Consider the following 114,083-nt stretch of genomic DNA (forward strand, 5'->3'; position numbering starts at 1 on the left):
ATGGCCCAGTCCGGGTCGATCAGGAGGTCCCAATGTGATTTGTTATTCGGCTCGTTCCAGATCTTGGCAGCTTCGATCATCAGCCCACCTTCCGCGACGGATAGACAGGGCCATCGGCCTGCGGCCGCTCAGTGCGCTTGCAGAGATAGACCTCGTCTTCGGGATGCGCGGTGATGGCAAAGCCGGAGCTGCGAAGCATGGCTTCCACGCACGCACGATTGGGGACCCACCAGTTGGTGGGATCGTCGGCATATCTGTGCTCGACGAAGTGAAGCTTGGGATAGCCCGGAGCGTCGAATTGATCGGTGGTCCAGAAGTCGTAATTGTCTTCGATCGACTCGATTTGGCTGTCGCCCCGAAGCATCGACTGGAACAGCAGGAGATCGCCGGCGACATGTTCGTGGATGAGGTCGAGGGCGAGCAGGGGATGTCGCAGATGATAGAGCACGCCCATGAAGATCACCAGGTCGAACTTTTCGCGGAGCTGCCCCACGTCATAGGCGGACATCTTGCGGAATTCGATCCTGAGCCCGTTTACTTCGGCAGCGAAGCGAGCCTGCGCCAGGTATTCTTCGTCGGTATCGAGACCGAGCACGCGCTCGGCTCCACGCCGCTTCATTTCCATTGCGTAGAAGCCGGCGTTGCAGCCGATGTCCAACACAGTCTTGCCTTCGAGCCGGTCCGGGATGATTCCCGAGAAACGCCGCCACTTCACGTTCGGGTAGTCGCCGAGGAAATGGGCTGGCGCGGTCGGAACACCGTCGAGGTCGAGATTGTGAAACCACGGCCCAAGCGCATCGACACGGCGGCGGATTTCGTCACGGGAAAGGGCCGATCGGGTCATGCGATCACTCCGTCGTTCGTCTTGGGGGCTACTGTTGTCACCTCCGGCGAGGCGCCGGCCCAAAGGCGCGAACGACCATTCCCAGTGCGGGTCTCGGCCAGCAGCGCCATGGCCGTGCGATAGCCGTCGATCGTGCCGACATCGACATAGGACTCGCCGGCCTTGACGCCGGTGCCGCGTCCGCCCGCGACGAGGTAAGCATTGACCAGCGTCCCGAAATATTCGTCGCAGCGGCCGCGTTCGTTCCACAACGCTTGCAACTCGCGAAAGCCCCCCGCGGACATCCGGAAGGCGCCCCAGATCCATTTTGAGGACGCGTTGCGCTGCTTAACCTGGATTTCGGTCACTCGATCGCCATCGAGCACCACGGCATCGAAGAACTCCGGATGTTCTACGGGAAATAGCAGGAACGAGAGATCGGCGCCGGGCAGTGCGCGCAAGGCGGTGGCGGGAAACCAGACCGTGTCGGGAAGCCCCACGATCACGTCCTCGTCTCTTCCGACGACCGTACTCGCCCTGAATACGGCATCGCACAGGCCTAGGGGCTCGGGTTGCACCACATAGGCGAGCTCGGCGCTGCCATAATGGTCGCCGAAATATTCGAGAATGTCGGACTTGCCGGGCGAGATGACGAAGCAGATCTTGTCGGCCCCGCCGAGGATCAGGCGCTCGAGGAGATACTCGGAGACTGCGCAAGGACGTGACGTGCCGTCATCGCCGCGGCTGCCGACGGGAAGCAGCTCTTTCGAAAAGGCGAGCGGCTGAATGCGGCTGCCGCGACCGGCAGCCGGAACAACTCCCCACATGATCTAGGCCTCCTCGGTTTGCCGCTGGCGCGTGCGACCGGATGCTGTGCGCTCGAGCAGCGCAACAAGTTCATTGGCTCGCTTGTCCGATGTGTGCTGGTCCATGGTCCGCTCGCGTCCTCGTCGCGCGATGCGTTGCAGCTCGGCATCGGACATCGCCAAGGCGGCGAGCGTATCGTCTTCGTCCTTTGCAAGCAGGATCTCGTCGCCGGGGGCGAAGAACGTATCGATGCCTACCCAACTGTCGCTCAGCAGAGGAACCCCGCAGGCTGCGGCTTCGAACAGGCGGCCGGAGGGGCACCACCCCATCTCCGCCATTGCCCGGCGCGTCACATTGAGCGTCATACGGGACGAAGCGAAGAACGCAGCATGTTCGGACGGCGGCAGGTGCCGGACGAAATAGATGTTTGGGGACCATGGAAAGTCGTCTGGATATTGGGCGCCGCCGATCAGAAAGCGCAGATCGTGCCTGTTACGCGCGGGCGCAACGAACAGCGTTTCCAGCGTCCGCTGGCGATCATCGGAGTAGGTGCCCAGATAGGACAGATCTGCACGGTAATGCGGCTGCGGGGAGACCGGCCGATGAATGTCGGTATCGACGTGACCATAGAGCGGCTCGATGTGACGCGCGCCGAGCCTGGAGCGGAATTCATGCTGGATGCGCGGCCCGCCTGTGAAGCTCAGAACCAGATCGAAATCCGCGAGACCGCGCGGACCGATGTACGGCACTGCCTCTCCCGCCACGATCCTCGACACCGTCACGGGGGTGTCGAGGTCGTAGAACACCGGAATGGCGCGTCCTTCCCCGAGGATCAAGTCGGTTGCCTCGATTGCATCAGGACAATAGGACGTGACGATCGCGACGTCGGCGTCGCGCAGATCCTGCTTCGCAATCGGGCGGACGGACTCCCAATCCGAAAACAAGTTCAAACGACCGCCCGGCAGTTCGTGGAAATCCCGAGCGCCGGCATAGTACGGGACATCGCGCTCGAAGAACACGATGGTGTGCCCCAACCGCACCAGGTGCTTGCAGAGACCCCGCCACAGGGTGGCGTGACCATTGCCCCAGGAGGAGGAGACGGTCAGGCCGAATATGACGATCTTCACGCTCTTACCCGCTGATTGATTCCGGTGATGTTGAGTTTGTCTCGATCGACAGTGAGCGTGCTGATGCTGGCCGGCTCGATCTCGACGGAGAGAAAGTCGTCGAGCTCAGTCCCCCGATAATGCAGGAGCGCGGCACGGATCGGCTCTGCATGACTGACGACCACGACGGTGTCGCTGCCGGGGTCACCCCGCAGCTGCTCGAGGTGATCGACCATTCGTCGCTGGAGAGCTCGCATGCTCTCGCCGCCGGGCGGCTGGCTCGTGCCGCGCCGGGTGTTCCAGACCGACCAGCGCGGATCCCGGTCAAGGTCGTCAAACGATTTCCCGGTCCAATCGCCGTAATCCAGTTCATCGAGAGCAGGCGCAATCTCGACCGCGAGGCCGTAATGCGCGGCCAGGATGCAGGCCGACTGCAGGCAGCGCCGCTGCGGGCTGGATTGCACCAGGTTCGGGCGCGGATTGATCGCTTCGGCGCAACGTATGATCTCCCCACAGCCAGGCTCGTCAAGCGCGACGCCTTTCATCCGGCCGCACAACGTGCGGCCGAGCAGGGCGTGGTGACCATGACGCACGAGATGAATGATCCTCGCCATCACGCGTAGGCCTTGTCCTCGATGAAGGCCCGGGTGCGGCGGCCGGCTTCCTCGTCGGTGAATTGTTGTGGAGGCGACTTCATGAAATAGCTCGAAGGCCCGGTGAGTGCGCCGGCGATGCCACGGTCCATCGCGAGCTTGGCGCAACGCACCGCGTCGATGACGACACCCGCCGAGTTCGGAGAATCCCAGACCTCGAGCTTCACCTCGGCGCTCAGGGGCACTCCGCCAAAGGTCGTGCCCTCCAGCCGGATGTAGGCGAGCTTGCGGTCGGTGAGCCATGGGACGTGATCGCTCGGTCCGACATGGACATTGTCGGCATCCATGGGGACGTCGAACTGGCTGGTGACGGCCTGGGTCTTTGATATCTTCTTGGACGTCAGGCGTTCGCGCTCGAGCATGTTCTTGAAATCGGTGTTGCCACCGACGTTGAGCTGATAGGTCCGATCGAGGCGGACCCCGCGCTCGCGGAACAGGTTGGCGAGCACGCGGTGAAGGATGGTGGCGCCGACCTGACTCTTGATATCGTCGCCGATGATCGGCAAACCGGCTTGTTCAAATCGTGCTCGCCAATCCGGATTGGAGGCGATGAACACCGGGATGCAGTTGACATAGCCGCAACCGGCCTCGATCGCGCGGGCGGCATACCATTCGCTTGCCTGTTGCGAGCCGACCGGAAGATAGGACACCAGTACGTCGGTGCGCGAGGTCGCCAGCACCTCGGCCACGTCCGCCTCCGGCGCGTCGGAAATTGGAATGTCGTCCTGCAGATAGCGGCCCACGCCGTCCATGACCGGACCGCGCTGCACAATCACACCTGTTGCTGAAACGTCGGAGAAGTGCTGGGTGTTGTTCGGCCTCGCCCAGATCGCCTCGGCGACGTCGCGTCCGACCTTATTGGCGTTCACATCGAATGCGGACGCGATCTGAATGTCGCTGATGTGGTAGCCGCCGACATCGGCGTTCATCAATCCGGGCACCGGCTCGTTCGACGTTGCATTCCGGTAGTAGGTGAGCCCCTGGACCAGGGAGCTCGCACAATTGCCGACGCCGACGATGCCGACGCGAACGCGTCGCCTGTCTTGAAGACGTGAATGCATGAACTGATGCCCTCCGGAAAAGCAACGCGGCCAACGTAAGTAGATCGGCGAACGTGCGGAAGGTATGTTCGTTCCTGTGTCGATCAGGCCGTGCAGCGTGATGATCGTGTCAAGGCCTGACAAAAAGCGATAGGCTTAACCTGGATTAGAATCTGCGACACTTTCACGGAACGATCTTGTTCATGGTTGAAGAACAAGAAGAAGATGCAAGAAGAAGATGCAAGAAGAAGATGAAGGTGATGATGCCGTCCGGCGCCGGGCGATTGTGACAAGAACAAATTCTGACGGCCGACGTTCAGCGAAAGCGGACGAACTCGTCTTCGTGTCGAGTTCCAGCGCCAACGAGGAAGGTGTCAGATGAGCGCAAGCCATTCAAAGACGCACAGCAGCGAAGCCCAGCAGACCTCGAACCATGACGTCATTCGAAAATGGGTGGAGGAACGCGGTGGTGAGCCGGCTACCGTGAAGGCGACGGAGGAGAACGGACATGCCGGCATCCTGCGGATCGACTTCGATCCTCCGGAGCAAGGCCTTGACCGGATCAGTTGGGACGAGTTCTTCGAGAAGTTCGACGAAGCCGGCCTCGCGTTCCTTCACCAGGATCGGACCAAGGATGGCGAGCTCAGCCGTTTCCATAAATTCGTCAGAGCTTAGGAGAGATGGTCCCGACGTGAGCAGCATGAGCGGCTGGACGGAGGCGATGCGTGCGGGGGATTTTGCTCGCGCCTGGACCATGACCGATCACGACCTGGCAGCGCTTGCCCTTGTCCCCAAGCACACCGGTCCGCGTCATCTGCAAAGGATATGGCGCGGCGAGGAGCTTGCGAACAAACGCGTGCTGGTCCGCTGTTATCACGGCCTCGGCGACACCATCCAGTTCCTCCGCTTCATGCCTGCACTTGGGATGATCGCGCGCAGCGTGACGGTCTGGTGCCAGCCCGAGCTGTTGCCCTTGGTCGAGCGGATCGAAGGCGTCAGTCTGGCCATTCCGCTTCATGACGGCACCCCTGGCACCGAGTTCGATGCCGATATCGAGATCATGGAGGTTCCGCACGCGATCAGGGCGCGACGTGAAACGGTCGAGATGCGCGCGCCATATCTGGTGCTGCCTCCGCGCGAGGCAGCCGCAGGACAGCTTCAGCATTGCCAGGATCTGGCCGTAGGTCTGGTCTGGGAGGTCGGTGCCTGGGACAAGCGGCGTGCCGTTCCGCCGGCGCTGTTACGGCGCCTTGCCGGTGACGGCAGAACTCTGTATTCGCTCCAGCGAGGCGGAGAGACTGGGCGGCTCCCCGAGACGGTCGCGGGAGATATCAGCACGCCGGACATTGTGGCCCTCGGTCATCTGATCCGACAGGTCGACCTCGTGATCAGCGTTGACACCATGGTGGCGCACCTTGCGGGAGCGTTGGGCTGCGAAGCATGGGTGCTGCTGCATGCCGACTGCGATTGGCGTTGGCCGACCTCCGGCTCTCGCACGTTTTGGTATCCGACCTTGCGCCTTTTCCGCCAGAGGACACAAGGCAATTGGGACGAAGTCATCGAAGAGGTACGGCAGGGCCTGCTCGTCCGCGCCGAGTTGAAGCGGCGAGCTGGGTGATCTCTCACGCGACCGCCACGCCTGTCGAGACCGTGTGGCCCTGCGGCGGTCGCACTCTGTGGTCGTTAGCGCGGATCTGAAGATAGGCTGGATCGAAGTCAGCGAGACGAACGAGACCTGACCAGTCCACGATCGTTATGGTTTTGCCGTGCCATCGCAGCAAGTTGCGGCGCCGCAGTTCCTGAATGGTGCGATTTGCATGCACTGGAGATATGCCGCACGCTGCGGCGAGGTCGGATTGCGTGAAGGGAGATGCAAGACTGAGGTCTCGCGCAAGTCCAACGGCCTGGAGACGCTCGGTGATCTCGCAGATGAGATGGGCAACCCGGCTGAGAGCGTCGCGGCTGCCGAGGTTCAAGGTCCAGTCGCGCTGGATTGCGAGATCAGCGAGCAACATGAGGAGCAGCGCGCGGGACATTGCGTGAGATCTCGCGGACAGCTCCCGAAAGAAGCTATGTGGCACCAGGGCAACGACGGCAGACCCGAGCGCGATAAGGTTGCCTTTGGCGTGCGGTTGATAGAGGGTATGCAGATCGGGAATATCGCCAGGAACATAGATCGCGGTAATTTGTTCGTCCTGGCCGTTAGCTATGTGCCAGGAGAGATAGCCTTGAAGCACGAGACAGCATCGGTCTGTCTCGCCGTGGTGACGCAGCAGTACCTGATGCGCTCCAACATGAGCGATGGCACTCGGCATCTCCGCCAGCAGGTCAAGATCGCCGGTTGTCAGATGGGTCAGGCTCGTCAATCGATCTGCGAGCTTGGAGAAAGCGAACCCTGCTTGCATCACGCGTCCATTACACGTTTCACTCAAGTTATTTGGCGGACACAAACGAAACTCGCATTAACACGTGATAAGGTTCGGCGGCGTTCCCGCTCTCTCATTGCAGGTGAACCGGTCTCGAGAGATTTCCGATCCGTTTGGCTGCCGCCTGTCTATTTTTTCAGTGAAGTTTAACATGTGCGAATTCGCCTCCCGTCGTTTGGGTGCATGATCTCTCTGCGGACGGGGGAGTGTGATGCTTGCAGCCGAAACGACCGCGCTGCTCCGGAATATCCTTGGCGAGGTCTGCGCTGCCGTTTCTCGTCACGAAACCGGTGCGCAGGTCCATGTGGCATTTCCATGTGGCATCGAGGCTTCTCCAAAGCGCCAAGGGCGAGATCTCCGCTGAAGGCCTGAGGCTGGTCGTCAAACGGGCGTTGGTGGACGTCCCGACCATGTGGAGGTGTCGCGGACGCCTGGAGCAGGCCGCCTGTCCGCTTCACCGCCGGTTCGTTTCTTCGATCTTGTCCAGCACGCGCTCGGGAGCGATACTGCGGGACGCTTCGTTGAGATCTGCCTGAGAGCTGGAGTCTATTTGCAGGCGACGCGAGACCTGATTGAGCACGTCGGCCACCTTGGTAAGCTCGTGCTCGGTCAGGAGACTGATCTGCAGATCGAGATCCGCCCTCTTGTCGGCCTCGGTGGCCATTCGGTTCTGTGAGATCAGCACGAACGTCGAAAGAAAAATGGCTTCGACGGACGCAATCATGCCAAGCACGACGAAAGTCGGATCCCACGCGGTCAGCCCCGGAATCCATTGCAGATTTGCGACGATCCAGAAGCCGAAGGCCACGAGATGGAGGTAGACGAAGGTCATGCTGCCCGCAAAGGCCGTGATGACGTCCGCCAACTTCTGTTGAGTGGTTGCCTCGGCCTGCTCGCGACGGCGGCGCTCGACGAGCGCCTGAATATTACGCTCGAGAACAGGGCTCATTCCTTCAGGAGGTGGCGTCTTGTAGGTCAGGTCGTTCCTCATGCGGCGCCAACGTGGGCGCTGCAGTGAGGTTCCCGCGAAGTTATGGACCCTTAACGGAGTGTCGCGCTTACCTCGCGATCTAGGGAGCGCCCGTGCTCGATTGTATCGTCGTCGCAGGGGGCCGCCGGTCTTACGGCCGCCGTTCATCTTGCAGTCCGTCAAGCCCTATTGCCCATCGTCCGAGCTTTGGCCCTGCCGGAGCGCCGTGTCCGCTCGTTCGGAGGTTTAGTTGTGAGGACGCACGTGTCGAAAGAGCGTGTCAAGTTACCGAGCCAGTCCGGCCGCGTTGCCGCCGGTCGACCCGGGATTGGCGGCGGATGAATCCGTCGTTGCTTGTCCGGGCGGTCGCATTGCCTCTGACGTGGGCGTCGAACTGCCCCAGGTTGCCGCTTCGCCTTGGGAGAGTTTGACGTGAATCAACCCGTCCTGGCGCCGGGTCGTGCAGATGAAGCCTGTGGACCGTCACCGGCGTGGCTGTCGCGGCATGCGGCTTCACGCGTGCAAACTGGTTTGGCTGCTTGTGAGCTTGGAAATGCCCGCCGGTTTCATTCTGCGAAGCATTCTGGTCCTGCTGACGGCTATCGGTCTTGCCCTCGGCTTCGCTATGCCGCTGCTCGGACACGCGGCGTGGCAGGACCGCACCTGGGCGGCCTTCGCGATTCCCGTTCTAATCGCGCTCGGTTACGACATTGCCGCGAGCCTGCGGCGCGGTGAAGTCGGCCTCGATATCGTCGCGGGGCTGTCGATGGTCGCCGCGATCGTCGTCGGAGAAGAGTTGGCCGCAGCCGTGGTCGCCCTGATGTACGCCGGCGGACAGTTCCTCGAAGCGTTCGCGGAACGGCACGCACGTCGCGAGATGACGGCGCTGCTGGCGCGCGTACCCCGGACCGCCGTTCGACATCGCGCGGACGGCCTGGAAGAAGTCGCGCTGGACCTCATCGTACCTGGCGACCGTCTCTTGGTGCGGCAGGGCGACGTGATCCCGACCGACGGAGTGGTGGCAAGCGCACTTGCGGTGTTGGACCAATCGGCGCTCACGGGAGAGCCGATTCCGGTCCAGCGTCACGGGGGCGACGAGGTCATGAGCGGATCCACGAATGCCGGCGAGGCATTCGATCTCGTCGTTTCGCAGCGCGCTGCCGAAAGCACTTATGCCGGCATCGTTCGCCTGATCGACGGGGCGCAGCGTTCCAAGGCGCCGATGTCGCGACTGGCCGATCGATTCGCGATCGTCTTTCTCGCGATCACCGTGCTGATCGCCGCCGTTGCGTGGTTCTTCACGGGCGATCCGGTCCGTGCCGTCGCCGTTCTCGTCATTGCGACGCCGTGCCCGCTTATTCTCGGAGTGCCGGTCGCCATCGTTTCCGGCCTCTCCCGAGCCGCGCGCAATGGAATTCTGATCAAGGGAGGCAAGGCGATCGAAGCGCTCGCGCGCATCGATTCTCTGGTCCTCGACAAGACCGGCACCCTCACGGATGGCAGGGCAAAGGTCGTCGCAATCGACGTGTCGTCCGGCGCCGATCCCGCCGACGTGTTGCGCTTCGCGGCTTCGCTCGATCAGGCGTCCAAGCATATCATCGCTCAGACCATCGTCGGCGAGGCGCAGAGCCGACGGCTCAGACTGGCAATCCCATCCGACGTCGTCGAAACGCCAGGAGAGGGCGTCACGGGCGTCGTCGAAGGGCGATCCGTGGCGGTCGGAGGCATCCGGTTCGTGATGTCGAAATTGCCGAAGCGAGCTGAACACCTACACCAGCCGACGAGATCGCCCGGCGCTGTCGTTGTCGCGGTTGCCGTCGGCGGCCGTCTGGCAGGCGAGATAAGGCTGGCCGACGAATTGCGTTCGGGAACGCAGGCTCTGCTTGATCGGCTGAGGACGCTGGGCGTTCAACGCATCGTTCTCGCTACGGGGGACCGCCGGGAAGTGGCAGACGCCGTTGCCGCAGGACTGGGAATCGATGCCGTGCGCTCAGGGCTGACGCCGGACCAGAAAGTCCTGGTCGTCCTATCCGAGCGGAAAAACGGCTCCGTCATGATGGTCGGCGACGGGGTCAACGATGCGCCGGCACTGGCGGCCGCCGATGTCGGAGTGGCAATGGGCGCGAGAGGTACGGCCGCATCCGCCGAGGCCGCCGACGTTGTCATCCTCGTCGATCATCTGGATCGTATCGTGCCCGCCATGGAGATCGCCCGGCGTTCCCGCTTCATCGCCCTCGAAGGGGTCTTTGCCGGAATGGGGCTCTCTGTGATCGGAATGGTCGCGGCGGCGTTGGGTCATCTCACTCCCGTACAGGGAGCGCTCATCCAGGAATTGATCGACGTGGCCGTGATATTGAACGCCCTGAGAGCGCTGCGGGGTGGGAAACCGTCTTAGTCGGCGCCGCGGGACAAAATTTTCAAGACCCCTCTTGAACAGAAATCGACCCATTCCTAGGTCGTTTGCCGCCCGGGGGCCGGTTCCGGACCCGGATTTTGGACACCGCTGAACCTACTCAAGGAGGATGTGCATGCATTTCCGCCCGTTGCACGACCGTGTGCTCGTGCGCCGCATCGATGCCGAGGAGAAGACCGCCGGCGGCATCATCATTCCCGATACCGCCAAGGAGAAGCCGCTGCAGGGCGAGATCATCGCCGCCGGGCCGGGCGGGCGCAACGAGCAGGGCCAGCTCGTGCCGCTCGACGTCAAGGTTGGCGACCGTGTGCTGTTCGGGAAGTGGTCGGGCACTGAGGTCAAGATCGACGGCGAGGAGCTCTTGATCATGAAGGAAAGCGATCTTCTCGGCGTGGCCGAACAGGCCGGCACGCTCAAGAAGGCGGCGTAACGCTGACGGTCATCGAAGAGAAAGGAGTTTGCAACATGGTTGCCAAGGACGTGAAGCGACCGAAGCCCGCGAGCGTATGCTGCGGGGCGTCGACACGCTAGCGAACGCGGTGAAGGTCACGCTCGGTCCCAAGGGACGCAACGTCGTCATCGAGAAATCGTTCGGCGCGCCGCGCATCACCAAGGACGGCGTCACCGTCGCGAAGGAGATCGAGCTGGAGGACAAGTTCGAGAACATGGGCGCACTGATGGTGCGCGAGGTGGCGTCGAAGACCAATGATCTCGCCGGAGACGGCACCACCACGGCAACCGTGCTGGCGCAGGCCATCGTCAAGGAAGGTGCCAAGGCGGTCGCCGCCGGCATGAACCCGATGGACCTCAAGCGCGGCATCGACCTTGCCGTCGACGCGATCGTGGCCGACCTCAAGTCCCGGGCCAGGAAGGTCACCTCCAACGACGAGATCGCCCAGGTCGGCACCATCTCCGCCAACGGCGATACCGAGATCGGCCGCTTCCTGGCCGACGCCATGCAGAAGGTCGGCAACGAGGGCGTGATCACGGTCGAGGAAGCCAAGAGCCTGCACACCGAGCTCGAAGTGGTCGAGGGCATGCAATTCGACCGCGGTTATATCTCGCCCTACTTCGTCACCTCTGCGGAGAAGATGAGGGTCGAGCTCGAAGATCCCTATGTGCTGATCCATGAGAAGAAGCTGTCGGGCCTGCAGGCGATGCTGCCGTTGCTCGAACAGGTCGTGCAATCGAGCAAGCCGCTGCTGATCATCGCGGAGGAGGTCGAGGGCGAGGCGCTCGCGACGCTGGTCGTGAACCGTCTGCGAGGCGGTCTGAAGGTCGCCGCCGTGAAGGCGCCGGGCTTCGGCGACCGCCGCAAGGTGATGCTGGAGGACATCGCGATCCTCACCGGCGGCACGGTGATCTCCGAAGACCTCGGCATCAAGCTCGAGAATGTCTCCGTGAAGCTGCTGGGCCGCGCCAAGAAGGTCGTGATCGACAAGGAGAACACCACGATCGTGGACGGGGCCGGCGCCAGGAAGGACATCGAGGCGCGAAGCCAGCAGATCAGGACGCAGATCGAGGAAGCCACCTCGGACTACGACCGCGAGAAGCTCCAGGAGCGCCTCGCCAAGCTCTCCGGCGGCGTTGCGGTGATCCGGGTCGGTGGCGCGACCGAGGTCGAGGTCAAGGAGCGCAAGGACCGCGTCGACGATGCGCTGCATGCGACACGGGCCGCGGTGGAGGAGGGGATCCTGCCCGGCGGCGGCGTCGCCCTGCTGCGCTCCCTCAAGGCGCTCGACGGCGTCAAGACCGCCAATGCCGACCAGAAGGCCGGCGTCGACATCGTGCGTCGCGCGATCCAGGTGCCGGCGCGGCAGATCGTGCAGAATGCAGGCGAGGATGGCTCGGTCGTCATCGGCAAGCTGCTCGAGAACCAGACCTACACCTGGGGCTTCAATGCGGCGACCGGCGAGTATCAGGACTTGGTACAGGCCGGCGTGATCGATCCTGCCAAGGTGGTGCGCACCGCCTTGCAGGACGCAGCCTCCGTTGCTTCGCTGCTCATCACGACCGAGGCGCTGGTGGCTGACAAGCCGAAGAAGACGGAAGCGGCAAGCGCTCCCACCATGGACTTCTGAGACCAGCGAGCCCGGCCCTGCGGCCGGGCTCGTTCTCCATGAACTCTGTCATCGTCAATCGGATCTGTTTTCGAACGATAGGAGGATGAGATGATCAAGCATCGTACTTTCTCCGCTCGCGCGGAGAACACCCCAAAAATACTGCGGCATCTCGCTGCCATGGCCATCGGTGCTGGCCTTTCTCTCGTGCCCTTTGCGGCCTACGGCGCGGAGAGCCCAGGCATCGACCGGAACGCAGCGGATGGCTTCGAGCGGCTCGCCCTGCCGCCGATCCCGTACCTGGACACGATGCCGTGGTCGAGCTGGGAACGGGATAGCCCGACCATGAAGGTGGACACGCTGCTGTCGCCAGTTCTCGGACCGTCGGGCATCCGGCTCGACGTCACGCCGCCGGATCGGGACCGGCCACAACCTGCCATGAGCTGAAAGGCAATGAGCTGAGAAGGCTGAGGCGGCCGGTGAGCCGCTCCGGCCCTTGTTGATGAACGATTGAGCTCGTAGGGTTGGAGCTTGGCTCCGCAGCCGCTCGTACGTCCAGGTGAAAGGAGGATGACCAGAACGGAAGCGGCCTGCGCAAGGCCGTTGCGCTGACTTGCGAAGCTCAGATCGCCCGCAGCCCCTCCTTAGGCATCTCCCGGATCAGCGCATCGATATCGCTCTGCTCCAATGTCTCCTTCTCCAGGAGCTTCTTCGCTGCGCGGTCCAGGATCGGCCGCCGCATTGTCAGGATGGCTTGGGTGCGCTGGAACACCTGGTCAATGATGGATTTCACCTCGCGGTCGACCGCCGCGGCGGTCTCTTCCGCATAGTCGCGCTCGCGGGTCGGATAGGCGCGGACGCTACCCAGTCTCTCGGACATGCCGTAACGCGTCACCATGCTGCGGGCGATGTCGGTCACGCGGCGCAGGTCGTCGGCCGCACCGGTCGACAAGTGCCCGAACACGATCAGCTCGGCGGCGCGGCCGCCGAGCAGCACCGCCATCTTGTCCTCCAGCTCCTGCTTGGTCATCAGGAAGCGATCTTCGATCGGCCGCTGAATGGTGTAGCCGAGCGCGCCGACGCCCCGCGGAATGATCGAGACCTTGTGCACGGGATCGGTCCCGGGCAGGGACAGCGCGACGAGCGCGTGCCCCATCTCGTGATAGGCGACGATCTCGCGTTCCTTGGGATTGAGCAGGCGGTTGCGCTTTTCGAGGCCGGCGACCATGCGTTCGACCGCATTGTTGAAGTCGCTCATGCTCACCGCGTCGGCGCCGCGACGTGTCGCCAGCAGCGCCGCTTCGTTGACGAGATTGGCGAGATCCGCGCCCGTGAAGCCCGGCGTGAGCGCGGCAACGGCGTCTGCGTCGACGCCGTCTCCCAGGCGCACTTTCTTCATGTGAACCCTGAGGATATCGATGCGGCCCTTCTTGTCGGGGCGGTCCACCAGCACCTGACGGTCGAAGCGGCCGGCGCGGAGCAGGGCAGGGTCGAGGATTTCCGGCCGGTTGGTGGCGGCGAGGATGACGAGACCCGAGCGCGAGTCGAAGCCGTCGAGCTCGACGAGCAGCTGGTTGAGCGTTTGCTCCTTCTCGTCGTGGCCGCCGGCGAAGGGGCCGATGCCGCGGGCGCGGCCGAGCGCATCGAGCTCGTCGATGAAAATGATGGCCGGCGCCTTTTCGTGGGCCTGCTTGAACAGGTCCCGCACCCGCGCCGCGCCGACGCCGACGAACATCTCGACGAATTCCGAGCCCGAGATCGAGAAGAACGGCACTCCGGCTTCCCCTGCCACCGCCTTGGCCAGCAAGGTCTTGCCTGTGCCGGGCGGGCCGACCAGCAACACGCCTTTCGGCATGCGGCCGCCGAGCCGGCCATAATCGGCGGGGTTCTTGAGGAAATCGACCACCTCGCGCAGTTCGTCCTTGGCTTCGTCGACCCCGGCGACGTCGGCAAAGGTGACCCCGGTATTGGATTCGACGTACACCTTGGCCTTGCTCTTGCCGATGGCCATCAGCCCGCCGCCAATCCCGCCGCCTTCCGCCATGCGGCGGCCGATGTACCACCAGATACCGAAAAACAGGAGCACGGGCATGACCCACGACAAGAGGTCGCGGAGGAACGTGCTCTCGATCTGCCCGGTGAAGCGGACGTTGTACTTCTCCAGCTCCTGCGCGACGTCCTGGTCGACGCGCGTGGTGACGAATTGCTTCTGGCCGCCGGGCAGCGGCTCCTTCAGCGTGCCCTGCAGCGTGCGGTCCGAGATGCCGACGGTGTCGACTTTCCCCTGACGCAGCAACTGCTGGTATTCACTATAGGGAATCACGGCAATCTGGTGGGCCGTGGAGATCAGATGCTGGATCAGGAAGACCGCGAAGATTGCGGCGACAGCATAACCGAGATTGAAGCGGACATTCTTGTTCATGTTCATGCGGGAGCCAGATCCGATAGTGTTGCGCGGCGGGTCGCCTCGGCGCTCATGTGTGCACGCTCGTCCGAGCCCGGTACGCGTCCGGACCTGCATCAGGTTCCGAAACTATTCCCCCTGCCGTCCGTTCCTGGCGCGCCGCGCTCGCAGTGTCGGTGCGCCTGATCGGAAGGCAGCAATCGCGGACATGGGCGGCGATAAAGGCCCGGTCGCAGACCGGGCCTTTGCTCAGTTCACCAAGGGTACCAGTAAGGGTATGGTGCCGGGTAATAGCGGACGGTCCGATAGTATCGCGGGCCGTAATAATATGCCGGCGGACCATAGACCGGCGCATAGTAGACTGGAGGTGCAGTGGCGGCGGCAAGTGCTCCCGTGAACAGGCCGAGCGCGACGGCCGGACCGATGCCCGGGCCACCCCAGTGATGATGATGGCCCCGCCAATGGGCCGAGGCCGGCGCAACCGTTCCGATGAGGAGCGTTGCTGCCGCGGCGACTGCAAGAGCAAGCTTTCTCATTTGCCTTTCCTCGAATACGCACCCGCGACGCGCGGGATTCTCATTCCTCTGCATGGGTTTCATTTTGCCGAACGCTTAGCCCGGCAGCATTGGACTTAGGATGGGCCGGAAGGACTTCAAGTCTCCGGCTCCCTCGCGGCGAGCTAGGCATCCTAAGACGTCGGACCGCATTTGGGACAGCGGCCGTCCGCGGCTGCTCCCAGCTGACGTCCCAGCTCCGCCCTCAGAGCTTCCTTCTCCCACTTCGTGCCGTCGCTTTTGACCATCATCTTGGCGCGTTCGAAGGCGTGGCTCTCTGCAGCGTCGTCTCCGATCCGGACGACCACGTCGTTATGGAAGGGGCAAACAGTCGTCGCGCGGGTGGTCTCCAATGCGTAGCGCACGACTGCAGTGAGATCGTCGCTGCGAATGTCGGCAAGCATATCGGCTCTCCTGATTGGCGCATTCCGATGCTCCATATCGCTACAATCTGGGGCGCCGACGTGACTTGATCCAGCTCAAGGGAGGCGATCAGGCGTCCGTGTTCCTGAGGTGCCAGAATATTCTTGGCACGCCCGCGCGGATACGTTCAGGACATTTGCGTAAGTATTCGCCCGCATTTCACTGCCGCAGCGCCGGGCGCATATGCGCAGCATGGAGCGCAACATCATCTTCAAATGCCCCCGCACTGGCATGAACGTGCAGCACTGGCTTTCCGGTACGGCGTCCGATGCCGTGGAAACGCACGTCCCGGTCCGATGTCCCGCTTGCGCCTCGTTGCACTTCGTCGACGTCGCCAGCGGCAAGATGCTGAGCGAAGGCGGTCTCGGGCCTGATCCGTCACGTCCGCGGCGGGGAGGCGAGTTCGGCAGAGCGTCGGCTGGCTGAATACCTCGTCGCCTCGTCATGCCCGAGCGCATGATTGCGACTGGTCATCGCGTTGCGCTCGTGCGACCGCGGCCGGACCCGGCTGGGGACGACAGGTCATACAATTTCCGCCGGACGAAACCGTTCACACGATCACGTCTTTGGGCATGGCATGATGCGCCGCGTCGCCTTGCCGTGGCGGCCAGTCCCTGTAATCTGAAGAAAACAGGAGGGGATCGATGGGAGGAGTTTTGGAGGGCGTGCGCGTGCTCGATTTCGGGCGCTACATCGCCGGGCCCTATTGCGCCACCCTGCTGGCGGAGTTCGGGGCCGAGGTCATCCGTGTCGAGAAGCGCGACGGCAGCGAGGATCGTTTCGTGGCGCCGGTGGGCGAAGGCGGCGAGGGCGCGCTGTTTCTCCAGGTCAATCGCAACAAGAAGTGCATCACGCTCGATCCGATGAAGGCGGAAGGGCAGGAGGTGATGCGCCGCCTGGTTGCGACCGCGGACGTCGTGGTCGCCAATTTGCCGCCGCAGACCTTGCGTGCGATGAAGCTCGACTATGACTCGCTCAAGGCGATCAAGCCGGACATCATCCTGACCACGGCCACTGCGTTCGGCGGGCCGGGTCCCTGGTCCGACCGCGTCGGCTTCGACGGCGTCGGGCAGGTGATGTCGGGCTCGGTGTACATGACCGGCGCGGGCGATCCGCCGTACCGGGCCGCAGTGAACTGGGTCGATTTCGGTACCGCGCTGCACTGCGCGTTCGGAACGCTCGCTGCGCTGATCGAGCGCGGCAAATCCGGACGCGGGCAGATCGTCGAGGGCGCGCTGCTCGCAACCGCGCTGTCCTTCACCAATGCGACGCTGATCGAGCAGGCGGTGATATCGGTCAACCGCGTTCCCACGGGCAATCTCGGCCAGACCGCGGCACCTGCCGACATCTACCGCACCAGGGACGGCTGGGTGTTGTGCCAGGTGACGGGTCATCCGCTGTTCAAGCGTTGGGCCAGGCTGATGGGCGAGGAGGAGCTGTGGCTGAACGATCCGCGCTTTGCCGACGACATCAGCCGCGGCAACAACGGCCGCATCATCAGCGAGCGGATGGCGCGCTGGTGTGCCGAGCGCACCACGCAGGAGGCCGTCGATGCGCTGGGCCAGGCGATGATCCCGACCGGGCCCGTGCTCAGTCCGCAACAGGCGCTGGACCATCCGCACATTCGTGCCGCCGGATTCATGCAGCAGGTCGATTATCCGGGCCTGCCGAAGCAGGCGCCGGTCGCGCGTGCCGCGGTGCGGTTATCGGAAACACCGGGTGAAATCGTGAGCCGCCCGCCGACGCTCGGCGAGCACACCGATCTGGTTCTCGCCGAGCTGGGCTACGACGAGGCGGCGATCGCGGCGCTTCGGCAAGGCGGCGTCATCTAGCGTCACAGCAGCTGCTTCAGCGCCTGCGCGTCGGCCGGCGCTGCACTCTTCTGGTCGTTGTCGAAATAGACGTAGACGTCGCAGCCCTGCCGCTTCCAGGACTTGATGCGCTTCGCCCATTGCGCCAGCGTGGCCTTGGTGTAGTGGCCGTGATAGCGCCCGCCCGGACCGTGTCCGCGCACATAGACGAAATCCGCCGTGCGCTTCCATGGTGCCGGCGCATCGTGATGGTCGGACAGGCACAGCGAGATGTTCTCGTTGGCCAGCATCCGCAGGATGCGCGGCTGATACCAGCTCGGATGACGAAACTCGAAACTGTAACGCCGCTTCCGCGACAACAGCTTGAAGAAGGACGCAAGCCGGTCCGCGTCCGCCTCGAATTGCGGCGGCAGCTGGAACAGGATCGGGCCGGCCTTGCCCCCGAGCCGCGAGATGCGATCCTCCAGCAGCGCGAGGCTGTTGACGGAGCGGTCCGACAGCCGCTTCCAGTGCGTGATGAATTTGGACGCCTTCCAGGCGAACACGAAGTCGCGGCCGGTCTGCTCGCGCCAGCCTTTCACCGCTTCCGGCGTCGGCGTGCGGTAGAAAACCCCGTTCAGCTCCGTGGTGTCGAACTGTCCCGCGTAGTAGCGAAGCTGCTCCTTCAGCGTCACGCCCTCGGGAAAGAACGGGCCTCGCCAGGAGGCGTAGTGCCAGCCGGAGGTTCCGATCAGAACGCGCGCCATGTTTCACGTGCCATCCATTGCCATTTGCCGGAGGGAACGTCCGTGCGGCCGATACGTTGCTCGTGAGCTTGATCAACGCAGGACCGGAACCGATGTACGCGCTGTTCGAAGGCAACAAGCAGATCGGCGATCCCTTTCCGACCGAGAAGGAGGTGTGGGAAGCTGCCTTGATCGAGGGTCTCGTGACCGACGTTCCGGTCGCAGACGAGGAGGGCGGCCGGCTTCTGCCGGCCGGCTATCACGTCGAGCGGATCGAGCAGACGGAGGAGACGTTCGAGCCGCGCCCGGGCTGGAAGCTGCCGCGCGAGATTTCCTGACGGCATCTGCGCCCAAAGACCCAAAGAAGAGAAAGATCGAGTGCTCGGGCCACCTCTCCCCAACATGGAGAGATGGGGCTCCCGCCGATTCAATCGAGCATATGCCGCTTCAGTTCGACGCCAGCGCCGTTTTGGCGACCTCGGCCATCCAGCCGGAGGCCACCGGGAGGATCTCGTCGTTGAAATCGTAGCGCGGCCCGTGCAGTTCCGCGCCGTCGCGCAACGCGCCATTGCCGATCCAGACGAAGGCGCCCGGCCGCTGCTGCAGGTAGTGGGCAAAATCCTCGCCAGCCATGCTTGGCGCGAGGTCGCGCCGCACGGGCGCCTGCACCTTCTCCGCGGCGATGCGCGCGAGGTCCGCTTCCGCCGGCGTGTTGACCACGACGCCCACACCCCAGACGATCTCGGGCGTGACCTTCACGCCGAAGCCCGTCGCAATGCCTGCGCAGGTGCGCTCGATGCCGTCGAGGATGGTGTCCTTGACCGCCTCGCGGTGGTAGCGCAGCGTGCCGCGGATCGTCACGCGCCCGGCGATCTGGTTCGGCGCGGTGCCGCCTTCGATCGTGCACAGCGAGAGCACGGCGGTGTCGAGCGGATCGACGCTGCGCGAGGCGATCGATTGCAGCGCCACGATCAGGTGCCCCGCCGCCACGACCGGATCGCGCGTCAGGTGCGGCATGCCGGCATGTCCGGCATGGCCCTCGATGGTGATGGTGATGCGCCCGCCTGAGGCCATGACGACGCCGTCATGCACCGCGATGGTGCCTGCGGCTAGGCCCGGCCAGTTGTGGAAGCCGAATATCCGCTCCATCGGAAAGCGGTCGAACAGCCCGGCCGCGACCATCGCGCGCGAGCCGCCAAAGCCTTCCTCGGCCGGCTGGAAGATGAAATCGACCGTGCCGCTCCAGTCGGTGTCGGCGACGAGCAGCGCGGCGGCGCCCAGTAGCGCGGCGGTATGCCCGTCATGGCCGCAGGCGTGCATCACGCCCGGTGTTTTGGAAGCGTAGGGCAGGCCGGTGTCCTCGGCGATCGGCAGCGCATCCATGTCGGCGCGCAGGCCGACTCGCCTTCGTGCATGCCCTCGCGTCAAGGTCGCGACAATGCCGTGCCCGCCGATGCCGGACTCGAAGGGAATGCCGAACTCGGTGAGCTTGTCTCGCACGAAGGCGGCCGTGGCCTTCTCCTGCAGCGACAATTCGGGATGCGCATGCAGATGCTGGCGCCACGCGGTCAGTTTCTGGTGCAGCTCGGGTGTCAAGATAGGGGGCTTTCGTCAGGAGGGGCCGGCTGCCGCGAGAATAGCCGAATATCGGGCGGCCGCATCAAGCGCCTTGGAATGCCTCGCGTGCGGTATTGCGCGCCGCTTCTCCCGGTCATTCCGGGGCGCGCCTTTTGGCGCGAACCCGGAATCCATCGTACAGCAATTTCCACGGCCCAATGGATTCCGGGCTCGCGACCTTCGTCGCGCCCCGGAATGACGGGCCATGTGTGTCACGCCAGCTTCGTCAGCCCCGCCCAGTCGAAACCGATGCCGTGGCCGGGTCGCTCCGGCGCCAGCGCCATGCCGTCCTTCAGCACCAGCGGATGCTCGATATATCTGTCGAGTCCGAAGCCATGCGCCTCCAGATAAGAGCGGTTCGGGCAGGCCGCCAGCAGATGCACGGTGATGTCGTGCGCGCCGTGGCTGGTGACGGGCAGGTTGAATGCTTCCGCCAGCCGCGCGATCTTCATGAAGGCGCTGACGCCGCCGCAATTGGTGACGTCGGGCTCGGGATAGGACACCGCGCCCGCGGCGATGTAGTTCTTGAACTCCCACAGCGAGCGCAGATTCTCGCCCGCTGCGATCGGCACACCGCCAGCCTGCATGATGCGCGCGTGTCCCGCGACGTCGTCCGGGATGATCGGTTCCTCGAGCCATGTGAGGTCATAGGGAACGAAGGCTCGGGCGGCACGGATGGCCTCCTCGACCGTCCATTTCATGTTGGCGTCCACCATCAGCGGAAAACCGTCGCCGAGATGCCGTCGCATCGCGGAGACCTTGGCGACGTCGGATTTCAGGTCGGGCCGGCCGACCTTCATTTTGATGGCACGAAATCCCTTGGCGAGATTGCCGTCGGTCTGTGCGAGCAGCGCATCGACGGAGAGGTCGAGGTCGATGCCGCCGGCATAGCACGGCACGCGTGCATCGTAGCCGCCGAGCAGCTGGTACAGTGGCAATTTCGCGCGCCGCGCCTTCAAATCCCACAGCGCGATGTCGAGCGCGGACAGCGCCAGCACCGCGGGGCCGCCACGTCCGCCATAATGCAGCGCCCACCAGACATGATGCCAGATCGCTTCAGTATCGTCGGCCTCGCGTCCTTCGACCAGCGGCGGAATCTCGCGCCTGAGAATGTCTGCAGTTGCCCCGCCGTTGCGTCCGACGGTGTAGGTGTAGCCGACGCCCTCGGCACCGTCGGCATCGCGAATGCGGCAGGTGATCAGCTCGAACGCCGCGATCTCGCCATGCGTGGAATCGGACAGCGTGACGGGGAGGGGGATCCGGTAGAGGGCGGATTCGATATTGGCGATGCGCGGCATGTTTCCTTCCGTTTTCTTTCAGGTTAGGCCGAACGCACCGCGCGGACAATCGTTCGCTGCTCGAGCAGATCCGATATGCGCCCGTCGAAAGAAAACGAATCCGAATGCCCAATCGCCCTTTGCGCATCGGGCTGTGGCGGTGCCGCGCGCCGCCGACGTTAGAGGCCGTCTAAATTATTGTATTTGCGCAGCTATTTTTCAGCCATTAGGCCTATTTGCGGCCCGCCGCTGTGGCGGCCGCGTCCGAGTAGGCCCGATGAGTGCCCGTGCGATCGACATTGCCGTCTTGTATGCCGCTGAACGAGGGCGTCTGAAGAGACTCGTCAAGCGTCTGGTCCAGAGCAGGACGACGGCTGAAGACCTGGTTCAGCAGGCGTTCGTCAAGCTGATGGACAATGCGGACCGCGGCGATGTTGCCGATGTTCCCGCCTATCTTGCGGTGACGGCTCGCAATCTCGCGCTCAATCATATGCGGAACACCTCCCTGCGTGCCGAGGTCGTGTTACCTGATGCCGACTTGAATGCCGTCGCCGACACCCGGCCCTCGCCGGAGATCACCGTGATCTATCGCTGCGAGCTGCGCCGAGTGCTGGAGGCGGTCGCGACCTTGCCGCCCAGGCGGCGGCAAGCTTTCATTCTGCATAAGTTCGAGGGCCTTGGCTACGACGAAATCGCCGTCCGCCAGGGCGTTTCGCGCAATACCGTCATCACCCAGATCGTCAGTGCCCTGACCGACCTCGACCGGCGCCTTGGGCAGGAATAATCAGTCCCGGCCGATCCTCACCTGGTCGTTCTCAAGTGTCATTATTAGGGGGGCTCGGGTTTTCGTAGCGATCCGAGCGTCGATACGAGCATCTCTTGCTGGTAGGGACAGTCATGCGAGCCGAATCGACGGATCCAGTGGTCATGGCGGCGCTGGAATGGTTCGTCCGGATGCGGGACGAGAACGTGACGGCCGAAGACCGCCGCGCCTTTCAGGCCTGGCTGGACCGGGATCCGTCGCACGCCGCCGCCCTGGCCCGTGCGGAAGCGCTGTGGAAGCGGATCGATATCGTCAAGCCCGAGATCGAGCAGCTGCGCCGCTCGCAACGCACGTTCAGCCGCCGCAACGTGATCGCGGGAGGCGCGGTCGGATTGATCGGCGCGACCGCACTCTATGTCCGCAGCCGCGACGACCTGTTCGCGGACCATACGACCGAGGCCGGCGAGCGGCGCACTGTCGCGCTCCAGGACGGCAGTTCCGTCGAGCTCGGCAGCTACTCGGCCCTGTCGGTGAATTTCACCTCTGCATCGCGTCGGGTCCGGCTCCATCGCGGTCAGGGCTTCTTCGACGTCAGAAATGATTCGACTCCCTTCCTGGTCGATGTGGCAGGCGCCACCACGACGGCGCTGGGGGCCAAATTCGACGTGAAGCATGTCGATGGCGAGGTGACCGCCGTCGTCAGCGAGAATGCCGTTACGGTGCGCGGCAGCTTTCCCGCGATGAAGGTCGAGCAGGGATGGCAGGTCAGCTTCGCCTCGAACGAACCGGCTGCGCTGGCCCCGGCCGACCTCGCGGTGACGGAGGCTTGGCGGCGCGACCAGATCATCTTCCAGGACGTCCCACTGCGCCGCGTGCTGGCGGAGATCGAGCGCTATCGGCATGGACGCATCGTGCTCACAGACCGGCGTCTCGGAGAGATCCCAGTCAGCGCCATCTTCAGCAGCAGGCAGCTCGACAACGCGTTGCTGACTCTTGCGAACACATTGCCGATCCGGCTGTTTCAGGCCGGGCCGCTGTTCACGGTCGTCTATTCAGTTTGATGCGATTCTAACACGACGCGCGTCCGTCCGATCATCAGTTCTGCCCTCTCGCGTGTCGATCTCAGTGAGGGCTCGGAAGCAAGCCCTCCGTACTCCCGCCGTTCGCGGGACATTTGGGTAGGGCGATGCAGGCAAACGGGACCGGCGAACACGGATCGAGGGCAAACACCGCGCGGGCGGGAGCGCTGCGTCATCCGGTGAAATTCGTCTTGATGGCGACAACGGCGCTGATCGCCATCCCTGCGCTTCAAACGCCGGCACGCGCGCAGACGAATGCAGCGCCGGTGCGGGCCACGGCCTCCGTCGCATTCGACATTCCCCCGCAATCCCTATCGCAGGCCCTCGTCCGATTCTCGACTGCAACTGGAATGCAGGTGTTCGTCAATGCAGGCATCGTGCGCGGCATCAATTCGCCCGGTGTGAACGGCACGCTGCCGCCTTCGGACGCGCTTGGCCGATTGCTCGCGGGATCCGGCCTCAGCTATCGTTTCACCAATGCGAGCACGGTGGCGATCGAGCGCGCTGGCGCGGCGGCGGCTGCCGAGATCCCGGCCGGCGCGATCCAGCTCGACACCGTCCACGTATCGGGCGGGCGCGTATCCGCAGTTGACGCGCCGTATTCGACGCCAGCGCCGGTGAGCCATATCTCGCAGGAGACGATCGAGCGCTTCCGCGGCTCCAGCCCGGCCGACATCTTCCGCGGCACGCCCGGCGTGATGTCGGGCGAGGCGCGCAATGGCGGCGGCAGCATCGACGTCAACATCCGCGGCATGCAGGGTATGGGACGTGTTGCGGTGACTGTCGATGGTGCAGAGAACGGCTTGACCGTCTACCAGGGGTATCAAGGCATCTCCAACCGCACCTTCGTCGATCCCGATCTGCTGGCAGGCGTGGATATCCGCAAAGGCTCCGATGCCAGCTCGCGCGGCATTGCCGGCTCGGTGGCGATGCGGACGCTCAGTGCAGGCGACGTGGTGAAGCCAGGAGAGACATGGGGAGTCTGGGTCAAGAGCGGCTTCGGCACCAACACCACCGCGCCGCGGCCCGGCGATCGTGGCGGCTATACCTGGCCCCAGCCTTATCTCAGCGATCCCCAGCCTTATCCTGTGCCCACAGCCTCGGCTTCGGGCCTGGATCGGCCGGGCTGGTTTGATCCGACCAGCGGATCGCTCAGCACCGTCGCCGCCGTCAAGGAAGCGAATTACGATCTGCTCTGGGGCTACGCCTACCGCAAGCAGGGCAACTATTTCGCCGGCAAGAACGGTCCCGGCGCGCAGGTGATCGATACCGGCCCGCAACCGCTCTGCTACGCAAGTGGCACCTGCTACTACCCGCCGAGCCCGATCTCGTACGCCCATGTGTACCAGAACGGCGGCCTGTCGAGCTATCGCGCGGGTGAACAGGTACTCAACACGCAGCTCGCGACGGAATCATATCTCGCAAAGGCGACCATCCGCTCGGACGACGGGCACAGCCTGCAGTTCGGCTACACCGGCTATCGCAGCCAGGCGGGTGATGTCGTCGCATCGCTGTTCGCGAGCCCACGGAGTCAGGCCGTTCAACAGGCGCAGGAGGATACAACCAAGCTCGACACCGGCACCGTGCGCTATCGCTGGAAGCCGGACGACAATGGTCTGGTCGACCTCAAGGCCAATCTGTGGATGACCAGTCTCACTCTGCGCACGCCGCCGCGGGTCAGCCTCGGCGCCGTGCCGCCCGAGACCTACGGTCTTCCCTATGACTACCTTCCCGGCAACGACAGCAAGATGTGGGGAGGCGACCTCAGCAACAGGTCCTACGTGCCGCTCGATCGCTTCGGCGCGCTGGAGCTCGACTACGGCATGTCCTACCTCAACGAGACGACGTCGCCGCTTCCGTTCAGCGACCAATTGAACCTGAATATTCCGTCCCGCAACGGCAGCCGGGAGGAGGTCGGTGGTTACGGCAAGGTGGCCTACAAGCCGGTCGACTGGCTCACGCTCAACACGGGTCTGCGCTATTCGCACTACTGGTCCTATGACCGGAGCAAGATCGCAAATGCCACCCAGGTCAATCCGCAGCCGGAACGCGAGGACGGCGGCTACAGCCCGTCCGCCGGCGTCGTCCTGGAGCCCGTCAAGGGCGCGCAGTTCTATACCAACTACTCCAGCGCCTTGCGCATGCCGACGCTCTTTGAATCGGTCTCAGCCTACAGCCTGATCCCCAACACGGCGCTGAGTCCCGAACGCTCGAGCAACTGGGAGGTCGGCACCAATCTGATCAAGGATGGCCTGTTCGCCCCGAGGGACAAGGTCATGCTGAAGTTCGGATATTTCGATTGGGACGTCAGCAATTACGTCGCGCGCGTCAGCAGGTCGTTCGTGGATCCGACCTATGGCTATACCTATACCGGCCTTCAGGTGGTCAACATCGATCGCGCACGCTTCTCGGGTCTCGAATTTTCCGGGCGTTACGAGAACCGCGGCTTCATGGCGGAATTGGCCGCGAACTATTACCTCAACGTCGAGTTCTGCCCGACCTCCGCGACATGCTCGAACTCGACGCTGTCGGGTGATTACGCGGCCAATCAGGTTCCGCCGAAATATTCGGCAAACCTCACCGTCTCGCAGAAGCTGTTGAATGACGATCTCACGGTGGGAGGGCGCGTCACCTATAACGGTCCTCGCTCCATCGGACATGGCGCAATTCAGTATGGCGCCGCGGCGATCATCGCGCCGATCGACTGGAATCCCTATTGGCTGCTCGACGTCTTCACCGAATACAAGATTTCGAAGGACATCACGCTGTGGGGCACCGTCGAGAATCTGACGGATCATTATTACGTCGATCCGCTCAGCCTCGTGCAGCAGCCTGGCCCGGGGCGCACGCTGCGCCTCGGCATGACCGGCAAGTTCGGCGGCAACGAGCCTCTCTCCCCGATGTCGCTGGCCGGCCTCTTCAATCCGTCTGCGGCCGTTGCCGGCTGGGGCGGGTTCTATGCGGGCGTGAACTCGACCTACGATTTCGCAAAATTCCGGGGGCAGATGACCGCCTGGGACGGTTCGACCGCGGGCTATCCCGGCCGCGAGACGCCGAACCTGAACGTCGATGCGCTCTCCTTCGGACTTCACGCCGGATACAATTACGAGTTCGGCAACCGCATGATCTTGGGCATTGAGGCCGATATCGCGAAGTCCGAGATCTCCGGATCGCAAGTGACCTACGCGGCCGAAGGCTCCAGCGGGGCGTCGAACGACAATCTGTTCCGGCTGCGTCAGTACGAGGCGGTGGAGAAGAGCAGCATTCCCTGGATCTCCACCGTGCGTGGCCGCCTCGGTTACGGCTTCAGTGACCGGCTGATGATCTATGCGACGGGCGGCCTCGCCTTCATGCGGCAGAACGAGGAGCGCACGCAATATGTCGGCGCGAAGACCTCTCCCGGGCTCTTCACGCCCGTCAACACGACGGTTGCCGCGTTCACGGAAAGCGCATCGCTCACGCGCACCGGTTTTGCCATCGGCGGCGGCGCCGAGTTTGCGTTCGGCGGGGCATGGTCGCTGAAGGGCGAGTATCTGCTGGCGAGATTCGATGAGGTCGAGTTTTCGTTCGCCAGTGCCAGGGCCGGCGTGATGATCGCGAACGGTTACGGTTATCCCGTCACCAGCAACACCGTCACGGGTCGCAGACTGCTCAGCAAGGTTGACATCCCCATGGTCAGGCTCGGACTGAGCTACCGCTTCTGAAAGGAATGATGATGCAGCCTGAGGGTAAGCCTTCGAGCGGAAGGGCGCCGGCAGCGCGGCTGACGGTTTTCGTGTTGGCGGTGACATTGGCCGCGTCGACGGCGCCTGTCTCGGCCCAGACGCCGGAGCCATCTCCTGCGACGGTGAGCACGCAGCCGCTCGCACCGAGCGCAATCACGAGCGAGCCTTCGGCCGCAGCGATACCGGTGAAGCCGGCATCGTCACCTGGGGCGGCCCTGGGATTGCCGCGTGACCTGTCGCCCTGGGGCATGTTCACGGCGGCCGACGTCGTGGTGAAAGGTGTGATGATCGGCCTGATGCTCGCCTCGCTGATGACATGGACCGTGTGGCTGGCCAAGGCCATCGAGCTCGCACTGGCGCGCCGCCGGTTGCGCGGGGGGATCGCGAAGATCCTTGCCGCCGGAACGCTGCGCGAGGCGTCGATCTCCCTTGCGGGTGACGACGGTGCGGCCGCCGTCCTGTTGCGCGAGGCGGCAGACGAAGTGCGGGTGTCCGCTCCAGTGCTCGATCATCGCGGCAGCAGCGGCGTCAACGGGCGCGTCACCTCCCGCCTGTCGCGCGTCGAGGCGGAGGCCGGCCAGCGCATGACCGCGGGCACGGGGCTGCTGGCCACGATCGGCGCGACGGCGCCGTTCGTCGGCCTGTTCGGCACCGTATGGGGCATCATGAACGCCTTCATCGGCATCAGCCAGTCGCAGACCACCAACCTCGCAGTCGTTGCGCCCGGTATCGCCGAAGCCCTGCTGGCGACGGCGCTGGGTCTTGTCGCCGCGATTCCGGCCGTGATCGTCTACAACGTGTTCGCGCGTGCGATCACGGGCTACCGCCGGCTGCTGGCGGACGCCTCAGCCGGCATCGAGCGTCTCGTCAGCCGCGATCTCGACATGCGCGGCACGCCGTCCATCGCGGTCTCTGTGCCGCTCGCCGCGGAGTAGGACGATGGCGGGAAGCCTCAGAGCCCATGGCAGGGACGACGAACTCGCCGACAACCACGAGATCAACGTCACCCCGTTCATCGACGTCATGCTGGTGATGCTGATCATCTTCATGGTGGCGGCACCGTTGTCGACCGTGGATATCGCCGTGGATCTTCCGGCATCCAACGCCCAGCCGCAGCCGCGTCCCGGCGAGCCCGTGTTTCTGACCGTCAAGGGCGATTCCAGCCTGACGCTCGGCAACGATCCCGTCAGCCGCGATGCGCTGAAGGCGGCGCTTGACGACCGAACCCGGGGCAACGCCGACGAGCGGGTGTTCGTGCGCGCCGACAAGGCGATCAACTATGGCGAGCTGATGGAGGTGATGAACCTGCTGCGGGATGCCGGCTATCTCAAGCTTGCGCTAGTCGGCCTCGAAACCTCGACCGGCCCCGTGCCGGCGCGGACCGGTCCGCAGGACGGCGCACCGCGATGAAGGACGACGATGACCAGCAACGGGCGGCGCTGCGTCCGAGCCATCATCACGACGACGAGGCTTTCGCGACCGTCGCGCTGCGCTGGTCGCTGGCCGGTCTTTGCGTCTTCGCGCTCTATGGCGGCGGCGTCTATGCTGCGATGAGCTGGCTGGCTCCGGCGACCGCCGCGGTGGAGCTTCCCGCCGCGATCATGATCGAGATGTCGCCGGTGGCCGAAGCGCCCGAGACCTCGCAGCAAGACGTCGCACTGGGCCCGACCATGGAGATGTCGCAAGCCGCAACGCCGGCCGAGCAGCAGGACAAGCCCGAAGAACCGCAGCCGGACGTCCAGCCGGAAACGAAGACCGAGGTGGAATTGCCGCCGCTGCCGGAGAAGAAAACTGAAGCCGTGCTGGCCCAGCCGCCGCCGTCCGATCCGGCGCAGCAGACGTCGAAGCAACAGCGCAAGCCCGAGCGTCCCAAGACCGCAAAGAGCAGGCCCGACACCCGCGCCGCTCGGAATGCGCCGGCAACGGCGGCGCCACAGGCGGCGGATGCCCGGCGGGCATCGGTCAACGCCGCTCCGATGGCCGGCACGTCGTCGTCGGTCTCGCCGGCGAACTGGCGCAGCATGGTGATGGCGCTGCTCAACCGCCACAAGCGCCTGCCGCCCGGTGGCAGCCGCGGGACCGCAACCGTTGCCTTCACCATCGACCGTTCCGGGCACGTCGGCTCGGCGCGGCTCGTCGGCTCGTCGGGTGATCCGATCCTCGATCAGGAGGCGGTGGCCTTGGCCCGCCGTGCAAGCCCGCTGCCGCCGCCGCCCGCCGACTTTGCCGGAGGAAGCATTTTGCTCTCCGTGCCCGTCAGGTTCGGCGATTGACGGCGCGTCTCGCGCGAGCAGCTCACCGCATCGTCGCGCAGGCTAGACCAGCGGTCGGGCCGCGGCAGTGCGGTCGTTCCAAAATCGCGGAGCGCATCGTCAAGCTCGCATCGAGCTATCGCTCCGCCGCCGGTCGCCGCGAAGTGTCCTCGGCCAGCTGCTGACCCTGGGCGAGCCTGCGCTGGATCAAGCCCATGACGGTGGTCACGTCTTCGAATGCACGCGAATGTGCCCGTCCCTGCAGGCGGGTGATGTCGAACACCAGAACATTGGCCCGCGCCAGCTCGCCCTTGTAAGGCTCTTCCTCCGCGTTGACGTCGCCGAGGCGGGCGAGGCCGCCCGCGATCGACTTCGATAGTTTCAGCGCGCCGTCATCCTGCGACAGGAACAGCGCGAAGCGCGGTCGCGACGTCCCCATGCCCTGCATCTGTTCGCGAAACGCCGCGAACGCGACATCGGGGGCCACCATCGCCACGTTCTTGATCTTGCCGCCGATCTTCCCGGTCCGGTGTGCCCTGGCCTGGAGCGCATTCAGCGTGATCAGGCACCCCATGGAATGGCAGAGCACGGTGACCTCGCGGATTGCGGGATTGAGCGCGACCTGGTCGATCAGCTCGTCGAGCGATCCGGCGGATTCACGGGCGACCTCGCCGTCGCGCTCATAGGCGCGCAGTCCGACCAGGCCTTGCGAGGGCCATGAGAACAGGATCGGAATGACCGGGGCCTTCGAGTCCTGGACAATCTGCGCGAAGCGATAGATCGCATCGTCAAAGCGGTTGTTGAAGCCGTGGATGAAGATCATCGCCTTGCTGCGGCGAGTCGTCCTCGCGATGCTGTTGACGGTGGTGTTGAAGGCGGCCCTATCGAGGTAGTCGGCCGACACCGTGACGAACTCGCGGCGCGGATCGCCGGGCGGCACCACCGGCCACTGGATCGCACCGACCACACGGGCCTCGTCAGGCGGAATCGAGACCGAGACCATCGCGTAGGACATCGCGGCCGCGCGCTCGCGGCTGAACATGTCGCCGGTGTCGGCGGCGGCACGTTCGCGCGTCGTCGCGACAAGGACCGGGACACGCGACGTGCTCTCCGCGGCCTCGACCGGAACGAGCACGCCCTGCAAGGGTCGTCCCGCACAGGAGGCGCAAGCCAGCGACAGGATCAAGGCGCTTGTCACGCGCCGGCAACTGCGGAAGGTGGCCTGGGAACTCATGCTGTGGCGAAGCATGACAACGGGTCCGTGCCCCTACGCTTGATTTAGATCAAGCGTAGCAGGCCGGTGGGGTTTTGGCTGGGCAACTCACCGCATCGTCGCGAGCTGCACGGCCAGCGCGCAGGCGCGGTCGTATTCGTCGAGATTGATCCACTCGTCGATCGTGTGCGCCTCGTTCTGCCCGGCGCCGAAAGTCACGGTCGGAATGCCGTGGCGGACCATCCAGTTGGCGTCGAGGCCGCCATTGGCCGTGCGCACGTTCGGCGTGCCGCCGACGGCGGACACGGCCTCGACCGCGCGCTTGATGACGGGCTGGCTGTCCTTCATCCGGAACGGATAATAGTCGGTCTCGGCCTTGAACTTGACCTTGCCGGACTTGCCTTGCGCGTTGGTGACCTTCTTGGCCGCCTTCTCGAACGCGGCCTTGTAGGCCTTGGTGATCTCCTTGAAGAACTTTCCGTCATGGCTGCGGCTTTCGCCGCGCACATGCACGTAATCGGTGACGACGTTGGTGGCATCGCCCGCCGGGCGGCCCTCGCCGCCGGTGACGGGGCCGACATTGCTGGTGCCTTGCTGCTTGCCCTTCACCACCTTGCCGAACCAGCCGCCGGCCTTCACGTCCGCCAGCGCGAGCGCCATGATCATGGTCGAGGAGATGCCGCGCTCCGGCGCGACGCCGGCATGCGAGGCGCGGCCGAAGATCTCGACGCTCCAGCGGTCGGCGCCGACCGCGCCGATCACGACGTTGGAGGCGGAGCCGCCGTCATAGTTGAAGGCCATCACCGGCGAGCCGAGCTCGTCGAGCTTGACGTAGCGCGCGCCGTAGAGCCCGCTCTCCTCGCGCACGCAGAACAACAGCGTGATCGGCGGATGATCGAGCTTCTGCCTGGCGAGTTCGGCGGCCAGCGTCACCAGCACGCCGCAGCCGCAGCGGTTGTCGCCGCCGAGCGCGGTCTTCGCCTCGTTGACGATCTTGCGGCCGGATTTCTTCGGCTTGGCGCCGGCGCAGAGCGGCACGGTGTCCATGTGGGTCATGAACATGATGCGAGGCTGGTTGTGCAGCGCGCCGCGGCCGGGCAGGTCGACGATGAGGTTGCCGGTCTGCGTCGGCACGGGAATGCGGCTGTTGGCATCGTCGAGCCGGATCGCCTTCGCCGGCACACCGGCCTCCTTCAGCGCGGCCGCGAGCTCACGCCCGATCGCCGCCTCCTGTCCCGTCACGCCCTCGACGGCGAGGAAGCGCATGAGGCGGTCGGTGGCGGCTTTGGTGTCGACGGGCATGAATGATTCCTTTGGCGAGCGGAGCGCGTCATCCTATGGGCTTGGCGAGGTGTAAGCCAAGAAGATCAGCACGCCGAGAGCCAGCATGGCAGCCATGAACAGCAGCACCGCCGGCAATCCCGCGAGCGCCGCCACCGCGCCGGTGACCGACTGCATCAGCGCGGCGCCGAGGAAGAAGGCGAGGTTGACGGCCGCGAGCGCCTTGCCCGCGACCTGCGCATCGACCAGCTGCCTGGACATGCCGAACAGCAGCGGCTGGGCCGAGGTGGCCAGGCCGATGAGCACGAATAGCACGAGATCGTATTGCGGCGGCATCACCGGCAGGCCGAACAGCGCGGAGACGGCGTAATGCGGCGCGCCCAACGCCATCAGCGCCAGCAGCACCGCCCCGATCATATGCGTTCCCGCCACCAGCGCGCGGCGTCGGCCGAGCCGGCGGTCGATCATGCCGATGCACAGGGGGCCTATGATCATCGCCAGCGTGAACGCGCCGAGCTGGTTGCCGGCCTCGACCCGCGAGAGTCCCTTGACGTCCATCAGCCATGGTCCGCCCCACAGGCCGCGCAGCACCAGCGAGGTCGCCAGCGACACCAGCGCCAGCGCGATCAGGCCGCGCAAGGGCCGCGAGAGACCGAGCCGGAGCACCTCGATCATCTGCGCCAGCGGCGAGGACTCGTCCTTGTGCTCGGCCGGCTGATGCGGCACCAGCACGAACACCGCGAGCGCCACCGCGATCCCGCCGATCGCGGACATCCAGAATCCGGCGCGCCAGCCGTAAGTGTCGACCACGAAGGCCAGCGGGCTCGACGACAGCAACATGCCGATATTGCCGATCGAAAGGATCGCGCCCGACCACAGCCCGAACCGCGCCGCCGACAATTGCTTCGCCGCCAGCGTCATCGGGCACATCAGCATGCCCGAGGTGGCAACGCCCAGCAGCAGCTGCCCGACCGCGAAGCTCTCCGGCCCGGTCGCGAATCCCGACGCGACCGCGCCGAACACGGTTCCCGCCAGCAGAGCGAGCGACACCGGCCGCACGCCAAACCGGTCCATCGCCGCCCCGACCGGGATCTGCGCCGCCGCAAAGGCGAAAGGATAGATCGACGTGAGGCTCGCCAGCGCCTGCGGCTCGATATGGAAATCCGCCGCCATCAGGTCGAGGCTGACCGCCGGAATCGTGCGCAGCAAGGTCGAGAGCATGTGCCCGCAGGCGAGCGCCACGAGCGCGAAGATCAGCGCGCGGGTGCCATCCCCCGCCTCTTTCGTGGCAGCCGTCGTCATCAGCGTTTCGTCCCGGCAAGCTTTTAGCCGGGTTACACGATTGAGAGGAGGCTGCCAATGGCGAGAGGTGTACCGCTCGCGCAGGGACGATCGGACCTGATCTCAGGGCTTCTGACGCGGCATCAGTCCTCGAACGAGATAATAGACGCTGCAGACGCAGGGAACAGTCAGCGTCGCCCACGAGAGCGGCCACCAGATGCCGCCTTCCCCGATCAGGGCAGCCAGCAGACCGAACAGCGTCACCAGCGCCAGCAACGCCGGAATCATCCAAGGCGTCGGCTTCGACGTCATCGGGCGAACCCCGTCGAGGCTGCTCGCATGTCGGCTGCGGCCGTCGGCCGTGTCCGCCATCTTGCGAGCCAGAGATAGAGGCCGCTGACCAGGACGACGATCGTGACGATATCGAGCACCGCCCAGATGATTTTCAGCGGCAGCCCGCCATAATCGCCGAAATGCAGCGGCTGCGAGACAAACAGCGCTGTTGCGTACCACGGCATGTCGCGCACCGCGACGACCTCGCCGCTCGCGGCATCGATGATGGCCGGCTTGAGGATGCGGCTCGTCAGCGGCGTATCGCCAGTCAGGAACGCCGCGTAGTGTCCGGGCGTGGCGAAAGGGCTGCCTGGAAAGGCAAGCGTCGTCACAGTCATTCCCGGAACCGCCGCGTGCACCCTGGCGAGGACGAGGTCGACCGGAGCCCTGTCATTGCCTCGCGGCTTGCCCTGACTTTGCGCCGCCATCTCCATCAGCTGGTTCGACTGCCACATCAGCTCGATCGGCGCCGCCAGCGTATTGATCACGCCGGTCAGCGAAACGATGCCGAACCAGGCCAGCGTGATGATGCCGAGCAGATTGTGCAGGTCGAGCCAGCGCAGCCGGTTGCTGTGCTGCCTGCGCACCTCGCCGAACCTGAGGTCGCGGGCGAACGGACCGTACAGCACCATGCCGGAGACGATCGCGACGAGCAGAAGCAGTCCCATGCCGCCGAGGAAAAGCGTGCCTTTGATGCCGGCGAACAAATCGGCATGAAGTCGCAGCATGACGTAGATGAAGCCCTCATTGGGTTGATCGACCGCGAGGGCCTTGCCGGTCCTGATATCGAAGACCTTGTAGAAGAAGCTGTCGGGCGCGGACGTCATCTCGGCGGCCGTCGGGATCTTCACGATCGGCTTTTCGCGATCGTAGAACAGGTAGGGGACGATCTCGCCCGGGCGCTCGGCCAGCGCCTGAGCGATCATGACGTCGACGGAGGCGCGAGTGTTGGGCTCGTCGACCTGTTCGAGCGCAGGGGTGGGCCCCAGCTCCTCACGGAAGATGAGCGGGAGGCCGGTGAGACACAGGAGCAGCGCGACGACCGTGCAGATCAGGCTGCTCCATTTGTGAATCCGCGACCACCACCGCAGCCGTCGTGCTCTCATGCCCCCGCCAACATCTTGGACAATGACATCAGATCACCACCTGTAGCGCAGGCCCGCCAGCACGAGCCGGCCGTTTCCGAACTGGCAGTAAAAATTGGAGCTGCAGCTTGTATAGTAGCTCTTGTCGAACAGGTTGGTGACGTTGAGCGTGAGCTCCGCGCCCTTCCAGGCGCGCACGAGGTTGACGAGGTCGTAGCGCACCGCGGCGTCGACGACGACGTATCCCGGCGACACCAGGCTGTTGATGTCGTCGCCATAGGAGGGACCGACTGAGCGGACACCTCCGCCGACGGTGAGGCCTGCGAGGCCGCCGGTCAGGAAGCTGTAGTTGGCCCACAGCGATTCGAAATGTGTCGGCACGGCTTGCGGGCGCTTGCCGATCGCCGTGAGATCGGTCGATTTCGTCACCTTGGTGTCGAGGAAGGTCGAGGCCGCGACGATCTCGATGTTCTCGGTCAGCTTGCCCCGCGCCTCCAGTTCGATACCGCGTGAGCGGATCTCGCCCTGCTGCACGCTGAAGCCCGGCACCGCGGACGGCGTCAACGTATTCTGCTGGCGCAGATCGAATACGGCGGCCGTGAACAGCATGTCGGCAAAGGCCGGCTTGTACTTCAGCCCGCCTTCGTACTGCTCGCCGGTCGTGGGCACGAAGGGCAGGCCGTTGCTGCCGACGCCGATGGTCGGCTCGAACGATGTCGAATAGCTGACATAGGGCGCGAGCCCGCTGTCGAACAGATAGAGCAGGCCGGCGCGATAGGTCTGCTTGTCGCTCTCCTGCGACGTCTTAGCCAGCGAGATCCGGTTGTCGTTGTTCTGCTCGGTCCAGTCGTGCCGGGTTCCCAGCGTCAGGCGGAAGCCGCCGAACTTCATCTGGTCCTGGACATAGATGCCGGTCTGCGTCAGCGACTGGTCGTTGTTGATGAACGGGAACAGCGTTCCCACCGGTTGATAATAGGCGGGATTGACGACATCCAGCGAGGTCGCGCCGCCGAATTGGTAGAGCCACGAGCTGTGCGTATTCTGCTGGTCCCAGCCGGCGAGCACGGTGTGTTCGACAGCCGATGTCCGGAAGTCGAAGCGCAGGCGGTTGTCGGCGGCGATGCCGTCGGCGCTTTCGGTGGACCGGATCGCCGCGCGGGGGATCGTGCCGGCTGCGGTGAGCGGGCCGAACATTTGCAGCGACTGGAAGTCGGTATCGACCTTGGAGTAGCGCAGGGCCGAGTGGAAGCTGACGACGTCATTCAGGCGGCGGTCGAACACGTATCCGACGCCCGATTGCTCGCGCTCGAAACGGTCGAAGCCGGGATCGCCGATGTTCAGATTGCGATTGAGATACGGCCGATACGCTGCCGGCGCCAGCGATTGCGGATAGAGCGAGTTGAAATAGCCGCCCTTCGGGTCGCGCTGGTAGAAGCCCGAGACAGTGAGCCGGGTGTCGGCGTCAGGCCGCCACGTGATCGCCGGCGCGACGCCGAAACGCTGCTCGTCCACGCCGTCGTAACGCGTGCCGGACATCCGGCCGATCGCGCTGATGCTGTAGAGCCATTTATGCGCGGCATCCAATGCGCCCTGGCTGGTGATGCCGCCCTGGACGCGGCCGTGGCTGCCGCCTTCGATACGTGCTTCGTTGTAGGGAATGTCGCTCGGCTGGCGGCTGACCAGATTGACGAGACCGCCAGGGCTGATCTGTCCGTACAGGACGGCCGAGGGTCCCTTGATGACCTCGATGCGGTCGAGCAGGAACGCGTCGATCGACGTCACCGCGAAAGCCTGGCCGCGCGGCAGCTTCAATCCGTCGAGGAAGCCGACGAAATTGGTGGAGGTGCCGAAGCCGCCGATGCCGCGCAGGAACACGCTGTCATAGCGGGTGGTCGCGTCGCGTTCGGAGAGGACACCTGCCGTGTATTGCAGGGCGTTGCCGACGGTCTGCGGGTTCTGCGCGTCGATCTGCCGGCGCGTCACCGTGGTGACGGATTGCGGCGTTTCCAGCACGGGCGTGGACGTCTTCGTCGCCGTCGACTGGTTGGTCGCAGCCATCTGGTCGCGCGTGTCCTGCCGTGCCGTCGCCGATGCCGCCGCGGCGGGAGTGGCCGTCGCTGGTGCGTCGGAGTTCGTCCTCGACCGGTTGCCGCGCCGCGTCGCGCCCTGCTGGCGCTGCGATGCCACGTTGGCGGCCGACCGCTGCGCCTGCGGTGCGTCCACCGTCACCGGCGGCAGCGCGGAGTTCTGCGCAAACGTCGGCCCATCCAGTGCAAGAAAAGCAGTCGAGCCAAGCAGAAGCGCCGCACCTCGCAGAACCCGCTGCGATCCCCCGGTCATTCCCATCGTCAAACCCCCACCCAAATCCGGCGGACGGGGTTAAAACAAAACGGGACGATAGTGTCCAGTTATGAAGTTGGCTTTTTCGAGTATTTAGAACTATTAAAAGTCCAGAAGAGCGATTCCGGATCGCGCAGGGGAAGGCATGAAGCAGGCAGTCAAGACCGCCAAGCGCACGAAGAGGCGCATCGGCGAAAGCCGTGGCGGGCGACCGACCAAGGCGGAGGCTCAGGCGATCGAGGACCGGATCCTGGCGGTGGCCGCGGATCTGTTCGCGCGGGATGGCTATGCCGCGACATCCATGGAGCGAGTCGTCTCGGAATGCGGCGCCGGCAAGGACACCATCTACCGGCGCTATCCGTCGAAGCGCGCAATCTTCGATGCAGTCCTCGAGCGAAGCCGCCGGCGCATCATGGCGCGTCTCGGCGACCTTCAGGTCAGGCAATCGAGCCAGGACAGCCTCGCGCAGCTCAAGGAACTGACGAGCCTCCTCCTCGACATCAATCTCGATCCGGAACTGGTTGCCTTCAAGAGGATCGCCGCCAGCGAAAGCCTGGTTGCCGCCGGCAGTCGTGCCGAGCCGGAGCCGGATGCCATCATGTCTCTGCTGCGAACCTCGGTGATGAAGGCCCAGGCCGATCGGCACATCGTTCCGGGCGATGTCAATTTCCTGACCGACTTTCTCATCAACAGCATCATCGTCGGCCCGACCACGCTGGCGATGTTCGGCTACAAGCCGCTCGCAACGCCGAGGGAGCGGAAGCTCTACTTCGAGAAGGCGTGGAAGCTGTATCTTGGCGGCGCCGCTGGCCCGCGAGGCTAGGCCCGCAAGCTCTTTCTCCCCGTGGTCGGTCGTGCAGGATCTGCTCGCCGCCCTCGTCGCATCTGACTGTCCTGCGCGACAGGATCATCTGCATGTCTCAGCGTGGGCGCAAACGGCAACTTACTTCATTTCACGGAGAAGCTTCCAGGCCTCGTCCAGCAGGTCCTGGACCTGCCGTCGCTCGGCGATGCTGTCCTGCGCGAACCTTCCATGCTTGCGCGCATTGAAGTTTCCCTTCGGCGCACCGCAGCCTCGTCCGCCGCCGTGCATGCGACAGCGCGTCTTGCCGCGCATTGCCGGGGCCTGGCAGGCGTGACCGCCGCGGGTGCGGGCGCCGCAACGCGGGCTAGCCCACATCGGGCCAGTGCTTCGAGCATGGTGACTCACGACTGGCCACACTGCGTTGCCGCCCGTTCGCCCTCATCAGGCCTCATGGCCGTCCGCACCTCCAGCGGCGCGTCCGCCGCGCCCGGCTCGGGCATGATCACATTGGCATGCTGTGTCACGTTGCCGACGATCGCGCTGCCGCCGTCCTGCACCGACACGTTCTGGACGGTAATCGGCCGCTCGCCGCTGCTGCGGTGGTGGCTGAGGGCCTCCATCTGGGCTGCGAAGGTTCGGGCCAGCCGGGTCAATGCACGGGTGATGCCCTCCTGCTGCTGAAGATTCTCGGTCAGGGCGAGACGAAAGGCGGAGCGCATTGTGGCCGCGTGAACGGACACCATCTGCGCCACCAGCATGGCTTCGATGGAATCCCTCGGCGCGATGCTCTTCATCATCGAGATCATGAAGGCGAGATTGGCTTCGTCGGGCTTCTGGCAGATCATGCTGGCCTTCATCAATTGCTTGAGGAGGCCGTGCAGCGCGTCGAGGTCGACGGCTCCGAGCGCGTCGGCCAGCAGGCGCTCGCCGGCCCGCGCGTCGGGATGCTGGATCACGATGCGTCGCCGGGTGAGCTTGATCCGCGGGCTCTGCCCGTTGCGGTCGTGGGCTGCGGCGGGCGCTAGGCTGTTGCTGAGTGGGGCTGTCGTCATATGGGTGTGTCCCTGGTTGGCGTAGGCGCGAGGGCTCGCCGGGCGCGAGACCGGTCGCGCGCTCGTTGCGCGGAATTGCAATTCTCGGATGTCGATGAGGTGCTTACGGGGATCCGCCTCGCGGCGCCCACGAGCGGGGCGACGTGGATACCGGCGGATGGCGCGATGATGCCATTCTGCCAGTGTTTTGCCCGACGAGTCAAAGGTCGCTTCGCAGGATCCGAAAAATCGTATGTCCTGCCGCAAGTGCTTGTTCCGACTGGGGCCGTCTACTGTGCATGGGGTTGTTTCGCATTTTTTGTCAGGAAGCGGCGCGCACGTGCCGTGCGGCGGAATGCCGGCGTCCAAACGCGATTGCGAAATCCGGCGTGGCCGCTATTCATGATCTTCGAATGTGTCGCACCAACAAACATGCACAAGCGGCGCTGAGAGGTCTGGGAGAGAACGAATGCAAAGAATGGCCCGCCTGCTGGCAGTCATCGCGGGATTGTGCGCCTCTGCGCTGTCGACGCAGGCGCTGGCGCAGAAATATCCGGTGCGCCCGGTCAAGGTCATGGTCGGCTTCAGCGCCGGAGGGCCGGTCGACGTCGTCGCCCGCATCATCGGCGATCGCTTGAGCAACAAGCTCGGGCAGCCCTTCGTGGTGGAGAACCGCGCCGGCGCCAACGGCATGATCGCCGCCGAAGGTGTCGCACGTGCGGACGCGGACGGCTACACGATGCTCGCCTGCAATTCGTCCACGATCACGCTGAACAAGACGCTGTTCAGGGAGATCCGCTACGATCCGGAGAAGGACTTCGCGCCGCTCACCACCGTCGTCTCGGCGCCGCTCGTGCTCGTGGTCAATCCCGAGAATCCCAAGACGGCCAACATCAAGACGGTGGCCGATCTCGTCGCTGCGGCGAAGGCCGCTCCCGGCGCGCTCGCTTACGGCTCCGGCGGCAACGGCAACCTCGCCCATCTCGCCATGGAGCTGCTCAGCCAGAAGGCCGGCATCAAGATGATCCACGTGCCGTACCGCGGCGGTTCGGCCGCCGAGGTCGGCATCCTCGCGCAGGAGGTGCTCGCGGTGTTCGATCCGCTCTCCGCAGTGCCGCTGGTGAAGGCCGGCAAGCTGCGCGCGCTCGCGGTGTCGTCGGCCGAACGATTGCCGGCGCTGCCCGATGTGCCGACCGTCGCGGAGGCCGGCTATCCCGGCTTCGACATCTCGTTCTGGGTCGGCTTCTTCATGCCCAAGGCGACACCCGCGCCGATCCTGGAGACCCTGCACCGCGAGATCGTCGCTGCCGCCAAGGAGCCGGCGGCCGAAGAGAGGCTCGGCTCGCAGGGTGTCGTGAGCGTGCTCAGCCCGGCCGACTATGCCGCCAAGATCGCCAAGGAGACCAGGGAGCTCGCCGAGGTCGTCGCGGCCGCGAACATCAAGGCGGAATAGCACGCGAGGCACAGCCGTCGTCGCGGCTAGCCGCTGCGGCCCTCGATCAGCCGCGCCAGCCGCTCCAGCAGCGGGCGCTGGCCGTCGTTGATCTTCCGGGCCGCCTCGTCCAGCGCGAAGAATTCAGCACGATCGATCTCGGGAAAGCTTTGCCGCTGGCCGCTGCGCGGCGGCCATTCGAGCTCGAACGTATTGCTCCGGATGTTGCGCGTGTCGATGTCGAGCTCGATGGCAAAGGCGGTGACGGTCTTGCCGCCGCGCTGCTTGACATCACCCAGCGCGGTCAGCGGTCCCGTCAACTCCAGGCCAAGCTCCTCGGCGAATTCGCGTCGCGCTTCGGCTTCGGCATCTTGCCCGTCCGGATATTCGCCCTTCGGGATCGACCAGGCGCCAAGGTCCTTGTTGCGCCAGAACGGTCCGCCGGGATGAACGAGCAGGACCTCGATATCGGGCCGCATCCTATAGAGCAGAATTCCGGCACTGTTACGTGGCATCGCGGGTTCCGTGCCGGCGCGTCGTCGCGCTGGTATCGGGAAAACTGGTACTTGGCGTCTTAGCACAGGTCGGTAGCCAACGCTTGAGCCGATACGAGGGAGTGAACCACAACGGCGTGTCATCGAAGAGATCGACCAGCGTAGCGCGTATCGGAGCCGCTCGACGCGGCGGCTCCGAACGCTCTAACCCGAAGGCCGCTCGCGCGATGCGAAGCGAACGGCGCGGGCCTTCGCGCTCTTTCCAGCCGCACGAGCTGCAATCGCGTTGCGTGCCTTGCCGTGAGCCGAAGCGTTCCTCTGCAACGAGTTTGCAGATCGCTTGCGTGCGCGGTTTGCCGTCAGGCGTGCGGCAAGCTGTTCGGCCTTGCGAATGATGGTCGTGACCGAAGGCGTCAGGTTCACCGGCACCCAGGCGACGTCCTTCGTCTTCGACAGGCTGCCGATGCCTTCACACGGCGCTTCGCGCGGCAGGTCGATCCTGATCGCGAGAGCCTCCGATCGTTCGACCCAGTCTTCCGCCTTGGTGCCGGTGATGATGCGGACATAGTCGCGCGTCTCGCGCGGCAGCTCGCTCTCTTTCGCCAGCCATTTCTGGATGCGGCCGGGACCTGCGTTGTAGGCGGCGGCAGCAAGGCCGAGATTGCCGAAATCGTCACGAAGCTTGCGCAGGAATTTTGCCGATGCCGGTAGCGCCTTCATGGGATCGAAGGGATCGTCGAGCCCGACCTCGGCCGCCGTTCCCGGCATGAATTGCGCAACGCCTTGCGCGCCGGCGTGGCTGACCTCATCGGACTTGAAGCGGCTTTCCTGCCAGATCAGGCGCGCGAAGAACGGCACTGGAATGCCGCTGGCCTCGGCGGCCGCGCGAAGCGCATGACAGAATTGGTCGGTCGGTGAAACCGGCGCAGGTGCAACAGGTTCGGTCGCGCGCGGCGGTTCGATTGTTTCCTCATGTGCCGCGCGGGCGTTGGCGACATCGATGGCCTGCACGCTGGCAAGGAAGAGTTCGACCACTGGAACAAGTGGCGAGGCATGATTGTTCTGAAGAACGGCGGTGTCGAAGGGTGATGTTCGCCGGGACGCCGATGGATCGAGGTCGCACATCAGAAGCAGAAACGCGGCGCAAGCCGCGACGACAAATCGCATTTGCTGGGGCAACCTCAAACTGTGGGATGAACGGCCAGCGATGCGCCGGCGACAAGGAGTTCTTAACCTTCCGATTGCGGCAAAGCTGCGATCTCGCCGGTTCCTTCGGTGTTAATACGGTGTTCCCGAAGGGAAACTCTCCGCGGTGTTGTGGGCCGCTTGCGAGTGGGATGCGCGATGACGATGCGATCGATATTTGGCGCGGTATTTTCGCTGTGGCTCATCGGTCCGGCGCTCGCCGGCAATCTCGATCCGGCTGCGGTGAATGACGCTGCGCGTCCTGCGAAACCGCCGGCCGCTGACAAGCTCAATCCAGCGGTGGTGAAGCTTCAGGTCCTGCTCGATCGTGCGCAATTCTCGCCCGGCGAGATTGACGGCAAGCTCGGCGAGAACGCGCAGAAGGCGCTCAAGGCATTCTCGGAGCAGAATGGCATCGCATCCGACAAGGCGATAGCGCCGGAGCTCTGGGACAAGCTGACAGCGGCGAGCGAGGGCCCCATCGTCGCCGACTACAAGATCGCCGACGCTGACGTGAGCGGCCCGTTTCTGAAGGATTTGCCGAGTAAACTCGATGACATGAAATCGCTGAAGGCGCTGAGCTACACCAGCCCTCTCGAAGGGCTTGCCGAGAAATTCCACATGAGCGCGGATCTGCTCAGGGCGCTCAACCCGGGCAAGGCCTTCGACAAGGTGGGAGAGACGATCGTCGTTGCAAACGTTCCGGCACGACGAGAGCTGCCGCGCATGGCCCGGCTCGAGGTCGACAAGAAGAACGGGACACTGAAAGCGTTCGACGCGAGTGGCGCTCTGCTGGCGTTCTATCCGGCGTCAGTCGGCAGTCCGGATCGTCCGACGCCGAACGGCACGCTCAAGGTGACGAGCACACACGAGAATCCGACCTATCGCTACAATCCCGACTACAAGTTCAAGAGCGTCAGATCCAAACGTCCCTTCAACATCAAGCCGGGTCCGAACAATCCCGTGGGCGCATATTGGATCGGCCTGTCGGCGCAGGGTTATGGCATCCACGGAACGGCAGAGCCCGACAAAGTCAGCAAGTCGGCATCTCACGGCTGCGTCAGGCTGACCAATTGGGACGCGCGTGCGATCGGCGAGAACGTCAAGCGCGGTACGCCCGTCGTCTTCCTCGAACCGCCGACCGACACCTCCTCCGAGCAGAAAGGCAAGACGGCTGCTAAGCGTGCCTCGAACTAGTCCGTGGACTCATTCTAACGCGAGGCCATAGCCTGGATCGAATCTAGCTGGATCAAGGCCAAGTAGTTGGCGGCGTGCTTGTCGCAGCGGATTGCGACCCGAGGACATTGTTTGGTCTTATTGAAGAACCGTTCAACGAAATTGCGCTCACGGTACAGGTACTGACTGAAGCCGATCAGGCTCCTTGCGACTACTTCTTGGCGGGATGTTGACCCATGCACACGTCTTGGCGGCGACGGCTCTGATCCAATTGGCATCATGGCCGCGATCGGCGTACAATTGCGTTGTTCAGCTCGCGCGGGGCGGGTATCTTTCCGCCCGGTGGATCAGCCGGTCCGTCGTCATCCTGGCAGCCACCCCGCTCGTTGTCCACGCTGCCGACGCCTTGCGGGGCTCAGCTCCTATGTCCGATCTTAGCGGAGGCCCTGGAACGAGACCATCATGGGGAGACGAAACATGCACGACACCGTTCGACTGATCTGCATGTCGATAGCGACAGCGTCTGTGCTCGCACTCACAACCGAAACCCACTCCCAGACATTGACCAAGGACGTTCCGACCAAGGAGCAGCTCGCGAACGACAACAACCTGTTCCTGGCGCTCGCGCGCAAATATCTCAAGTGGGACGAGCCCGAGGAGCCGGTCAGGATTGTCGGTCCCATCTATTTCGTCGGCACCAAGGGACTTGGCGCCTTCCTGCTCACGACCCCGGAAGGGCACATCCTGATGAACACCGGCATGCCCCCATCCGGGCCGATGATCGCGGAATCCATTCGCAAACTCGGGTTCAAATCCGAAGACATCAAGATCATGATCAACGGCCACGCGCATGTCGACCACGCGGGCGCCTTCGCTTTCTTCAAGAAACTGTCCGGCGCGCAGGTGGCGATCATGAAGGATGACGTCCCGTTGATCGAGAACGGCGGCCGGGGCGACTTCAAGTACGCTGACGATTTCACCTACCAAGGGGTCGAGGTCGACCGCGTCCTGCGCGACGGCGACACGGTCAGACTTGGCGATCTCTTGCTCACTGCCTATCACACGCCGGGCCACACAAAGGGTGCGACCACCTGGGTCCTGAACATTGTCGTTGACGGGAAACCTTATGTCGTTGCGTTCCCCGACGGAGCCGGGTTCAACCCTGGCTACCGGCTGGCGAAGAATGCGATATACCCGGGCATCAACGCGGACTATCGCCGCACTCATCATTTTCTCGAGATGCTGAAGCCCGACATCTGGCTGGCGCAGCACAACGAATACTACGACTTCGAAGGCAAGCGAAAGCGGGCGCTGATAGAAGGCGTGAACGCATGGATTGACCCTGAGGGGTACCGGCGCTTCATCGCCCACAAGAAACACGCTTTCGAGGAGCAGGTTGATCTGGAGCTTGGCGCTCCCAAGGCGCCCGTCAAGTGAGACTGCTTGACCGAGTCATTGGAGGCTCACATGACGCAAACTCGAACAGCGGAGTGGAATCGGGCATCCGTAGCCGCCCTCTTCACTGTAGCGCTCTATGCGGTGCTGGCGTTGACCTCAACGCCGACTGCGGCCCAGGGAACGCCGAACGGTAGTAGTCCTGTGACAGTCACTGTCGGGAATTTTGTCCGTGCCGAAACCGACTACTATTTCAAAACGCGGGCATTTGGAAAATTGAATCACAGCCGGACGATGGCGACGATCGACAAGCAGGACGTCGTGCGGATGAATCGCGACACGCTTTATTCGTCCGGTATCTTTGACCTTGAAGCGGCTCCGGTCACCATCACCCTGCCCGACGCGGGCAAGCGCTTCATGTCGATGCAGGTCATTTCCCAGGATCACTACACGACCGAAGTCGTCGATGGGCCGGGTCGCTTCACCTACACCAAGGACAAGATTGGTACTCGCTATGTGTTCCTGCTCGTTCGAACGCTCGCCAATCCCGAAGACGCCGCCGACATGAAGGTCGCCAACGCGGTTCAGGATTCAATCAAGGTCGAGCAGGCGAGCGTCGGAAAATTCGAGGTGCCGAACTGGGATCCGCAGTCTCGGGCCAAGGTACGCAACGCCTTGAGTGCACTGGCGCCGTTGCGCGGCAGCGACACCAGCGTCATGTTCGGCACCAGGAGCGAGGTCGACCCGGTCGCGCATCTCATCGGGACGGCGATGGGGTGGGGCGGAAATCCGCCCTACGCCGCGGTGTATCCAAGCTTCTATCCGAGTGACAACGGCGGCAAGACCGTTCACAAGCTGACGCTCAAGGACGTGCCGGTCGACGGCTTCTGGTCGATCAGCATCTACAACGCCAAAGGCTTCTTCGAAAAGAACAGTCTCAACGCCTATTCCCTGAACAATCTGACCGCCAAGCCGAATGCCGACGGCTCGTTCACGGTTCAGTTTGGCGGCTGCCGGAAAGACACGCCGAACTGCCTCCCGATCATGAAAGGATGGAACTACACTGTGCGGCTGTATCGGCCGCGCAAGGAGATTCTCGACGGGCGGTGGAAGCTCCCGGAGGCGCAACCGGTCAGATGAATCAGGTCTGGGGATTCCGCGGTGATCGGGGTCCCTCTTTGACATGGCGAATGGCAGCTCCCGGTCCATCGCGTCATTTCGCGCAGCAACTCAGTCGCTATCGGAGCGCAGCGGACATTCGGCCAGCCGCTTGCAGAACCGAATTTATGAGTACATGCCCTAGTCCTTGGGGAAATCCTTGCGCATCGCGATCTCGGCGGCATCGCCGGGCGACAACACGGTCTGATCGAAGGCCGGTTGCGGACTCGTCATGATGTCGTAGAGCGAGATGCCCTTGATCGGCTTGGCCATGAGCTTGCGAACGCATTCGGCGAGCGTGCCATTGTAGACGAGATAGGGCGGACCTCGGTCCTTCTGCCTCTCGCCCTTCAGCGACGGCCACTTCTTCAATTCGGCCGGCGCGTCATAGGCGATCGGCGATCTCTCTTTAAACATGGGTGTGTTCCCGGCGACTTGATTGCCGGGAATCCTAGGGCCGCCGGGGTAAACACCCGTTGAAGAATTGGTTCAAATCAGCCGGCAACGAAGGCGAGCAGGGTGCCGTTGGCCTTGGCCGGCGGCACGCAGATCGCGGCGCCACTGCGGACAGCGGCTGAACCCAGCGCCTTCTCCGTCGCCGCCAGATCGCCGCTGACGAGCACCAGCCCCGCACCTCCGCGCTCGGAGAGGCCGGTCAGCGGTACGCCGGGATAGCGTTTGCCGAGCTGGTCCAGCGTCAGATAGACGAAGTCGGCGCGATCGCCGCCGGAGAACATCGTGACCGCGCCGTCCGCCTCAATCTTTGGCTCGCGGTCGATCAGGCGGCCGAGATGCGCGGCCTCCTGCGCGGGCTCGGGCGTTGCGATCAGCGTTTGCTTGATCCGCCTGGCCGCATTGGCGTGCTGCATCAGTTCAGGAATCCACACGGTTTCGCGCGTCTTGTGCTGGCACGCGAAGATGCGCACGCCGCCGGGCGCTTCCGCGGTCGGCCACATGAAGGTGCGGAATTTTGCCGCCGAGACCGTGCCGTCTGGCAGCATCACCGGCCGCTCGAAATCGGTCGGGCCGATCGGTGTCAGGCCCCGCGCGCGAATCTCCTCGGCGCCGGCGGCGGAATCGACCGCGGTGAAGGCGATGCGTTCGATGCCCTCTCCCTGCTTGTCGAGGAACGCGCGCGCCGGAGCGTTCTGCTCGGTCGCGGCGAGCACGCCGAGCAGCTCCATGTAGTCGGGGTCGAACATGATGGTGTAGTTGCCGGTGCCCATATGCGCGCTGTGGGTGCCGCGCGGCGAGACCGTGAAGCCGAGCTGCCGGTAATTCTCGGCGGCCTTGTCGAGGTCCTTCACCATGACGACGGCGTGGTCGATACCGATGACGTTCTTGAGGGCCACTGTGCTTTCCCCGATTGCAGACTGACTTTGGCCGCGACGGCGGCCGTTCGATCCTCTCTACGCCCGATGGACAGCCAAGTCATTTTCAATTCCATGGGAGTTGCGGAATTTCATTCCGCGAAACGATCCGTCGAGGCAGGCCGGCGTCAATGCGCCTGCTCGATATAGGCAGCGATGAGCGCGCGCTCCTCGCTGGTCATCTCGGTGATATTGCCCGGCGGCATCGCATTGGACCAGGCCGCGACGCGGCCGATCAGGCGGATGTTGCGATGGATGTGCTCGGGCGCGTCGAGCAATATGCCCTTCGGCGCGGTCGCGATGCCGGCCCAGACCGGTTCGGCCGCGTGGCACATGCTGCAGCGGGACGTTACGATCTCCTCGACATTGGCGAGCGTCGGCGGCATCGACAGCGTAACCGCCTTCACCTCGCGAGGACCGGCGGCGGAGAGGATGAGGATTGCGATCACGCCGATGCCCGCCACGCCCCACACCCACCATGGCGATCTGCGCCCCGCGTGTCGCTCATTGAAGAAGTGGCGGATCACGGGGCCAAGCGCCAGGATGATGCCGACGATGATCCAGTTGAAACGTGTGGCGTAGAGCAGGGGATAGTGATTGCTGATCATCAGCACGACCACGGGAAGCGTCAGATAGTTGTTGTGGACCGAGCGCTCCTTGCTGGCCTTGCCGAGCTTCGGATCGGGCGCCTCGCCCGCGATCAGGCTGGCTACGATCTTCTTCTGGTTCGGGATGATCAGCGCGAAAACGTTGGCAACCATGATGGTGCCGATGATCGCACCGATCTGGTTGAAGGCGCCGCGGCCGCTCAGCACATGGGTGAAGGCGTAGGTCAGCGCGACAAGAAATAGATAGCCGCCGATGGCAAAGGGCAGCTCGCGCTGCGCCAGCCCGGTCCGGCAAGCGGCTTCATAGAGAAGCCATGCGAGCGCCAGACTACAGAAGCTGAACAGCCCGGCCTGGAACGGCGTGAGGTCGAGGATGGATTTGTCGACCAGGAACAGATCGGCCTCGAGATAGTACACCACCATCATCAGCGCGAAGCCGGACAGCCAGGTGGTGTAGGCCTCCCATTTGAACCAGGTCAGTTCGTCCGGCATCTGGCTTGGCGCGACCAGATATTTCATGATCCGGTAGAAGCCGCCGCCATGGACCTGCCAGGCTTCGCCCTGCACGCCATCGGGCAGGTCGCCCGTTGGATTGCTCTTGGGCCTGAGGCTGAGATCGAGGGCGATGAAATAGAAGGAACTGCCGATCCAGGCAATCGCCGCGACCACGTGCAGCCAGCGCAGCAGCAGGCTCGCCCATTCCGAAATGACGGATCCCCACATGATCTTCCCATCAGCTGCGACGCCAATGTGGCAGACTTGATGTCTGCAACTGGCGGCCGCCACCCCTGCAATGTGTCGCACCGATCAGCAGCGTTTTCCAGTATGCTGGCCCGCGGCTGACGCCCATCGTGCGGGCACGAGCTGACGTGTGATTCGGCAGGCGCATGACCGCCGTTGAACGTTTGCGGGTCGACGCGCATTGACGTCTGGAAGATGCAGTCCGGGAGGACGAGGTGAAGAGCAGTATAGGGTGTCTGGCGGTTTCCGCGGGGTTGCTGGTCGCGGCTGCGACCAGCGTGCAGGCCGAGCCGGTGCTGCAAGGCAAGGATGCCTATGGCGATTGGCGGGCCGACAAGCCCGGCACGGTCAGGCTGATCCGGCCGCAGGATCTGGTCAGGCCCGGCGCGACGCGGTCGGTGGCGAGCTCGTCGCGCGTGGTGCCGCGTCCGGCGGAGGCGGCGCTTCAGGTTCCGGCCGGCTTTAAGATCGAGCTGTTCGCAGAAGGCCTGCGCGCGCCGCGCATCGTACGCGTGGCGCCGAATGGCGATGTCTTCGTCGCGGAAACGCGGGCCGGCAACATCCGCGTGTTGCGCGCGGGAGACGGCGGCAAGGCCGCGACCAACGAGGTGTTTGCCGGCGGACTGCGGCAGCCGTTCGGCATCGCCTTCTTCCCGAACGGCGACAATCCGCAATGGGTCTATGTCGCCAACACCGACGGCGTCGTTCGCTTTCCCTACCAGGCCGGCGATCTCAAGGCGCGCGGCAAGGCGGAGACGATCGTGGCAAACTTGCCGCATGACGGCGGCCATTCCACCCGCGACATCGTCTTCACGCCCGACAACAAGCGCATGCTGGTCTCCGTCGGTTCGCTCAGCAACGTTGCCGAAGGCATGGGCACGCCGCCGGGCGGGATGGATGCGTGGTCGAAGACGCAGCCCCTTGGCGCGGCCTGGGCCAGCGAGACCGAGCGCGCCACCGTGCTCGCCTTCAATCCTGACGGCAAGGAGCGGAAGATCTACGCCACCGGCCTCCGCAATTGCGTCGGCCTCGCGATCCAGCCGCAGACCGGTGTGCCGTGGTGCTCGACCAACGAGCGCGACGGCCTCGGCGACGATCTCGTGCCCGATTACGTGACCAGCGTGAAGGAAGGCGCGTTCTACGGCTGGCCGTGGTTCTACATCGGCAGCAACGAGGACCCGCGCCACGCCGGCGCACGGCCGGATCTCAAGGACAAGGTGACGGTGCCCGACGTGCTCATCCAGCCGCATTCGGCCTCGCTCGGCATGACCTTCTACCAGGGCACGGAGTTTCCGAGCGAGTATCAAGGTGACGCCTTCGCGGCCGAGCACGGCTCCTGGAATAGATCGAAGCGTACCGGCTACAAGGTGATCCGCATCAAGATGAAGGATGGCAGGGCGACGGGCGAGTACGAGGATTTCGTCACCGGCTTCGTGGTGAGCGACACCGAGGTGTGGGGCCGGCCGGTCGGCGTCGCGGTGGCGAAGGATGGAGCGCTATTGGTTTCGGAGGACGGCAATGGCACGATCTGGCGGGTGACAAGCGCGCCGCGGTGAGCGCTGGACAACCTCCTATCCCCGTCGCACACTCGCCCCGCCATCCACCGGCAGTGTCACGCCGGTGATGAAGTTCGCCTCGTCCGAGGCCAGAAACAGCGCGGCGTTGGCGACGTCCCATCCGGTGCCCATCTTCCTGCGCAGCGGCACCTTGCTGTCGCGTTCTGCTTCCACCTCGGCGCGGGTCTTGTGCCATTCGCGGGCGCGGGTGTCGACGGCCATCGGCGTATTCATCAGGCCGGGCAGGATGACGTTGGCGCGGATGCCGTATTCGGCGTTCTGGTAGGCGAGCTGTTCGGTGAAGGCGATCATCGCCGATTTCGTTGCCTTGTAGGCGACGTAAGGGTAGGTCGTGATCGCGGCCATCGAGGAGATGTTGATGATGACGCCGCTTTGCTGCGTGCGCATGATCGGGATCACCTCTTTCGCCGCCAGGATGCAGCTCTTCAGGTTGATGGCGACGACGCGGTCGAACGCCTCTTCGGTCAGCTGAAGCAGCTCGGCATCGCCACCGGACAGGCTGACGCCGACATTGTTGTGCAGCACGTCGATCCGGCCCCAGCGCGACTGCGCGTCCGCCACCATCGCCCTGATGTCGGCAGTTTTGGTCACGTCGGCCTTGAAGGCGGCGGCGGTGCCTTGTTTGTCCGCGATCATCGCGACCGTCTCCTGCGCCGATTCAAGATGATGGTCGACGCACAGCACCTTCGCGCCCTCGCGTGCGAAGGTGAGGGCGGTGGCGCGGCCGTTGCCAATGCCTTCGCCGGGGCTCTGGCCGGCCCCGACCACGATCGCAACCTTGTCCTTCAAGCGCATCTCGTTCACTCCCGGCTTCGATCCCGTCATTCAATATTTTCGTGCAGATTAGCAATCGATCCGACCGGAGAGAAGGACGCGACTCCTGCGTTCATGTCATTGACATCACATGGAATTGCATGTTGCCCGGGCTATCGCGCAGGGGCGGCGCTCGGCAGTTCAGGAACCGTTCCCTCCGCACAGCGTTTGTCGCGGAGCTTTTCCCGCGCTAGGCTTCGTCCCGGGGCTTCCCAACCGCCAGTGGCTGCCGATGAATCTGCTCGATCCGCAAGGGCCCGTTGCTGTGGGCAACAGCACCATCCTGGTCGATTCCGTCTTCATCATGCTCGTGATCGTGGTGCCCACGATCCTCGCGATCCTTGGCTTCGCGTTCTGGTTTCGCGCCTCGAATCCGAAAGCGCGCTATCAGCCCGACTTCGTCTATTCCGGCCGGGTCGAGATGGTGGTGTGGTCGATCCCGGCGCTCACGGTGATTCTGCTCGGCGGCGTGGCCTGGATCGGCGCGCACCAGCTCGATCCCGCAGCGCCAGTGCCGGGCACCGGCAGCCCGGTGCGCATCCAGGCCGTCTCGCTCGACTGGAAATGGCTGTTCATCTATCCGGACCAGCGCATCGCCACCATCAACACCTTGACCGTGCCGGCCGGTGCCGAGCTGAAATTCCAGCTGACGTCGTCGAGCGTGATGAACACGTTCTTCATCCCGCAGCTCGGCAGCATGATCTACACCATGAACGGCATGGTGACGAAGCTGAACCTGCGCGCCGACAATGAGGGCAAGCTGCAGGGCCTGTCGGCCCATTTCTCCGGCGACGGCTTCCCCGACATGATGTTCGACGTCAACGTGGTGTCGCCGCTCGCCTTTCCGGACTGGGTGGCGACCACCGCGAAGACGGATGCCGTGCTGAATCAGGACAGCTACAAGAAATTGATGCAGCAGGGCGTCGAGAAGGGCCGGCCGGTCTACCGTCTCGAAGACCCGCGGCTGTTCGACCTGATCGCGACCCAGCACATTCCGCCGGGGCCCGGGCCGGAGCTGCTCTCCGATGCCGGGCGTCCGCACAGTGGAGGCCACGATGCTCGGTAAGCTCGATTGGTCGGCCATCCCGCTCGACCAGCCGATTCCGCTCGTCGCAGGCGCGATCGTGCTGGTCGCGATCCTGGCCGTGCTCGGCTGGGTCGTGGTGAAAGGACATCTGCCCTATCTTTGGAACGAATGGATCACCAGCGTCGATCACAAGCGCATCGGCGTCATGTATGTGCTGCTGGCCTCGGTGATGCTGCTGCGCGGCGGCAGCGACGCCATCATGATGCGGATCCAGCAGGCCGTCGCCTACCAGTCGCAGGGCTATCTGCCGCCCGAGCACTACAACCAGATCTTCTCGGCGCACGGCACTATCATGATCTTCTTCGTGGCGATGCCTTTCGTGATCGGGCTGATGAACCTGATCGTGCCGCTACAGCTGGGGGTGCGCGACGTCGCGTTCCCGACGCTGAACTCGGTCGGCTTCTGGCTGACGGCGACCGGCGCGCTGCTGGTCAATATCTCGCTCGTGGTCGGTGAGTTCGCCCGCACCGGGTGGCTCGCCTTTCCGCCGCTGTCGGAATTGTCCTACTCGCCCGGCGTCGGCGTCGACTACTACGCCTGGTCGCTCCAGATATCAGGCGTCGGGACGCTGGTGGCCGGCATCAATCTGGTCACGACGGTGCTGAAGCTGCGCACCAAGGGCATGAACTATCTGCGCATGCCGATGTTCTGCTGGACCACGCTGGCTTCGAACCTGCTCATCGTCGCGGCGTTCCCGATCCTGACCGCCACGCTCGCGATGCTCTTGCTCGATCGTTACCTCGGCTTCCACTTCTTCACCAATGAGGCCGGCGGCAACGTCATGATGTTCATGAACCTGATCTGGGCCTGGGGCCATCCCGAGGTCTACATCCTGGTGCTGCCCGCCTTCGGCATCTTCTCCGAGGTGGTCTCGACCTTCTCCGGCAAGGCGCTGTTCGGTTACCGCTCGATGGTGCTCGCGACCATGGCGATCTGCATCATTTCCTTCATGGTCTGGCTGCATCATTTCTTCACGATGGGCGCAGGGCCCAACGTCAACGCCATCTTCGGCATTGCCAGCATGATCATCGCGGTGCCGACGGGCGTGAAGATCTACAATTGGCTGTTCACGATGTATGGCGGCCGCATCCGTTTCGCGACGCCGATGCTCTGGGCGATCGGCTTCATGGTGACGTTCATCATCGGCGGATTGACCGGCGTCCTGCTCGCGGTGCCGCCAGCCGACTTCATCCTTCACAACAGCATGTTCCTGGTCGCGCATTTCCACAACGTCATCATCGGGGGCGTGCTGTTCGGCGCCTTCGCCGGATTCGAATACTGGTTTCCCAAGGCATTCGGTTTCCGCCTCAACGAACGCTGGGGCAAGGCCGCGTTCTGGTTCACCTTCATCGGCTTCTTCGTCACCTTCATGCCGCTCTACATCGTCGGCATGCTGGGCATGACGCGACGGATGCAGCACTACGACGTCGCGGCATGGCGGCCCTGGATGATCGTTGCGGCGGTCGGCGTGGCGGTGCTGACGATCGGCGTGATCTGCCAGATCGTGCAACTCGTCGTCAGCATCCGCAACCGCGAGGCCTTGCGCGACCGGACCGGCGATCCCTGGGACGGCCGCTCGCTGGAATGGGCAACCTCGTCGCCGCCTCCGGTGTTCAACTTCGCGTTCAATCCCGACGTGCGCGGCGAGGACGCCTATTGGCAGATGAAGGCTCGTGCCAGGGAGCAATCGCGCGATGCTGACACGCCGGAGTATCAGGACATCGAGATGCCCCGGAATTCGCCGACCGGTTTCGTTTGCGCGTTCTTTGCCACCATCATGGGCTTTGCGCTGATCTGGCACATCTGGTGGATGGTGATCCTGGGCGGTCTCGGCGCGTTCGCGACCTTCGTCGTGTTCGCCTGGCGCGACCATGACGAGTACGTCATTCCGGCCGCGGAGGTCGCGGCGATAGACCGCGTCAATCTCGAGGAGCGGCGTGGCTTCCACAGCATGGCGGGAGCAGTTTGATGGCGATGACCGCGACCGCCGGACACGCGCACGCCGATCCCCATCACATCGGCGTCGTCATCGAGCATCCCGGACCGGCGCCGAAGCGGATCGTGACCGCCTACGGCTTCTGGATCTTCCTGCTCTCCGACATCGTGATGTTCTCCTGCTTCTTTGCAGCCTATGCGGTGCTGGTCGGCCAGACCGCCGATGGACCGAAAGGCTCGGAGATATTCGAGCCGAGATACGTCGCGATCGAGACGGTGTGCCTGTTGCTGTCGAGCTTCACCTGCGGCATGGCCAGCATCGCGGCCGATGTGCGCAACCGGTTCTGGTTCTATCTCAGCATGACCGCGACCTGTGTGCTCGGGCTGATCTTCCTCGTCCTCGAGTTCCGCGAGTTCGCCGATCTCATTGGGCGCGGCTACGGACCGTCGCGCAGCGCGTTCCTGACCGCGTTCTTCTCGCTGGTCGGTTGCCACGGCCTGCACGTCTCCGCCGGCGTGCTGTGGCTGCTCACCATGATGGCCCAGGTCTTCGCCAAGGGTTTTCGCGCCGACATCCTGCGCCGGATGACGTGTTTTGCGCTGTTCTGGCACGCGCTCGACATCATCTGGGTCGCGGTTTTCTCCGTCGTTTATCTGCTTGGGAGTGGCGTATGAGCGATCAGACCCACGCGCACACCGACCGTGACCTTGCGCCAGGAGAGGAAGAGCAGCACAGCGTCGGCACCCGTATCCTCGGCTATGTCGTCGGCCTCGTCCTGGCGCTGCTGCTCACGGCGACGTCGTTCTTCATCGCGGGCACGGATCTGGTCTGGCAGCCATCGATCCCAGTCGCGCTGATCGTGCTCGCGATCGCGCAGATGGGCGTGCACCTGGTGTTCTTCCTGCACATCACCACCGGCCCCGACAACACCAACAACGTGCTGGCGCTCGCCTTCGGCCTTTTCGTCGTTTTCCTCGTGATCGGCGGCAGCGTCTGGATCATGGCAAATATGAATGCCAACATGGCGCCGATGGACCACATCATGCGGATGCAGTGACGGGATGCGCTCAAAAAGAAGAGCCGCTTGTGATGACAAGCGGCCCAAGTCTAGGGAGGAAACGCCCGAGCAAGGCAATCGGCCGAGGCCGGATTGCTGCCAAGGAAACGCTCGCGCGAAGCGCTTGCGTAGGTTCATACGTGCAGCAACTCGCCAAGGAGTTCAATTCCGGATCAATACGGGCTCGGACTACTACTCACGGCTGCGCGAGGGAATTATTCACTTTGGCCGGCGGCAGTTGAAGGCCTTGCGGAAGCCGGCGGCCTGGGCGTCGTCCTCCGAGCAGAACCAGCGGTCGGGCTGGGTGGTCGCGGGATAGCTCGGGCAGCCGCGCAAATGATAGATGCCGATATTGCCGGTGACGCGTGCGCGTACCGCGAGCTTGCCCTTGATGCTGCAACTCGGCGGCATCGTCAGCTCCTCCGGAAACAGCACGGCGCGGATTTCCTTGTCGCGGTCCGGGCGGCAGGCGGTGCCCAGCAGCGCGCCGTCCTTCTTGCCGGCGCGGAATTCTTGCGGCGCAACAAAGCAGCCTTTCCAGATCCCGGCCGCCGCCGTCTTGGCTTCAGCGGCCGCCGGCTTGACGTTGGCCTTGATCGGCTCCCGCGCGAGGGCAAAACCGAGCTTGATCAGCTGCTCGTTCAAGCTGGCCTTGTCGCCCTCGGCCGTGCAGATGGCGCGGTGCCGCTTGCCAAAGCTTTTTTCCGGCCCGACATCGTCGCAGCGCACCGTGCGCTTGTTGATCAGCTTCGTCAGCTGGTCGCGAGCCTCGATGCCGCAGGTCCAGGAATCGGCGTGTTCGTCGATGCAGACCTGATCCAGCTCGGGCGCGTCGACGCCGTCGAGCCGGTAGGTAACGTCGCCGAGCTGGATGGAGTTGCCGTCACGGACCGTCGCTGCGCCGGTCAGCGCGGAGACCGACCCGGACGAGGCCAGAAACCCGGACGCCGCTGAAAGCGAAACGAGCGCAAAAGCGCGGGCGGTGGCAAAGAAATTCTGGAAGGACATACGGACTCGCTATCGATGGCTCGTGCGCCTCGTTCCTAGCATCCGGATGTGGCGATACCAATGGTCTGCGGCCTGCGAAGTGCGACATTCCGGCCTCGCCGCTTTACTCGGCCGTCGCTATGACCCTATCGTTCGCCGGCCTCGCTGACTGCGAAAGGCCGAATCGCCCGGGAAGCGGCGAGGGGGAGGAAACGCTTACGATGAAAGACCCCGTGGACGTCCTGATCATCGGCGCCGGCGCTTCCGGCGCGGCGGTGGCGTGGTCGCTGGCCGAGACCAAGATGCACATCCTCTGCCTGGAGCAGGGCGGATGGATGAACCCGGCGGAATATCCCAGCACAGGCCGGGACTGGGAGGCCAAGTTCTACGGCGAATGGTCGTCGAGCCCCAACGTTCGCGGGCGGCCCGAGGACTACCCGATCAACGACGACAACTCCCCGATCAAGGTCGTCAACTACAATGCGGTCGGCGGCTCGACGGTGATGTACACCGCGCACTGGCCGCGGCTGCATCCTTCCGATTTCAAGGTGAAGACGCTCGACGGCGTCGCCGACGACTGGCCGATCGATTACGACGCGCTGACCCCGTTCTTCGAGGAGAACGATCGGATGATGGGCACGTCGGGCCTGTCGGGCGATCCGTTGTCGCCGCTGACGCATCCGCCGATGCCGCAACAGCCCCTCGGATTGTCCGGTGCGATCATCGGCAAGGCCATGAACGAGCTTGGCTGGCACTGGTGGCCGTCGGACACGACGGTCGCGACCATGGACTATGAGGGAAGGGCGCGCTGCATCAATCTCGGCCATTGCACGCCCGCTTGCGCGCAAGGCGCGAAATCCTCGACCGACATCACCTACTGGCCGCACGCGATCCGGGCCGGCGTCGAGCTGCGCACCCATTGCCGGGTGCGCGAGATTACCACCGACGAGAACGGCATGGCCTCGGGCGTGGTTTACTATGACAAGGACGGCATCGAGCAGTTTCAACCCGCCCACGTCGTCATCATCGCCTGCAACGGCGTCGGTACGCCACGCCTGCTATTGAACTCGGTTTCGGGACGCTTTCCGAACGGTCTTGCCAATTCGTCCGGCCTCGTGGGCAAGAACCTGATGTTCCATCCCTATGCGCAGATCTACGGATTCGTGAAGGAGCCGACCGACAGCAATCGCGCGCCGCCGACCTGTCTGTGGAGCAAGGAGTTTTACGACACCGACCTGTCGCGCGGCTTCGTGCGCGGCTACGCCATCCAGTTCGGCCGCGGTGCGGGGCCGGTGTTCGAGGCGGTCGCGAGCGAGCAGAAGGGCATTCTGCCATGGGGCGCCGACCATCATCGCGTATTCCGCAAGCTCAACGGTCATCGGCTCGCGGTGTCGGCAATCTGCGAGGATCTGCCAGAGGAGCACAACCGCGTCACGCTCGATCCCGTGCTGAAGGACAGTCACGGAATCCCTGCGCCCAAGATCGACTATACCATCAGCGAGAACAGCCGGAAGATGATGGAGCACGGGTTGGCGCGTGGCCGGGAGATTCTCGAGGCCGCCGGCGCGACCGACATCTGCATCAACAATCCGATCCCGTGGGGTGGCTGGCACCTGCTCGGTACCGCGCGGATGGGCACCGACCCCGAGCGTTCCGTCGTCAACGAATGGGGCCGCACGCACGACGTGAAGAACCTCTTCATCGTCGACGGCAGCATCTTCGTCACCTCGGGCGGCGTGAACCCGACATCCACCATCCAGGCCCTCGCGCTCTACATCGCCGACCAGATGAAGCAGCGCCTCGCCAATTTGTTCGATTGATGATGATACAGAACGAAGCCACCTCCGCGCTCGGTGCACCTCTCCCATTCGCGGGAGAGGTCGGCGCAACGCGCCGGGTGAGGGCTCTCTCCTCTTGGGGAGTCCCGCTGTGGAGACACCCTCTCCCCAATCCCCCGCAGGCGGGGGAGGGAGCGCGCCGTCACCTTGGCCGAAACGTTTCGACGAGAGGATAAAATGTCTGATCAACTCTCTCTCTCTCCGCGGCAACGCGACGATCTCCGCACCATTGCCGCGATGATCATTCCCGCCAGTGACGAGTACAAAGCGCCCGGCGCCGACGATCCCGCAATCCAGGCTGATATCCTGGCAACGCTCGGACGCGATGCCAAATCCGTAGCTGCGGCGCTTGACCATCTGGCGCGGCTGGCCGGAGCGCCGCTCGCTGCGCTCGATGATGCCAGGCGCGATGCGGTGGTGCTTGAGTTTCGCAGGCACGGCGGCGTCGCCGCCGCGACGCTCGTCCGTGTCGTGCTGCAATGCTACTACCGTGACGATCGCGTGCTGGGCTCGCTCGGGCTCGAGCTGCGCGCGCCATTCCCCAAGGGCCATGTGCTTCCGGACGGAGATTGGTCGCTGCTCGATCCGGTCAAGGCAAGAGGCGGCTCGCTGAGGCGGGCACCCTAGCCATCTGGGCAGTCCAGCCCTGCGCTCCGGGCGGGCACCTTGCGTGGCGGGGCACAGGCCACCATCTGTGTGAGCCTTCAAGGACTCTTGCCATGTTGGATTTCACCTCAGATATCGTCGATGACGCCGCGTCATCGCGAATGACGGCGTCTGTCCCGGCCGATGACCGGGCCCTGCTGGACGCCTATTCCAATGCCGTGATCGACGTGACCGACCGTGTCGGCCCTGCGGTCGTGCGGGTTGAAACGGGACCGAAAAAGCCGAACGGTCGCGAGCGGGGCGGGCTCGGCTCCGGCATCGTGATCTCGCCGGACGGACTCGTCCTCACCAACAGCCATGTGGTCGGCTCCTCCAGGGAGATCCGGCTGCGCGACGTCGAAGGCCATGTCGGCGACGCGCAGGTGCTCGGCGTCGATCCCGACACCGACCTCGCGCTGCTGCGCGCCAATGGCGTGCGTCATTTGCCCTATGCCGCGCTCGGCAACTCCAAGAGCCTGAAGCGCGGCCAGCTCGTGATCGCGATCGGCAATCCGCTCGGCTTCGAGTCCACCGTGACCGCAGGCGTGGTCTCGGCGCTCGGGCGTTCGATCCGCTCGGTGAGCGGGCGCACCATCGAGGACGTGATCCAGACCGACGCCGCGCTCAATCCCGGCAATTCCGGCGGACCGCTGGTGTCGTCGAATGCCGAGGTGATCGGCATCAACACGGCCATCATCAGCGGCGCGCAGGGAATCTGCTTTGCGGTCGCCAGCAACACCGCGCAGTTCGTGTTGTCGGAGATCATCCGCCACGGCTATGTCCGCCGCGCCTATATCGGCGTTGCCGGGCAGACCGCACCGGTCCCGCGCCGGCATGCGGTGCTGGCCGGCGTCGAGAACAAGATGGGCGCGCTTCTCATGCAGATCGAGCCTGATGGACCTGCGGCGAAGGCGGGCCTGCTGCCCGGCGACGTCGTGATCAGGCTCGACGACGTCGAGATCAACGGCGTCGACGGATCTGATCCGCGTGCTCGACCGCGACCGGATCGGCCGGCGGCTCGCCATGGACGTGCTGCGGCTCGGCCGCCTGCGGGCGATCGACATTGATCCGGTCGAGCGCAGGCCGGCGCGCTAGGCTCTGCTTCGCCTGGGGCGCACTGGGAATGGCGCGCGGAGCGCGCGCTCTCCCGACCGCTACTCCGCGGCCGCGGCAAAGCGGCTGTTCTCGAGCTCCGCCTCGAGCCGAGCCGTCTCGGCCGCAGCCAGCTTGATGTTGGCTTCCTTGACGTGGCCGAAGCCGCGGATCGTCTCCGGCACGCGGGCAAGCCGCGCCAGAAGCGGGATCTGCTCCGCCTTCAGGCCGGCGAGCCGCCGATCGATCATGCCAAGATAGTCCTCGATCAGCTTCCGCTCGGTCCGGCGCTCCTCGGTGCGGCCGAACGGATCGAACGCGCTGCCGCGCAGGAACTTCAGCTTGGCCAACGCGCGGAAGGCGTGGATCATCCAGCCGCCGAATTCCTGTTTCTGGAGCCGGCCCGTCGTCTTGTCGCGCTTCGCGAAGATCGGTGGGGCGAGGTGGTACTTCAGCGCGAACTCGCCGTCGAATTTTTCCGACACCTTCTTTGCGAAGCTGCCGTCGGTATAAAGCCGCGCGACCTCGTACTCGTCCTTGTAGGCCATCAGCTTGAACAGGTTCTTCGCGGCGGCCTCGGTCAGCTCCGTCGATGCGGGCGACACCGTGCTCTCTGCCTTCCGCACCTTGGCGACGGCCGCGAGATAGCGGTCAGCGTAAGCCTTGTCCTGATAGAAGGTCAGGAAATCGGCGCGCGTCGCGACAACGTCGTCGAGCGACTTGGCCGGCGCGGTCGCCCTGTTCCTGAACTGGAGCACGCTACGCACCCGCAACATGTCGTGGGCGGCGAGACGGCCCCAGGTGAAGGCGAGCTTGTTCATCTCGATCGCGGCGCCGTTGATCTCGATGGCGCGGAGCAGGGCCTCCAGCGACAGCGGGATCGCGCCTTTCTGGAACGCGAATCCGAGCATGAAGGGGTTGGTGGCGATGCTGTCGCCCATCAGCGTGGCGGCAATGCCCGTGGCGTCGATGATGTCGAGGTTCTTGTCTCCGATGGCGTCGCGCAGCACGGTCTGCATCGTGCCCATCTCGAAGTCGAGATCGGGATTCTGCACGAAGCTCGCGGTCGGCTGCAAATCGGCGTTGATATAGGCTTTGGTCAGGCCGCGCTCGGCGCGGCTGAGTGCGGCCGGGCCGGCCGACACGATCATGTCGCAGCCGAGGATGACGTCGGCGCCGCCGGTGGTGATGCGGACCGCGGAGATGTCCTCGGGCTTCGGGGCGATGCGGACGTGGCTCATCACCGCGCCGTTCTTCTGCGAGAGGCCGGTGAAATCCAGCGCCGAGCAGCCGCGGCCGTCGACATGGGCGGCCATGCCGAGCAGGGCGCCGATGGTGATGACGCCCGTGCCGCCGATGCCGGTGACGAGGATGTTGTAGGGGCCGTCCAGCTCACGCGCCGGCGGCAGCGGCAGGTCGGCGAAGAGCTGGCCGGAATCGACCCCTGAGGTCTTCATGCGTTTGAGCGTGCCGCCATGCACGGTGACGAAACTCGGGCAGAAGCCCTCGACGCAGGAGAAGTCCTTGTTGCAGTTCGACTGGTCGATCTGGCGCTTGCGGCCGAATTCCGTCTCCAGCGGCTGCACCGAGACGCAATTGGAAGCCTGCGAGCAGTCGCCGCAGCCTTCGCAGACCAGCTCGTTGATGAACGCGCGCTTGGCGGGATCGGGATAGAGCCCGCGCTTGCGGCGGCGGCGCTTTTCGGCCGCGCAGGTCTGGTCGTAGATGATGACCGTGAGGCCCTTGATGTCACGCAGCTCGCGCTGCACGGCATCGAGCTCGCGGCGGTGATGGATGGTCGCGCCTTGCGGGAAGTAGTTTCCTTGCGGGTATTTGCCGGGATCGTCCGAAACGATCGCAAGCCGCTTGACGCCCTCTGCCCAGACCTGGTGCGCGATCTGCGCGACGTCGAAGCTGCCTTCGGCCGGCTGGCCGCCGGTCATGGCGACGGCGTCGTTGTAGAGGATCTTGTACGTGATGTTGATGCCGGCGGCGGAAGCGGCGCGGAGCGCGAGTAGACCGGAATGCGTGTAGGTGCCGTCGCCGAGATTCTGGAAGATGTGATTTTCGCTGGTGAAGGGTGACTGGCCGATCCAGTTCACGCCTTCGGCGCCCATATGCGAGATCAGGTCGGTGCGGCGGGTCGGCATGCTCAGGGCCATGCCGTGGCAGCCGATGCCGGCCATGGCGCGGCTTCCCTCCGGCACGCGCGTGGAGGTGTTGTGCGGGCAGCCCGAGCAGAAGAACGGCGTACGCGCGAGCTTGATCTGCGTGCTGGTGGTGACGGGATTGTCGAACGCCTCGAGCCGGGCGAGGCGCTGCTCCAGCACCGGACTGTGATGGCCGAGCTTGCGCAGGCGCGCCACCAGCGCGGAGGCCACGATGGTCGGTGTCAGCTCGCCTTCGCTCGGCAGCAGCGGCGCGCCGCGCTCGTCGCGTTTTCCCGTGACGGTCGGGCGCCTGGACGCATCGATATTGTAGAGGATGCGCATGAGCTGGTCTTCGATGAAGCCGCGCTTCTCCTCGACCACGAGCACGTCCTGAAGGCCTTCCGCAAAACGCCTGGCGCCGCTTTCCTCCAAGGGCCAGGTCATCGCGACCTTGTAGATGCGAAGGCCGAGGTCCTGCGCGTCCTTGTCGGTGATCCCCAAGTCGGCGAGGGCCTGGCGCAGATCGAGATAGGCCTTGCCGGTTGCGATGATGCCGAGCCGCGCCGGCTTGGAATCGAGCACGATGCGGTCGAGCTGGTTGGCGCGGGCGAAGGCCTGCACCGCGGCCATCTTCGGACCGAACAGGCGCCGCTCCGCCTCCAGCGGCGGATCGGGCCAGCGAATGTTGAGGCCGCCGGGCGGCATCTCGAAATCATCGGGCAGCCTGATCTGGATGCGCTCGGGATCGCTATAGATGGACGCCGAGCTCTCGACGGTCTCGCTGATCGCCTTGAAGCCGACCCAGCAGCCGGAGAACCGCGACAGCGCGAAGCCGTAGAGGCCGAGGTCGAGATAGTCCTGGAGCGTCGCGGGATTGATCACTGGGATCAGCGCCGCCGCGAACACCTGCTCGCTCTGATGCGCCAGCGTCGAGGACTGGCAGCCGTGGTCGTCGCCGGCAAGCGCAAGCACGCCGCCATTGAGCGACGTGCCCGCCGCATTGGCATGCTTGAGCGCATCGACCGAGCGATCGACGCCGGGGCCTTTGCCGTACCAGATGCCGAACACGCCATCGACCTTGGCGCCGGGAAACAGGCCGACCTGCTGGCTGCCCCACACGGCGGTTGCCGCGAGGTCCTCGTTCAGGCCGGGCACGAAGGCGATGTCGTGCTGCTGGAGGTGCGACTTCGCCCGCCACAGCGCGTGGTCGTACATGCCGAGCGGGGAACCGCGATAGCCCGAGATGAAGCCGCCGGTGTTGAGCCCCTGGAGGCGGTCGCGTTCGCGCTGCAACATGGGCAGGCGCACCAGGGCTTGCGTGCCGGACAGGAAGATCCGCTTGGATTCGAGCCGGTATTTGTCGTCCAGCTCGACCTGCATCAGCGTCATTTCGGAAATCCTTGTGTCTCGGTCAGGCGTGAGGTTTGCGCTGCGGGAGGGAGTGCGGCGGCGCGACGCGGATTGTGACAGTCAAGTGTATGCGTCGGCGAAGTCAATATCGCTGGCCGCATCCGTGGCGCTCCTGCTAGTCATGGCTGCCTGTGGAGAGCACCATGACTTCAAATGCATTCGACACCGATATCACGGAAACGTCCGAGGCGCTGATCGGGCCGTGGCGGCAGCCGCGGCAGATGCTGCAAGCGCAAACCTACGACGCGCACGCCTCCATCCATGACGATGCCACCGCCCAGAAGCTGGGCTTCAAGGGCGGCACCATCGAAGGTCCGACCCATTTCAGCCAGTTCGCGCCGCTTGGCGAACGGCTATGGGCACGTGCTTGGTTCGAGACGGGCTGTCTTTCCGCGCACTATCGCAGCGTCTGCTACGAGGGCGAGGAGGTGCAAGCAATCCTGTCGAAACCATTGCCCGGCACGAGCCGGTGCCAGATTCAGATGGTCAAGCGCGACGGCACCGAAGTGTTGCGTGGTACGGCCTCGGTCGGCGATGCGCCCGTTGCGACCGCGCTCGAGACGCGCCTCGGCGAGCTCAAGCCGCTCGCCGATCCCGTGATCCTGCGCGATGTGAAGGTGGCGCAGACCGGCAAGCGGCAGTCGGTGCGCATGGCCTTCGACCAGAACATGGGCGACCTCTATCCGTTTTCACTCAGACAGAAGCTCGCCGTCATCACCGAGGGCTCGCCCTACTATTCGGGCGCGGATAATCCGTGGGGTAAGCCCATCATCCCGATGGAGATGCTGAGCGTGCTGTTCCAGTACCGTTCCAAGGACGATCCGCTGCCGGCCAAGGGCCCGGCCGTCGGCCTGTTCGCCGACCAGGAGGTCCGGCTGATCAAGGGGCCGCTGTTCGTTGCCGAAGAGTACGAAGTCGAGCGCGAGGTCGTCGCGCTCTCCGCCAGCCGTCGCACCGAGAGCGCCTGGGTCAAGACGCGCGTGTTCGACAAGACGGGCGCGATGGTGGCGACCATGCTGCTGAACATGGCGACGCTGAAGGATTCATATGCGCCCTACGAGGAAGAGCATCGGCGGCTGTATGGGGCGGGGCGGTAGAGCCACTTCTGTCATTCCGGGGCGCGCATAGCGCGAGCCCGGAATCCATTTCACCTCGCGTGCTGCCGTCCCATGGATTCCGGGCTCGACGCTTCGCGCCGCCCCGGAATGACAGAGAAGAGAGTGTCACGGCCAGCTCATGCTTTAAGCAACTGCACGTCGCGAAATCGTCGCACAGGGAATAAGCAGCCGTCGACCATGGTCGTAACCTTCTGACTAAACAATGAATTCCCTCGCAACCGGCCCTTCTCCGTAATTGTACACAATGGCACGGCGCTTGCAGAACTCCAGGCCAAGAGAGTTCTCGCGGGGCCTGCGTCATGTTGAACTCAGCCAAGCCGATAAAGAGCGTCGTCGGCGCCGAGCCGGAGCCGATCAAGCTCGACTGGCCCGCGACCGCGCTTCTCATCATCGACATGCAGCGCGACTTCATGGAGCCCGGCGGCTTCGGCGAAACGCTCGGCAACGACGTCAGCCAGCTCGCGCGTGCGGTGAAGCCGATCGGCGAGGTGCTGGCGGCGGCCCGCGAGAGCGGCATGCTGGTCATCCACACCCGCGAGGGACATCTGCCCGACCTCTCCGACGCGCCGCCGGCGAAGCTCGAACGCGGCGCGCCGAGCCTTCGCATCGGCGATCCCGGTCCGATGGGCCGCATCCTCATTCGCGGTGAGGCCGGCCACGACATCATTCCCGAGCTCTATCCGCTCGACAGCGAAATCGTGATCGACAAGCCGGGCAAGGGCGCCTTCTACGCCACCGAGCTCGGCGACGTGCTCGAGAAATACGGCATCGAGAATCTTCTGGTGTGCGGGGTCACCACGGAGGTGTGCGTCAACACCACGGTGCGTGAGGCCAATGACCGCGGCTATCGCTGCGTCGTCATCTCGGACGGCTGCGCGTCCTACTTTCCCGAGTTCCACGAGATGGGCCTGAAGATGATCAAGGCCCAGGGCGGCATCTTCGGCTGGGTCACCGACTCCGCCGCAGTCCTGGAGGCGATGAGGATTTCGACCACATAGGGGTATGACCATGAGCACATTGGCAGGGACGGCTGGCAGATCTGAAATCGAAAAGTCCGGGTTCAAGCCGGCGCTATGGACATCGGGCGACTGGAACGCGTTTTTCGGCTTCGGCACCAACATCCTCGTCAACATGCTGGTGCTCACGGGCCTCTTGCGCTTCGTGCTGAAGATGCCTGATAGCCTGGTGTTCGGCCGCATCCTGCCCGCGCTCGGGCTGATGATGTGCCTGTCCACCTTCTATTATGCGTATCTCGCCTACCGGCTCGCGCAGAAGACCGGCCGCAACGACGTTTGCGCGCTGCCGTCCGGCGTCAGCGTGCCGCACATGTTCATCGTCACCTTCGTGATCATGCTGCCGATCACGCTCAAGACCGGCGATCCGCTCAAGGGCTGGTCGGCGGGTCTGGTCTGGGTGTTCTTCCAGAGCTTCATTCTCATGATCGGCGGCTTCATCGCGCCCTTCATCCGCAGGATCACGCCGCGCGCGGCGCTGCTCGGCACGCTTGCCGGCGTCTCCGTCACTTTCATCTCGATGCGGCCGGCGCTGGAGATGTACATGACGCCGCAGATTGGTCTGGTCTGCTTCGCCATCATTCTGGTGAGCTGGTTCGGCGGGGTGAAATACTGGCGTGGCATTCCCGCCGGTCTCGTCGCCATTGCCGTCGGCATGGTCATCGCCTGGGGCTCGAACCTGTTCGGGCTCGGCCTCGGCGGCCTGAGCATCGCCGGCGTTGGCGCAGCCTTCGCTAATTTCGGCTTCTCGGTGCCGATCCCGGCAATAGGCTATGTCTTCTCCGGCTTCGAATTCCTCGGCATCATCCTCGTCACCGCCATTCCGTTCGGCATCTACGACCTCGTCGAAGCCATGGACAATGTCGAGAGCGCGGAGGCTGCCGGCGACGAATATCCGACCACGCGCGTGCTCACCGCCGACGGCGTCGTCAGCCTGATCGGCTGCCTGATGGGCAATCCCTTCATCAACGCGGTCTATATCGGCCATCCCGGCTGGAAGGCGATGGGAGGTCGGATCGGTTACTCGGCGGCCACGGGCATCATGGTGGTCGTGCTGTCCTGGTTCGGCATCATCTCGGTGCTGCTGGCACTCGTGCCCGTCGTCGCGATCTCGCCGATCCTGCTCTACATAGGCATGCTGATAGGTGCGCAGGCGTTCCAGACCACGCCGGTCAAGCATGCGCCCGCGATCGTGCTGGCGCTGACCCCGCATCTGGCCGCCTGGGCCAAGCTCCAGATCGACACCATGCTGGGCTCCACCATGAATGCGGCGGCAACCGTCGGCGGAATGGCGGCCGACAAGGCCGATGCGGTCAAGGCCGCCGCGATCGCCGCGCTACCGCAGCAGGGCGTGTTCTATCATGGGCTGGAGGTGATGGGCGGCGGCTCCATCCTCGGCGGGCTCATTCTCGGCGCGATCGGCGTCTTCGTCATCGAGCGGGATTTCGAGAAGGCGTCCGCCTTTGCGCTGGTCGGGGCGGTGCTGACCTATTTCGGTTTCATGCATGGCGAGGCCGTGGGCATCGGCGGCGGCTTTGGCGTAACGCCCGCGGTCGCGCTGGCCTACGCCGTGATGGCCGGCGGCCTGTTTGCCGCCAGCAAGCTCGGCGCCAGCGAGCCCTACACCGCGCATCCGGAGATGTCGGCCGCGCCGGCGGAGTAGGCGTGGACCTCAAATGTTGAGGCACGGCCGGGCGATGTCCCGGCCGGCTTCTTTTCAGGGGCGCACGGCTGGTGTCTCCAGCGGCAGGCCACGCGCCCGCGACATCAGATAGAGCTCGAGCGCGACCAGCTCGGGCGAGCCGTAGTCATAGGCCTGGGCGCGGACCCCGGTCATGCAGCTGCGCAGCCGCCGCTCTAGCGATCCAAGCGTCTGCCACTCCAGGCGGTAGAGCGGATAACCGGTCGGCTGTCCCTGCGTGATCGGTGCGCCCGCGAGGCGCTTGTCGAAATTGTCGTCGTGGCAGTTGGTGCAGGCGAGGTTGAGCTGGCCCTCGCGCTGCATGAAGAGCGCGCGGCCTTGCTCGACAAAGGGCTCGGCGAGCGGATCGTCGCCGGCCGTGATCGGGGTGCTCCGCGACTGGTGGGCGACGAAGGCGGACAATGCGAGCAGTTCGCGATCCTCGTAGGGCAGCGGCGTCGCCTGCTGATGATTGGCGCGGCAGAGATTGATCCGCTGATCGAGCGTGACGGGACGGCCGAGTGCCTTGTCGAAGGCGGGATAGCGCGCGGCGACGCCTTTCATGTTGCTGCGCGCATCGCCATGACAACCCGCGCAGGCTTTGTCGGCGCTGCCGGTCTTTTTCGCCCAGAGCGCTTCGCCGTCGAGCACGAACAGCATGCCGGGATTGCTGGTGTCGTCGTCCTGCATGGCGCGCGTCTCCGGGCCCATGAAGGCATAGCCGGAGCGGCGTGCATCGGGCGGGATTTCACCGGCGAGCAGGGCAGGGGCTGCGGCGAACAAGGTTGCCACCGCTATCGCGCGCCAAGAGATCATTCGACTGTGATCGATGCCGACGCGGTTGTCGAATAGCCGTTGTCGCCGATCCATTCGAACTCGAACTTGCCGCTGTCCTTCGCGACCGTGAAGAACGACAAATACGGGTTTGCCGCGATCGCCGGAAACAGATCGGCGCGAAAGATTTCGGCGCCGTTGTAACGACATGCAAAGCTCGTGATGATGTCGCGCGGCACCAGCTTGCCGTCGACGGTGTGACGATAGCCAGTCTCCATGATGTGCGAGGTCAGCGCGCGGATCTCGATGATCTGGCCACGTTTGGCTCTCGCCGGAACGTTGATGAGCGCGGCCATCAGTTCGTCTCCTCGGTGCAGGCGGCCAACGTCACGACGACGTCGACGGCAACCTGCCAGAACGTGTCGTCGGAGAGATGCGCGATCGCGACGACCTTCTGGGTATCGGCGAGCCGAATCCGGGTCGACACCTGTGCTCGGCCGGAGGAAGGGCCGAAATAGAAATTGCCGATGTTCGGCTGCGGGTTCTTTTCATTGAAGACGTGGATGCTCTTGACGTGGTCATCGGCCGTCATCGGGCTTGCAACGCTCACCGTCATCGGTACCGTGTTGCCATTCTCGACCAGGGGCGGAATGTCGAGCTTCACCTTTCCGGTCCGAATCTGCGCTTCGCCGACGACGTTGCGGATCGCGGTGTTGAGCATCGCCGGTGTTGCCTCGATCGGCCGCACGGTGACGATCGGGATTGTGCCGGCGACTGTCACGCCTCCGGCGAGGCTCAGGAATTGTCGTCGCGTGGTTGGCATGAACCTAGTCCCGAAGCGTTGCGAGAAAAGCCACGATGTCCTCGATCTCCGCAGCCGACAATATCGGCTTGCCGACGAAGTTACGTCCGACACGGATGAGGCCTTCGGTGCGATAATAGGACGGCATGATGGTCTCCGGGTTGAAGCGCGCGGCATCGACCAGTCGAAGCCGCAACTGGCTCACTGACCACCGGTTCCCGGCGCCGGTGAGATCAGGTGCGAGATCACCCTGGAACCGCGTTTCCGGAAATGGGCCGGAATGGCAGAGAATGCAGGTCGTGGTGCGCGCGAGCACCAGGGCGCGGCCGCGCGCGGCATCGCCGGGGGAACCTGTGAGCGAGGCGGGAATGCCGTCGTTGACGATCTTGTAGGGAACGAGCTCGTCCGCTTGGACGGGCAGGGCGAAGGCAAGGCTCGCCACGACGAGCGCAGCGATCGCAGGTATCGGATTGAGCGGCTGAGGTCGCCGCGAACTCCTCTGACCTCTCCCGCCTGCGGGAGAGGTCGGCGCATCGCGCCGGGTGAGGGCTCCTTCCTCTTGGGGAGTCTTGCAAGTGGAAACACCCTCTCCCCAACCCTCCCCCGCAGGCGGGGGAGGGAGCGCACCTTGTACGTGGCGACAGCTTGCTCTCATCTTGCGCTAGCCAAAGGTTTCCGCCGTGATGGTTTGAAACCAGCGCTCGGCTTCGGTCGCCTCGCGCGCGCGCAATTCGGGCGGCGCATCGACCGGGCTGGTCGCGCCGCCCTCGACCTCGGCGAAGATGTCGCCCCTGGGCTGGTAGTTGCCGGCGAGCGAGAAACCGTAGCCGGGCGCGACGGTGCTGTAGCAGAGCCCTGTGAGTCGTGGCGCCTCCGGTGTGCGACCCGCGAGCAGGCTAATGATCGCGGCGGCGCAGGCCTTGCCCTGGGCGGTTGCAGCGGAGGCCGATTTGGGAATGCCGCCGCCGAGACAGGCGTCGCCGATGACATGGATGTTCGGGACAAGCTTCGATTCGAAGGTGATGGGATCGATAGGACACCAGCCGGTCGCGTCCGCAGCGCCCGCGACCTCGGCGATGCGTCCCGCACGCTGCGGCGGAATTACGTTGGCGACATCAGGGGTGTAGTGGCCGAATTCGGTGACGATGGTTCTGGTCGCGGCATCGATTGAGGTGACGCGGCCGCCTTGCGACAGGCCGATGCGCTCGATCATGTCGCCGTAGAGCTCCTTCCATGCCTTTTCGAACAGTCGCTGCTGGGAGAAAGTGTCCTTGGCATCAAGGATCAGAACTTTCGAGCGCGGCTTCTTCGTCTTCAGGTAATGCGCGATCAGGCCTGCGCGCTCGTAAGGCGCGGGCGGGCAACGAGAAGGATTGGCCGGGATTGCAATGGCGACGGTGCCGCCATCGGCCATCGCCTCCAATTGCCTGCGCAGCAGAAGCGATTGCGCGCCGGCCTTCCAGGCGTGCGGCATCGTCTCGGACGTGGCCTCGTCGTAGCCGGGCAGGGCTTCGAGATGGAAGTCGATGCCGGGCGAGAGCACGAGCCGGTCATAGCCAAATTCGGTGCCATCGCCCGTGGTCACGCCACGCTTTTGCGTGTCGATGGCCGTCGCAGCCTGGGCGACCACGGTGATGCCAGCGGCGGCGAGCTTGTCGTAGCCGAACTGCTGCGCCTCGATCTCGCGCAGGCCCGCGATCACCTCGTTGCTGAAGGGGCACGAGATGTAGGTCCTGTCCGGCTCGATCAGAGTGATCTGCAATCTCGCGTCGGCGTGCTTGAGCGCGCGGGCGCAAGCCGCGCCGCCAAAGCCGCCGCCGACCACGACGATGCGGCCCGCCGATTGTGCGCGCAGGATGGAAGGTGCGGCGAGCGATGTGGCCGCGACGGCGATGCCGAGGACGGCATTCCGCCGTGTCACCGGCGCATTCATGGGGCTTGTCCGGAAAATGCTGCGGCGGCGGGCGTGGCCGCCGCAGCTCTTCTTACGCGAAGGTGATGTTCTGGTCGCGCAGCGGCACCGAGCGGATGCGTTTGCCGGTCGCGGCGAAGTACGCATTGAGCACGGCCGGCGCCGCGACGCCGATGGTCGGCTCGCCGACACCGCCCCAGAACCCTCCGCTCGGCACCATCACCGATTCCACCTTCGGCATCTCGTTGATGCGCATCGAGTTGTAGGTGTCGAAGTTGGTCTGCTCGATTTTGCCGTCCTTCACGGTGCAGCCACCATAGAACAGCGCGGAGAGGCCATAGACGAAAGAGCCCGCGATCTGCCGCTCCACCTGCGCAGGATTGACGATGTATCCGGGATCGGTGGAGGCGACGATGCGATGCACCTTGATCTTGCTGCCGTCGGTCACCGAGATCTCGGCGGCGCCGGCGACATAGCTGCCATAGCCCATGACCTGCGCGATGCCGCGATAGACACCCTGCGGCGCAGGCGTGGTCCAGCCGATCTTCTCGGCCACGGCATTGAGCACCGCGAGGTGCTTGGGGTGATTGCCCATCAGCTTCCGGCGGAATTCGAGCGGGTCCTGGCCTGCGGCCTGGGCCAACTCGTCCATGAAGCACTCCATGTAGATCGCATTGTGATTGACGTTGACGCCGCGCCAGAAGCCGGGCGGAACGTGCGGGTTGCGCATCGCATGCTCGATCAACAGGTTCGGCACCGAGTAGCCGAACGCGGCGTCCCCGGATTGGGCAACGCCCTGGAATGCGACGGGATCCATGCCGTTCTGCAGCGCATCAGGGCGAAGTGAGAACAGGATCGACTGCCCCGACAGGCGGTAGTGCAGCGCGACCAGATTGTTGTTGGCGTCGAACGCGCCGGTCATCTTGCACTGGGTGATCGGGTGATACCTGCCGTGCGCCATGTCCTCTTCGCGCGACCACAACAGCTTGATCGGCGTGCCCGGCATCTGCTTGGCGATCATGACGGCCTGGCGGACGTAGTCCGTCTGGCCGCGCCGGCCGAAGCCGCCGCCCGGCATCACCTTGTGCACGTCGCACTTCTCCGCCGGCAGGCCGGAGGCCTCCAGCACGGCAGCGAAGGCCGCCTCGCCATTCTGCGTGCCGCACCAGACTTCGCATTTGTCCGCCGTGTAGAGCGCGGTGGCGTTCATCGGCTCCATGGTGGCGTGGTTCTGGTAGGGATAACTGTAGACGGCTTCGATCTTCTTGGCGGCGCTGGCAATCGCTGCCTTCGCATCTCCGTTCTTGTTGCCGACATAGGCTGGCTGCGCGTCGTTCAGTCCCTCGGCCAGCCACTTCGCAATCGACTCGCTGGAGACCTTGGCGTTCTCACCCTCGTCCCAGACGATCGGCAGAGCCTCCAGCGCGGTCTTGGCGTGCCACCACGTATCTGCGACGACAGCGACTGCGGTATCGCCGACCTTGACCACCTTCTTGACGCCTTTCATGCCGGCGATCTTGGCTTCGTCGAAGCTCTTCAGCTTGCCGCCGAACACCGGGCAATCCTTGATTGCGGCATTCAGCATGCCCGGCAGCTTGATGTCGGCGCCGTAGATCATGGCACCGGTGGTCTTGTCGACCGTGTCGAGCCGCTTCACGCCCTTGCCGATCAGCTTCCAGTCCTTTGGATCCTTCAGCTTGACGTCCGCCGGCGGCGTCAGCTTGGCTGCGGCCTCGGCGACCTTGCCGTAGGTCGTGGTCCGACCCGAGGGCTTATGGGTGATGACGCTGTTGGACACCGTGCACTCGGAGGCCGGCACTTTCCACGCATCGGCGGCGGCCTGGATCAGCATCACGCGCGCGGTGGCGCCGCCCTTGCGGACATAGTCCTGCGACGAGCGGATGCCGCGGCTGCCGCCGGTCGAGAAATCGCCCCAGACGCGCTTGCGGGCAACGCTCTGGCCCGGGGTCGGATATTCGGTCGTGACCTTGGTCCAGTCGCATTCGAGCTCCTCGGCGACGAGCTGGGCGAGCCCGGTCAGCGAGCCCTGGCCCATCTCCGAGCGGGCGATGCGGATCACGACAGTGTCATCGGGCCTGACCACGACCCAGGCGCCGATCTCGGGCGATCCGTCGGCGGCGCGGACCACGGCGGGGCCGCCGAAGGGAATGTCGAAGCCGATTGCAAGGCCCGCGCCGACGGCAGCGCTGCCGATGACGAAGGCACGACGGTTCATGTTGGGAGAGACGTGCTTGTTCATGGGGCGGCTCCTTACGCGCTTGCGATCGTGTGGATCGCCTCGCGCACCTGCTGGAAGGTGCCGCAGCGGCAGATGTTGGTGATGGCCTCGTCGATGTCGGCGTCGGTCGGCTTGGGCTTCTCGTTCAGCAGCGCCGCCACCGCCATGATCATGCCGCTCTGGCAGTAGCCGCATTGCGGCACGTCCTGGGCGATCCAGGCTTCTTGCACCTTGTGCAGCGAATCCGCGGATGCGAGCCCCTCGATCGTGGTGATCCTCTTGCCCTCGGCCTCGCTGACCGAGATCCCGCAGGAGCGCATCGCCACGCCGTCGATGTGAACCGTGCAGGCGCCGCATTGTGCAATGCCGCAGCCATATTTGGTGCCGGTCAGGCCGGCATTCTCGCGGATTGCCCAGAGCAGCGGCGTATCCGGCTCGACGTCAAGGGTGAAGTTTTTTCCGTTGATTGTTAGATTTGCCATCGCAAGTCCCCTGATTGGCCCAATCCACCGATTGAACTCAGGGGTGTAATGTGTCCGGCAAACTGGAACTGTTCAAATCAACAGTCCGCGGGGTGATCGGGATGCACGAACCTGCGGCGGCTTGAGTATGGACCGCGGCGTTGTTTTGGCTCATGCCTTCCCCAATCGATTCGGCTTGGCGGCTCTCCATGGGCGCCAATCCGTGGCTTTAGGCGACGTCCGGCCGTAAAGGACCGGTTCCCGACCGATCGCAGCGGCGACAGTTTGTCCCTTTTGCCGGGATGCAAGATGCGGGCGCTTTGATACACTGCGCCGACGCAAAAGGAGTTCCATGAACGTGCCGAGTCCTTGCAACGTACTGATGCTCTATCCGCTGTTCTCGGCAGAGTCCTTCTGGAGCTTTGGCGAATCCTGCAAAGTGATGGGCGTCAAGCGCCCCGCCGCCCCCTTGGGGCTGATCACCGTTGCAGCGATGTTGCCCGAGAGCTGGACGGTCCGGCTGATCGATTGCAACACGGCGCCGCTCGGCGACGACGATCTCGCCTGGGCCGACGTCGTCTTCACCGGCGGAATGATGCCGCAGCAGGCCGACACGCTGCGCCTGATCGAGCTCTGCCGCGCGGCTGGCAAGCCGGTGGTCGTCGGCGGACCCGATCCCACATCGAGCCCCCACATCTATGAGCGGGCCGACTTCCGAGTGCTCGGTGAGGCCGAGAGCGTCATCGACGACTTCATCGCGGCCTGGGAGGGCGGTGCACGCTCCGGTACCTTCACCGCGCCGAAATTCCAGGCCGATGTCACCACAACGCCGGTGCCGCGTTTCGACCTGCTCAAATTCGAGGACTATCTCTATCTCGGTGTGCAGTATTCCCGCGGCTGCCCCTTCACCTGCGAGTTCTGCGACATCATCGAGCTTTATGGACGCGTGCCGCGGACCAAGACGGTCGAGCAGATGTTCGTCGAACTCGAGACGCTCTACCAAATGGGCTACCGCGGCCATCTCGACTTCGTCGACGACAATTTCATCGGCAACAAGAAGTCGCTGCGGCAGTTCCTGCCCAAGCTCGCCGAATGGCAGCGGACGCACGGCTATCCCTTCGAATTTTCGACCGAAGCCTCGGTCAATCTCGCCGACGATTCGGAGCTCCTAGAGCTGATGGGGCAGGCGAATTTCTTCGGTATCTTCGTCGGCATCGAAAGTCCGGACCCGGCGACGCTGGTCGCAATGCGGAAGAAGCAGAATACGCGACGCAACATCGCCGAGAGCATCCACAAGATCTACGCCGCCGGCATTCTGGTCACCGCCGGTTTCATCGTCGGCTTCGACAACGAGAAGGTCTCGATGGCCGACGCCATGATCGACTTCATCGAGGAGGCGGCGATTCCCGTCAGCATGGTCGGGTTGCTCTATGCCTTGCCGAACACGCAGCTGACGCGCCGCCTGGAGCGCGAGGGCCGCCTTCATCCGGGCCACGATGTGGCGCCGACCATCGGCGCCGATCAATGCACGGCCGGGATCAATTTCGATCCGGTGCGCCCACTACGTGATATCCTGATGGACTACAAGCGTGTGCTGGAGCACGTCTACAGTCCGGCCGCCTATGCAGGCCGCGTTGACCGCCTGATGACGCTGCTCGACCGCTCGCGGCAGCGCCACGAGCTCGCGGAAGGAGACATCCGCGCCAAGCTCGGCGCAATGGAGACCGTGCACCGTGTGGTGTCTGCGCTTCCCGAAGCACGCGGTCCGCTGTGGCAGACCTTCATGAATTGCGCCAAGCGCGACACGACATCGGCGCGCATTGCCGTGCAGATGATTGCGGCCTATGCGCATCTCGGGCCGTTCTCGCGCAAGGTGATCGCTGCCATCGATGAGCGCCTGGCCGCGCTGGACGAGCAAATGCCTAGTCCCGTCGTGGCTGCGGACGCGACCGAGGTCCGACATCTGGCCTGACTCCGGAGAGCCTATGGGAGCCGCGGAGCGCCTTGATGCGCCGCCGGGCAGGCCTTCCGGCAATCAAAGTGGCTGTCATGTGTGATATCCCGGCTTGACAGCCGAACAACCTCAAGCTGATCGTCATCAGGACGACACCGGCCCCGCCATGATTTCGGTGCGCGGCCGCGTCATTGCCGGATTGGCATTAGCGGGGTTGAGCCATGTTCAGGAAGGTGATCCGCTGGTCGATTGCGCTGATTGCCGTTGCGGCTCTGGCCGTCGCGTATCTGCCTTCCTTCATCGCCGATTCCATCTACAAGAACGTCGACGACATCACCGATGGCGAGATGCCCGCCACGGTCACCAACTTTCAATCGGGGCCTGACGTCGTCAGTACCATCGGGGGCAGCGGCGAGGGGTTGAACTGCAGCCTGCCGGCCTGGGCCAACATATTGTTCGACGGCGGAGGGGATTCTAACACGAAGCGTCATCTCGTCCTGCAGCGCTTCAGGCAGGCCTGCGTCTTTCACGATCTGTGCTATCGCCACGGCCTTGCAACCTACGGCTATAACCAGAACGATTGCGATCGCATTCTGCAGAACGCGGCCTTTCGGTTGTGCGTCTACATACGAAACAGCAGTCAGGAGAGCAGCGCGGCGCGCTGCCAGACCGATTCCAAGATGGTTCTGGCCGGTGTGAGTGTCGGAGGGCACGACGCCTATCGCGGCTGGGACCGATCGACCTATTTCGAATTTGATTCGGATCCGTCGCGGTCGCACGGGTTTCAGGTCAGCCGCGTGGTCACTCATCCATTCAAGGCGATCCTGCCTGCCAAATACGGCGGTGACCCCGATCAGGTCATTCTCATGTTCGAGAACCTCCGCTCCAATCTGGCCGTGACCTGCATCACCTGCGCAAGTGTTCCCGTTCTGGAGTGGACCACCGATCCCAACGCCGTCAGCGCCGAACTGCGCTCGGTCGGCGTGACGCGGTTGCCGGACGCGCTGCTGAAGCGCGTGCCGATGCTGACCGAGACCATGCCGGTCTGGTTGCCGCCGCGACGGCGGCACGCGGCGCCGCATCTCCTGGTCGATGGAGCGGGCAAGGATCATCTGATCTGGATGAGCCGGAACAACTCGGAGAACAGCATATCCTGTGTCGTCAGCGCCGATGCGGCGCGACTCCTCACCAATACCTTGCCGACCCGGGATCTCTGCTCCGTCGATGCGGGCCCATCGCTGACCCGCGTGGAGGTCGACATGTTCGCCACCTCTCCGCTTCCGATGGAAGTACCCGGAAGCTCGGATCTCATCTATGCGACCTCGGCCAGCCCACAGAAGACGGCAGAGCACCATTTGAGCTTCTGTTCGCGCTCGACGTCACGGAAGGTCGAGGAGACCGACCATGACGACCGGTCCAAATGCGTCACCTTCCCCGAAACGGAGGTCCGCAACGGCGCGGCGCTCGGCGCATTTCAGAACTTTCCGCTGGTTCGTCCCGGGCAGCAGATCTATTTCGCGCGGGACATCGCGCAGCAGGCCGACTCGCTGCTGACCGCCGCCCGGCAGCGCGCCTTTGGCAATACCTTCTCGCCCGAAGGCGCACTGCTTGTGATCGACGTTGCACCGCCGCTCGCCGCAAAAGGCCCTCTCTCGGCCAAGCTGAAGAAGATCGTCCGGTTCGACATCGACGATCGCTTCGATCCCATGATGCCGATCACGCGCAAGGCGGACGACCTGCGCTTCCTGAGTCTGGAGGCGGCGAAGTCGAGCGTGCACCTTCGCATGATCGATTTCGCCAAGGACAAGCCCTCCGTCGGCAATGTGCAACTGATGATGGCCAACGGCGAGGTGGACCTGGATCGCTCCTGGGCGGAGAGGCCCGTGCTGGTGCTGGAGACCAGGGACGCGCGACCCAGAACCAAGCTGGTGTTCTCGCGCGGAGAAATCGCGGCCCAGCCGGGCAAGCCCGTCACGTCCGGCATGACGACGGAAGCGTTGACGCTGCAGACGTTGGTTTTCGAACGCGATGCTGCGGCGCCTTCGAACACGCCGTTCGTGAAATCGGCCGGAGCGGCGTGCCGGGTCGTCTACGACTTCGCGCCCAACCACACCGATTGGCCGTGCTACCGCGCGTTTGATCCCGAGCGTCCGATGCGGGCGTCGCCGGCGACGCGGATGCAGGCCTCGCAGACGCTGGTCGGGCGATTCACCCAGGCCGGCGGCCATGGCATCGCTTTTCCCGATCTCTGCCTGAAGTCGGAGCCGATCATCCTGGCGCCGCAAGGGAGCACGTTTGTGCCCGTGAGCGAGACCGCGGGTTGGTCAGGGCCGCCAAGGCTGACACGGGCGGTCACGTGCGAGCCGCTCGATGCGGCAGCAGTGGTGAGCCGTCCGATCGCGCAGAAGGCGCCGTGAAGGCCGGGCTGGCCAATCGAGCGCGCGACCGCGATCGTCGTCCTATTTCACCGAGAGCCGCAAAAAGCTCATCACGCTGCCGAGCGCTGCAAAGCCGGCGCCGAGCGCCAGCGCCAATGTCGCGCCATTGTGGCCCGCGAGCCCGAAGCAGGCTGCGGCGAGCGCCGCGCCGGTGGTTTGCCCCGTCAGGCGCGCGGTGGCGACGATGCCGGAAGCGCTGCCGCTGCGGTGCGGCGGCGCGCTCGACATCACCGCCTTCATGTTCGGCGCCTGGAAGAAGCCGAAGCCGATGCCGCAGATCACCATCCGCCAGATGATGTCGGCGATGGCGGGATTGGCCGGCAGCATCGCGAGCAGCGCCATGCCGAGGCCGAGCAGCACCAGGCCGACGCCGCCGAGCAGGCCGACGGCGTGGCGGTCGGAGAGGCGCCCCGCAATCGGCGCCATGATGCCGACCACCAGCGGCCAGGGCGTCATGAAGAAGCCGGTCTCGACCTGCGAGCGGCCGAGCACGTCCTCGAAATAGAACGGCAGCGAGACGAAGGCGAGGCCCTGGACTGCGAAGGAGCACACCGCGGTCGCCGCCGACAGCGCGAACATCGGCCGGCTGAACAGGTCGATCGGCAACATCGGCGCGGGATGATCGGCATGGCGGCGCATCAGGACGATTCCGAGCACGAGGGCCGAGACGATCTCGGCGGCCACCACCGCCGGGGAAAGGTTGTGCGCGGCGCTGCTGATGCCGGTGATGAACAGGCCGAGGCAGGCGGTGGCGAGGATCGCGCCGAGAAAGTCGAAGCCGTGATCGGCGCGCGGCGTCTTCGGCAGCATCGCAAAGCCGATGCCGATGGCGATGAGGCCGAACGGGATGTTGACGGCGAACAGCCAGGGCCAGGGGCCGAGCGCGAGGATCGCCGAGGCGATCGACGGGCCGAAGGTGAAGGCGGTCGCAACCACCAGCGCATTGTGGCCGAAGCCGCGGCCGAGCATTCTCCCGGGATAGACGAAGCGTACCAGCGCCGTGTTCACGCTCATGATGCCGCTCGCCCCCAACCCTTGCAGCGTGCGCGCGACGAGGAGGCTGTCCAGCGACCATGCCACCGCGCAGAACAGCGAGGCAATGGTGAACAGGATGAGGCCGCCGAGATAGATGCGCTGGTGCCCGACGATCTCGCCGAGGGCGCCCAGCGGCAGCAGGGTCGCGACCAGTGCGATCTGGTAGACGTTGACGACCCAGACCGACTGCTCCGGCGTGACATGAAGATCGGCGGCAATCGCGGGCAGCGCGATGTTGGCGATCGCGGTGTCGAGCGAGGCCATCGCCAGCGCGGTGAAGATCGCAGCGATGGCCCAGCGCCGCTGCGCGGGCGGAAGGCCGTCGGCTGTCGGATGATCGGGATCGCGCGCGGCGGCAGGTAACGTGATTGTCATTGCGTCGTTGTCATTGCGTTCGCGCTTTGCTCAGCGGTGGGGCTGGGGGCCTCTCGGCATGTACTACGGCCGGGCCACCTACCACAGACACACGTGTGCATGCGGTGTATGCGCACCGCCCGCGGCTGTGCGCCTGGACAAAAGTGCGAAAACAACCCCATGCACAGTAGAGATGGGCTTGATCGACAAGGGATATTCAAACTGTGCCGAGGCGACATCCGCCGTTGCGGCGGCGTTGACCCGTCGGGCAAAACACCGGCAGAATGCTATCCTGCCGTGGATGGACACAAGGCCCGCATGGGTTCGCTCGAATGCGCGATGTCCCCTTCGAGAGCAAGTTCAGCGCATCCGCACATCGCCGCGCACTGGCCTTATGGTCGCTATGGTCAACTGATCCGGACGACCATCTTTCCGAACGCTGAGCGCGTCGTCATCGCCACGAACGCATCCCGGACTCTCTCGAAAGGGAAGGCCTTGCCGACAACGCGAACGGGCGTGTTTGTGCTCAGTCAGTCGAATGATTGAGCGATCGAACGGCCATGCCTCCGGCTCACGACGACCAGATCTGACCTGGGTTTTGGCCGCCGCGCGTTCCGCAGCAAATGATTTGACTTTGCAAAGGGGGAAATATATAAATATTTAAATTATTTAATAATTAAATAACTTAGGGCGGCTGGCGCGCCTGAGGTCTTATTTATTTAAGCGTGTTCTCATCGAGTGATGCAACCATGCGAACAGGCCGGGCAATCGGCTCCATTGGAGTTGCCGTCGAAAGAGGCGTGATTCATGCGCCGACCAATTGATACAGCACCGAGGAGCGGAGACGACATCTGGGTAGAAGATGCGACCGGGGCTGTTGAGGTCGGCCACTGGTCACCCGAGGCGGGTAAATGGGTCTGGCAGGACGGCTCGCCAATCGAACCCGCGCCGACCCATTGGTATCTCGTAGCCGAGGATGTCGATCCAGAGGACGAAAAATCGGGCGGTTCGCTCGTGGTGGCTGCGATTTTGATTCCAGCCGTCTTCGTCGCGGCTTCCCTGTTCGGTGTCTTCACGCCATTCACGGCGCAACCGACTATGACGCACATCGGCGCCGAGAGCACGCTCAGCCTCGACGCGAAGCCGGAAATCTCGACCGGTTCGCCGGCGCTTCTTCAGCGCGAAGCGACCGGAGTCCTGATGCAGGCGGAGCCGGCAAGCGTAGTGCCGCCTAGGCAGCGGCTGGACGAAGACGCGCCGCGCATTGAAGCGCTCGTCAACGAGCTGGCCGAGGCGCACAAGGAACTGGCCGAGGCAGTCCAGCGCACGCAGACGGCGGACATCGCCGCGGAGGAGCTGCGTAAATCACTTCAACAGGAGCAAGCCCACAGCGCCAAGCTTGCGAACGAACTTGCCGGAGCCAGCCGCGAGATCGACGCAGGTAATGCGCGATCCCGCCAGGCGGACGAGGTGGCCGCGCAGCAGCGAGATGCGGCGGCGCGGGAGGTTGCGGAATTGCAGCAATCCCTGCAGCAGGAGCGGCAAAGAAGTGGCCTCCTCGTGAAGCAAGCGAACGCCGCGCAGGCGGCAGCGGCGAACGCCGAGCAAGAACGCCACGAGGCGCAGTCGCGCGCTGCCGCGCTCGCGAGCGAACTCGCCGGAATACCGCGCGGATCGCTCATGGTGGAAGCTGCGGCCGCGGAACAAAAGGAGGCACTGGGGCGAGAGGTTGCGGAGCTGCGGCAGGCTTTGCAGGACGAGCGACAGAAGAGCGCCGACCTCCTCGCCGGGGCCAAAGCAGCACAAGCAATAGCAGCCAATGCCGAACAACAACGCCGCGCTCTCGAAGAGGTCCAGGCGCATGCAGCCGCGCTGGCGAGGGAACTCGCGGAAACGCACCGTGAGATCGAAACCCGGAACGTGCAATTGCGCGAGGCGAACGACGCGGCCGCGCAGCAGAGAGAGGCCGCGAATCGGGAGATTGCCGAGCTCCGGCGGTCGCTGCAACAGGAGCGGACCGGGACCGAAGCCAAGCAAAAAGACCGTGCATCGACCCCAGCCGACGCGCGCCTCCAGGTGGAGCAAACGAATGAAGGGCCGATCTTGCCGGCGGCGCGGAGCGTGGAAGCGACTGCCGCGGAGCCGCTGACAGCCGCAAGCCAAAGCGAGGCGGAGGCCCGATTGCTCCCGCGCGCGAGGGCGTTGCTCGATCAGGGAAATATCGGTGCAGCGCGGATCGTGCTCGAGCTCGCGGCTGAGAAGGACATTGCACAGGCAAGTTTCATGCTCGCGGAAACATACGATCCGGCGGTTCTGTCCGCCTGGGGGACCTATGGAACGCGCGGCGAAGCGGCCAAGGCGCGAGAGCTCTACGCGAAGGCTCACCGGGGCGGCATTCGCGAAGCGAAGGAACGGCTGGATGCGTTGCGCCGGTGAGATTGGACCAAGTTGCAGTCCTGCGGAACGAAAGCTTGCGGTTGCTGACTCGGAAGGGAACGACATGAACAAGGCGCCAAAGTCACTCTCGCTGCTCCTGCTCGCCGGGCTGCTACCGGTCGCGATGCTGCTTCAGACGGCTTGCTTGGAAGCGCAAACGGCGAAAAATGCCAAGACTGATGCTCAACTCGTCCGAAGGCCGCTGCCGCCAGACAATGATAAGGACCGGATGAACGCCTGGACGGTCGGGCTCGCCGGCGGTCTGCTCGAGGGCGCACCCATCCGCCTTGCAGCAGAAATGGCCCGCGTCGTCGACGATGGAGCAGAGCTGCATCTCCTGCCGATCGTCACGCGGGGGGCCACCGATAACCTGAACGCGCTGCTGTATTTGCGTGGCGTTGATACCGCCATCATCAATTCCGACGCGCTCGAAGAGTACAAGGTTCAGGCACCGCAGATCCGAAGCCGCATCACGTATCTGCTCAATCTCTTCCCATCCGAGCTGCACATCCTGGTGCGGCCTGAGATCACGAGCCTGCAGGATCTCGCGGGCAAGAAGGTGAACTTCAACACGCTGGGCACCGCAGCCGCCTATTCAGGACCCATGATCTTCAGTCGCCTCGGCATCGACGTCGACAAGACATTCGTTCCGCATCAGGTGGCGCTGGAACAGATGCGTAAGGGCGAGATGTCGGCCGTCGTGTTCATTACATCGAAACCCGTCGACGCCTTCGTAAAGGGCCGCTGGGAGGCCGGATTCAAGTTTCTCCCGGTCAACTACGACAGGAGGTTCGAGGATTATTATCTGCCCGCGACCCTGGACGCCAGCGAGTATCCCAATCTGATCAGACAAGGCGAGCGGATCTCGACCATCGCGGTGCCGACAGCGCTCGTCGCGTTCAACTGGCCGCAACGTTCGAATCGTTACCAGCGCGTGGCGCGCCTCGTCGACTATCTGTTCTCGCGAATCGACAGACTGCAGGCACCTGGCTTCGATCCGAAATGGCAGTCGATCAATCTAGCTGCAACCGTGCCAGGGCTCACCCGCTTCCAGGCCGCGCAGGATTGGCTGGATCGCAAAGCGCGCAGTGCACAGGCGCGGCCATGAAGAGTGCCGCGCCTCCGCTCGCCGTCGCTTTCAATGTGGCCTGCGGAATTGCTTCTGCGCAAAACACGAGCGATCCCATGCAAACACTTCGGGCCTGTTCGGCGATGGCGGGGCAAGCTCGGCTGGAATGTCTGCAGGATCTGTCACGCAAGATTCCACCGCCCGGCCGGCGGGCGTCTGACGATGGCTGGCTGATCAGCGAGACGACATCGCCGGTCGACTACTCACCGGTCGTCACCGCCACCACCTCCACCGTTGGCGGCTCGGATGGTGCCGCGATGCAACTCGCGATCCACTGCCGCAAGAGCCGCACGGAGGTCATCGTCGCAGGACCGGCGGTGTCACGCAGCGCCAACGAATACGCGGTCTCCTTTCAGCTCAATGCGGAGCCGCCAATTCAGTTCACGGCAACCTCGCCACCATTCGGTTCCGGCGTTGCTTTCGGCGGCGACGTCGTGCAGTTGCTGAGGTCGCTACCGGATGACGGTCACATCATTGTGCGCCTTTCCACCCGCACCGGCGCGGTGCAAGAGGGACAATTCCCGCTCAGCGGATTCAAGAACGTGCGTGAGAAAGTGGGGGCTGCATGCAAATGGTCGCATGCCGTCGCCAGACCAGGACGGTGACGGTCAGGAACGGGAGATACGAGATGATCAATCCAATGTTGGGAATGGCAGTCATCAGCGGCCTGGCGATGCTGCTCCCAGGCGTATCAAACGCGCAGGCGCAGCAGGACAGCCAGTCGATCCCGCAGGCGAGTGCGAAGATCCAGGCGAGCAGCCAGAAGCATTCAGTCAGACATAAGCAGACGGGCAAACCGGGACAGGATCACACGAGTAAACGGAACCCCGCGAGCGAGAGAGCGCTGGCTCAGATGGCCAAACCCGAGATCGCCACGAAGCCACATCGGCTGATACTACAGGTTAATTCCAACGAACCTGCGATGATGAACCTCACACTCAACAATGCGACCAACGTCGCGCAATACTACCGGGATCTCGGCGAACCAGTGTCGATCGAGGTCGTCACCTTTGGTCCGGGGCTCAACATGCTGCGTGACGACACCTCGCCGGTAAAGCCGCGCATCGAGGTCCTCGCGATGAGCCATCCCGAAATCGCCTTCAAGGCGTGCGGCAACACGCAGGAAAATATGCGTAAGGCTGAGAACAAGGACATAAGCCTGATTCCGCAGGCCACCGTCGTCAAATCCGGTGTCGTCCGCGTCATGGAGCTGCAGGAACAGGGCTGGAGCTACGTCAAACCGTGAGGTCCGGCGCCTTCACCGCCCGAGGCGTTGCAGCACGAACTCGTTCGACTGGGCGGGCAGGGAGGACAGGCGCCGCTTCAGTTCGGCGAAGGCTTGATCGGTGATGTCGAGCGTGTTGTCGATGTCATCAGTCGTCAGGGCGGCGTTGAAGAACATGTTGTGATAGGGGTGAAGATAGGCCCCGGATCGAACTGCAAAGCCGGCCCAAAAGTAACCCTTCCGCATGTCAGGATCGTCGTCGAACAGGATTTGGGGCATCTGCGACGGTCCGGTCTGACGAACCGCGATGCCATGTGCCGAGGCCTGCGCCGCGATCCCGGCGCGCAGCCGCGTGGAATTGGCGACGATCCGTTCGAGATAGTCGGTTGTCCGGATCTCCCGCAGGGTCGCGATCGCCGCCGCCATCGGCACGGCGGAGAACCAGAAGGATCCCGTGACGTAGATGCTGGACGCTGCGCTGCGCGCCTTTTCCGAGCCGAGAAGGGCCGAGATCGGGTAGCCGTTGGCGAGCACCTTGCCCCATGCGCTGAGATCGGGCTGAACGCCGTGCACCGACCAGCTGCAGTCCCGCGAGAGCCGAAAGCCGGTGCGTACCTCGTCGAGGATCAGCAACGCATCCGCATCATCGCAGAGCTTCCTCAGTCCAAGCGCATATTCGGCGGAGGGCGCGTACTGGTCGTTGAACGTCTCATGGCGGAATGGCGTCGCGAAGACGCCAGCGACGTCGCCGTCGGCCTTGCGAAACGCCTCCGTCGCACTGTCGAGGTCGTTGTAGTCGAAATAGATGATGTGAGCCCGATCCTCCGCCGTGATGCCCTTCATGTTGGGAGTATTCCAGGGGGCAGCGCCGTGATAGGTGCCCTTCGCGACGAGAATTTTGCGGCGATCCCGATAAGCCCGTGCCGTCACCATCGCCATCGATGTCGCATCGCTTCCGTTCTTGCAGAACATGGCCCAGGCCGCATGCCCGATCATCGATACGAGGTCTTCCGCAAGCACGACCATGGCCTCGGAGGGACCGGTCATGGTGTCTCCCATCGCGGCCTGAGCCCGTGCCGCTTCCTCGACACCGCGGTGCCGGTATCCGAGCAGATTGGGACCGAACGCACACATGTAGTCGACGTAACGGTTGTGATCGCAGTCCCAGAGATAAGCTCCCTCGGCTCGCGAGAAGAATTGCGGAAAGTCCTCTGAAAGAAGGGCGACCGATTCGTGACCATACATGCCCTTCGGGATCACTTGCCGTGCGCGTTCGCGCAGTTCGGAGTCCTTCGAATTTCTCATCATGGATTGTCCTGTCGGATTTGGGGCCGTGCGTCAGCTCGGCATCGCGATGTCGGGACGACGCTGTCTCCACGGCATTGCAGCCTCGAAGGCGGCGGCTGCCTGCAGGACGCCAAGATCGTCGAAGCGCCGGCTGACGATCTGCAGGCCCACGGGCAGGCCGGCGCGGGTCATGCCGCAAGGCACGCTCGCCGCAGGGTGGCTCGACATGTTGAAGGGATAGAGGAATTCCGCCCATTCAAGCCAATCCCAATCGTGCTCGGGCCAATGTTCCGGCCTGACCCGCTCGACGGGAAAGGCCGCAACCGAGGCGACCGGCGTGACGAGATAATCCCAATCCTCGAGGAAGCTCGATATCTCGGCGACGTACGCGTATTTGCGCTCGCGCATGTTCATGTACTCGGTCGCGGAATAGTTGGCTCCCTCGCGAATGCAGGCGACGAGGTCACTGCCCATGCTGCCCTCCCATTCCGGCAGCAGTCCGGCCCGGCGCCCCCAGAGAGCCGCCCAGAAAAAACGCCCGAGTTCCGGTCCCTGCGGTCCCCATGGCGGCGTCACGATCTCAACTTCGGCCTGAAGCTCTCCGGCAAAGACCTTGGCCGCGGATGCGACGATCCCTGCGATCTCGTCATCGACACGGGCGTGACCGAGGTCGGGGCTGAAGGCGATGCGCCTGCCCTTCATCGAGGTCTTGAGCTTTGCGAGATAGGCATCGGGTGCCGCTTCGCAGGACGTGTGGTCGAGCGGATGCGGCCCGGCCATTGTCTCCAGCATCAGCGCGGCATCGGCAACGGTTCGCGTCATCGGGCCGATATAGGTGGCGTAGTCGTTGTTGGAGACCGGCGCATAGGGGACCCGGCCGAAGGTCGGCTTCAAGCCGAAGACGCCACAGAAATGGGACGGCATCCGGATCGAGCCGGCTCCATCAGAGCCGAGGTGCAGCGGTCCGTAGCCGGCCGCTGCACCTGCGCCTGCGCCTGCAGACGAGGCGCCGGCATTGAAGCCGCGTTTCCATGGGTTGTGCGTCACGCCCGTCACCGGATTGCGGCTGATGCCGGACCAGCCGAATTCGGACATCGTGGTCTTGCCGAGAATGATCGCGCCGGCATCGCGCAGGCGCGCCACGACGATATTATCCTCGCGGGCAACAGGGCCCTTCAGCGCATGCGTGCAGGTCGCCGTTTCGTAGCCGGCCACGCCGAAGGCGTCTTTGATCGTGACCGGAATTCCTTCGAGAGGCCGAGCCTCTCCGCTGCGCAGGCGCCGCTCGGATTCCCGTGCTGCCGCCAATGCGTCGTCTCTCATCACCACGGAAAACGCGTTGATCGCCGGCTCGAGCGCCGCGATCCGGTCGAGGACGCCGGATACGGCTTCTACCGGCGAGAGCTCGCGGCGTTCAAAGCGCGCCTTCAACTCCAGCGCGGTTGCGTAACCCAGTTCGGCGTGCAAGTCGTTCATGTTTTCGGCCATCCACCGAGGTGTTGATTGCATTGGTCGACGTGTGATCGACGGGCCTTGAGGATCAGGCCTTCTTCACACCGTAGAACTGGGAGAAGCCCAAGGGAATGTCGCTGAGCTTCTGGGAGTACGCGGCCGGCTGCGCAAAGTAGCCGAGCGGCAGATACGGGGTATCCTGCATGGCCTGGGCCTGGATTTCCCGAACCAGCCGCCGTCTTTCCTTGTCGTCCTGAGCCGACAGAAATGCGAGGCGCAGGGCTTCGATCTTTTCGCTGCTCGGCCAGCCGAAGGTGCCGGCCTTTCCGATGCCTCTCAGGTAGGAGTGAGCCGCGGGATTGATGGCGGAGGCGCCCGGGACGTAATTGCACCATGCGCTCCAGCCACCCTGGTCGAGCGGGCGCTGCGACGCGATGCGCTGCAACACGGTGCCCCAATCGGACACCTGGTAATCGACTTCAAGGCCGGCGGCGACCAGGCTCATGGAATTGAGCGCGTGGAGGTCGGTCGGGACGACGAAGACGACACGCTCGCCCTTGTAGCCCGCCGCCTGCAGATCGCGCTTGGCCTTGGCGTAATCCGGCGCCCCCGCGAAGACCTCCATGCCGGCATCGTTTGCGAAGGGGGAGGCGGGCAGGAAGAAGCCGACATTGTCCTTCCAGAAAGCGCCATTGGTGCCCATGACGGCCGTCATGAATTCCGTCTGGCTGATGGCCGACAGGATGGCACGACGGATTGCCGGATTGTCAAAGGGGGGAACAAGATGATTGAGCCTAATCATCGCGAGATAGCCGCCGGTGTCCTTGACCTCGACCTTGATGTTGCCGCGCTTGCCGAGCAGCGGCAACAAGTCCGGAGTCGGTTGCTCCCACCAGTCGACTTCGCCGACCTGCAGGGCGGCCGCGGCCGTCGCCGCATCCGGCAGAACGCGCCAGATCACGCGGTCGAGGTGGACGGTCTTGGGGCCGGCCATGAAGCTGGCGGTGCCGGATGGTCGCGGTACGTAGCCGTCAAACCGCTTGTAGACGACCTGGGATCCGACGATGCGTTCGTCCGGCACGAACTGGAACGGTCCGCTGCCGATCATCTCCTTGACCTGCTCCGTGCCCGGCGTGAGCGCGAGGCGCTCGGGCATGACGGGGCAGACGCTTGACGGCTTGCCCAGCGCATAGGGCAGCAAGGGAAAAGGCTTCTTCAGGTCGAAGACGATCGTGTTGTCGGACGTTGCGGAGATTTCAGCGGTGGCGCTCCGAAGATCTCCTCCGAAGACGTCGCGGCTCCACCAGCGCTTGATGCTGGCCACGGCATCCCGCGCCAGGACCCGTTCTCCGTCGTGAAACTTCAATCCCTCTCGCAGCGTCAATGTCCAGCGCAGGCCGTCGCGGTCGATCTCGTGACCAGCTACCATCTGCGGCTGTGCTTCGAAACGTTCGTCGACGCCGTAGAGCGTGTCGAACACCAGCAACGCATGGTTGCGGGTCACAAGCCCCGTCGTCTGCACAGGATCGAGCAAAGTGAGATCGGATTGCGGAACGAAGGTCAGGACCTTCTCACCCGCCGCCGAGGCGAGGCGAGGCGCTGCAACTGTGGCCGTTGCCGTGGCGGTTGCGGCTTTCAAGAAGTCTCGGCGGTTCATGGCACTCCTTACAGGGAAACGGAGATCGGGCGCGGACCTCACCTGCGCGGAATGATAGTGATATGAATTTCGAATATAAAGCGGAGTCTTTGGGCGTATCACCCAGGGAAAGATCCCTGCATTTTCACGATCATAGTGAAATATGAGCACAAAATGGTCACTGAGCCGCCCATAGCGGAAGCAGGGGCGCGTGGGCACCCTAGAAGATAGTGAAATTTATTATGACTAAGGCGTGCTCAGGGCGCGCGCCGCTCGACGACTTCCGGAAGGTAGCATCGCAAATATGCGATGGAGCACCTGATCGATTCCTCGAGATATTCCGGGGTGATGGATCGATGGAGGCTGTAGGACAGCGCCCAGACTCCATCCACGAGCGCGATCGACACCGCGACCCATTTCTCCAGATCCGGTACCTTGGGCATGTCGAACGTCGCCCGCAGATAGGCGGTGCGCTGCTTTGCGAGATGGGCGTTGCCGCTGAGATCCGTGTTTCTCACCTCGACGCTGACGCCTGCGCCCATGAAAAGCCGCAGCGCTGCAGGATTGCGATTCAGATGCGCTGCGCCGGCCTTCTGGCTGTTGGCGATGTAGTGCTGCCAGGTCTGAGGACGAGGATGAACCGGGCCCGCGGCGCGTGCCGCGATCTCGGCGTGATAGCGTTGCGCCAGGGCTACGAAGGCCGCGCCTCGGTTCGGAAAGAAGTGATAGACTGAGGCGAGAGGCACATCTGCTCTCTCCGCGATTTGAGCGAGGCTGATATCCTCGTCCAGCCGTTCGGCGAGCAGGTCTGCGGTGGCATCGAGCAGAAGCTGAAGCCGCTCGCGACCGCGCTTGCGCATCGGCGAACGACGTCCAGCACCCGATTCTTTGCCGTTCCCCAAATCGTTCGCCATCACGCGCAGAGATTCAGACGAAGCGCGAAGCACTGAAATGCACTGCGCGCATCGACAGCCCGGCGTGTACCGGTCATCGTAGTTACCATCAACCCCTTGGTCAGATCAACCGGCGCTGCCGACGTGAAGCTGTCGCATCGCGTCGGTCGCGGTCGGACATCCGGGCGGGATGCACTGATGGTGATGCCATGCTCGCCGATCTCGCACGACCGGCTGTTCCGCAACCGAGAATGATCTTGCGACACCTCCAGACTTGATCCTGATGGCCGACCGCCCGCCGCGTCCGGAAGACGCGATCGCCTAGAGGGTTTGTCCTGCGGGGCAGGCGTCAGGCGACAGGAAGCAATCCGCAGAAGCGGCGATCGAAATGCACCAGCGGATCCTTTTCGTCCTCGAGCCGGGCGGCCTTCACCTCGCAGAACAGCACCGAATGCTGACCGACCGCTTTCTCCTCCACGATTTGACAGTCCAGCACCGCGAGGGCACCGGCCAGTGCCGGCACGCCGCTCGCCATCTCGACCCATTCGGCGCGCTCGAACCGCTCCCCGCCCTTGATGGTCGAGGACGAGAACAGCTCCGCGAGCTCGACCTGGTCGGAGCCCAGCAGGTTCACGCTGACGCGCCGGGTCGAACGCATCGTCTCATAGGCTCCGGCGTCGCGGTTGACGCAGGCGATCAGCATGGGCGGATCGAGCGTCAGCGAGCACACGGCCGTCATGGTCAAGCCGTGACGCTCGCCGTCCCTCGCACTGGCCAGGATGCAGACGCCGCCCGCCAGACGGCGCATGCTCTGCTTGAATACCGCAGGGGAGATCGGCGTCTCCCCGGTCGTAACGGCTTGCTCTATCGCCATATCGCGCTGCCCTCGATGTCGCTGGTACAGGTTCGCATGCGTGGTGACGCCGGCCGGACGAGCGGGACGAGCCCGTGCCGCCTTCTACCCGGACCGGGCGTCAGGCTCACACAGCCTCAGGCGAGCGGTGCCGCGCGCGGGTTTTCACCGATGTCGCCCAGAAGCGCGATCTGTCCGCGCAGTCCGGACACGGTGTCGAAGTCGATCACCGCGTGATGGCAGGCCGTGTTGATGTCGCGATAGGCGCGATAGACGTCGCTGCCCTCGTAGACGCCATGCGCGCCGGAGGCGGCGAACAGCCTGTCGATGGCGCGGCGGCTGAGCTCGACCACATAGGCCGCATCCCAGCGGAACTGGACGCGTTCGGCCGGGGGCATGGGACCTGCGTCGGCGGCGATCGCCTGGTCGAAGCGTTCGCACATGTTGTCGAGCAGCCGCCGCGCGGCGGCCACTTCGGCGCTGGCTTCGGCCACCCGCTGCTGCATGTTGGCATTCTGCGCCTTCGACACGCCGTGCGCGGTCGTGCGGACCGAGGTCCGATCGATGAAATGCTTGAGGCCGCGCTCGGCCATGCCGAGCACCGAGCCCGACAGCATCGAGGATAGTCCGGCATAGACCGGCAGCCGATAGAGCGGGCTGTCGGTGTGCGGGCTCATCCCCATGAAGGTGGGGAAGGTCGGCATCGCGCGATGCTCGGGCACGAACACCTCCCGCGCAACGAGATCCTTGGAGCCGGTACCGCGCATGCCGAGCGTGTGCCAGGTATCGTCGATCTCGATGTCCGCGGCGGGCACCATGACGTGGTAGTTGAGGTAGCCGTCGGCCTCCGGATTCTTGACCCTCGCGCCCAGGATGAACCAGGGCGAATGATCGCAGCCGCTGCCGAACTGCCAGCGCCCGCTGAGGCGCCATCCGCCGCCGACGCGTTCGATCGTCCCCTGCGGCGCCAGCGCGCCGGCAAGCAGATTGTCGGCGTCACCCTCATAGACCTCCTTCTGGCACTCCTGCGAGAACCGCCCAATGATGTAATCGTGGGCGACGCAGACCATCAGCACCCAGCTCGCCGCCGAGCAGCTGTGCGCGAGCTCCGCGCAGGTCCAGATGTGCGCGCTCGGGGACAGTTCGAAGCCGCCGAACGCCTTGGGAGTCAGGGCCCGCGCCAGGCCGGATTGGCGCAGCGCCGCCGCTGCATCGTCGTCGAGCCGGCGCAGCCGCTCGCTGTTCGCGGCGGTGGCGTCGAGGCGCGGCAGGATGGCGCGCGCCGCGCTCTTGTAGTCGAAAGCGGCCGTAGGCGATCCGGTCCAGTATTCACCCTTCGATACGTTGATGTGGTTCATCGCTTGCTCCTTGATGTCCGTGGTGACGGGATTTGCGGGACGCGCGGCGGTGATCCGCCGATGCGTGGCCGCTCTCGGGATTGAGGGAATGGCTGCGGCGGCATCACGCGGTCGCTCCGGGCGGGAGCGGCGTCTTGCTTCCGCCAGTTCCGAGATAGGTGGCGACGACGTTCGCGTCGGCTTGCAGCTCGGCGGCGGGTCCCTCCAGGACCACGCGGCCACCTTCGATCACATAGCCGTAGTCGGCGATCTGCAGCGCCGCCCTGGCGTTCTGCTCGACGATGAGAAGCGAGACCCCGCGCTCGCGCAGCGACACGACGACGCGAAGGATCTCGCGCACGATGCGCGGCGCCAGACCGAGAGACGGTTCGTCCAGCATCAGCAAGGTCGGACGGGCCATCAGCGCCCGCCCGATCGCGAGCATCTGCCGCTCGCCGCCCGACAGCGTGCCGGCGCGTTGCGCCTTGCGCTCGCGCAGGCGAGGAAACAGGTCATAGACGCCTTCGATGTCGGCGTCGAAATTCCGTTCGCCCTTGCGGAAGCGGGCGTAGGTGCCGAGGATCAGATTGTCCAGCACCGACATTTCGGTGAAAAGCTCGCGGCTTTCCGGCACGAGACACATGCCCTGCGCGACGCGATCCTCGACCGCCAGCCGGGTAATGTCGGCGCCCGCAAGCAACAGTCCGCCGGAGCAGGGAACCAGTCCCATGAGCGCGTTCAACAGGCTGCTCTTGCCCGCTCCGTTCGGGCCGATGACGGTGACGATCTGCCCGCGCGCGACCCGCAGCGCGACGCCCGCGACAGCCTCTATCTTTCCATAGGCGACGTGAATGTCGCGTGCCTCCAGCAGGGTGTCGTTCATTCGATCCCCCCAGGTAGGCTTCGATCACCTTGGGATCGTTCTGGATCTCGCGCGGCGTTCCCGACGCGATCTGCTGGCCGTAGTCCAGCACGACGAGCCGGTCGACGAGGTTCATCACGAAGTCCATGTCGTGCTCGACGATCAGGACGGAGATGCCGTCGGCCCGCAGCGCCCGCAGCACGTCGGCGAGGGCCTGCTTCTCCTGAAAGCGCAGGCCGGCCGCCGGTTCGTCCAGCAGGAGGATGAGCGGATCGGCAGCCATCGCGCGCGCAATTTCGAGCACCCTCTGCTTGCCGAGCGGAAGATTGCCGGCGTCGACCGCAACATCGGCAGCGAGGCCGGTCATGCCGAGCTGGTGCTGTGCCTCGCGCAGCAGCTGCTGCTCCTGGCCACGATCGAGGCGGACCATCGACGCCACGGCACCCACGCCCGCCCGATGGTGAGCGCCCACCGCAACGTTCTCGAGCACGCTCATGTCGGCCTGGAGAATGACGTGCTGAAACGTTCGCGCGATGCCGCGCTCGGCCAGCCGGTGGGGAGCAAGGGTGTCGATACGCTCGTCTCGGAACCAGATCTCTCCGCTGGTCGGCGCCAGCACGCCCGTGATCACGTTGAACAGCGTGCTCTTGCCGGCGCCGTTGGGACCGATCAGGCCGACAATCTCGCCGGGATGGACCTCGAAGCTCACGTCATTGACGGCGACGAGTCCACCGAACTGCTTCCTCGCTCGCTTCACCGAGAGAAGGGCATCGCCGGCTGCGACCCGCGGCCGCCGCGGCAGGCGTTCGCCGCCCGGCAGCACCTTGGCGCTGGCCCGGACCGGCAGATAGCGCTTCACCAGGCTCATGACGCCGCCGCCCGAGCCCTGCAGCAGCACGACCATCAGCAGCCCGAACACGCTCAGCTCGAAATGGCTGGAGCCGCCGACCAGAACCGGCAGCGTCTCGCGCAGCCAGTTGCGCAGGAATTCGACCAGCGCAGGTCCGACCAGCGCGCCCGACAGGTGAGATGAGCCGCCGACCACGACCATGAACATGTAGTCGATCGAGGCATTGGCATTGAAGGGGCCCGGATTCACCACGCCGAGATAGTGCGCGATCAGCCAGCCAGAGATTCCCGCGAACATCGCGGCGATGACGAAGGCCTTGGTCTTCAGCTTCGAGATGTCGATGCCGAAGCTCCTCGCCATGGTGGCGTGCCGGACGACGCGCAGGGCCCGCCCGGTGCGGCTGTCGAGCAGATTGCCCGTCATCACCATGACGATCGCGACGATCGTCCACACCACCCAATGGACGGACCTCGTGTCGGCGAACGATGCCCCGAACAGGGTCAATGCGGGGATTCCGGAAAGGCCGTTATAACCTCCCAGAAACGCGACATTGCCGAACAGGTAATAAAGCGCGATGGCCCAGGCGAGAGTGCCGAGGACCAGGTAGTGGCCCGAGAGCCTGATCGTCAGCCAGCTCAAGCCGAGCGCCGAGGCTCCCGTCACCAGCAGTGCGGCCGGAAGCGTTTCCCAGGCCGACCATCCGAGCCTCGTGCTGAGCAGGGCGGCGGTATAGGCGCCGGTGCCGACGAAGGCGGCCTGCCCGAACGAGGCCAGTCCCACCACCCCGGCCAGCAGCACCAGTCCGATGCAGACGATGGCGTTGAGACCGACATAGTTCAACGGCGTCAGATAGGACGTCGGAAAGGCGATCGGAGCGATGCCGAGCAGTGCGACCACTGCAAGCGAGAGCCAGCGCATGGTCACTCCGCGTCGTCAGGCAGGGCGTGCCGACGCCGTTCGATCACGGAACGCCAGATCAGAATGGGGACCAGCAGGGAGAAGACGATCGCTTCCTTGTAGGCCGATGCGAAGAACGAGGCATAGCTCTCGAACAGGCCGAGGAAGATCGAGCCGGCGATCGCTGCAGGAAAGCTCGCCAGCCCGCCCAGCACTGCGCCGATGAAGCCCCGCAGACCGATCAGAAAGCCGCTGTCGTAATAGATGCCGGTGACCGGCGCGATCAGGATTCCCGACAGGCTCCCGATCAGACCGGCGATGCCGAAAGCGATCGTCCCCGCCGTTTCAGGCTTGACGCCGACAAGCCGGGCGCCCCTGCGGTTGAGCGCCACCGCGCGCATCGATTTTCCCCAGAACGTCCGTTCGAAGAACGCGAACAGGCTGCCGGTCAGGGCCAGCGCGACGCCGATCACCAGCAGCAGATGCCAGGAGATCCGCGTCACGCCGATGTCGAGCCGGCCGGTAATGAACGGCGGCGTGCGCATTCCGTCCGGGCCGAAGAAGACGAGGCCGAGGCCCGTGAGCAGGTAGTGAACGGCCACGGCAACGAAGAGCAGGACGAGCACCGGCGAGCCGGCGAGATCGAGAAAGGCGCTGCGATAGATCATCGGCGCCATCGGCACCGTGATCGCCAGGGTGAGAAGCACCTGAGCGAAGATCGGCAGGTCCATCGGCGCGAGCACGATGGCCGCGCCGACGACCGCGGCCGGAAGCACGGCATAGGAGACCGCCATGAGCCACCAATTGGTGCGGCGACCCGACCGCCACGCCCGCATCCCCTCCCGGGCGAGCGTGGCGCCGCCGAGAGCGGCGAGCAGCCAGACCGTCGCCGGCACCTCGTGCCGTTGCAGCACGCCCATGGTGAGCGCGCCGAAGGTGACGAACTCTCCCGCGGGCACCCAGAGGATGCGGGTCACGAGAAACACCAGCAGGATCGACAGCGACAGCAGGGCGTAAATGATGCCCGTCGTCAGTCCGTCCTGCGCCAGGATCAGCGCCATCGTGCCGTTCATCGTCGTGACCTGCGTTCTGTGGGTGCGCCTGTTCGCCGCTTACTTGTAGAGCGCGAACGCGCCGTTCTTGACGATCACGAGGACACGCGACCGAGCGTCCACGCCGTAGCGATCCTGGTCGGTGAACTTGTAGACGGCGTGGGTGCCGACCACTTCGCGGCCCGAGGCCAGAGAGTCGCGCAGCGCGGCGCGGAATTCCGGCGTTCCCGGCTTCGCCTTCGCGGCGGCATCCGGCACGGCGGCGTTGAGAAGCAGCATGGCGTCCCACGCATATCCGGCAAACGGGCTCGGAGCGCCGGGGCCGTACTTCGCCGTATATTTCGCGTCGAAGTCGAGCGCGGCCTTCTTGATCGGGTTGGCGTCGGGAAGACCCGCTGCCACGACGATCGGTCCGGTGGGCAGGATGGCGCCTTCGAGCTGTTTGCCGCCCGCGTTGAGGAACGGCTTCGAGACGGCACCGTGGGTATGGTAGATCTGGCCCTTGAAGCCCTGGTCCTTCAGCGTCAGATGCGGCAGGGTCGCAGGGGTCGCCGAGGCGCCGACGAAGACGGCATCGGGATTGGCATCGAGCAGCTTGAGAACCTGCGCTGTCACCGAGGTGTCGGTCCGGCTGTAGAGCTCCTTGGCGACGATCTGAAGTCCCGCCGCCGTGGCGAGCTGCTCGAAATTCTTCCAGTTGAGCTCGCCCCAGCCGTCATTGTAGCCGATGAAGGCGACGCGCTTGAAGTTGCGCGACTTCATGTCGTCGACGATGGCGCCGACCATGATCTTCGCGGATTGCGGCAGATTGAACAGCCACGCGCGCTGCTCGCTGGGGATGTCGACCGGCACCATCGCGATCTGCGGCGTTCCGCTTTGGGCTGCCGGCGTGAACATCGCCATGGTCGACGGAATGGTATTCGAGCCGAGGATGATGTCGACCTTGTCCTCGTCGATGAACTTGCGCGCGTTCTTGACCGTGGTCGAGGTGTTGCCGCCGTCGTCGAGCACGATCCATTTGACCGGCACGCCGCCGACGTGATCCGGGAAGATCTCCGCCGCGAGCTTGAACGGCGCGCCGACGGCGGCCGTCGCCCCGGTGAAGTCTGCGGTGATGCCGACCTTCATCTCCTGCGAATTTGCCGGACCGGCGCATAAAGCGACGCATGCAGCAGCGAGTGCCAGATGTCTCAAGAACATGCTTTTCTCCTCGAATGATCGTGATGTCGTTGCGTTGACGTGAAGCTGGTGTGCTCAGGCCCGGCGGCGTTCTGAAGCGGATAGACCAATGGAGGGCAGAGCTCGTCCAGAAGCTCCGCGAAACGCAGCGTCGTCAGGTCCTCCAGATACGGCCCGATGATCTGGATTCCGATCGGGAGTCCCCTGGCGAGCGAGATCGGACGAACGGTCGATGGCAGGTAGTTGAGACCTGCGATAGCCATCCAGAACAGCGACTGGTTGTAATCCTGTCTGCGCCCATTGATCTCGATCGTCCGGTCTTCGCGCGGTGATGCGGTGTCGTGTGCAAAGGCCAGCGATGAATGAACGGGGCAGAGAACGACGTCGTAGGTGCGGAAGAATCGCTGCCATGCCTTGCGGCAACGGCCTCGACGGCCGTTGAGCGACAGCCACGAATGGTGCGTCATCCCGGCCGCTCGGCGGACGGCGGCCCGATAGCTTCGGTCGTCGCCCTGCAAGCCGGCCGCCTGGTCCGACGATTGCCTCAGAGTCTCGACGGATGCGCGGCGCGAGCCGACGGCCCGCATCATCATCATGTAGTCCTGCCAGCAGAGCTCCAGATCGATCGGCCATTCCGGCTCGAGATCGACTTGTGCGCCCTGGCGCCGCAGGTCGGCCGCGAGCCCAGTAATGGCGGCCCGGATCGTCTCGTCGACCGCGCAGGCGCGGTGATCGGGCAGCACCGCCACCCGGAAATCGCGCAGCCGCCGGCTCCGGGATTCCGGCAGCGCGAGCTTCCATCCAACGGTTTCGAACCCGCTCGGACCTGCGATGCATTCGAACAGGAAGCGAAGGTCCGAAGCCGATCGCGCCATCGGTCCGATGACGGTCAGATCCGTCTGCGCGGGATCCGCATCCAGCGAATGACCGAGCTGGGACACCACACCGTACGACGGCTTGTGACTGTGCACCCCGCAGAAATGCGCAGGCGTGCGCAGCGACCCCGCAAGGTCGCTGCCGAGCTCGGCACAGGTGAACCCGGCCGCCAGGGCGGCGGCCGAACCGCCGGACGAGCCGCCGCATGTCAACGCGAGGTCCCAGGGATTGTTGGTCGTGCCGTAGAGCGGATTTGCGGTCTGACAGTCCGCCAGCCCTTCCGGCACATTGGTCTTGCCGAAAACGATGGCGCCGGCGGCGGCAAGACGCGCCACGGCGTCGGCGTCGTCCGTGGCGAGATGGCCGGCTCGCGACACCATGCCCCAAGTGGTCGGCAGCCCCGCGACGTCGAAGGATTCCTTGACCGTCAGCGGCAGGCCGTGGAGCGCACCGAGCTCGTCGGGCCGAGAACGCATGCGGGCGTCGTCGGCGGCTGTTGCGAGCGCGAACGCTTGATCGAAGCGGCGGGCGGCCACGGCATTGATCTCGCCGTCGAAGGCCTCGATCTGGGCAATGAAGTCCTGGAGCACCTCGACGCTGGAAATCTCCTTGGCTGCGAGCAGGGCCATGAGATCGTCGGCCGATTTGAACTGGATGCCCACGCGCGTCCCCGTGTGACTACGATCGCCGGCGAAGGGGCGACGCTGCCGGGCACGCGGCGGACCGGGGCGTGCTGGAGAGCGCCGCAGCGGTGAGGCTTCCAACGATCCGTCGCTTCGGAATGTGCACCCGTTTCATCCTGCGTCCCCGTTCAACGGCGCCATTGCCTGAACGCGCACAAATTTTCCCGACGCATTGAGCTAAGTCAAATTCATAGTTATCATCCGCAGCATGAACCAAACGAATGATGCGATCGATCTCAACCTGCTGCGGGTTTTCCTTGCAATCTGGGACCTGCGCAGCCTGACGGCGGCCGGAGACCGCCTCGGCCTGACCCAGCCGGCGATCAGCCACGCCCTGCGGCGGCTGCGCGGCCATTTCAACGATCCGCTGTTCGTGCGGGCGACGAACCGCATGCTGCCGACCGACGCGGCGGTGCGCCTGCACGAACCGCTCGATCAGGCCTTCGCCATCATCAACCGTGCGTTCAAGGAACGCGCCGCGTTCGATCCTCGCCTGACGCAGAGGACGTTCCGCATCGCCATGTCCGACATCGCCGAGGTCTATTCGCTGCCGCAGCTCATGCCCAAGCTGACGCGCATCGCGCCGCTGGCCCGGATCGATGTGGTGCCGTTCGTGCCCGACAACGTCGTCGCCGCGATGCGCTCCGGCGAGGTTGATCTCGCGATCGGTCACGTCAAGAACACCGAGGATTGTACCAGCATCGATGTCTTCAACGACCGGTTCGTCTGCCTCGTCCGTGCGGGCCATCCGATCGCAAAGGGACGGCTCACAAAAGCAAGCTTCGCCGGCCTGCGCTTCTTCTATGCGAGGATAACCTCTCCGATCCATCATCAGACGATCGAGCAATGGTTCGCCGACAGGGATATCGGTTCCCAGATCGCAGTGCGCGGCCACTTCATGGTCGCACCGGAGATCGTACGAAATTCCGATCTCGCCGCCATCTTTCCGGAGTCGCTTGCGATGCGGCTGCACCAGGCCAAGGACTTTCGCCGGCTTGATCTGCCGTTCGATCTCGCCCCGATCGAGGTGAAGGTGCACAGCCATTCCCGCTTCGCCAGCGACAAAGGGATCAGGTGGATGTGCGAGACGGTCTCGGAAATTCTGAGAAATCACATATAGCCGCCTGGGGGCGCCGGTGCACGATGCGTGCTGCCGACCATGTCAGCGTCTGGCGTGTTGCTTCGCTTTTCTGTTGCTCGTCTCCTGTACTGTCCCCGGTGCTTGCGAATTGCCTGAGCGGGACGAGCAGTGCTAACCACGCGATGTGCAGCAAACACGAAAAAGAAAGTTCGAAACGATGGTGTGGGATCCGCAGCAATATCTGAAGTTCTCCGGCCATCGGCTGCGGCCCGCCGTCGATCTCCTGATGCGGATTCCGGATTTTGCCCCGCGCGCGATTGCCGATCTCGGGGCGGGCGCGGGCAACGTGACGAAGCTGATTAGAGAGCGCTGGCCGGATGCGCACGTGACCGGCGTCGAAGGATCGGCCGAGATGGTCGCTGCGGGGCGGAAAGCGGCGCCGGACGTGGAATGGTCACATGAGGATCTCGGCGATTGGGCTCCCGCCGGGCAGTACGACTTGATCTATTCCAATGCTGCGCTGCACTGGCTGCCCGATCACGCGGCACTGTTTCCGTCGGTGATGGAGAAGGTGACGCCTGGGGGCATCTTGGCGGTGCAGATGCCGCGTAACTTCACCGCGCCTTCGCATGTGTTGATCGGCGAGACCGCGCTCGACGGTCCGTGGCGGTCCAAGGTGGAGCATCTCGTCACCCCGCCGCCGGTCGAGGGGCCTGCCTTCTATCACGATCTGCTTGCGCCGATGTCGGCCAATATCGACATCTGGGAGACCGAGTATCTCCAGGTGCTCGAAGGCGAGAACCCCGTGAAGGAATGGACCAAGGGGACCTGGCTGACGCGCTATCTCGACGTGCTGCAAGGTGACGAGAAAGCCGCGTTCGAAGCCGCCTATGCGGCGCGCGTCGCCAAGGCCTATCCGAAGAATGCGGCGGGGCAGACGCTGTTTCCGTTCCGGCGCCTCTTCATGGTCGCTCAGCGCAAGGGCTGACTGCTCTGCCGCAATGCGAGATGCCGCTATTCTCTTGGACTGGCGCGGGTGCCGGGTTGCGCACCAGGCAGTCGTCAAGCTAGCTTGGCTGCGGCAAGTCGGGCTGAGGTCCAGTTGTTGGGGTTGGGGAATTGCTGCCTCGGCAAAACTGTGAAGACGGGCAAGACCAAGCTGCATCATTTCGCCGAGCCGACCGCAAGGCCCGGCAGGAGGTGATGCAGCCGACCTATAAGTGGGCAAAGGGGCGCGTCGGGCAGGAAGTGCTCGATCTCGTCGCCAGGGAACTCGACGTCAAGATGAACTGACGTCTGCGTCGTAATAAGAACAATACCAACGGTCGGGAGTGATCGCGCTCCCGACCGTTGCACTTGAACGATCCAATCGGGGGGAGACCAAGTTGCTGCGCGTGCTGAATCGTTTTCTCGATCATCTCGAGGAGTGGCTGATCGCGACGATGATCGCGGCTGCGACGTCGCTGATCTTCGTCGCCGTGCTGCACCGCTATGGTGCAGGACTGTCGATCGACATCGCCAAATGGGCAGAAGCCCGCAACCTGACCTTCCTCGCCGTGCCCGCGCGTGCCGCGTTCACCTGGCTTGCCGCGCTGGACCTGTCCTGGGCGCAGGAACTCTGCATCTACATGTTCATCTGGATGGCGAAGTTCGGCGCCGCCTACGGCGTGCGTACCGGCATCCATGTCGGCGTTGACGTGCTCGTCAACCTCCTTCCCGGCGGATCGCGCCGTCGCGTCATCACCTTCGGTCTGTTGTGCGGCGCTCTTTTCACCGCCATCGTCGGCTATTTCGGGGCCGCCTTCGTCAGCCACATGTGGCAGAGCGGCCAGCAGTCCAACGATCTCGAAGCGCCGATGTGGATGGTCTATCTCACCATCCCGCTCGGCTCCGGCCTGATGTGCTTCCGCTTCCTCCAGGTCGCCTGGTCGTTTTACCGCACCGGCGAGTTGCCGCATCACGACATGGCCGGGGTCGAGGGCGTCGAGGCGGATCCGGTGCATCCGGCCCCGGTCACGCGCAGCCAGGTCGTCCGCGACGAGCGCAGCCCGCTCGGCTGGATCCTGATGCTGCTGCCGGTCCTGATCGTCGCCATATGCTTCGCCCATGCGGGCCACCTCATCACGCTGCCGCAGGGCGTCCGCGTCGCCATCGTGTTCGCGCTGCTGCTCTCGCTGATGCTGACGGGCATGCCGATCTCGATCGCGCTGGGTCTAACCGTGCTCAGCTTCATGTTCACGCTGACCGACGTGCGAACGGAATCGGTGGCGCTGAAGCTGTTCACCGGCATCGAGAATTTTGAGATCATGGCGATCCCGTTCTTCATCCTCGCCGGCAACTTCCTGACCCATGGCGGCGTCGCGCGGCGGATGATCGCGTTCGCAACCTCGCTGGTCGGCCATTGGTACGGCGGTCTCGCGCTGTCGGGCGTGGTCGCCTGCGCGTTGTTCGCCGCGATCTCCGGCTCCTCGCCGGCGACCGTGGTGGCGATCGGCTCGGTGATCCTGCCTGCGATGGTCGCGCAAGGCTTTCCGAAGCGGTTCGGCGCGGGCGTGATCACGACGTCGGGCTCGCTCGGAATCCTCATTCCGCCGTCGATCCCGATGGTGCTCTACGCCGTGTCCACCAACAGCTCGGTGGGCAAGCTGTTCATCGCCGGCATCGTGCCGGGATTCGTGCTGGCCTCCTTGCTCGGCGCCACGACGTTCTATCGTGCCTGGCGCAACGACTATCCGCGGATGCCGAAGGCCACCTTCCTCGAGCGTCTCGATGCATTCCGAAAGTCGATCTGGGGCATCCTGCTGATCGTGATCGTGATCGGCGGCATCTACAGCGGTCTGTTCACGCCGACTGAAGCCGCCGCCGTCAGCGCGGTCTACGCCTTCATCGTCGCGGTGTTCATCTACAAGGATTTGAAGCTGCGCGACGTGCCGCGCGTGCTGCTGTCATCGGCGAATCTCTCCGCGATGCTGCTCTACATCATCACCAACGCCGTGCTGTTCTCGTTCCTGATGACATACGAGAACGTGCCGCAGGCGCTGGCGCAATGGATGATCGACCTGGGCCTCGGGTGGATCGGCTTCCTGCTGCTCGTCAACCTGCTGCTGCTGGTGGCGGGCAACGTGATGGAGCCGTCCTCCATCATCCTGATCTTGGCGCCGATCCTGTTTCCGGTCGCGATCAAGCTCGGCATCGATCCGATCCATTTCGGCATCCTGATGACGGTCAACATGGAGGTCGGACTGTGCCATCCGCCCGTCGGCCTCAATCTCTACGTTGCATCGGGTATCGCCAAAATGGGCATCACCGAGCTCACGGTCGCGGTGTGGCCGTGGCTGCTGACGATGCTGGGATTCCTGGTGGTGGTGACATACTGGCCCGGCCTGTCGCTCTGGCTGCCTCGCTTGCTGGGCATGTAGCCACCGTGTGTCGCGGACGGAGACGATGAGCACGCGTCTCCGTCCGTCCTCATCCGTCCTGGGCGAGACATGGCTAATGCGCGGTAAATCCGCACGCGCAAATGCGATCGTCGAGTAGCGAATGCATCTTTACGGGTCTGCGGTAGTTCAATGCCAGCGATCGGAGCTGGCATGTTCTTCAACAGAATGGAATCCGGACCGGCGTCGATTTCGGACGCCGTCCATTTGGAAGTCATCACGGGCCTTCACGGCACGATGATGCCCACCATTCTCGCGGCCGCCTGCCAGGCGATGGTCGGCGCCATCACGACCTACGAGACCGGTGACGTGCTGACGGCCGGCCTGACGGCCGCCGGCGTGGTGGTGGCGATTGTCCGTCTCGTCGAGATATTTGCGTTCCGCCGCCGCCTCGCGGCCCCGTCACGGCTCGGCCGGGCCGAGGCCGTGCACTGGGAGCGGCGCTACATTGCCGGCACCGTGGTAACGGCCCTCGTGCTCGGCGCGTTTGCCGCGCGCAGCATCGTGCTGAACGATGCGCTCTGCTGCGTGATGGCGATGGGTATCGGTTTCGGCTTCGGCGCCGGCGTGGTGGCGCGGCTGGCACTACGTCCCGTCGCGGCGCTGCTCGATCTCATCGCGATCGCCGCGCCTGCCGCAATCGTGAGCTTCATGCAGCCCGATCTCCGCCATGTCGGGCTCGGTCTCCTCATCCTGATGTACGTGGTCGCGAGCTTCGAGATGGTTCGGCTCAGTTTCAACGCCTCGATTGGCCAGATCACGCTCAAGCGCCAGTTCGAACAGCTCGCGCGCTCCGACCCGATGACCGGCGTGTCCAATCGTTCGGTGCTGGCGAAGGACTTGCCCGAGATGCTGACGGCCGGGATGGTTGCCGTCCATACGCTGGATCTCGACCGCTTCAAGGAAGCCAACGACCGGTTCGGCCACCCCGCCGGGGATGCGCTGCTGAAGCAGGTCGCCGGGCGGCTCAAGGCGCTGGCCGCGCCTGACGACCTCGTGATCCGCATGGGCGGCGACGAGTTCGTCCTGGTGCAGAGCGCCGCGTCCGATGCGGAGGCGATGGCACGGCGGATCGTGCAATCGATCGGCAGGCCATACGAGGTTGACGGACAGGTGATCGATCTCGGTGCGAGCGTCGGCGTTGCCGTCGCGCCGGACGACGGCCGAACCGCAGAGGCGCTGCTGTCGCGCTCGGACAAGGCGCTGTACCGGGCCAAGCAGAATCGTGGCGGCTACGTGCTGGCCAGCGAGCTGCGCACGGCGGACAGCGCCACGGCATCGCGCCAAGCCGTTGAAGGCGTCGCTGCTTAGACGGTGCACCTCTCCTCTCGGGGAGGTGAGAAGGGACGTGAGAATCTCGTTCCATTTCGTTCGTCTCCTCCGATGGCAATCGAGCGCAAGATGCGGTTAGATGCCGTGCATCAGGCCGGGAGGACACAAATGACCGAACTCAGCAATGAGCCGAAGGACGCAACGCAGTCCGTCATTGTGCAGCAAACGGCGATGCTGAACGCGTTGCCGTTTTCCGACACGCGGGATTTCGACGACGCCGCGCGCGGCTTCCTCGGCACGATCGAGAACGCGGCCATCACGAATCCGCAAGGGCGGACGGTCTGGAGCCTCGAGCCCTACGGCTTCCTGTCCGCCGAGCAGGCACCGCCCACGGTGAATCCGAGCCTTTGGCGGCAGTCGCGGCTCAACATGCAGCACGGACTGTTCGAGGTCGTGCCCGGCGTCTACCAGGTGCGCGGGCTCGACATCGCAAACATGACGCTGATCGAGGGCGACAGCGGCGTCATCGTCGTGGACACGCTGACATCGATCGAAGGTGCCCGCGCTGCGCTCGATCTCTACTTCAAGCACCGCGGCATGCGGCCGGTCGCGGCGATCATCTTCACCCATACCCACACCGACCATTGGGGCGGCGCGCGCGGCGTTCTGGAGGAGGACGCGCTCGCCACTGGCAGCGTTCCGATCATCGCACCGAACCTGTTCATGGAGCACGCGGTCTCCGAGAACATCATCGCAGGGCCGGCTATGTTGCGCCGGGCGCAGTATCAGTTCGGTCCGCTCCTCGCCAAGGGGGTGCGCGGGCAGGTCGATTGTGGCCTCGGCAAGTCGATGGCGGCCGGATCGGTCGCGCTGTTGCGCCCCACGGACTTTATCATGGCGACCGGCGATACGCGCGTGATCGATGGGGTCGCATTCGAATTCCAGATGGCGCCGAACAGCGAAGCTCCGGCGGAGATGCACTTCTTCGTACCGCGCTACAAGCTGTTGAACCTCGCCGAGAACTGCACGCACAATTTCCACAATCTGCTGCCGTTCCGCGGCGCCGACGTGCGGGACGCCCTGGCCTGGTCCAAATATCTGGGCGAGGCGTTGCAGCTCTGGGACGGCAAGGCCGAGGCGATGTGCGGCCAGCACCATTGGCCGGTGTGGGGGCGCGAGCGGATCGGCACGATGATCCGCCAGCAGCGCGACCTCTACAAGTTCGCGCATGACCAGACCATCCGCCTGATGAACCACGGCCTGACCGCAGCCGAAATCGCAGAGACGATCCAGCTGCCGAAAAGTCTGGAGGGCGCCTGGCACGGCCGCGGCTATTACGGCCACATCCGCCACAATGTGAAGGCGATCTACCAGAAATATCTCGGCTGGTACGATGCCAATCCGGTCAATCTCGATCCGCTGCCGCCGGTCGAGTCGGGCAGGAAGTATGTCGAGTACATGGGCGGCGCGGACGCCATCCTCGCGCGGGCGGCTGCCGATTTCGACAAGGGGGAGTTCCGTTTCGTCGCCCAAGTGCTCGGCCATCTCGTCTTTGCCGAGCCGGACAATGCGGCGGCGCGCGCTTTGCTGGCGGACACGCTCGAGCAACTCGGTTATGCCGCCGAGAGCGCGACCTGGCGCAACGCCTATCTGTTCGGCGCGCAGGAATTGCGCCAGGGCATGCCGAAAGTGCCGACGCGCCCGCCGATGCCGCGCGAAACGCTGGCGGCGCTGCGCACCTCCCAGCTCTGGGACGTGCTCGGCATCCGCCTCAACGGTCCCAAGGCGGAAGGCAAGCATATCGTCTTGAACTGGCGCTTTTCCGACACCGGCGAGACGTTCGTGCTCAATCTGGAGAACTGTGCGCTCACTTACACCGAGGGCGTGCAGGCGGAAAATGCCGACGCCAGCTTCACGCTGGCGCGCGCTACGCTGGATGACGTGATCGCGAAGCTGACGAGCTTTCCGGAAGCGGTCGCCGCCGGCAAGATCAAGCCATCGGGCAACCCGATGCGGCTCGCCGAGCTGATGGGGCTGATGGACGAATTCCCGCGCATGTTCGAAATCGTCGAACCGAAGCGGGCCGTCGTCAGATAGGACGCTATTTCTTTCCCTTCTCCCCTTGTGGGAGAAGGTGGCGCGAAGCGCCGGATGAGGGGTATCGCTCCGCTGGGAGAGTTCCAATGCGGAAGCAACCCCTCACCCAAGTGAGTACGCCGCTCCGCTCTCGAAGCCCTCTCCCACAAGGGGAGAGGGCACTTCGACTGACAGCGATGTGGAAGCTCTACTCGGCGCTGCTCACCAGCTTGATCCGCGGCGCTTGTGCCTCGGTCAGGCTGCGATAGGCCGCGAGATAGTCCAGGGCCATGCGACGCGCGGTGAAGCGCGTCTCGAACTGCTTGCGGATTGCGGTTCGGTCCAGCTGCGCGAGGCGGTTGACCACGCCTGCCGCGCTGATGACGTCCTCGACGATGAAGCCGGTGAGGCCCTCGTCGATGATCTCCGGCACCGAGCCGCGGTTGAAGGCGACCACCGGCGTCCCGCACGCCATGGCCTCGATCATGACGAGGCCGAACGGCTCCGGCCAGTCGATCGGCAGCAGGAGGCCGAGCGCGCCGCTCAGGAAGTCCGACTTCTCGTGATCGCTGATCTCGCCGATGAACTCGATCAGCGGATTGTTCTCGATCATCGGCCGGATCAGCTCGTCGTAGTAATCCTGGTCGGCGCGATCGACCTTGGCCGCGATCTTGAGCGGAATGCCGCAATGGGTCGCGATCTTGATGGCGCGGTCGACGCCTTTTTCCGGCGCGATGCGGCCGAGCACGGCGAGATATTCCTGCTTCGCAGGCTTCGGCGTCAGCAGATGCTCCGGCAGGCCGTGGTGGATCGTCGTCACCCACTTCGCCTGCGGCACCGGCCGCCGCTGTGCGTTTGAGATCGAAATGACGGGCATCTTGGAGAAGGTGTTGAAGACCGGCTGGTGCTCCGGCAGATCGAGCCGGCCGTGCAGCGTGGTCACGAAGGGGGTCGGCTGGCGGTGGAACAGCGACCACGGATAGTAGTCGAGATGGAAGTGGAGGAAGTCGAACTCCTCGTCGTCACATTTCTGCCGCACCCGCTCCAGCAGCACCATGTGCAGCGCATTGGGATCGCGCACGGAACCGTCGAGACGGAGCGCCTTCGGCCAGAGCGCATCCAGCTTTGCTGATGTCTGCGAGTCGCCGCTGGCGAACAAAGTCACGTCATGTCCGAGGGCCACCAGCTCTTCCGTCAACCAATGCACCACCCGCTCGGTGCCGCCATATAGCTTGGGTGGAACAGCCTCCGTCAACGGAGCAACCTGCGCGATGCGCATCTCACCATCTCCTCTGTGCGATCATGAATTTAAAACCCCCGCCTGTACGGCACCGGCATGCCAGACAGGGGAACGTTCCCGCACTTGCGAAGTTCCTTCTCCCAAGCGTTACTTATTCGACACGTTCGCGGGCTGTCTCGATGCTGCCACTTCATCCTCTCAGATCGTCCGCATCCGCATGTCGTGATCACCGGGGCCGGGAACCCGGTCGAAGAGGTCGATGTTCAGTCGATCAGTAACAAAATGAAAATCAGCATAGCGGGGCGATAGCGATATGGATCATCTTTCTGGATACGCGCGCAGGCCATTTGCCTTTGTCTTGCGCTATCTTCAGATGCGAATGGTGTCGCATCTGGTGATCCTGACCGCGGTCGTCGCGGCAGTTGCCTGCTCCGTAGGCACTCAATATGGGGTCAAATCGCTCGTCGACGCCTTGTCGGCGGGACCTTCACAAGGCGGCGGCGTATGGCTGGCATTCATTCTGCTCATGTCCCTGATTGCCGCGGACAATTTCCTGTGGCGGATTGCGAGCTGGACAGCGAGCTTCACCTTTGTCCGCGTCACGGGTGATTTACGGCGTGACATATTTCGTCACCTGACCGGACACGCGCCGAGCTACTTCTCGGACCGGATGCCGGGGATGCTGACGAGCCGCATCACGGCGACCTCGAACGCGGTGTTCACGGTCGAGAACATGTTCGTCTGGAACGTGCTGCCGCCCTGCATCGCCACAATTGCGGCAATCGCCCTGATTGGAACCGTCAGTCCCTATATGGCCCTCGGACTGATCGTGATCGCCGGCGGCATGGTGATCGCGATGTTTCACCTCGCCGCCGCCGGCAAGCCGCTGCATGACGACTTTGCCGATAAGGCCGCTGCGGTCGACGGCGAGATGATCGACGTGATCAGCAACATGCCGCTGGTCCGTGCCTTCTGCGGCATCGGCCACGAGCATGAGCGGTTCGACGCGACGGTGAACCGGGAGCTCACCGCGCGAAGCCGCAGCCTGCGTTATCTGGAAAAGCTGCGGCTGTTGCATGCCGCCATCACCGTGCTCTTGACGATCGCGCTGATGGCCTGGGCAATCACGCTTTGGCAGAAGGGACAGGCGACGACCGGCGATGTCGTGCTGGTCTGCACGCTTGGCATCTCCATCCTGAGCGCCACGCGCGATCTTGCAGTGGCGCTGGTCGATGTCACCCAGCACGTCGCGCGCCTGACCGAGGCGATCGCCACCCTGCTGGTGCCGCACGAGTTGCGCGATCACCCCGAGGCGGAGCCGCTGATGAAGAGCGGCGCGGCAATCGCGTTCAACAACGTCACCTTCGGCTATCCCGGTGGCGACAAGATCTTTGAGCGGTTCAGCCTGCGGCTGCAGCCCGGCCAGCGCGTCGGCCTGGTCGGCCAGTCCGGCGGCGGCAAGTCGACGCTGTTCACGCTGCTCCAGCGCTTCTACGACGTCGACGAGGGCCGTATCACCATCGACGGCCAGGATATCTCGAAGGTGACGCAGCTGAGCCTGCGCGAGGCGATCTCCGTCGTGCCGCAGGACATCTCCTTGTTTCATCGCTCGATCCGCGAGAACATCCGCTACGGCCGCCCGAACGCGACCGACGACGAGGTGCTGCGTGCGGCGATCGCGGCCCGCTGCGATTTCATTGACAGCCTGCCCGAAGGCCTCGACACGATGGTCGGCGACCGCGGTGTCAAGATGTCCGGGGGCCAGCGCCAGCGCATCGCGATCGCGCGCGCCTTCCTCAAGGACGCGCCGATCCTGCTGCTGGACGAGGCGACTGCCGCGCTCGACAGCGAATCGGAGGAGGCGATCCGCGAGGCGCTGTCGCGCCTGATGCGAGGCCGCACCGTGATCGCAATCGCTCACCGTCTGGCGACGCTGCGCAATTTCGACCGCGTTGTGGTGTTGAGAAATGGTAAGATCATCGAGGACGGCTCGCCGGAGCGACTGATGCAGGGCCACGGGCCGTATCGCGAGCTGGTCACGCAGGAAATGAGCCGGCTCGCGCAAGCTGCCGCGTAATCCAACAGTCGCGTTCTCGAGTCGGTTGCGTTTTCGAAACAAGCGCAGGGGAGCAGCTCATGTCGGCCGAAGCCGTAACCCAATTCGTCTCCGTGACGCGGACCTCGGAGCAGGTCGCGGAACAACCTTTCTACATTCCGATGACGGGGCCGTCGGCACGGCCGCGGCGATCGCTCAAGCACGACGACACCTTCATCGTGCTCGACAGCCATGGGGACATCGGCGCATCCGCTGGCGGGCCGGATGGCCTGTTCCATCACGATACGCGCTATCTCGCGCGGCTCGAGCTCGTGCTCGATGATCTGCAGCCGCTGCTGCTCGGCTCGAACCTGCGCGACGACAATTCGGCGTTGACCGTCGACCTCACCAATCCGGACATCTACCGGCAGGGCAGCCTCATTCTGCAAAAGGACCTGCTGCACATCGTGCGGACGATCTTCCTGTGGCGCGGCACGGCCTATCAGCGCATCGGCGTGCAGAACCATGGCGACCGGCGCGCCAGCTTCGACCTGACTCTGCTGTTCGGCAACGACTTCGCCGATCTGTTCGAGGTCCGCGGCGAGCGGCGACCGCGCCGCGGGATCGGAACGAGCCGGCTGCTCGGGCCGACCGACGTGTTGTTCGAGTATCGCGGCCTCGATGAGGCCGAGCGGACCACCGGGCTGCATTTCGATCCGCGTCCGACGCGGCTCTCGGTCAATGCCGCGACCTGGGAGCTCCACCTCGAGCCGCACCAGACCAAATCTCTGTTCGTGGCCGTGTCCTGCAACCGGCCGTTGACGGAAAAGCCGGTGCGGTTCTTTCCCGGTCTGTTGGCGCACCGCCGCGAGATGCGGCAGTCGACCATGGGGGCGGCAAGCATCGAGACCTCCAACAACATCTTCAACGAGGTGCTGTGCCAGGCCATGGCCGACCTCAACATGCTGATGACGGAGACGCCGCAGGGGCGTTATCCCTATGCCGGCATTCCCTGGTACTCGACGACGTTCGGCCGCGACGGCCTCATCACCGCGCTCCAGATGCTCTGGGTCGACCCGCGCATCGCCAAAGGTGTCCTGCGCCGGCTCGCGCATTTTCAGGCCGAGGCGATCGATCCGCGCGCGGATGCGACGCCCGGAAAGATTCTGCACGAGATGCGGGGCGGCGAGATGGCGGCGCTGGGGGAGGTGCCGTTCGCGCATTATTACGGCAGCGTCGATTCGACTGCACTGTTCGTGCTGCTCGCGGGAAGCTATTTCGAGCGTACCGGCGACGAGGCCACGTTGATCGAGCTTTGGCCGGCGATCGAGGCGGGGCTGGCCTGGATCGACGGTCCGGGCGATCCCGACCAGGACGGCTTCGTCGAGTACCAGCGCGCGACCGAGAAGGGGCTGGCCAACCAGGGCTGGAAGGATTCCTACGACGCGATCTTCCATGCCGACGGCAGGCTTGCAGAGGGCAATATCGCGCTCGCGGAAGTCCAGGGCTACGTCTATGCGGCCAAGCAGCTCGCCGCGCGTTGCGCGCTGCGGCTCGGCAAACCGGATCGCGTGCGCAAGCTCGAGTCCGAAGCCCGGGCACTCGCCGAACGCTTCGAGAAGGCGTTCTGGTGCGAGGAGCTCGGCACCTATGCGCTCGCGCTCGACGGCAACAAGCGGCCCTGCAAGGTGCGGACTTCGAATGCCGGGCAGGTCCTGTTCAGCGGCATGATCCGCGAAGATCGCGCCCGCCTGGTTGCCGCCGACCTGATGCGGCCGCACTTCTTTTCGGGCTGGGGTATCCGCACCGTCGCGCAAGGCGAGGTCCGTTACAACCCGATGTCCTATCACGACGGGTCGATTTGGCCGCACGACAACGCGCTGATCGCGCTCGGGCTCGCGCGCTACGGCCTCAAGCACTCGGTGGCGCATGTCTTCAAAGGGCTGTTCGACGCGGCGACCTACATGGATCTGCGCCGGCTGCCCGAATTGTTCTGCGGCTTCCGGCGCGAGAAGCGGCGCGGCCCGACGCTCTATCCGGTCGCCTGCGCGCCGCAGGCCTGGGCCAGCGCGACGCCGTTCACGCTGCTGGAGGCGGCGCTCGGCCTCGAGTTCGACGTGGCGCGCGGCGAGATCCGCCTGCGCAATCCGCATCTGCCGGCATTCCTCAACGAGGTGATCCTGCACGATCTGCGCCTCGGCGAGTCCGGCGTCGATCTCCGCGTCAGCCGCCACGGCGACGACGTGGCGCTGGAGGTGTTGCGCACACGTGGCCAGATCCAGGTCTCGATCGTGCTGGCGCGCTAGCGGCGCGCAAGGAGGGTATCATGCGTGCGACCGGAACGTTGATCCTAAGCGCGGCGATCGCGGTTGCCGTGACGGTCGCTCCGTCACGCGCCGCGGAGGATCCGCCCGCAGGCCAGAACGAAGCGAATGCGCCGCCGACGGCAAAGCCGCCGGTCTCGACCGTTCCGGTGACGCCCAAGGATGCCGCTCCGCCGCCCTCGGTGACCATCATCGGGGCGAGCGAGGCCCACGGTGTCCTGGGCCGCGACGTTCGCAGCGCCGCCGGCGAGGACATGGGTCGCATCGTCGACGTCATCGTCGATCGAACCGGCCATGTGCGGGCCGCAGCGATCGATTTCGGCGGCTTTCTCGGCGTCGGCAGCCGCAAGATCGTGGTGGACTGGAACGCGCTCCGCTTCGGCAAGATCGCCAACAAGAAGGACAGCATCACGCTGGAATTGACCAAGGCGCAGGTCGCGGCCGCGCCGGAATACAAGGAAGACACGCCGATCGTCGTGCTAGGAGCGTCCGGCAGCCTTCAGCCGCTGCAAGCGATCCAGTGAGGTGCCGGGAGGGTTCACCGCCTGTGCTGTTGTCGAGCAAGCCGAAACATGCAGGTCGCGACGCGCACGTCGAGCAGGACAAGCTTGTCTCGCAGCCGGCTGCAAACCTTCCGGCGCCCTCGCGCCAGAGCTTGCGCGGCCTCGACTGGTTCATCTTCTTCCTCGCCGACGTGCAGACCGGGTTCGGCCCGTTCATCGCGGTCTATCTCACGACGCAGAAATGGACCCAGGTCGAGATCGGCCTCGTGCTGTCGATCGGCGGCATCGTCGCCCTGATCGGGCAGATGCCGGGCGGGGCGATCATCGACGCCGCGAAATCGGAGCGTCTGGTCGCCGGTCTCGCGATTGCGACCATCGGCGCCTGCGCGCTTGCCTATGCTTCGATGCCGATCTTCGCCGTCGTGGTGGCCGCGGCCACCTTGCACGCGGCGGCGAGCTGCGTGCTCGGGCCGGCGATCGCCGCGATCAGCCTTGGCCTCGTAGGGCCGCTCGCGATCGGCGAACGACTGGGCCGCAACGCGCGGTTCGCCTCGCTGGGCAATGGCGTGGCGGCAGCGGTGATGGGCACCGCCGGCTACCTGCTGTCGAGCCGCTCCGTGTTCCTGGTCACATTCCTGCTCGTGATCCCGACCCTGTTCGCACTGTCGCGAATCCGCGAGGAGGAGGTCGACATCAGGCGCAGTCACGGCGAGATGCCGCCCGAGGCCGCCGACCGCGGTGACACCAATCTCTGGCACTTGATCCGGCAGCGTCCGCTCATCATCTTCGCACTCAGCGTGCTTCTGTTGCAGCTCGCGAACGCCGCGATGATGCCGCTGATGGCGAGCGCAGTGACGGCGCGGTCGAGCCAATGGGCGACCGTGCTCGTCGCCGCCTGCATCATCGTGCCGCAGGCGATCGTGGCGCTGCTGTCGCCGACAGTCGGGCGCAAGGCACAGCTCTGGGGCAGGCGTCCGCTGCTCCTGATCGGATTCGGTGCGTTGACGATTCGCGGCCTGCTGTTTGCGACCGTGCGCGATCCCTACCTGCTGGTGCTGGTGCAGGTGTTCGACGGCTTCACCGCCGCGGTGTTCGCAGTCATGATTCCGCTGATCGTGGCCGACGTCGCCTTCGGCAGCGGTCATTTCAACCTGGCGCAGGGGATCGTGGGAACTGCGACCGGCATCGGCGCATCGCTGAGCACGGTGCTCGGCGGCTATGTCAGTGACAAGTTCGGCAATGCCACCGCGTTCATCGGGCTGTCCGGCGTCGCCGCGACGGGGCTCCTTCTGATCCTGCTGATGATGCCGGAAACCCGGCGCACGGGGTGATCGCGGCAAAAGAAAAGGCCGGCCGAATCGCGTTCGGCCGGCCTAGTCACGGGGGAGGAGAAACCGATCAGGCGTCGAGATTGTGCAGGCGCTGGCGGTTGCGCAGCACGATCTGGCGGGCGCCGGAGAAGCCGAGAATGCCCTGAGCGTGAAGCTGCGACAGTGCGCGCGACACGGTTTCGAGGGTGAGGCCGAGATAGTCGCCGATGTCGCGGCGGCACATCGGCAGCGCCATCATCCCGGCAACAGCGAGACGGCGGTCCATTTCGAGCAGGAAGGTCGCGACACGCTCCATCGCGGTCTTGCGGCCCAGCAGCAGCATGTGGTCCTCGGCATGACGAAGCTCACTGGCGGTCATCGCCCAGAGCTTGCGGGCGACCTGTACGTCGGTGGCTGCGGCCTTCTCGAGGCTCGCACGCTTCACAAGGCGCACGCTGGTGTCGATGATGGCTTCGGCGGCGAGGCGGTGAGTGGAACCGGATTCGAGGCCGAACACATCGCCGGGAAGATGGAAAGCGCCGATCTGGCGGCGGCCGTCGGAAAGGAGCTTGTAGCTGCTCACTGCGCCCGACACGACCTGGTAGACATATTCGGACGGCTCGTCCTCGCCATAGATCTCCTCGTCCTTGCGATAGGAGAACTCCGTGGCGACTAGGCCGACATGGCCGGCAATGGCACCGAACTGGTCGGTGACAGGATGGGCAGGAGCAATCTTGCCAACAATCTGGGTGTTGATCGCCTGGGTTTTGAGCGTCTGGGTCAGCATCTGCGCCATCTCCGTTGTGATGACGCTTAGGTACGCGGTATCGGGTGCCTCGAAAATCTCGCGAGATATCTTAAGGGGGTTACCCTACGTAGAATCCCGGAGGTCAGGCGCGGGGACGATCCTGGATGGCGTGGCGGATGTATTTGACCAGGTTTTCGTCCAGAAGCGGCTTCAAAACCACGTCCTTGATGCCCGCCGTCGCGGCCCGGACGGAGATGTTCTCGTCTGGATAGCCGGTGATCAGGATCACAGGCGCGTTGCGGTCGGATTTGCGCAGGCGGCTGGCCAGCTCGATGCCATTGATGTCCGGCATCTTGTAGTCGATGACGTAGCAGTCCGGTCCAGTCGCGCCACTGACATTGAGCAGCGCCGTGCCGCTCCTGAAGGTACGCACGGCGAAGCCATCGGCCTCCAGCAGGAAGCGCAGGGATCCCAGGACGGCGGCATCATCGTCGACCACAAAGATTGTGGGTCGCGCGAGGGACGCCGGGCGCCCATGATGTGAGCTGACCTCGATCATGTTGCCTGGTTAGCATGGCCCCGGGAAGGCACCTTGACTTGCCTCAATCGTTGAGCATGCCGGCGCGCATCGCCAGCCGGACCAGTTCCGAGAGGCTGCCCGCTTGCATCTTCGTCATGACGTTGGCCCGGTAGACCTCGATGGTGCGCGGGCTGATGTCGTATTCGCGGGCGATCAGCTTGTTGGAGAGGCCTGCGATCAGCCCTTCCATGACCTGACGCTCCCTCGGACTCAACGAGGCGACGCGGGCCGCGATGTCCTGCGCGACGGCCTCGCTCTTGGCCGTCGGCTCGGCCTGGACGATCGCCGCTTCGATCATCGCGGTGAGGCGCTCGTCATCGAACGGCTTTTCCAGGAAATCGACCGCCCCGAGCTTCATCGCCTCGACCGCGAGCGGCACGTCGCCATGACCCGTCATGATCAGGATCGGGAACGGGCTCTGTTGCGCCTTCATGCGTTTCAGCAGTTCGATCCCGTCGAGGCCGGGCATGCGCACGTCGGAGAGGACACAGCCGAAGGAAAGGCCTGGCAGGGCTTCGAGAAAGGCCAGGGCGTCGTCGAATAGGCTGACGGCGAAGCCGGCGGAATCCAGCAGGAAATTCAGCGAATCGCGCATCGCCGG

General features: G+C 64.4%; 97 protein-coding genes and 4 pseudogenes (2 of these 101 running past the window's edge). 46 read left to right on the plus strand and 55 right to left on the minus strand.

The features are described 5' to 3' along the window. The 6 genes in view from ACYCVF_RS10780 to ACYCVF_RS10805 are tightly spaced (at most 3 nt apart) and all read right to left on the minus strand, a layout consistent with a single transcriptional unit that may run on beyond the window. Positions 1–80, minus strand: the beginning of a protein-coding gene (locus ACYCVF_RS10780; RefSeq protein ID WP_459602396.1) for a glycoside hydrolase 5 family protein. It extends 871 nt beyond the left edge of the window; 80 of the gene's 951 nt are visible here — the first part of the coding sequence; its start codon is at positions 78–80; its stop codon lies beyond the left edge, outside the window. Beyond that, positions 80–844: a TIGR04290 family methyltransferase gene (locus tag ACYCVF_RS10785; protein WP_459602398.1), complete on the minus strand. Its 765-nt coding sequence runs from the start codon at positions 842–844 to the stop codon at positions 80–82. The genes ACYCVF_RS10780 and ACYCVF_RS10785 overlap by 1 nt, the downstream gene beginning before the upstream one ends. Next, a complete protein-coding gene (locus ACYCVF_RS10790; RefSeq protein WP_459602400.1) occupies positions 841–1,650 on the minus strand; it encodes a nucleotidyltransferase family protein in 810 nt (269 codons plus the stop codon). Before ACYCVF_RS10790 ends, ACYCVF_RS10785 begins: the two co-directional genes overlap by 4 nt. 3 nt (positions 1,651–1,653) lie before the next feature. Continuing rightward, positions 1,654–2,757, minus strand: coding sequence for a CgeB family protein (locus ACYCVF_RS10795; protein WP_459602402.1), 1,104 nt, complete (start codon positions 2,755–2,757; stop codon positions 1,654–1,656). Further along, positions 2,754–3,350, minus strand: coding sequence for a histidine phosphatase family protein (locus ACYCVF_RS10800; RefSeq protein ID WP_459602404.1), 597 nt, complete (start codon positions 3,348–3,350; stop codon positions 2,754–2,756). Before ACYCVF_RS10800 ends, ACYCVF_RS10795 begins: the two co-directional genes overlap by 4 nt. Further along, positions 3,350–4,450, minus strand: a complete 1,101-nt coding sequence (locus tag ACYCVF_RS10805) for an inositol-3-phosphate synthase (protein ID WP_459602406.1) — start codon at positions 4,448–4,450, stop codon at positions 3,350–3,352. The genes ACYCVF_RS10800 and ACYCVF_RS10805 overlap by 1 nt, the downstream gene beginning before the upstream one ends. Positions 4,451–4,807: 357 nt before the next feature. Here ACYCVF_RS10805 and ACYCVF_RS10810 point away from each other — a divergent pair, with 357 nt between their 5' ends. Together ACYCVF_RS10810 and ACYCVF_RS10815 are read left to right on the plus strand one after the other, a co-directional pair. Beyond that, positions 4,808–5,104, plus strand: coding sequence for a hypothetical protein (locus tag ACYCVF_RS10810; RefSeq protein WP_459602408.1), 297 nt, complete (start codon positions 4,808–4,810; stop codon positions 5,102–5,104). 25 nt (positions 5,105–5,129) lie between these two features. Then, the gene (locus tag ACYCVF_RS10815; RefSeq protein ID WP_459602749.1) at positions 5,130–6,047 is read left to right on the plus strand and encodes a glycosyltransferase family 9 protein; all 918 of its coding nucleotides are present in this window, start codon (positions 5,130–5,132) and stop codon (positions 6,045–6,047) included. A gap of 4 nt (positions 6,048–6,051) precedes the next feature. On the opposite strand, the gene ACYCVF_RS10820 is transcribed toward ACYCVF_RS10815, so the two are convergent. Continuing rightward, complete coding sequence (locus ACYCVF_RS10820) at positions 6,052–6,834, minus strand: Crp/Fnr family transcriptional regulator (protein ID WP_459602410.1); 783 nt, start codon at positions 6,832–6,834, stop codon at positions 6,052–6,054. 475 nt (positions 6,835–7,309) lie between these two features. After that, complete coding sequence (locus tag ACYCVF_RS10825) at positions 7,310–7,846, minus strand: DUF1003 domain-containing protein (RefSeq protein ID WP_459602412.1); 537 nt, start codon at positions 7,844–7,846, stop codon at positions 7,310–7,312. Between the two features lie 532 nt (positions 7,847–8,378). On the opposite strand from ACYCVF_RS10825, the gene ACYCVF_RS10830 reads away from it, so the two are divergent. The 4 genes from ACYCVF_RS10830 (at position 8,379) to ACYCVF_RS10845 (ending at position 12,745) form a co-directional block, all read left to right on the plus strand. Next, positions 8,379–10,220: a heavy metal translocating P-type ATPase gene (locus ACYCVF_RS10830; protein WP_459602414.1), complete on the plus strand. Its 1,842-nt coding sequence runs from the start codon at positions 8,379–8,381 to the stop codon at positions 10,218–10,220. A gap of 133 nt (positions 10,221–10,353) precedes the next feature. Then, complete coding sequence (locus ACYCVF_RS10835) at positions 10,354–10,668, plus strand: co-chaperone GroES (RefSeq protein WP_459602416.1); 315 nt, start codon at positions 10,354–10,356, stop codon at positions 10,666–10,668. A gap of 76 nt (positions 10,669–10,744) precedes the next feature. Then, positions 10,745–12,319, plus strand: a complete 1,575-nt coding sequence (gene groL / locus ACYCVF_RS10840) for a chaperonin GroEL (RefSeq protein WP_459602418.1) — start codon at positions 10,745–10,747, stop codon at positions 12,317–12,319. Positions 12,320–12,409: 90 nt separating this feature from the next. After that, complete coding sequence (locus tag ACYCVF_RS10845; protein ID WP_459602420.1) at positions 12,410–12,745, plus strand: hypothetical protein; 336 nt, start codon at positions 12,410–12,412, stop codon at positions 12,743–12,745. A 175-nt stretch (positions 12,746–12,920) separates the two neighbouring features. Here the strand turns inward: ACYCVF_RS10845 and ftsH are convergent, their stop codons facing one another. From ftsH to ACYCVF_RS10860, 3 genes are all read right to left on the minus strand, one after another. Next, positions 12,921–14,720 carry an ATP-dependent zinc metalloprotease FtsH gene (gene ftsH / locus ACYCVF_RS10850; protein ID WP_459602751.1) on the minus strand — a complete coding sequence of 600 codons (1,800 nt, stop codon included), beginning with the start codon at positions 14,718–14,720 and terminating at the stop codon, positions 12,921–12,923. Between the two features lie 236 nt (positions 14,721–14,956). Next, positions 14,957–15,238: a hypothetical protein gene (locus tag ACYCVF_RS10855; RefSeq protein WP_459602422.1), complete on the minus strand. Its 282-nt coding sequence runs from the start codon at positions 15,236–15,238 to the stop codon at positions 14,957–14,959. A 152-nt stretch (positions 15,239–15,390) separates the two neighbouring features. Next, positions 15,391–15,660, minus strand: coding sequence for a hypothetical protein (locus ACYCVF_RS10860; protein WP_459606554.1), 270 nt, complete (start codon positions 15,658–15,660; stop codon positions 15,391–15,393). 663 nt (positions 15,661–16,323) lie between these two features. On the opposite strand from ACYCVF_RS10860, the gene ACYCVF_RS10865 reads away from it, so the two are divergent. After that, a complete protein-coding gene (locus ACYCVF_RS10865) occupies positions 16,324–17,511 on the plus strand; it encodes a CaiB/BaiF CoA transferase family protein (protein ID WP_459606555.1) in 1,188 nt (395 codons plus the stop codon). A gap of 2 nt (positions 17,512–17,513) precedes the next feature. Here ACYCVF_RS10865 and ACYCVF_RS10870 read toward each other — a convergent pair whose 3' ends face one another. After that, complete coding sequence (locus ACYCVF_RS10870) at positions 17,514–18,236, minus strand: DUF72 domain-containing protein (protein WP_459602428.1); 723 nt, start codon at positions 18,234–18,236, stop codon at positions 17,514–17,516. A gap of 62 nt (positions 18,237–18,298) precedes the next feature. Here ACYCVF_RS10870 and ACYCVF_RS10875 point away from each other — a divergent pair, with 62 nt between their 5' ends. Further along, positions 18,299–18,553 carry a hypothetical protein gene (locus ACYCVF_RS10875; protein ID WP_459602430.1) on the plus strand — a complete coding sequence of 85 codons (255 nt, stop codon included), beginning with the start codon at positions 18,299–18,301 and terminating at the stop codon, positions 18,551–18,553. Positions 18,554–18,662: 109 nt separating this feature from the next. Here the strand turns inward: ACYCVF_RS10875 and ACYCVF_RS10880 are convergent, their stop codons facing one another. After that, a complete protein-coding gene (locus tag ACYCVF_RS10880; RefSeq protein WP_459602432.1) occupies positions 18,663–19,811 on the minus strand; it encodes an amidohydrolase in 1,149 nt (382 codons plus the stop codon). A gap of 233 nt (positions 19,812–20,044) precedes the next feature. Continuing rightward, positions 20,045–21,130, minus strand: a complete 1,086-nt coding sequence (locus ACYCVF_RS10885) for a mandelate racemase/muconate lactonizing enzyme family protein (RefSeq protein WP_459602434.1) — start codon at positions 21,128–21,130, stop codon at positions 20,045–20,047. A 256-nt stretch (positions 21,131–21,386) separates the two neighbouring features. Here ACYCVF_RS10885 and ACYCVF_RS10890 point away from each other — a divergent pair, with 256 nt between their 5' ends. From ACYCVF_RS10890 to ACYCVF_RS10900, 3 genes are all read left to right on the plus strand, one after another. Further along, positions 21,387–21,893 carry an RNA polymerase sigma factor gene (locus tag ACYCVF_RS10890; RefSeq protein WP_459602436.1) on the plus strand — a complete coding sequence of 169 codons (507 nt, stop codon included), beginning with the start codon at positions 21,387–21,389 and terminating at the stop codon, positions 21,891–21,893. Between the two features lie 113 nt (positions 21,894–22,006). Next, positions 22,007–22,933, plus strand: a complete 927-nt coding sequence (locus ACYCVF_RS10895) for a FecR family protein (protein WP_459602438.1) — start codon at positions 22,007–22,009, stop codon at positions 22,931–22,933. A 197-nt stretch (positions 22,934–23,130) separates the two neighbouring features. After that, positions 23,131–26,655 (plus strand): TonB-dependent receptor domain-containing protein, encoded by a 3,525-nt coding sequence (locus ACYCVF_RS10900; RefSeq protein ID WP_459606556.1) that lies wholly within the window; start codon positions 23,131–23,133, stop codon positions 26,653–26,655. Here the strand turns inward: ACYCVF_RS10900 and ACYCVF_RS10905 are convergent. Next, positions 26,627–26,932, minus strand: a complete 306-nt coding sequence (locus ACYCVF_RS10905; protein ID WP_459602442.1) for a hypothetical protein — start codon at positions 26,930–26,932, stop codon at positions 26,627–26,629. The two genes, ACYCVF_RS10900 and ACYCVF_RS10905, sit on opposite strands and share 29 nt — an antisense overlap. Between ACYCVF_RS10905 and exbB the strand changes: the two genes are divergently transcribed. The 3 genes from exbB to ACYCVF_RS10920 are packed head-to-tail and all read left to right on the plus strand — an operon-like array spanning position 26,925 to position 28,949. After that, positions 26,925–27,611, plus strand: a complete 687-nt coding sequence (exbB, locus tag ACYCVF_RS10910; protein ID WP_459602444.1) for a tonB-system energizer ExbB — start codon at positions 26,925–26,927, stop codon at positions 27,609–27,611. The genes ACYCVF_RS10905 and exbB overlap by 8 nt on opposite strands. Positions 27,612–27,615: 4 nt before the next feature. After that, the gene (gene exbD, locus ACYCVF_RS10915; RefSeq protein ID WP_459602446.1) at positions 27,616–28,086 is read left to right on the plus strand and encodes a TonB system transport protein ExbD; all 471 of its coding nucleotides are present in this window, start codon (positions 27,616–27,618) and stop codon (positions 28,084–28,086) included. After that, positions 28,083–28,949 carry a TonB family protein gene (locus ACYCVF_RS10920; protein ID WP_459602448.1) on the plus strand — a complete coding sequence of 289 codons (867 nt, stop codon included), beginning with the start codon at positions 28,083–28,085 and terminating at the stop codon, positions 28,947–28,949. The genes exbD and ACYCVF_RS10920 overlap by 4 nt, the downstream gene beginning before the upstream one ends. Positions 28,950–29,064: 115 nt before the next feature. Here the strand turns inward: ACYCVF_RS10920 and ACYCVF_RS10925 are convergent, their stop codons facing one another. The 6 genes from ACYCVF_RS10925 to ACYCVF_RS10950 all read right to left on the minus strand — a co-directional run bounded on the left by ACYCVF_RS10925 (position 29,065) and on the right by ACYCVF_RS10950 (position 36,461). Further along, entirely contained in the window at positions 29,065–30,126 is a 1,062-nt protein-coding gene (locus ACYCVF_RS10925) for an alpha/beta hydrolase (protein ID WP_459602450.1), read from the minus strand. Positions 30,127–30,249: 123 nt separating this feature from the next. Further along, positions 30,250–31,443, minus strand: coding sequence for a M20/M25/M40 family metallo-hydrolase (locus ACYCVF_RS10930; protein WP_459602452.1), 1,194 nt, complete (start codon positions 31,441–31,443; stop codon positions 30,250–30,252). Positions 31,444–31,476: 33 nt separating this feature from the next. Then, complete coding sequence (locus ACYCVF_RS10935; RefSeq protein ID WP_459602454.1) at positions 31,477–32,724, minus strand: MFS transporter; 1,248 nt, start codon at positions 32,722–32,724, stop codon at positions 31,477–31,479. Between the two features lie 102 nt (positions 32,725–32,826). Continuing rightward, complete coding sequence (locus ACYCVF_RS10940) at positions 32,827–33,015, minus strand: hypothetical protein (RefSeq protein ID WP_459602456.1); 189 nt, start codon at positions 33,013–33,015, stop codon at positions 32,827–32,829. Then, a complete protein-coding gene (locus tag ACYCVF_RS10945; protein ID WP_459602458.1) occupies positions 33,012–34,142 on the minus strand; it encodes a PepSY-associated TM helix domain-containing protein in 1,131 nt (376 codons plus the stop codon). The genes ACYCVF_RS10940 and ACYCVF_RS10945 overlap by 4 nt, the downstream gene beginning before the upstream one ends. 33 nt (positions 34,143–34,175) lie before the next feature. Beyond that, positions 34,176–36,461: a TonB-dependent siderophore receptor gene (locus ACYCVF_RS10950; protein ID WP_459602460.1), complete on the minus strand. Its 2,286-nt coding sequence runs from the start codon at positions 36,459–36,461 to the stop codon at positions 34,176–34,178. A 145-nt stretch (positions 36,462–36,606) separates the two neighbouring features. On the opposite strand from ACYCVF_RS10950, the gene ACYCVF_RS10955 reads away from it, so the two are divergent. After that, complete coding sequence (locus tag ACYCVF_RS10955; RefSeq protein WP_459602462.1) at positions 36,607–37,284, plus strand: TetR/AcrR family transcriptional regulator; 678 nt, start codon at positions 36,607–36,609, stop codon at positions 37,282–37,284. A gap of 120 nt (positions 37,285–37,404) precedes the next feature. On the opposite strand, the gene ACYCVF_RS10960 is transcribed toward ACYCVF_RS10955, so the two are convergent. Beyond that, positions 37,405–37,641, minus strand: a complete 237-nt coding sequence (locus tag ACYCVF_RS10960) for an HGGxSTG domain-containing protein (protein ID WP_459602464.1) — start codon at positions 37,639–37,641, stop codon at positions 37,405–37,407. Between the two features lie 26 nt (positions 37,642–37,667). Next, positions 37,668–38,318 carry a hypothetical protein gene (locus tag ACYCVF_RS10965; protein ID WP_459602753.1) on the minus strand — a complete coding sequence of 217 codons (651 nt, stop codon included), beginning with the start codon at positions 38,316–38,318 and terminating at the stop codon, positions 37,668–37,670. A 448-nt stretch (positions 38,319–38,766) separates the two neighbouring features. On the opposite strand from ACYCVF_RS10965, the gene ACYCVF_RS10970 reads away from it, so the two are divergent. After that, a complete protein-coding gene (locus ACYCVF_RS10970; RefSeq protein WP_459602466.1) occupies positions 38,767–39,750 on the plus strand; it encodes a Bug family tripartite tricarboxylate transporter substrate binding protein in 984 nt (327 codons plus the stop codon). Positions 39,751–39,776: 26 nt separating this feature from the next. Here the strand turns inward: ACYCVF_RS10970 and ACYCVF_RS10975 are convergent, their stop codons facing one another. Both ACYCVF_RS10975 and ACYCVF_RS10980 read right to left on the minus strand, forming a co-directional pair. Continuing rightward, positions 39,777–40,244 (minus strand): NUDIX domain-containing protein, encoded by a 468-nt coding sequence (locus ACYCVF_RS10975; RefSeq protein WP_459602468.1) that lies wholly within the window; start codon positions 40,242–40,244, stop codon positions 39,777–39,779. A 183-nt stretch (positions 40,245–40,427) separates the two neighbouring features. Continuing rightward, positions 40,428–41,390, minus strand: coding sequence for a lytic transglycosylase domain-containing protein (locus tag ACYCVF_RS10980; protein ID WP_459602470.1), 963 nt, complete (start codon positions 41,388–41,390; stop codon positions 40,428–40,430). A gap of 183 nt (positions 41,391–41,573) precedes the next feature. Here ACYCVF_RS10980 and ACYCVF_RS10985 point away from each other — a divergent pair, with 183 nt between their 5' ends. After that, entirely contained in the window at positions 41,574–42,605 is a 1,032-nt protein-coding gene (locus ACYCVF_RS10985) for a L,D-transpeptidase family protein (RefSeq protein ID WP_459602755.1), read from the plus strand. Positions 42,606–42,619: 14 nt separating this feature from the next. Here the strand turns inward: ACYCVF_RS10985 and ACYCVF_RS10990 are convergent. Further along, positions 42,620–42,890 (minus strand): annotated as a pseudogene (locus ACYCVF_RS10990) (IS5/IS1182 family transposase); the annotation flags it as partial. A 171-nt stretch (positions 42,891–43,061) separates the two neighbouring features. Between ACYCVF_RS10990 and bla the strand changes: the two are divergent. Next, positions 43,062–44,021, plus strand: coding sequence for a subclass B3 metallo-beta-lactamase (gene bla / locus ACYCVF_RS10995; protein WP_459602472.1), 960 nt, complete (start codon positions 43,062–43,064; stop codon positions 44,019–44,021). 30 nt (positions 44,022–44,051) lie between these two features. Next, a complete protein-coding gene (locus ACYCVF_RS11000; protein WP_459602474.1) occupies positions 44,052–45,119 on the plus strand; it encodes a DUF1254 domain-containing protein in 1,068 nt (355 codons plus the stop codon). Positions 45,120–45,278: 159 nt separating this feature from the next. Here ACYCVF_RS11000 and ACYCVF_RS11005 read toward each other — a convergent pair whose 3' ends face one another. From ACYCVF_RS11005 to ACYCVF_RS11015, 3 genes are all read right to left on the minus strand, one after another. Beyond that, complete coding sequence (locus ACYCVF_RS11005) at positions 45,279–45,554, minus strand: hypothetical protein (protein WP_459602476.1); 276 nt, start codon at positions 45,552–45,554, stop codon at positions 45,279–45,281. A 77-nt stretch (positions 45,555–45,631) separates the two neighbouring features. After that, the gene (locus ACYCVF_RS11010; RefSeq protein WP_459602478.1) at positions 45,632–46,489 is read right to left on the minus strand and encodes a VOC family protein; all 858 of its coding nucleotides are present in this window, start codon (positions 46,487–46,489) and stop codon (positions 45,632–45,634) included. A gap of 146 nt (positions 46,490–46,635) precedes the next feature. Continuing rightward, on the minus strand, positions 46,636–47,838 hold the full coding sequence (locus tag ACYCVF_RS11015) for a urate hydroxylase PuuD (protein ID WP_459602480.1): 1,203 nt from the start codon (positions 47,836–47,838) through the stop codon (positions 46,636–46,638). 233 nt (positions 47,839–48,071) lie between these two features. On the opposite strand from ACYCVF_RS11015, the gene ACYCVF_RS11020 reads away from it, so the two are divergent. Continuing rightward, positions 48,072–49,412, plus strand: coding sequence for a PQQ-dependent sugar dehydrogenase (locus ACYCVF_RS11020; RefSeq protein ID WP_459602482.1), 1,341 nt, complete (start codon positions 48,072–48,074; stop codon positions 49,410–49,412). A 15-nt stretch (positions 49,413–49,427) separates the two neighbouring features. Here the strand turns inward: ACYCVF_RS11020 and ACYCVF_RS11025 are convergent, their stop codons facing one another. After that, on the minus strand, positions 49,428–50,228 hold the full coding sequence (locus tag ACYCVF_RS11025; RefSeq protein WP_459602757.1) for an SDR family NAD(P)-dependent oxidoreductase: 801 nt from the start codon (positions 50,226–50,228) through the stop codon (positions 49,428–49,430). Between the two features lie 250 nt (positions 50,229–50,478). On the opposite strand from ACYCVF_RS11025, the gene ACYCVF_RS11030 reads away from it, so the two are divergent. Genes ACYCVF_RS11030 through cyoD form a run of 4 tightly spaced genes read left to right on the plus strand, consistent with a single transcriptional unit; the run spans position 50,479 to position 54,326 of the window. Continuing rightward, positions 50,479–51,312 carry a cytochrome ubiquinol oxidase subunit II family protein gene (locus tag ACYCVF_RS11030; protein ID WP_459602484.1) on the plus strand — a complete coding sequence of 278 codons (834 nt, stop codon included), beginning with the start codon at positions 50,479–50,481 and terminating at the stop codon, positions 51,310–51,312. Next, the gene (gene cyoB / locus ACYCVF_RS11035) at positions 51,302–53,302 is read left to right on the plus strand and encodes a cytochrome o ubiquinol oxidase subunit I (protein WP_459602486.1); all 2,001 of its coding nucleotides are present in this window, start codon (positions 51,302–51,304) and stop codon (positions 53,300–53,302) included. The genes ACYCVF_RS11030 and cyoB overlap by 11 nt, the downstream gene beginning before the upstream one ends. Then, positions 53,302–53,943, plus strand: a complete 642-nt coding sequence (locus ACYCVF_RS11040; protein ID WP_459602488.1) for a cytochrome (ubi)quinol oxidase subunit III — start codon at positions 53,302–53,304, stop codon at positions 53,941–53,943. The genes cyoB and ACYCVF_RS11040 overlap by 1 nt, the downstream gene beginning before the upstream one ends. Beyond that, positions 53,940–54,326: a cytochrome o ubiquinol oxidase subunit IV gene (gene cyoD, locus ACYCVF_RS11045; protein ID WP_459602490.1), complete on the plus strand. Its 387-nt coding sequence runs from the start codon at positions 53,940–53,942 to the stop codon at positions 54,324–54,326. Before ACYCVF_RS11040 ends, cyoD begins: the two co-directional genes overlap by 4 nt. A gap of 219 nt (positions 54,327–54,545) precedes the next feature. On the opposite strand, the gene ACYCVF_RS11050 is transcribed toward cyoD, so the two are convergent. Continuing rightward, positions 54,546–55,334: a thermonuclease family protein gene (locus ACYCVF_RS11050; protein ID WP_459602492.1), complete on the minus strand. Its 789-nt coding sequence runs from the start codon at positions 55,332–55,334 to the stop codon at positions 54,546–54,548. Positions 55,335–55,534: 200 nt separating this feature from the next. Between ACYCVF_RS11050 and ACYCVF_RS11055 the strand changes: the two genes are divergently transcribed. The 3 genes and pseudogenes from ACYCVF_RS11055 to ACYCVF_RS11065 all read left to right on the plus strand — a co-directional run bounded on the left by ACYCVF_RS11055 (position 55,535) and on the right by ACYCVF_RS11065 (position 58,891). Beyond that, the gene (locus ACYCVF_RS11055; RefSeq protein WP_459602494.1) at positions 55,535–57,133 is read left to right on the plus strand and encodes a GMC family oxidoreductase; all 1,599 of its coding nucleotides are present in this window, start codon (positions 55,535–55,537) and stop codon (positions 57,131–57,133) included. Positions 57,134–57,328: 195 nt separating this feature from the next. Continuing rightward, complete coding sequence (locus tag ACYCVF_RS11060; protein ID WP_459602496.1) at positions 57,329–57,778, plus strand: hypothetical protein; 450 nt, start codon at positions 57,329–57,331, stop codon at positions 57,776–57,778. Positions 57,779–57,870: 92 nt separating this feature from the next. Next, positions 57,871–58,891, plus strand: a pseudogene (locus ACYCVF_RS11065) (S1C family serine protease). Positions 58,892–58,950: 59 nt separating this feature from the next. On the opposite strand, the gene ACYCVF_RS11070 reads toward ACYCVF_RS11065, so the two are convergent. After that, a complete protein-coding gene (locus ACYCVF_RS11070) occupies positions 58,951–62,427 on the minus strand; it encodes an indolepyruvate ferredoxin oxidoreductase family protein (RefSeq protein WP_459602500.1) in 3,477 nt (1,158 codons plus the stop codon). Positions 62,428–62,591: 164 nt separating this feature from the next. Between ACYCVF_RS11070 and ACYCVF_RS11075 the strand changes: the two genes are divergently transcribed. The 3 genes from ACYCVF_RS11075 to ACYCVF_RS11085 all read left to right on the plus strand — a co-directional run bounded on the left by ACYCVF_RS11075 (position 62,592) and on the right by ACYCVF_RS11085 (position 66,242). After that, positions 62,592–63,545, plus strand: a complete 954-nt coding sequence (locus ACYCVF_RS11075) for a hypothetical protein (RefSeq protein ID WP_459602502.1) — start codon at positions 62,592–62,594, stop codon at positions 63,543–63,545. Positions 63,546–63,865: 320 nt separating this feature from the next. Next, positions 63,866–64,564, plus strand: a complete 699-nt coding sequence (locus tag ACYCVF_RS11080) for a cysteine hydrolase family protein (protein ID WP_459602504.1) — start codon at positions 63,866–63,868, stop codon at positions 64,562–64,564. Positions 64,565–64,574: 10 nt separating this feature from the next. After that, a complete protein-coding gene (locus ACYCVF_RS11085) occupies positions 64,575–66,242 on the plus strand; it encodes a regulator (RefSeq protein ID WP_459602506.1) in 1,668 nt (555 codons plus the stop codon). 54 nt (positions 66,243–66,296) lie between these two features. Here the strand turns inward: ACYCVF_RS11085 and soxA are convergent, their stop codons facing one another. From soxA to ACYCVF_RS11120, 7 genes are all read right to left on the minus strand, one after another. Further along, positions 66,297–67,076: a sulfur oxidation c-type cytochrome SoxA gene (gene soxA, locus ACYCVF_RS11090; protein WP_459602508.1), complete on the minus strand. Its 780-nt coding sequence runs from the start codon at positions 67,074–67,076 to the stop codon at positions 66,297–66,299. Continuing rightward, on the minus strand, positions 67,073–67,390 hold the full coding sequence (gene soxZ / locus ACYCVF_RS11095; RefSeq protein WP_459602510.1) for a thiosulfate oxidation carrier complex protein SoxZ: 318 nt from the start codon (positions 67,388–67,390) through the stop codon (positions 67,073–67,075). The genes soxA and soxZ overlap by 4 nt, the downstream gene beginning before the upstream one ends. Beyond that, positions 67,390–67,857 (minus strand): SoxY-related AACIE arm protein, encoded by a 468-nt coding sequence (locus tag ACYCVF_RS11100; protein ID WP_459602512.1) that lies wholly within the window; start codon positions 67,855–67,857, stop codon positions 67,390–67,392. Before ACYCVF_RS11100 ends, soxZ begins: the two co-directional genes overlap by 1 nt. Positions 67,858–67,861: 4 nt before the next feature. Then, on the minus strand, positions 67,862–68,278 hold the full coding sequence (gene soxX / locus ACYCVF_RS11105) for a sulfur oxidation c-type cytochrome SoxX (RefSeq protein ID WP_459602514.1): 417 nt from the start codon (positions 68,276–68,278) through the stop codon (positions 67,862–67,864). Positions 68,279–68,497: 219 nt separating this feature from the next. Beyond that, positions 68,498–69,769 carry an FCSD flavin-binding domain-containing protein gene (locus ACYCVF_RS11110; RefSeq protein ID WP_459602516.1) on the minus strand — a complete coding sequence of 424 codons (1,272 nt, stop codon included), beginning with the start codon at positions 69,767–69,769 and terminating at the stop codon, positions 68,498–68,500. 52 nt (positions 69,770–69,821) lie between these two features. Then, positions 69,822–72,008, minus strand: a complete 2,187-nt coding sequence (locus tag ACYCVF_RS11115; protein ID WP_459602518.1) for a xanthine dehydrogenase family protein molybdopterin-binding subunit — start codon at positions 72,006–72,008, stop codon at positions 69,822–69,824. A gap of 11 nt (positions 72,009–72,019) precedes the next feature. After that, entirely contained in the window at positions 72,020–72,469 is a 450-nt protein-coding gene (locus ACYCVF_RS11120) for a (2Fe-2S)-binding protein (protein ID WP_459602520.1), read from the minus strand. Positions 72,470–72,800: 331 nt separating this feature from the next. Here ACYCVF_RS11120 and ACYCVF_RS11125 point away from each other — a divergent pair, with 331 nt between their 5' ends. After that, positions 72,801–74,420 (plus strand): B12-binding domain-containing radical SAM protein, encoded by a 1,620-nt coding sequence (locus tag ACYCVF_RS11125; protein WP_459602522.1) that lies wholly within the window; start codon positions 72,801–72,803, stop codon positions 74,418–74,420. A 203-nt stretch (positions 74,421–74,623) separates the two neighbouring features. Further along, positions 74,624–76,819, plus strand: coding sequence for a hypothetical protein (locus tag ACYCVF_RS11130; RefSeq protein WP_459602524.1), 2,196 nt, complete (start codon positions 74,624–74,626; stop codon positions 76,817–76,819). A 42-nt stretch (positions 76,820–76,861) separates the two neighbouring features. On the opposite strand, the gene ACYCVF_RS11135 is transcribed toward ACYCVF_RS11130, so the two are convergent. Then, a complete protein-coding gene (locus tag ACYCVF_RS11135) occupies positions 76,862–78,250 on the minus strand; it encodes an MFS transporter (protein ID WP_459602526.1) in 1,389 nt (462 codons plus the stop codon). 786 nt (positions 78,251–79,036) lie between these two features. Here ACYCVF_RS11135 and ACYCVF_RS11140 point away from each other — a divergent pair. From ACYCVF_RS11140 to ACYCVF_RS11155, 4 genes are all read left to right on the plus strand, one after another. Continuing rightward, entirely contained in the window at positions 79,037–80,665 is a 1,629-nt protein-coding gene (locus tag ACYCVF_RS11140) for a coiled-coil domain-containing protein (RefSeq protein ID WP_459602528.1), read from the plus strand. A 64-nt stretch (positions 80,666–80,729) separates the two neighbouring features. Next, positions 80,730–81,773 carry a TAXI family TRAP transporter solute-binding subunit gene (locus ACYCVF_RS11145; RefSeq protein ID WP_459602530.1) on the plus strand — a complete coding sequence of 348 codons (1,044 nt, stop codon included), beginning with the start codon at positions 80,730–80,732 and terminating at the stop codon, positions 81,771–81,773. A 77-nt stretch (positions 81,774–81,850) separates the two neighbouring features. Beyond that, positions 81,851–82,399 carry a hypothetical protein gene (locus ACYCVF_RS11150; RefSeq protein WP_459602532.1) on the plus strand — a complete coding sequence of 183 codons (549 nt, stop codon included), beginning with the start codon at positions 81,851–81,853 and terminating at the stop codon, positions 82,397–82,399. Between the two features lie 23 nt (positions 82,400–82,422). Further along, positions 82,423–83,040, plus strand: a complete 618-nt coding sequence (locus ACYCVF_RS11155) for a DsrE family protein (protein WP_459602534.1) — start codon at positions 82,423–82,425, stop codon at positions 83,038–83,040. A gap of 12 nt (positions 83,041–83,052) precedes the next feature. Here ACYCVF_RS11155 and ACYCVF_RS11160 read toward each other — a convergent pair whose 3' ends face one another. The 11 genes and pseudogenes from ACYCVF_RS11160 to ACYCVF_RS11210 all read right to left on the minus strand — a co-directional run bounded on the left by ACYCVF_RS11160 (position 83,053) and on the right by ACYCVF_RS11210 (position 96,855). Next, entirely contained in the window at positions 83,053–84,327 is a 1,275-nt protein-coding gene (locus tag ACYCVF_RS11160; RefSeq protein WP_459602536.1) for an aminotransferase class III-fold pyridoxal phosphate-dependent enzyme, read from the minus strand. A gap of 30 nt (positions 84,328–84,357) precedes the next feature. Continuing rightward, positions 84,358–85,782, minus strand: coding sequence for an amidase (locus ACYCVF_RS11165; RefSeq protein WP_459602538.1), 1,425 nt, complete (start codon positions 85,780–85,782; stop codon positions 84,358–84,360). 64 nt (positions 85,783–85,846) lie between these two features. Continuing rightward, positions 85,847–87,415, minus strand: coding sequence for an ABC transporter substrate-binding protein (locus ACYCVF_RS11170; RefSeq protein WP_459606557.1), 1,569 nt, complete (start codon positions 87,413–87,415; stop codon positions 85,847–85,849). 236 nt (positions 87,416–87,651) lie between these two features. After that, positions 87,652–88,254, minus strand: coding sequence for a TetR/AcrR family transcriptional regulator (locus ACYCVF_RS11175; protein WP_459602542.1), 603 nt, complete (start codon positions 88,252–88,254; stop codon positions 87,652–87,654). Between the two features lie 382 nt (positions 88,255–88,636). Beyond that, positions 88,637–89,161 carry a flavin reductase family protein gene (locus ACYCVF_RS11180; RefSeq protein WP_459602544.1) on the minus strand — a complete coding sequence of 175 codons (525 nt, stop codon included), beginning with the start codon at positions 89,159–89,161 and terminating at the stop codon, positions 88,637–88,639. 116 nt (positions 89,162–89,277) lie between these two features. Continuing rightward, positions 89,278–90,498 (minus strand): acyl-CoA dehydrogenase family protein, encoded by a 1,221-nt coding sequence (locus ACYCVF_RS11185; RefSeq protein WP_459602546.1) that lies wholly within the window; start codon positions 90,496–90,498, stop codon positions 89,278–89,280. Positions 90,499–90,601: 103 nt separating this feature from the next. Next, positions 90,602–91,360, minus strand: coding sequence for an ABC transporter ATP-binding protein (locus tag ACYCVF_RS11190; RefSeq protein ID WP_459602548.1), 759 nt, complete (start codon positions 91,358–91,360; stop codon positions 90,602–90,604). A 10-nt stretch (positions 91,361–91,370) separates the two neighbouring features. Next, positions 91,371–93,107 (minus strand): annotated as a pseudogene (locus ACYCVF_RS11195) (branched-chain amino acid ABC transporter ATP-binding protein/permease); the annotation flags it as partial. 2 nt (positions 93,108–93,109) lie between these two features. Then, a complete protein-coding gene (locus tag ACYCVF_RS11200) occupies positions 93,110–94,159 on the minus strand; it encodes a branched-chain amino acid ABC transporter permease (protein ID WP_459602550.1) in 1,050 nt (349 codons plus the stop codon). Between the two features lie 39 nt (positions 94,160–94,198). Beyond that, a complete protein-coding gene (locus tag ACYCVF_RS11205; RefSeq protein WP_459602552.1) occupies positions 94,199–95,338 on the minus strand; it encodes an ABC transporter substrate-binding protein in 1,140 nt (379 codons plus the stop codon). After that, positions 95,329–96,855 (minus strand): amidase, encoded by a 1,527-nt coding sequence (locus ACYCVF_RS11210; protein ID WP_459602554.1) that lies wholly within the window; start codon positions 96,853–96,855, stop codon positions 95,329–95,331. Before ACYCVF_RS11210 ends, ACYCVF_RS11205 begins: the two co-directional genes overlap by 10 nt. 229 nt (positions 96,856–97,084) lie before the next feature. Here ACYCVF_RS11210 and ACYCVF_RS11215 point away from each other — a divergent pair, with 229 nt between their 5' ends. From ACYCVF_RS11215 to ACYCVF_RS11240, 6 genes and pseudogenes are all read left to right on the plus strand, one after another. After that, positions 97,085–97,996, plus strand: coding sequence for a LysR family transcriptional regulator (locus ACYCVF_RS11215; protein WP_459602556.1), 912 nt, complete (start codon positions 97,085–97,087; stop codon positions 97,994–97,996). 178 nt (positions 97,997–98,174) lie between these two features. Beyond that, positions 98,175–98,945 carry a methyltransferase domain-containing protein gene (locus ACYCVF_RS11220; RefSeq protein ID WP_459602558.1) on the plus strand — a complete coding sequence of 257 codons (771 nt, stop codon included), beginning with the start codon at positions 98,175–98,177 and terminating at the stop codon, positions 98,943–98,945. 454 nt (positions 98,946–99,399) lie between these two features. Further along, a pseudogene (locus ACYCVF_RS11225) lies at positions 99,400–99,876 on the plus strand (TRAP transporter small permease); the annotation flags it as partial. Between the two features lie 207 nt (positions 99,877–100,083). Beyond that, positions 100,084–101,376: a TRAP transporter large permease gene (locus tag ACYCVF_RS11230; protein WP_459602759.1), complete on the plus strand. Its 1,293-nt coding sequence runs from the start codon at positions 100,084–100,086 to the stop codon at positions 101,374–101,376. Between the two features lie 171 nt (positions 101,377–101,547). After that, a complete protein-coding gene (locus ACYCVF_RS11235; protein WP_459602560.1) occupies positions 101,548–102,705 on the plus strand; it encodes a diguanylate cyclase domain-containing protein in 1,158 nt (385 codons plus the stop codon). 129 nt (positions 102,706–102,834) lie between these two features. Continuing rightward, a complete protein-coding gene (locus ACYCVF_RS11240; RefSeq protein WP_459602562.1) occupies positions 102,835–104,763 on the plus strand; it encodes an alkyl/aryl-sulfatase in 1,929 nt (642 codons plus the stop codon). 187 nt (positions 104,764–104,950) lie between these two features. On the opposite strand, the gene ACYCVF_RS11245 is transcribed toward ACYCVF_RS11240, so the two are convergent. Next, a complete protein-coding gene (locus tag ACYCVF_RS11245) occupies positions 104,951–106,021 on the minus strand; it encodes a glycosyltransferase family 4 protein (protein ID WP_459602564.1) in 1,071 nt (356 codons plus the stop codon). 274 nt (positions 106,022–106,295) lie between these two features. On the opposite strand from ACYCVF_RS11245, the gene ACYCVF_RS11250 reads away from it, so the two are divergent. From ACYCVF_RS11250 to ACYCVF_RS11265, 4 genes are read left to right on the plus strand one after another with little or no spacing between them, the layout of a single operon-like run. Next, positions 106,296–108,059 carry an ABC transporter ATP-binding protein gene (locus ACYCVF_RS11250; protein ID WP_459602566.1) on the plus strand — a complete coding sequence of 588 codons (1,764 nt, stop codon included), beginning with the start codon at positions 106,296–106,298 and terminating at the stop codon, positions 108,057–108,059. A gap of 59 nt (positions 108,060–108,118) precedes the next feature. Then, positions 108,119–110,323 carry an amylo-alpha-1,6-glucosidase gene (locus ACYCVF_RS11255; protein ID WP_459602568.1) on the plus strand — a complete coding sequence of 735 codons (2,205 nt, stop codon included), beginning with the start codon at positions 108,119–108,121 and terminating at the stop codon, positions 110,321–110,323. 20 nt (positions 110,324–110,343) lie between these two features. After that, positions 110,344–110,865, plus strand: a complete 522-nt coding sequence (locus ACYCVF_RS11260) for a PRC-barrel domain-containing protein (protein ID WP_459602570.1) — start codon at positions 110,344–110,346, stop codon at positions 110,863–110,865. Between the two features lie 23 nt (positions 110,866–110,888). Next, positions 110,889–112,175 (plus strand): MFS transporter, encoded by a 1,287-nt coding sequence (locus ACYCVF_RS11265; RefSeq protein ID WP_459602572.1) that lies wholly within the window; start codon positions 110,889–110,891, stop codon positions 112,173–112,175. 67 nt (positions 112,176–112,242) lie between these two features. Here ACYCVF_RS11265 and ACYCVF_RS11270 read toward each other — a convergent pair whose 3' ends face one another. The 3 genes from ACYCVF_RS11270 to fixJ all read right to left on the minus strand — a co-directional run. After that, positions 112,243–112,941, minus strand: coding sequence for a helix-turn-helix domain-containing protein (locus tag ACYCVF_RS11270; protein WP_459602574.1), 699 nt, complete (start codon positions 112,939–112,941; stop codon positions 112,243–112,245). Positions 112,942–113,044: 103 nt separating this feature from the next. Further along, complete coding sequence (locus ACYCVF_RS11275) at positions 113,045–113,461, minus strand: response regulator (RefSeq protein ID WP_459602576.1); 417 nt, start codon at positions 113,459–113,461, stop codon at positions 113,045–113,047. Positions 113,462–113,504: 43 nt separating this feature from the next. Continuing rightward, a protein-coding gene (gene fixJ, locus ACYCVF_RS11280) for a response regulator FixJ (protein ID WP_459602578.1) crosses the window boundary here: on the minus strand, positions 113,505–114,083 show its 3' portion. Its footprint extends 39 nt past the window's final position; only the last 579 of its 618 coding nucleotides appear in the window; its start codon lies beyond the right edge, outside the window; the stop codon is at positions 113,505–113,507.

The sequence above is a fragment of the Bradyrhizobium cedriense genome, assembly GCF_054602315.1.

Excerpts from the sequence above, each read along its gene's own strand:
- ACYCVF_RS10785 (WP_459602398.1), bottom strand. The coding sequence starts at position 844 with ATGACCCGATCGGCCCTTTCCCGTGACGAAATCCGCCGCCGTGTCGAT.
- ACYCVF_RS10790 (WP_459602400.1), bottom strand. The coding sequence starts at position 1,650 with ATGTGGGGAGTTGTTCCGGCTGCCGGTCGCGGCAGCCGCATTCAGCCG.
- ACYCVF_RS10800 (WP_459602404.1), bottom strand. The coding sequence starts at position 3,350 with ATGGCGAGGATCATTCATCTCGTGCGTCATGGTCACCACGCCCTGCTC.
- ACYCVF_RS10805 (WP_459602406.1), bottom strand. The coding sequence starts at position 4,450 with ATGCATTCACGTCTTCAAGACAGGCGACGCGTTCGCGTCGGCATCGTC.
- ACYCVF_RS10810 (WP_459602408.1), top strand. The coding sequence starts at position 4,808 with ATGAGCGCAAGCCATTCAAAGACGCACAGCAGCGAAGCCCAGCAGACC.
- ACYCVF_RS10815 (WP_459602749.1), top strand. The coding sequence starts at position 5,130 with ATGAGCGGCTGGACGGAGGCGATGCGTGCGGGGGATTTTGCTCGCGCC.
- ACYCVF_RS10820 (WP_459602410.1), bottom strand. The coding sequence starts at position 6,834 with ATGCAAGCAGGGTTCGCTTTCTCCAAGCTCGCAGATCGATTGACGAGC.
- ACYCVF_RS10825 (WP_459602412.1), bottom strand. The coding sequence starts at position 7,846 with ATGAGGAACGACCTGACCTACAAGACGCCACCTCCTGAAGGAATGAGC.
- ACYCVF_RS10830 (WP_459602414.1), top strand. The coding sequence starts at position 8,379 with ATGCCCGCCGGTTTCATTCTGCGAAGCATTCTGGTCCTGCTGACGGCT.
- ACYCVF_RS10835 (WP_459602416.1), top strand. The coding sequence starts at position 10,354 with ATGCATTTCCGCCCGTTGCACGACCGTGTGCTCGTGCGCCGCATCGAT.
- groL (WP_459602418.1), top strand. The coding sequence starts at position 10,745 with ATGCTGCGGGGCGTCGACACGCTAGCGAACGCGGTGAAGGTCACGCTC.
- ACYCVF_RS10845 (WP_459602420.1), top strand. The coding sequence starts at position 12,410 with ATGATCAAGCATCGTACTTTCTCCGCTCGCGCGGAGAACACCCCAAAA.
- ftsH (WP_459602751.1), bottom strand. The coding sequence starts at position 14,720 with ATGAACAAGAATGTCCGCTTCAATCTCGGTTATGCTGTCGCCGCAATC.
- ACYCVF_RS10855 (WP_459602422.1), bottom strand. The coding sequence starts at position 15,238 with ATGAGAAAGCTTGCTCTTGCAGTCGCCGCGGCAGCAACGCTCCTCATC.
- ACYCVF_RS10860 (WP_459606554.1), bottom strand. The coding sequence starts at position 15,660 with ATGCTTGCCGACATTCGCAGCGACGATCTCACTGCAGTCGTGCGCTAC.
- ACYCVF_RS10865 (WP_459606555.1), top strand. The coding sequence starts at position 16,324 with ATGGGAGGAGTTTTGGAGGGCGTGCGCGTGCTCGATTTCGGGCGCTAC.
- ACYCVF_RS10870 (WP_459602428.1), bottom strand. The coding sequence starts at position 18,236 with ATGGCGCGCGTTCTGATCGGAACCTCCGGCTGGCACTACGCCTCCTGG.
- ACYCVF_RS10885 (WP_459602434.1), bottom strand. The coding sequence starts at position 21,130 with ATGCCGCGCATCGCCAATATCGAATCCGCCCTCTACCGGATCCCCCTC.
- ACYCVF_RS10890 (WP_459602436.1), top strand. The coding sequence starts at position 21,387 with ATGAGTGCCCGTGCGATCGACATTGCCGTCTTGTATGCCGCTGAACGA.
- ACYCVF_RS10895 (WP_459602438.1), top strand. The coding sequence starts at position 22,007 with ATGCGAGCCGAATCGACGGATCCAGTGGTCATGGCGGCGCTGGAATGG.
- exbB (WP_459602444.1), top strand. The coding sequence starts at position 26,925 with ATGTTCACGGCGGCCGACGTCGTGGTGAAAGGTGTGATGATCGGCCTG.
- exbD (WP_459602446.1), top strand. The coding sequence starts at position 27,616 with ATGGCGGGAAGCCTCAGAGCCCATGGCAGGGACGACGAACTCGCCGAC.
- ACYCVF_RS10920 (WP_459602448.1), top strand. The coding sequence starts at position 28,083 with ATGAAGGACGACGATGACCAGCAACGGGCGGCGCTGCGTCCGAGCCAT.
- ACYCVF_RS10930 (WP_459602452.1), bottom strand. The coding sequence starts at position 31,443 with ATGCCCGTCGACACCAAAGCCGCCACCGACCGCCTCATGCGCTTCCTC.
- ACYCVF_RS10935 (WP_459602454.1), bottom strand. The coding sequence starts at position 32,724 with ATGACGACGGCTGCCACGAAAGAGGCGGGGGATGGCACCCGCGCGCTG.
- ACYCVF_RS10940 (WP_459602456.1), bottom strand. The coding sequence starts at position 33,015 with ATGACGTCGAAGCCGACGCCTTGGATGATTCCGGCGTTGCTGGCGCTG.
- ACYCVF_RS10945 (WP_459602458.1), bottom strand. The coding sequence starts at position 34,142 with ATGAGAGCACGACGGCTGCGGTGGTGGTCGCGGATTCACAAATGGAGC.
- ACYCVF_RS10950 (WP_459602460.1), bottom strand. The coding sequence starts at position 36,461 with ATGACCGGGGGATCGCAGCGGGTTCTGCGAGGTGCGGCGCTTCTGCTT.
- ACYCVF_RS10955 (WP_459602462.1), top strand. The coding sequence starts at position 36,607 with ATGAAGCAGGCAGTCAAGACCGCCAAGCGCACGAAGAGGCGCATCGGC.
- ACYCVF_RS10960 (WP_459602464.1), bottom strand. The coding sequence starts at position 37,641 with ATGTGGGCTAGCCCGCGTTGCGGCGCCCGCACCCGCGGCGGTCACGCC.
- ACYCVF_RS10965 (WP_459602753.1), bottom strand. The coding sequence starts at position 38,318 with ATGACGACAGCCCCACTCAGCAACAGCCTAGCGCCCGCCGCAGCCCAC.
- ACYCVF_RS10970 (WP_459602466.1), top strand. The coding sequence starts at position 38,767 with ATGCAAAGAATGGCCCGCCTGCTGGCAGTCATCGCGGGATTGTGCGCC.
- ACYCVF_RS10975 (WP_459602468.1), bottom strand. The coding sequence starts at position 40,244 with ATGCCACGTAACAGTGCCGGAATTCTGCTCTATAGGATGCGGCCCGAT.
- ACYCVF_RS10980 (WP_459602470.1), bottom strand. The coding sequence starts at position 41,390 with ATGCGATTTGTCGTCGCGGCTTGCGCCGCGTTTCTGCTTCTGATGTGC.
- ACYCVF_RS10985 (WP_459602755.1), top strand. The coding sequence starts at position 41,574 with ATGCGATCGATATTTGGCGCGGTATTTTCGCTGTGGCTCATCGGTCCG.
- bla (WP_459602472.1), top strand. The coding sequence starts at position 43,062 with ATGCACGACACCGTTCGACTGATCTGCATGTCGATAGCGACAGCGTCT.
- ACYCVF_RS11000 (WP_459602474.1), top strand. The coding sequence starts at position 44,052 with ATGACGCAAACTCGAACAGCGGAGTGGAATCGGGCATCCGTAGCCGCC.
- ACYCVF_RS11005 (WP_459602476.1), bottom strand. The coding sequence starts at position 45,554 with ATGTTTAAAGAGAGATCGCCGATCGCCTATGACGCGCCGGCCGAATTG.
- ACYCVF_RS11015 (WP_459602480.1), bottom strand. The coding sequence starts at position 47,838 with ATGTGGGGATCCGTCATTTCGGAATGGGCGAGCCTGCTGCTGCGCTGG.
- ACYCVF_RS11025 (WP_459602757.1), bottom strand. The coding sequence starts at position 50,228 with ATGCGCTTGAAGGACAAGGTTGCGATCGTGGTCGGGGCCGGCCAGAGC.
- ACYCVF_RS11030 (WP_459602484.1), top strand. The coding sequence starts at position 50,479 with ATGAATCTGCTCGATCCGCAAGGGCCCGTTGCTGTGGGCAACAGCACC.
- cyoB (WP_459602486.1), top strand. The coding sequence starts at position 51,302 with ATGCTCGGTAAGCTCGATTGGTCGGCCATCCCGCTCGACCAGCCGATT.
- ACYCVF_RS11040 (WP_459602488.1), top strand. The coding sequence starts at position 53,302 with ATGGCGATGACCGCGACCGCCGGACACGCGCACGCCGATCCCCATCAC.
- cyoD (WP_459602490.1), top strand. The coding sequence starts at position 53,940 with ATGAGCGATCAGACCCACGCGCACACCGACCGTGACCTTGCGCCAGGA.
- ACYCVF_RS11050 (WP_459602492.1), bottom strand. The coding sequence starts at position 55,334 with ATGTCCTTCCAGAATTTCTTTGCCACCGCCCGCGCTTTTGCGCTCGTT.
- ACYCVF_RS11055 (WP_459602494.1), top strand. The coding sequence starts at position 55,535 with ATGAAAGACCCCGTGGACGTCCTGATCATCGGCGCCGGCGCTTCCGGC.
- ACYCVF_RS11060 (WP_459602496.1), top strand. The coding sequence starts at position 57,329 with ATGTCTGATCAACTCTCTCTCTCTCCGCGGCAACGCGACGATCTCCGC.
- ACYCVF_RS11070 (WP_459602500.1), bottom strand. The coding sequence starts at position 62,427 with ATGACGCTGATGCAGGTCGAGCTGGACGACAAATACCGGCTCGAATCC.
- ACYCVF_RS11075 (WP_459602502.1), top strand. The coding sequence starts at position 62,592 with ATGACTTCAAATGCATTCGACACCGATATCACGGAAACGTCCGAGGCG.
- ACYCVF_RS11080 (WP_459602504.1), top strand. The coding sequence starts at position 63,866 with ATGTTGAACTCAGCCAAGCCGATAAAGAGCGTCGTCGGCGCCGAGCCG.
- ACYCVF_RS11085 (WP_459602506.1), top strand. The coding sequence starts at position 64,575 with ATGAGCACATTGGCAGGGACGGCTGGCAGATCTGAAATCGAAAAGTCC.
- soxA (WP_459602508.1), bottom strand. The coding sequence starts at position 67,076 with ATGATCTCTTGGCGCGCGATAGCGGTGGCAACCTTGTTCGCCGCAGCC.
- soxZ (WP_459602510.1), bottom strand. The coding sequence starts at position 67,390 with ATGGCCGCGCTCATCAACGTTCCGGCGAGAGCCAAACGTGGCCAGATC.
- ACYCVF_RS11100 (WP_459602512.1), bottom strand. The coding sequence starts at position 67,857 with ATGCCAACCACGCGACGACAATTCCTGAGCCTCGCCGGAGGCGTGACA.
- ACYCVF_RS11110 (WP_459602516.1), bottom strand. The coding sequence starts at position 69,769 with ATGAATGCGCCGGTGACACGGCGGAATGCCGTCCTCGGCATCGCCGTC.
- ACYCVF_RS11115 (WP_459602518.1), bottom strand. The coding sequence starts at position 72,008 with ATGAACAAGCACGTCTCTCCCAACATGAACCGTCGTGCCTTCGTCATC.
- ACYCVF_RS11120 (WP_459602520.1), bottom strand. The coding sequence starts at position 72,469 with ATGGCAAATCTAACAATCAACGGAAAAAACTTCACCCTTGACGTCGAG.
- ACYCVF_RS11125 (WP_459602522.1), top strand. The coding sequence starts at position 72,801 with ATGAACGTGCCGAGTCCTTGCAACGTACTGATGCTCTATCCGCTGTTC.
- ACYCVF_RS11130 (WP_459602524.1), top strand. The coding sequence starts at position 74,624 with ATGTTCAGGAAGGTGATCCGCTGGTCGATTGCGCTGATTGCCGTTGCG.
- ACYCVF_RS11135 (WP_459602526.1), bottom strand. The coding sequence starts at position 78,250 with ATGACAATCACGTTACCTGCCGCCGCGCGCGATCCCGATCATCCGACA.
- ACYCVF_RS11140 (WP_459602528.1), top strand. The coding sequence starts at position 79,037 with ATGCGCCGACCAATTGATACAGCACCGAGGAGCGGAGACGACATCTGG.
- ACYCVF_RS11145 (WP_459602530.1), top strand. The coding sequence starts at position 80,730 with ATGAACAAGGCGCCAAAGTCACTCTCGCTGCTCCTGCTCGCCGGGCTG.
- ACYCVF_RS11150 (WP_459602532.1), top strand. The coding sequence starts at position 81,851 with ATGCAAACACTTCGGGCCTGTTCGGCGATGGCGGGGCAAGCTCGGCTG.
- ACYCVF_RS11155 (WP_459602534.1), top strand. The coding sequence starts at position 82,423 with ATGATCAATCCAATGTTGGGAATGGCAGTCATCAGCGGCCTGGCGATG.
- ACYCVF_RS11160 (WP_459602536.1), bottom strand. The coding sequence starts at position 84,327 with ATGATGAGAAATTCGAAGGACTCCGAACTGCGCGAACGCGCACGGCAA.
- ACYCVF_RS11165 (WP_459602538.1), bottom strand. The coding sequence starts at position 85,782 with ATGAACGACTTGCACGCCGAACTGGGTTACGCAACCGCGCTGGAGTTG.
- ACYCVF_RS11170 (WP_459606557.1), bottom strand. The coding sequence starts at position 87,415 with ATGAACCGCCGAGACTTCTTGAAAGCCGCAACCGCCACGGCAACGGCC.
- ACYCVF_RS11175 (WP_459602542.1), bottom strand. The coding sequence starts at position 88,254 with ATGCGCAAGCGCGGTCGCGAGCGGCTTCAGCTTCTGCTCGATGCCACC.
- ACYCVF_RS11180 (WP_459602544.1), bottom strand. The coding sequence starts at position 89,161 with ATGGCGATAGAGCAAGCCGTTACGACCGGGGAGACGCCGATCTCCCCT.
- ACYCVF_RS11185 (WP_459602546.1), bottom strand. The coding sequence starts at position 90,498 with ATGAACCACATCAACGTATCGAAGGGTGAATACTGGACCGGATCGCCT.
- ACYCVF_RS11190 (WP_459602548.1), bottom strand. The coding sequence starts at position 91,360 with ATGAACGACACCCTGCTGGAGGCACGCGACATTCACGTCGCCTATGGA.
- ACYCVF_RS11200 (WP_459602550.1), bottom strand. The coding sequence starts at position 94,159 with ATGAACGGCACGATGGCGCTGATCCTGGCGCAGGACGGACTGACGACG.
- ACYCVF_RS11205 (WP_459602552.1), bottom strand. The coding sequence starts at position 95,338 with ATGTTCTTGAGACATCTGGCACTCGCTGCTGCATGCGTCGCTTTATGC.
- ACYCVF_RS11215 (WP_459602556.1), top strand. The coding sequence starts at position 97,085 with ATGAACCAAACGAATGATGCGATCGATCTCAACCTGCTGCGGGTTTTC.
- ACYCVF_RS11220 (WP_459602558.1), top strand. The coding sequence starts at position 98,175 with ATGGTGTGGGATCCGCAGCAATATCTGAAGTTCTCCGGCCATCGGCTG.
- ACYCVF_RS11235 (WP_459602560.1), top strand. The coding sequence starts at position 101,548 with ATGTTCTTCAACAGAATGGAATCCGGACCGGCGTCGATTTCGGACGCC.
- ACYCVF_RS11240 (WP_459602562.1), top strand. The coding sequence starts at position 102,835 with ATGACCGAACTCAGCAATGAGCCGAAGGACGCAACGCAGTCCGTCATT.
- ACYCVF_RS11245 (WP_459602564.1), bottom strand. The coding sequence starts at position 106,021 with ATGCGCATCGCGCAGGTTGCTCCGTTGACGGAGGCTGTTCCACCCAAG.
- ACYCVF_RS11250 (WP_459602566.1), top strand. The coding sequence starts at position 106,296 with ATGGATCATCTTTCTGGATACGCGCGCAGGCCATTTGCCTTTGTCTTG.
- ACYCVF_RS11255 (WP_459602568.1), top strand. The coding sequence starts at position 108,119 with ATGTCGGCCGAAGCCGTAACCCAATTCGTCTCCGTGACGCGGACCTCG.
- ACYCVF_RS11260 (WP_459602570.1), top strand. The coding sequence starts at position 110,344 with ATGCGTGCGACCGGAACGTTGATCCTAAGCGCGGCGATCGCGGTTGCC.
- ACYCVF_RS11270 (WP_459602574.1), bottom strand. The coding sequence starts at position 112,941 with ATGCTGACCCAGACGCTCAAAACCCAGGCGATCAACACCCAGATTGTT.
- ACYCVF_RS11275 (WP_459602576.1), bottom strand. The coding sequence starts at position 113,461 with ATGATCGAGGTCAGCTCACATCATGGGCGCCCGGCGTCCCTCGCGCGA.